This is a genomic window from Sphingomicrobium clamense (genome assembly GCF_019264355.1).
GTDB classification, from domain to species: Bacteria; Pseudomonadota; Alphaproteobacteria; order Sphingomonadales; family Sphingomonadaceae; genus Sphingomicrobium; species Sphingomicrobium clamense.
Window position 1 is genome coordinate 890,676 of record NZ_JAHVAH010000001.1, and the last position, 106,943, is coordinate 997,618.

The 106,943-nt window shown below is 63.9% G+C and carries 121 protein-coding genes, 3 tRNA genes, 1 other RNA gene and 1 pseudogene (2 of these 126 cut by a window edge); 71 read left to right on the top strand and 55 right to left on the bottom strand.

The features are described 5' to 3' along the window. Both rpoC and rpoB read right to left on the bottom strand, forming a co-directional pair. Positions 1–3,571: the 5' portion of a DNA-directed RNA polymerase subunit beta' gene (gene rpoC / locus KTQ36_RS04425; protein ID WP_218632524.1), read on the bottom strand. It extends 707 nt beyond the left edge of the window; only the first 3,571 of its 4,278 coding nucleotides appear in the window; it begins with the start codon at positions 3,569–3,571; the stop codon falls past the left edge of the window. Positions 3,572–3,624: 53 nt separating this feature from the next. Beyond that, the gene (gene rpoB / locus KTQ36_RS04430; RefSeq protein ID WP_218632525.1) at positions 3,625–7,800 is read right to left on the bottom strand and encodes a DNA-directed RNA polymerase subunit beta; all 4,176 of its coding nucleotides are present in this window, start codon (positions 7,798–7,800) and stop codon (positions 3,625–3,627) included. A 370-nt stretch (positions 7,801–8,170) separates the two neighbouring features. Here rpoB and KTQ36_RS04435 point away from each other — a divergent pair, with 370 nt between their 5' ends. From KTQ36_RS04435 to KTQ36_RS04450, 4 genes are all read left to right on the top strand, one after another. Then, the gene (locus tag KTQ36_RS04435; protein WP_218632526.1) at positions 8,171–8,692 is read left to right on the top strand and encodes a DUF2975 domain-containing protein; all 522 of its coding nucleotides are present in this window, start codon (positions 8,171–8,173) and stop codon (positions 8,690–8,692) included. Then, positions 8,692–8,904 (top strand): helix-turn-helix domain-containing protein, encoded by a 213-nt coding sequence (locus KTQ36_RS04440; protein WP_218632527.1) that lies wholly within the window; start codon positions 8,692–8,694, stop codon positions 8,902–8,904. The genes KTQ36_RS04435 and KTQ36_RS04440 overlap by 1 nt, the downstream gene beginning before the upstream one ends. A 119-nt stretch (positions 8,905–9,023) precedes the next feature. Continuing rightward, on the top strand, positions 9,024–9,647 hold the full coding sequence (locus KTQ36_RS04445; RefSeq protein ID WP_218632528.1) for a CPBP family intramembrane glutamic endopeptidase: 624 nt from the start codon (positions 9,024–9,026) through the stop codon (positions 9,645–9,647). Positions 9,648–9,732: 85 nt separating this feature from the next. Continuing rightward, positions 9,733–11,733, top strand: a complete 2,001-nt coding sequence (locus KTQ36_RS04450; RefSeq protein WP_218632529.1) for an amidohydrolase family protein — start codon at positions 9,733–9,735, stop codon at positions 11,731–11,733. Between the two features lie 79 nt (positions 11,734–11,812). Here KTQ36_RS04450 and KTQ36_RS04455 read toward each other — a convergent pair whose 3' ends face one another. From KTQ36_RS04455 to KTQ36_RS04475, 5 genes are all read right to left on the bottom strand, one after another. Then, entirely contained in the window at positions 11,813–12,409 is a 597-nt protein-coding gene (locus KTQ36_RS04455) for a L,D-transpeptidase family protein (protein WP_345777663.1), read from the bottom strand. Positions 12,410–12,647: 238 nt separating this feature from the next. Next, positions 12,648–13,172, bottom strand: coding sequence for a fasciclin domain-containing protein (locus KTQ36_RS04460; protein ID WP_218632530.1), 525 nt, complete (start codon positions 13,170–13,172; stop codon positions 12,648–12,650). A gap of 165 nt (positions 13,173–13,337) precedes the next feature. Further along, positions 13,338–13,859 carry a fasciclin domain-containing protein gene (locus KTQ36_RS04465; RefSeq protein ID WP_255554226.1) on the bottom strand — a complete coding sequence of 174 codons (522 nt, stop codon included), beginning with the start codon at positions 13,857–13,859 and terminating at the stop codon, positions 13,338–13,340. 94 nt (positions 13,860–13,953) lie between these two features. Further along, entirely contained in the window at positions 13,954–14,616 is a 663-nt protein-coding gene (locus KTQ36_RS04470; RefSeq protein WP_218632531.1) for an anti-sigma factor, read from the bottom strand. Continuing rightward, positions 14,606–15,184 carry a sigma-70 family RNA polymerase sigma factor gene (locus KTQ36_RS04475; protein WP_218632532.1) on the bottom strand — a complete coding sequence of 193 codons (579 nt, stop codon included), beginning with the start codon at positions 15,182–15,184 and terminating at the stop codon, positions 14,606–14,608. The genes KTQ36_RS04470 and KTQ36_RS04475 overlap by 11 nt, the downstream gene beginning before the upstream one ends. A 114-nt stretch (positions 15,185–15,298) precedes the next feature. Here KTQ36_RS04475 and KTQ36_RS04480 point away from each other — a divergent pair, with 114 nt between their 5' ends. Further along, positions 15,299–15,775 carry a DM13 domain-containing protein gene (locus KTQ36_RS04480; protein WP_218632533.1) on the top strand — a complete coding sequence of 159 codons (477 nt, stop codon included), beginning with the start codon at positions 15,299–15,301 and terminating at the stop codon, positions 15,773–15,775. Between the two features lie 71 nt (positions 15,776–15,846). Here KTQ36_RS04480 and rplL read toward each other — a convergent pair whose 3' ends face one another. Both rplL and rplJ read right to left on the bottom strand, forming a co-directional pair. Next, the gene (gene rplL / locus KTQ36_RS04485) at positions 15,847–16,224 is read right to left on the bottom strand and encodes a 50S ribosomal protein L7/L12 (protein WP_218632534.1); all 378 of its coding nucleotides are present in this window, start codon (positions 16,222–16,224) and stop codon (positions 15,847–15,849) included. A gap of 67 nt (positions 16,225–16,291) precedes the next feature. Continuing rightward, a complete protein-coding gene (gene rplJ / locus KTQ36_RS04490; protein WP_218632535.1) occupies positions 16,292–16,798 on the bottom strand; it encodes a 50S ribosomal protein L10 in 507 nt (168 codons plus the stop codon). Between the two features lie 287 nt (positions 16,799–17,085). Here rplJ and KTQ36_RS04495 point away from each other — a divergent pair, with 287 nt between their 5' ends. After that, a complete protein-coding gene (locus tag KTQ36_RS04495) occupies positions 17,086–17,847 on the top strand; it encodes a cupin domain-containing protein (protein WP_218632536.1) in 762 nt (253 codons plus the stop codon). A gap of 63 nt (positions 17,848–17,910) precedes the next feature. Here KTQ36_RS04495 and rplA read toward each other — a convergent pair whose 3' ends face one another. Together rplA and rplK are read right to left on the bottom strand one after the other, a co-directional pair. Then, a complete protein-coding gene (gene rplA, locus KTQ36_RS04500; RefSeq protein WP_218632537.1) occupies positions 17,911–18,609 on the bottom strand; it encodes a 50S ribosomal protein L1 in 699 nt (232 codons plus the stop codon). Positions 18,610–18,611: 2 nt separating this feature from the next. Further along, positions 18,612–19,043 carry a 50S ribosomal protein L11 gene (rplK, locus tag KTQ36_RS04505; protein WP_218632538.1) on the bottom strand — a complete coding sequence of 144 codons (432 nt, stop codon included), beginning with the start codon at positions 19,041–19,043 and terminating at the stop codon, positions 18,612–18,614. A gap of 460 nt (positions 19,044–19,503) precedes the next feature. Between rplK and KTQ36_RS04510 the strand changes: the two genes are divergently transcribed. Together KTQ36_RS04510 and KTQ36_RS04515 are read left to right on the top strand one after the other, a co-directional pair. Beyond that, positions 19,504–20,034: a winged helix DNA-binding protein gene (locus KTQ36_RS04510; protein ID WP_218632539.1), complete on the top strand. Its 531-nt coding sequence runs from the start codon at positions 19,504–19,506 to the stop codon at positions 20,032–20,034. A 229-nt stretch (positions 20,035–20,263) separates the two neighbouring features. Next, entirely contained in the window at positions 20,264–21,109 is an 846-nt protein-coding gene (locus KTQ36_RS04515; RefSeq protein ID WP_218632540.1) for a hypothetical protein, read from the top strand. A 62-nt stretch (positions 21,110–21,171) separates the two neighbouring features. Here the strand turns inward: KTQ36_RS04515 and nusG are convergent, their stop codons facing one another. The 4 genes from nusG to KTQ36_RS04535 form a co-directional block, all read right to left on the bottom strand. Continuing rightward, on the bottom strand, positions 21,172–21,708 hold the full coding sequence (gene nusG, locus KTQ36_RS04520) for a transcription termination/antitermination protein NusG (protein WP_218632541.1): 537 nt from the start codon (positions 21,706–21,708) through the stop codon (positions 21,172–21,174). 28 nt (positions 21,709–21,736) lie between these two features. After that, positions 21,737–21,946 carry a preprotein translocase subunit SecE gene (gene secE / locus KTQ36_RS04525; RefSeq protein WP_345777664.1) on the bottom strand — a complete coding sequence of 70 codons (210 nt, stop codon included), beginning with the start codon at positions 21,944–21,946 and terminating at the stop codon, positions 21,737–21,739. A 263-nt stretch (positions 21,947–22,209) separates the two neighbouring features. Next, positions 22,210–22,285 (bottom strand) — tRNA-Trp (locus tag KTQ36_RS04530). 47 nt (positions 22,286–22,332) lie between these two features. Further along, entirely contained in the window at positions 22,333–24,084 is a 1,752-nt protein-coding gene (locus tag KTQ36_RS04535; protein WP_218632543.1) for a fatty acyl-AMP ligase, read from the bottom strand. A 109-nt stretch (positions 24,085–24,193) separates the two neighbouring features. Between KTQ36_RS04535 and KTQ36_RS04540 the strand changes: the two genes are divergently transcribed. The 5 genes and pseudogenes from KTQ36_RS04540 to KTQ36_RS11335 form a co-directional block, all read left to right on the top strand. Beyond that, entirely contained in the window at positions 24,194–24,751 is a 558-nt protein-coding gene (locus KTQ36_RS04540) for a regulatory protein RecX (protein WP_218632544.1), read from the top strand. A gap of 98 nt (positions 24,752–24,849) precedes the next feature. Next, the gene (locus KTQ36_RS04545) at positions 24,850–25,458 is read left to right on the top strand and encodes a cold-shock protein (protein WP_218632545.1); all 609 of its coding nucleotides are present in this window, start codon (positions 24,850–24,852) and stop codon (positions 25,456–25,458) included. Between the two features lie 98 nt (positions 25,459–25,556). Further along, positions 25,557–25,931, top strand: a complete 375-nt coding sequence (locus KTQ36_RS04550) for a DUF192 domain-containing protein (protein WP_218632546.1) — start codon at positions 25,557–25,559, stop codon at positions 25,929–25,931. 54 nt (positions 25,932–25,985) lie between these two features. Then, positions 25,986–26,369 carry an NADH:ubiquinone oxidoreductase subunit NDUFA12 gene (locus tag KTQ36_RS04555; protein ID WP_218632547.1) on the top strand — a complete coding sequence of 128 codons (384 nt, stop codon included), beginning with the start codon at positions 25,986–25,988 and terminating at the stop codon, positions 26,367–26,369. 202 nt (positions 26,370–26,571) lie between these two features. Next, positions 26,572–26,742: pseudogene (locus KTQ36_RS11335) on the top strand (DUF2155 domain-containing protein); the annotation flags it as partial. Here the strand turns inward: KTQ36_RS11335 and aat are convergent. The 5 genes from aat to aroQ are packed head-to-tail and all read right to left on the bottom strand — an operon-like array spanning position 26,736 to position 30,256. Beyond that, positions 26,736–27,527, bottom strand: a complete 792-nt coding sequence (gene aat / locus KTQ36_RS04565) for a leucyl/phenylalanyl-tRNA--protein transferase (RefSeq protein ID WP_218632548.1) — start codon at positions 27,525–27,527, stop codon at positions 26,736–26,738. The pseudogene KTQ36_RS11335 and the gene aat sit on opposite strands and share 7 nt — an antisense overlap. 10 nt (positions 27,528–27,537) lie before the next feature. Continuing rightward, a complete protein-coding gene (locus KTQ36_RS04570) occupies positions 27,538–27,867 on the bottom strand; it encodes an ArsC/Spx/MgsR family protein (protein ID WP_218633824.1) in 330 nt (109 codons plus the stop codon). Between the two features lie 14 nt (positions 27,868–27,881). After that, complete coding sequence (gene accC, locus KTQ36_RS04575; RefSeq protein ID WP_218632549.1) at positions 27,882–29,246, bottom strand: acetyl-CoA carboxylase biotin carboxylase subunit; 1,365 nt, start codon at positions 29,244–29,246, stop codon at positions 27,882–27,884. A 7-nt stretch (positions 29,247–29,253) separates the two neighbouring features. After that, complete coding sequence (gene accB / locus KTQ36_RS04580) at positions 29,254–29,751, bottom strand: acetyl-CoA carboxylase biotin carboxyl carrier protein (protein ID WP_255554232.1); 498 nt, start codon at positions 29,749–29,751, stop codon at positions 29,254–29,256. A gap of 43 nt (positions 29,752–29,794) precedes the next feature. Then, complete coding sequence (gene aroQ / locus KTQ36_RS04585) at positions 29,795–30,256, bottom strand: type II 3-dehydroquinate dehydratase (protein ID WP_218632550.1); 462 nt, start codon at positions 30,254–30,256, stop codon at positions 29,795–29,797. Between the two features lie 45 nt (positions 30,257–30,301). On the opposite strand from aroQ, the gene thiS reads away from it, so the two are divergent. The 5 genes from thiS (at position 30,302) to KTQ36_RS04610 (ending at position 32,665) form a co-directional block, all read left to right on the top strand. Then, positions 30,302–30,508 carry a sulfur carrier protein ThiS gene (thiS, locus tag KTQ36_RS11545; RefSeq protein ID WP_218632551.1) on the top strand — a complete coding sequence of 69 codons (207 nt, stop codon included), beginning with the start codon at positions 30,302–30,304 and terminating at the stop codon, positions 30,506–30,508. Positions 30,509–30,565: 57 nt separating this feature from the next. After that, the gene (locus KTQ36_RS04595) at positions 30,566–31,345 is read left to right on the top strand and encodes a bifunctional sulfur carrier protein/thiazole synthase protein (RefSeq protein ID WP_218632552.1); all 780 of its coding nucleotides are present in this window, start codon (positions 30,566–30,568) and stop codon (positions 31,343–31,345) included. Positions 31,346–31,466: 121 nt separating this feature from the next. Further along, positions 31,467–31,661, top strand: coding sequence for a hypothetical protein (locus KTQ36_RS04600; protein WP_218632553.1), 195 nt, complete (start codon positions 31,467–31,469; stop codon positions 31,659–31,661). A gap of 83 nt (positions 31,662–31,744) precedes the next feature. Further along, the gene (locus KTQ36_RS04605) at positions 31,745–31,927 is read left to right on the top strand and encodes a CsbD family protein (protein WP_218632554.1); all 183 of its coding nucleotides are present in this window, start codon (positions 31,745–31,747) and stop codon (positions 31,925–31,927) included. A gap of 132 nt (positions 31,928–32,059) precedes the next feature. Further along, positions 32,060–32,665: a protein-L-isoaspartate(D-aspartate) O-methyltransferase gene (locus KTQ36_RS04610; RefSeq protein ID WP_218632555.1), complete on the top strand. Its 606-nt coding sequence runs from the start codon at positions 32,060–32,062 to the stop codon at positions 32,663–32,665. Here the strand turns inward: KTQ36_RS04610 and KTQ36_RS04615 are convergent. From KTQ36_RS04615 to KTQ36_RS04625, 3 genes are all read right to left on the bottom strand, one after another. After that, the gene (locus KTQ36_RS04615) at positions 32,662–34,332 is read right to left on the bottom strand and encodes a thiamine pyrophosphate-binding protein (protein WP_218632556.1); all 1,671 of its coding nucleotides are present in this window, start codon (positions 34,330–34,332) and stop codon (positions 32,662–32,664) included. The genes KTQ36_RS04610 and KTQ36_RS04615 overlap by 4 nt on opposite strands. A 231-nt stretch (positions 34,333–34,563) precedes the next feature. Next, on the bottom strand, positions 34,564–34,830 hold the full coding sequence (locus KTQ36_RS04620; protein ID WP_218632557.1) for a hypothetical protein: 267 nt from the start codon (positions 34,828–34,830) through the stop codon (positions 34,564–34,566). 78 nt (positions 34,831–34,908) lie between these two features. After that, entirely contained in the window at positions 34,909–36,336 is a 1,428-nt protein-coding gene (locus KTQ36_RS04625; RefSeq protein ID WP_218632558.1) for an NAD-dependent succinate-semialdehyde dehydrogenase, read from the bottom strand. A 96-nt stretch (positions 36,337–36,432) separates the two neighbouring features. Between KTQ36_RS04625 and KTQ36_RS04630 the strand changes: the two genes are divergently transcribed. The 12 genes from KTQ36_RS04630 to KTQ36_RS04685 all read left to right on the top strand — a co-directional run bounded on the left by KTQ36_RS04630 (position 36,433) and on the right by KTQ36_RS04685 (position 43,992). Continuing rightward, positions 36,433–36,732 carry an SCP2 sterol-binding domain-containing protein gene (locus KTQ36_RS04630; protein ID WP_218632559.1) on the top strand — a complete coding sequence of 100 codons (300 nt, stop codon included), beginning with the start codon at positions 36,433–36,435 and terminating at the stop codon, positions 36,730–36,732. A gap of 76 nt (positions 36,733–36,808) precedes the next feature. Then, complete coding sequence (locus KTQ36_RS04635) at positions 36,809–37,357, top strand: hypothetical protein (protein ID WP_218632560.1); 549 nt, start codon at positions 36,809–36,811, stop codon at positions 37,355–37,357. Positions 37,358–37,397: 40 nt separating this feature from the next. Continuing rightward, positions 37,398–38,120, top strand: coding sequence for a CoA transferase subunit A (locus KTQ36_RS04640; RefSeq protein WP_218632561.1), 723 nt, complete (start codon positions 37,398–37,400; stop codon positions 38,118–38,120). After that, positions 38,120–38,665 (top strand): YybH family protein, encoded by a 546-nt coding sequence (locus KTQ36_RS04645; RefSeq protein WP_218632562.1) that lies wholly within the window; start codon positions 38,120–38,122, stop codon positions 38,663–38,665. Before KTQ36_RS04640 ends, KTQ36_RS04645 begins: the two co-directional genes overlap by 1 nt. Next, positions 38,665–39,321 (top strand): 3-oxoacid CoA-transferase subunit B, encoded by a 657-nt coding sequence (locus tag KTQ36_RS04650; RefSeq protein ID WP_218632563.1) that lies wholly within the window; start codon positions 38,665–38,667, stop codon positions 39,319–39,321. The genes KTQ36_RS04645 and KTQ36_RS04650 overlap by 1 nt, the downstream gene beginning before the upstream one ends. After that, on the top strand, positions 39,318–40,316 hold the full coding sequence (locus KTQ36_RS04655) for an NADPH:quinone oxidoreductase family protein (RefSeq protein WP_345777665.1): 999 nt from the start codon (positions 39,318–39,320) through the stop codon (positions 40,314–40,316). The genes KTQ36_RS04650 and KTQ36_RS04655 overlap by 4 nt, the downstream gene beginning before the upstream one ends. Positions 40,317–40,378: 62 nt before the next feature. After that, the gene (locus KTQ36_RS04660; protein ID WP_218632564.1) at positions 40,379–40,705 is read left to right on the top strand and encodes a DUF1476 domain-containing protein; all 327 of its coding nucleotides are present in this window, start codon (positions 40,379–40,381) and stop codon (positions 40,703–40,705) included. Between the two features lie 5 nt (positions 40,706–40,710). Next, positions 40,711–40,950, top strand: a complete 240-nt coding sequence (locus tag KTQ36_RS04665; RefSeq protein ID WP_218632565.1) for a BolA family protein — start codon at positions 40,711–40,713, stop codon at positions 40,948–40,950. Between the two features lie 3 nt (positions 40,951–40,953). After that, a complete protein-coding gene (gene grxD, locus KTQ36_RS04670; protein WP_218632566.1) occupies positions 40,954–41,274 on the top strand; it encodes a Grx4 family monothiol glutaredoxin in 321 nt (106 codons plus the stop codon). Between the two features lie 277 nt (positions 41,275–41,551). Beyond that, positions 41,552–41,977 (top strand): hypothetical protein, encoded by a 426-nt coding sequence (locus KTQ36_RS04675; RefSeq protein ID WP_218632567.1) that lies wholly within the window; start codon positions 41,552–41,554, stop codon positions 41,975–41,977. Between the two features lie 87 nt (positions 41,978–42,064). After that, positions 42,065–42,436, top strand: a complete 372-nt coding sequence (locus KTQ36_RS04680) for a BlaI/MecI/CopY family transcriptional regulator (protein ID WP_218632568.1) — start codon at positions 42,065–42,067, stop codon at positions 42,434–42,436. Beyond that, positions 42,433–43,992, top strand: a complete 1,560-nt coding sequence (locus tag KTQ36_RS04685) for a M56 family metallopeptidase (protein WP_218632569.1) — start codon at positions 42,433–42,435, stop codon at positions 43,990–43,992. The genes KTQ36_RS04680 and KTQ36_RS04685 overlap by 4 nt, the downstream gene beginning before the upstream one ends. A gap of 83 nt (positions 43,993–44,075) precedes the next feature. Here the strand turns inward: KTQ36_RS04685 and KTQ36_RS04690 are convergent, their stop codons facing one another. Further along, entirely contained in the window at positions 44,076–44,711 is a 636-nt protein-coding gene (locus KTQ36_RS04690) for a YceI family protein (protein ID WP_218632570.1), read from the bottom strand. Between the two features lie 118 nt (positions 44,712–44,829). On the opposite strand from KTQ36_RS04690, the gene KTQ36_RS04695 reads away from it, so the two are divergent. The 4 genes from KTQ36_RS04695 to KTQ36_RS04710 are packed head-to-tail and all read left to right on the top strand — an operon-like array spanning position 44,830 to position 49,559. Next, a complete protein-coding gene (locus KTQ36_RS04695; protein ID WP_218633827.1) occupies positions 44,830–45,687 on the top strand; it encodes an MBL fold metallo-hydrolase in 858 nt (285 codons plus the stop codon). Beyond that, positions 45,645–46,364 carry a DUF4230 domain-containing protein gene (locus KTQ36_RS04700; RefSeq protein WP_255554237.1) on the top strand — a complete coding sequence of 240 codons (720 nt, stop codon included), beginning with the start codon at positions 45,645–45,647 and terminating at the stop codon, positions 46,362–46,364. Before KTQ36_RS04695 ends, KTQ36_RS04700 begins: the two co-directional genes overlap by 43 nt. Before the next feature lie 25 nt (positions 46,365–46,389). Continuing rightward, on the top strand, positions 46,390–47,370 hold the full coding sequence (gene nadA, locus KTQ36_RS04705; RefSeq protein WP_218633829.1) for a quinolinate synthase NadA: 981 nt from the start codon (positions 46,390–46,392) through the stop codon (positions 47,368–47,370). Between the two features lie 5 nt (positions 47,371–47,375). Beyond that, on the top strand, positions 47,376–49,559 hold the full coding sequence (locus KTQ36_RS04710) for a prolyl oligopeptidase family serine peptidase (RefSeq protein ID WP_255554238.1): 2,184 nt from the start codon (positions 47,376–47,378) through the stop codon (positions 49,557–49,559). Between the two features lie 340 nt (positions 49,560–49,899). On the opposite strand, the gene KTQ36_RS04715 is transcribed toward KTQ36_RS04710, so the two are convergent. The 4 genes from KTQ36_RS04715 to KTQ36_RS04730 all read right to left on the bottom strand — a co-directional run bounded on the left by KTQ36_RS04715 (position 49,900) and on the right by KTQ36_RS04730 (position 54,398). Next, positions 49,900–51,663 (bottom strand): DEAD/DEAH box helicase, encoded by a 1,764-nt coding sequence (locus KTQ36_RS04715; protein ID WP_218632571.1) that lies wholly within the window; start codon positions 51,661–51,663, stop codon positions 49,900–49,902. A 97-nt stretch (positions 51,664–51,760) separates the two neighbouring features. Next, the gene (locus tag KTQ36_RS04720; RefSeq protein WP_218632572.1) at positions 51,761–52,453 is read right to left on the bottom strand and encodes a L,D-transpeptidase family protein; all 693 of its coding nucleotides are present in this window, start codon (positions 52,451–52,453) and stop codon (positions 51,761–51,763) included. 134 nt (positions 52,454–52,587) lie between these two features. Then, positions 52,588–52,977: a DUF4112 domain-containing protein gene (locus KTQ36_RS04725; protein WP_218632573.1), complete on the bottom strand. Its 390-nt coding sequence runs from the start codon at positions 52,975–52,977 to the stop codon at positions 52,588–52,590. Beyond that, on the bottom strand, positions 52,974–54,398 hold the full coding sequence (locus KTQ36_RS04730) for an ABC transporter substrate-binding protein (protein ID WP_218632574.1): 1,425 nt from the start codon (positions 54,396–54,398) through the stop codon (positions 52,974–52,976). The genes KTQ36_RS04725 and KTQ36_RS04730 overlap by 4 nt, the downstream gene beginning before the upstream one ends. Before the next feature lie 138 nt (positions 54,399–54,536). Here KTQ36_RS04730 and KTQ36_RS04735 point away from each other — a divergent pair, with 138 nt between their 5' ends. From KTQ36_RS04735 to KTQ36_RS04745, 3 genes are all read left to right on the top strand, one after another. Then, positions 54,537–56,456, top strand: coding sequence for a transglycosylase domain-containing protein (locus KTQ36_RS04735; protein ID WP_218632575.1), 1,920 nt, complete (start codon positions 54,537–54,539; stop codon positions 56,454–56,456). Between the two features lie 156 nt (positions 56,457–56,612). After that, a complete protein-coding gene (locus KTQ36_RS04740) occupies positions 56,613–56,768 on the top strand; it encodes a Flp family type IVb pilin (protein ID WP_218632576.1) in 156 nt (51 codons plus the stop codon). A gap of 220 nt (positions 56,769–56,988) precedes the next feature. Next, positions 56,989–57,144 (top strand): Flp family type IVb pilin, encoded by a 156-nt coding sequence (locus tag KTQ36_RS04745; RefSeq protein WP_218632577.1) that lies wholly within the window; start codon positions 56,989–56,991, stop codon positions 57,142–57,144. Positions 57,145–57,373: 229 nt separating this feature from the next. Here the strand turns inward: KTQ36_RS04745 and KTQ36_RS04750 are convergent. Beyond that, positions 57,374–57,449 (bottom strand) — tRNA-Ala (locus tag KTQ36_RS04750). A gap of 70 nt (positions 57,450–57,519) precedes the next feature. Next, positions 57,520–57,840 carry an FYDLN acid domain-containing protein gene (locus KTQ36_RS04755; protein WP_218632578.1) on the bottom strand — a complete coding sequence of 107 codons (321 nt, stop codon included), beginning with the start codon at positions 57,838–57,840 and terminating at the stop codon, positions 57,520–57,522. A gap of 121 nt (positions 57,841–57,961) precedes the next feature. On the opposite strand from KTQ36_RS04755, the gene KTQ36_RS04760 reads away from it, so the two are divergent. The 6 genes from KTQ36_RS04760 (at position 57,962) to KTQ36_RS04785 (ending at position 63,040) form a co-directional block, all read left to right on the top strand. Continuing rightward, on the top strand, positions 57,962–58,594 hold the full coding sequence (locus KTQ36_RS04760; RefSeq protein WP_218633831.1) for a (d)CMP kinase: 633 nt from the start codon (positions 57,962–57,964) through the stop codon (positions 58,592–58,594). A 195-nt stretch (positions 58,595–58,789) separates the two neighbouring features. Next, positions 58,790–60,487 (top strand): 30S ribosomal protein S1, encoded by a 1,698-nt coding sequence (rpsA, locus tag KTQ36_RS04765; RefSeq protein ID WP_218632579.1) that lies wholly within the window; start codon positions 58,790–58,792, stop codon positions 60,485–60,487. 153 nt (positions 60,488–60,640) lie between these two features. Continuing rightward, the gene (locus KTQ36_RS04770; RefSeq protein ID WP_218632580.1) at positions 60,641–60,937 is read left to right on the top strand and encodes an integration host factor subunit beta; all 297 of its coding nucleotides are present in this window, start codon (positions 60,641–60,643) and stop codon (positions 60,935–60,937) included. 35 nt (positions 60,938–60,972) lie between these two features. Continuing rightward, positions 60,973–61,059: transfer RNA gene (locus KTQ36_RS04775), tRNA-Leu, on the top strand. 75 nt (positions 61,060–61,134) lie between these two features. Then, complete coding sequence (locus KTQ36_RS04780) at positions 61,135–62,766, top strand: putative bifunctional diguanylate cyclase/phosphodiesterase (RefSeq protein WP_218632581.1); 1,632 nt, start codon at positions 61,135–61,137, stop codon at positions 62,764–62,766. Between the two features lie 109 nt (positions 62,767–62,875). Further along, the gene (locus tag KTQ36_RS04785) at positions 62,876–63,040 is read left to right on the top strand and encodes a hypothetical protein (protein WP_218632582.1); all 165 of its coding nucleotides are present in this window, start codon (positions 62,876–62,878) and stop codon (positions 63,038–63,040) included. On the opposite strand, the gene KTQ36_RS04790 is transcribed toward KTQ36_RS04785, so the two are convergent. Further along, positions 63,037–64,335 carry an MFS transporter gene (locus KTQ36_RS04790; protein ID WP_218632583.1) on the bottom strand — a complete coding sequence of 433 codons (1,299 nt, stop codon included), beginning with the start codon at positions 64,333–64,335 and terminating at the stop codon, positions 63,037–63,039. The two genes, KTQ36_RS04785 and KTQ36_RS04790, sit on opposite strands and share 4 nt — an antisense overlap. Before the next feature lie 120 nt (positions 64,336–64,455). On the opposite strand from KTQ36_RS04790, the gene pgsA reads away from it, so the two are divergent. Continuing rightward, positions 64,456–65,028 carry a CDP-diacylglycerol--glycerol-3-phosphate 3-phosphatidyltransferase gene (pgsA, locus tag KTQ36_RS04795; RefSeq protein WP_218632584.1) on the top strand — a complete coding sequence of 191 codons (573 nt, stop codon included), beginning with the start codon at positions 64,456–64,458 and terminating at the stop codon, positions 65,026–65,028. A 1-nt stretch (position 65,029) separates the two neighbouring features. Here the strand turns inward: pgsA and KTQ36_RS04800 are convergent, their stop codons facing one another. Beyond that, complete coding sequence (locus KTQ36_RS04800) at positions 65,030–65,926, bottom strand: hydrogen peroxide-inducible genes activator (RefSeq protein ID WP_218632585.1); 897 nt, start codon at positions 65,924–65,926, stop codon at positions 65,030–65,032. Positions 65,927–66,064: 138 nt separating this feature from the next. Here KTQ36_RS04800 and KTQ36_RS04805 point away from each other — a divergent pair, with 138 nt between their 5' ends. From KTQ36_RS04805 to KTQ36_RS04815, 3 genes are all read left to right on the top strand, one after another. Then, positions 66,065–66,610, top strand: coding sequence for a peroxiredoxin (locus KTQ36_RS04805; RefSeq protein ID WP_218632586.1), 546 nt, complete (start codon positions 66,065–66,067; stop codon positions 66,608–66,610). Between the two features lie 117 nt (positions 66,611–66,727). Next, positions 66,728–67,411: a serine O-acetyltransferase EpsC gene (gene epsC / locus KTQ36_RS04810; RefSeq protein WP_218632587.1), complete on the top strand. Its 684-nt coding sequence runs from the start codon at positions 66,728–66,730 to the stop codon at positions 67,409–67,411. After that, on the top strand, positions 67,408–67,752 hold the full coding sequence (locus tag KTQ36_RS04815; protein WP_218632588.1) for a DUF2794 domain-containing protein: 345 nt from the start codon (positions 67,408–67,410) through the stop codon (positions 67,750–67,752). Before epsC ends, KTQ36_RS04815 begins: the two co-directional genes overlap by 4 nt. Here KTQ36_RS04815 and KTQ36_RS04820 read toward each other — a convergent pair. Continuing rightward, positions 67,730–68,851, bottom strand: a complete 1,122-nt coding sequence (locus tag KTQ36_RS04820) for a hypothetical protein (RefSeq protein ID WP_218632589.1) — start codon at positions 68,849–68,851, stop codon at positions 67,730–67,732. The genes KTQ36_RS04815 and KTQ36_RS04820 overlap by 23 nt on opposite strands. Before the next feature lie 78 nt (positions 68,852–68,929). Between KTQ36_RS04820 and KTQ36_RS04825 the strand changes: the two genes are divergently transcribed. Both KTQ36_RS04825 and KTQ36_RS04830 read left to right on the top strand, forming a co-directional pair. Further along, the gene (locus tag KTQ36_RS04825; protein WP_218632590.1) at positions 68,930–69,520 is read left to right on the top strand and encodes an SOS response-associated peptidase; all 591 of its coding nucleotides are present in this window, start codon (positions 68,930–68,932) and stop codon (positions 69,518–69,520) included. Positions 69,521–69,532: 12 nt separating this feature from the next. After that, positions 69,533–69,946, top strand: a complete 414-nt coding sequence (locus KTQ36_RS04830; protein WP_218632591.1) for a hypothetical protein — start codon at positions 69,533–69,535, stop codon at positions 69,944–69,946. Here KTQ36_RS04830 and rsmD read toward each other — a convergent pair. Together rsmD and KTQ36_RS04840 are read right to left on the bottom strand one after the other, a co-directional pair. Next, positions 69,943–70,476, bottom strand: a complete 534-nt coding sequence (gene rsmD / locus KTQ36_RS04835) for a 16S rRNA (guanine(966)-N(2))-methyltransferase RsmD (RefSeq protein ID WP_218632592.1) — start codon at positions 70,474–70,476, stop codon at positions 69,943–69,945. The two genes, KTQ36_RS04830 and rsmD, sit on opposite strands and share 4 nt — an antisense overlap. After that, a complete protein-coding gene (locus KTQ36_RS04840) occupies positions 70,473–71,213 on the bottom strand; it encodes a pseudouridine synthase (RefSeq protein ID WP_345777666.1) in 741 nt (246 codons plus the stop codon). The genes rsmD and KTQ36_RS04840 overlap by 4 nt, the downstream gene beginning before the upstream one ends. A 138-nt stretch (positions 71,214–71,351) precedes the next feature. Here KTQ36_RS04840 and KTQ36_RS04845 point away from each other — a divergent pair, with 138 nt between their 5' ends. Then, positions 71,352–71,735, top strand: coding sequence for a response regulator (locus KTQ36_RS04845; protein WP_345777713.1), 384 nt, complete (start codon positions 71,352–71,354; stop codon positions 71,733–71,735). On the opposite strand, the gene KTQ36_RS04850 is transcribed toward KTQ36_RS04845, so the two are convergent. Beyond that, entirely contained in the window at positions 71,720–72,874 is a 1,155-nt protein-coding gene (locus KTQ36_RS04850; RefSeq protein WP_218632594.1) for an aromatic ring-hydroxylating oxygenase subunit alpha, read from the bottom strand. The two genes, KTQ36_RS04845 and KTQ36_RS04850, sit on opposite strands and share 16 nt — an antisense overlap. Before the next feature lie 120 nt (positions 72,875–72,994). On the opposite strand from KTQ36_RS04850, the gene KTQ36_RS04855 reads away from it, so the two are divergent. Then, a complete protein-coding gene (locus tag KTQ36_RS04855; protein ID WP_218632595.1) occupies positions 72,995–74,389 on the top strand; it encodes an AmpG family muropeptide MFS transporter in 1,395 nt (464 codons plus the stop codon). Here the strand turns inward: KTQ36_RS04855 and KTQ36_RS04860 are convergent. The 4 genes from KTQ36_RS04860 to KTQ36_RS04875 all read right to left on the bottom strand — a co-directional run bounded on the left by KTQ36_RS04860 (position 74,386) and on the right by KTQ36_RS04875 (position 77,623). Further along, the gene (locus KTQ36_RS04860) at positions 74,386–75,708 is read right to left on the bottom strand and encodes a bifunctional folylpolyglutamate synthase/dihydrofolate synthase (protein WP_345777667.1); all 1,323 of its coding nucleotides are present in this window, start codon (positions 75,706–75,708) and stop codon (positions 74,386–74,388) included. The two genes, KTQ36_RS04855 and KTQ36_RS04860, sit on opposite strands and share 4 nt — an antisense overlap. Then, positions 75,708–76,565, bottom strand: coding sequence for an acetyl-CoA carboxylase, carboxyltransferase subunit beta (accD, locus tag KTQ36_RS04865; RefSeq protein WP_218632596.1), 858 nt, complete (start codon positions 76,563–76,565; stop codon positions 75,708–75,710). Before accD ends, KTQ36_RS04860 begins: the two co-directional genes overlap by 1 nt. Positions 76,566–76,628: 63 nt before the next feature. Then, positions 76,629–77,303 (bottom strand): orotidine-5'-phosphate decarboxylase, encoded by a 675-nt coding sequence (gene pyrF / locus KTQ36_RS04870; protein ID WP_218632597.1) that lies wholly within the window; start codon positions 77,301–77,303, stop codon positions 76,629–76,631. Then, positions 77,303–77,623, bottom strand: coding sequence for a hypothetical protein (locus KTQ36_RS04875; RefSeq protein WP_218632598.1), 321 nt, complete (start codon positions 77,621–77,623; stop codon positions 77,303–77,305). The genes pyrF and KTQ36_RS04875 overlap by 1 nt, the downstream gene beginning before the upstream one ends. A gap of 165 nt (positions 77,624–77,788) precedes the next feature. Between KTQ36_RS04875 and KTQ36_RS04880 the strand changes: the two genes are divergently transcribed. The 3 genes from KTQ36_RS04880 to KTQ36_RS04890 all read left to right on the top strand — a co-directional run bounded on the left by KTQ36_RS04880 (position 77,789) and on the right by KTQ36_RS04890 (position 80,640). Continuing rightward, positions 77,789–78,985, top strand: a complete 1,197-nt coding sequence (locus KTQ36_RS04880) for a serine hydrolase domain-containing protein (RefSeq protein WP_218632599.1) — start codon at positions 77,789–77,791, stop codon at positions 78,983–78,985. Positions 78,986–79,028: 43 nt separating this feature from the next. Further along, positions 79,029–80,003, top strand: coding sequence for a L,D-transpeptidase family protein (locus KTQ36_RS04885; protein ID WP_255554252.1), 975 nt, complete (start codon positions 79,029–79,031; stop codon positions 80,001–80,003). A gap of 409 nt (positions 80,004–80,412) precedes the next feature. After that, complete coding sequence (locus tag KTQ36_RS04890) at positions 80,413–80,640, top strand: hypothetical protein (protein ID WP_218632600.1); 228 nt, start codon at positions 80,413–80,415, stop codon at positions 80,638–80,640. 52 nt (positions 80,641–80,692) lie between these two features. Here KTQ36_RS04890 and KTQ36_RS04895 read toward each other — a convergent pair whose 3' ends face one another. Beyond that, complete coding sequence (locus tag KTQ36_RS04895; protein WP_218632601.1) at positions 80,693–82,909, bottom strand: CHASE domain-containing protein; 2,217 nt, start codon at positions 82,907–82,909, stop codon at positions 80,693–80,695. A gap of 107 nt (positions 82,910–83,016) precedes the next feature. Between KTQ36_RS04895 and KTQ36_RS04900 the strand changes: the two genes are divergently transcribed. The 3 genes from KTQ36_RS04900 (at position 83,017) to KTQ36_RS04910 (ending at position 84,588) form a co-directional block, all read left to right on the top strand. After that, entirely contained in the window at positions 83,017–83,628 is a 612-nt protein-coding gene (locus KTQ36_RS04900) for a Pr6Pr family membrane protein (RefSeq protein WP_218632602.1), read from the top strand. Between the two features lie 84 nt (positions 83,629–83,712). After that, positions 83,713–84,273, top strand: coding sequence for a hypothetical protein (locus KTQ36_RS04905; RefSeq protein WP_218632603.1), 561 nt, complete (start codon positions 83,713–83,715; stop codon positions 84,271–84,273). Positions 84,274–84,378: 105 nt separating this feature from the next. After that, complete coding sequence (locus KTQ36_RS04910; protein WP_218632604.1) at positions 84,379–84,588, top strand: hypothetical protein; 210 nt, start codon at positions 84,379–84,381, stop codon at positions 84,586–84,588. Positions 84,589–84,596: 8 nt separating this feature from the next. On the opposite strand, the gene KTQ36_RS04915 is transcribed toward KTQ36_RS04910, so the two are convergent. Together KTQ36_RS04915 and KTQ36_RS04920 are read right to left on the bottom strand one after the other, a co-directional pair. Further along, complete coding sequence (locus KTQ36_RS04915; RefSeq protein WP_255554254.1) at positions 84,597–86,915, bottom strand: ATP-dependent helicase; 2,319 nt, start codon at positions 86,913–86,915, stop codon at positions 84,597–84,599. 862 nt (positions 86,916–87,777) lie between these two features. Then, on the bottom strand, positions 87,778–88,230 hold the full coding sequence (locus KTQ36_RS04920; RefSeq protein WP_218632605.1) for a ferritin-like domain-containing protein: 453 nt from the start codon (positions 88,228–88,230) through the stop codon (positions 87,778–87,780). 139 nt (positions 88,231–88,369) lie between these two features. On the opposite strand from KTQ36_RS04920, the gene KTQ36_RS04925 reads away from it, so the two are divergent. Both KTQ36_RS04925 and KTQ36_RS04930 read left to right on the top strand, forming a co-directional pair. After that, positions 88,370–88,987, top strand: a complete 618-nt coding sequence (locus KTQ36_RS04925; protein WP_218632606.1) for an energy transducer TonB — start codon at positions 88,370–88,372, stop codon at positions 88,985–88,987. A 76-nt stretch (positions 88,988–89,063) separates the two neighbouring features. Continuing rightward, positions 89,064–89,813, top strand: a complete 750-nt coding sequence (locus KTQ36_RS04930) for a class I SAM-dependent methyltransferase (RefSeq protein ID WP_218632607.1) — start codon at positions 89,064–89,066, stop codon at positions 89,811–89,813. A gap of 4 nt (positions 89,814–89,817) precedes the next feature. Here KTQ36_RS04930 and KTQ36_RS04935 read toward each other — a convergent pair whose 3' ends face one another. Beyond that, on the bottom strand, positions 89,818–90,570 hold the full coding sequence (locus KTQ36_RS04935) for a LytR/AlgR family response regulator transcription factor (protein ID WP_218632608.1): 753 nt from the start codon (positions 90,568–90,570) through the stop codon (positions 89,818–89,820). Further along, positions 90,563–91,768 carry a sensor histidine kinase gene (locus KTQ36_RS04940; RefSeq protein WP_218632609.1) on the bottom strand — a complete coding sequence of 402 codons (1,206 nt, stop codon included), beginning with the start codon at positions 91,766–91,768 and terminating at the stop codon, positions 90,563–90,565. The genes KTQ36_RS04935 and KTQ36_RS04940 overlap by 8 nt, the downstream gene beginning before the upstream one ends. 158 nt (positions 91,769–91,926) lie before the next feature. Here KTQ36_RS04940 and KTQ36_RS04945 point away from each other — a divergent pair, with 158 nt between their 5' ends. Further along, positions 91,927–92,130: a hypothetical protein gene (locus KTQ36_RS04945; RefSeq protein ID WP_218632610.1), complete on the top strand. Its 204-nt coding sequence runs from the start codon at positions 91,927–91,929 to the stop codon at positions 92,128–92,130. A 271-nt stretch (positions 92,131–92,401) separates the two neighbouring features. Beyond that, positions 92,402–92,953 (top strand): hypothetical protein, encoded by a 552-nt coding sequence (locus tag KTQ36_RS04950; protein ID WP_218632611.1) that lies wholly within the window; start codon positions 92,402–92,404, stop codon positions 92,951–92,953. Positions 92,954–92,960: 7 nt separating this feature from the next. Here KTQ36_RS04950 and KTQ36_RS04955 read toward each other — a convergent pair whose 3' ends face one another. The 3 genes from KTQ36_RS04955 to KTQ36_RS04965 are packed head-to-tail and all read right to left on the bottom strand — an operon-like array spanning position 92,961 to position 95,181. Beyond that, positions 92,961–93,434, bottom strand: coding sequence for an HAD family hydrolase (locus KTQ36_RS04955; protein ID WP_218632612.1), 474 nt, complete (start codon positions 93,432–93,434; stop codon positions 92,961–92,963). Beyond that, on the bottom strand, positions 93,431–93,802 hold the full coding sequence (locus KTQ36_RS04960; protein ID WP_218632613.1) for a hypothetical protein: 372 nt from the start codon (positions 93,800–93,802) through the stop codon (positions 93,431–93,433). Before KTQ36_RS04960 ends, KTQ36_RS04955 begins: the two co-directional genes overlap by 4 nt. After that, positions 93,802–95,181, bottom strand: coding sequence for a UDP-N-acetylmuramate--L-alanine ligase (locus KTQ36_RS04965; protein WP_218632614.1), 1,380 nt, complete (start codon positions 95,179–95,181; stop codon positions 93,802–93,804). Before KTQ36_RS04965 ends, KTQ36_RS04960 begins: the two co-directional genes overlap by 1 nt. Positions 95,182–95,234: 53 nt before the next feature. On the opposite strand from KTQ36_RS04965, the gene KTQ36_RS04970 reads away from it, so the two are divergent. Together KTQ36_RS04970 and KTQ36_RS04975 are read left to right on the top strand one after the other, a co-directional pair. Beyond that, complete coding sequence (locus KTQ36_RS04970; RefSeq protein ID WP_218632615.1) at positions 95,235–96,041, top strand: LD-carboxypeptidase; 807 nt, start codon at positions 95,235–95,237, stop codon at positions 96,039–96,041. A gap of 145 nt (positions 96,042–96,186) precedes the next feature. Further along, a complete protein-coding gene (locus KTQ36_RS04975) occupies positions 96,187–96,453 on the top strand; it encodes an SWIB/MDM2 domain-containing protein (RefSeq protein ID WP_218632616.1) in 267 nt (88 codons plus the stop codon). Positions 96,454–96,525: 72 nt separating this feature from the next. Here KTQ36_RS04975 and KTQ36_RS04980 read toward each other — a convergent pair whose 3' ends face one another. The 4 genes from KTQ36_RS04980 to KTQ36_RS04995 form a co-directional block, all read right to left on the bottom strand. Then, positions 96,526–97,260 (bottom strand): extensin-like domain-containing protein, encoded by a 735-nt coding sequence (locus KTQ36_RS04980; RefSeq protein WP_218632617.1) that lies wholly within the window; start codon positions 97,258–97,260, stop codon positions 96,526–96,528. Beyond that, on the bottom strand, positions 97,253–97,891 hold the full coding sequence (locus KTQ36_RS04985; protein WP_345777668.1) for an NUDIX hydrolase: 639 nt from the start codon (positions 97,889–97,891) through the stop codon (positions 97,253–97,255). Before KTQ36_RS04985 ends, KTQ36_RS04980 begins: the two co-directional genes overlap by 8 nt. A 16-nt stretch (positions 97,892–97,907) precedes the next feature. Next, positions 97,908–98,174 (bottom strand): hypothetical protein, encoded by a 267-nt coding sequence (locus tag KTQ36_RS04990; RefSeq protein WP_218632619.1) that lies wholly within the window; start codon positions 98,172–98,174, stop codon positions 97,908–97,910. Positions 98,175–98,296: 122 nt separating this feature from the next. Continuing rightward, positions 98,297–98,560, bottom strand: a complete 264-nt coding sequence (locus tag KTQ36_RS04995; RefSeq protein ID WP_218632620.1) for a hypothetical protein — start codon at positions 98,558–98,560, stop codon at positions 98,297–98,299. Between the two features lie 141 nt (positions 98,561–98,701). On the opposite strand from KTQ36_RS04995, the gene ssrA reads away from it, so the two are divergent. Continuing rightward, positions 98,702–99,048: a transfer-messenger RNA gene (gene ssrA, locus KTQ36_RS05000) on the top strand. Between the two features lie 43 nt (positions 99,049–99,091). Here ssrA and KTQ36_RS05005 read toward each other — a convergent pair. Further along, positions 99,092–99,523 carry a hypothetical protein gene (locus KTQ36_RS05005; RefSeq protein ID WP_218632621.1) on the bottom strand — a complete coding sequence of 144 codons (432 nt, stop codon included), beginning with the start codon at positions 99,521–99,523 and terminating at the stop codon, positions 99,092–99,094. A 2-nt stretch (positions 99,524–99,525) separates the two neighbouring features. Continuing rightward, entirely contained in the window at positions 99,526–99,966 is a 441-nt protein-coding gene (mscL, locus tag KTQ36_RS05010; RefSeq protein ID WP_218632622.1) for a large conductance mechanosensitive channel protein MscL, read from the bottom strand. A 121-nt stretch (positions 99,967–100,087) separates the two neighbouring features. Here mscL and KTQ36_RS05015 point away from each other — a divergent pair, with 121 nt between their 5' ends. The 6 genes from KTQ36_RS05015 (at position 100,088) to KTQ36_RS05040 (ending at position 105,490) form a co-directional block, all read left to right on the top strand. Then, positions 100,088–100,684, top strand: coding sequence for a LemA family protein (locus KTQ36_RS05015; RefSeq protein ID WP_218632623.1), 597 nt, complete (start codon positions 100,088–100,090; stop codon positions 100,682–100,684). Beyond that, on the top strand, positions 100,685–101,218 hold the full coding sequence (locus tag KTQ36_RS05020; protein WP_218632624.1) for a TPM domain-containing protein: 534 nt from the start codon (positions 100,685–100,687) through the stop codon (positions 101,216–101,218). Beyond that, positions 101,215–102,057 (top strand): TPM domain-containing protein, encoded by an 843-nt coding sequence (locus tag KTQ36_RS05025; RefSeq protein ID WP_218632625.1) that lies wholly within the window; start codon positions 101,215–101,217, stop codon positions 102,055–102,057. Before KTQ36_RS05020 ends, KTQ36_RS05025 begins: the two co-directional genes overlap by 4 nt. Then, positions 102,057–102,728 (top strand): TPM domain-containing protein, encoded by a 672-nt coding sequence (locus tag KTQ36_RS05030; RefSeq protein ID WP_218632626.1) that lies wholly within the window; start codon positions 102,057–102,059, stop codon positions 102,726–102,728. Before KTQ36_RS05025 ends, KTQ36_RS05030 begins: the two co-directional genes overlap by 1 nt. A 32-nt stretch (positions 102,729–102,760) precedes the next feature. After that, a complete protein-coding gene (locus KTQ36_RS05035) occupies positions 102,761–103,237 on the top strand; it encodes an NUDIX hydrolase (protein ID WP_218633836.1) in 477 nt (158 codons plus the stop codon). 75 nt (positions 103,238–103,312) lie between these two features. After that, entirely contained in the window at positions 103,313–105,490 is a 2,178-nt protein-coding gene (locus tag KTQ36_RS05040) for a M3 family metallopeptidase (protein WP_255554258.1), read from the top strand. 3 nt (positions 105,491–105,493) lie between these two features. On the opposite strand, the gene KTQ36_RS05045 is transcribed toward KTQ36_RS05040, so the two are convergent. Further along, a complete protein-coding gene (locus KTQ36_RS05045; RefSeq protein WP_218632627.1) occupies positions 105,494–106,561 on the bottom strand; it encodes a phosphotransferase family protein in 1,068 nt (355 codons plus the stop codon). A 47-nt stretch (positions 106,562–106,608) separates the two neighbouring features. Between KTQ36_RS05045 and KTQ36_RS05050 the strand changes: the two genes are divergently transcribed. Then, positions 106,609–106,943, top strand: partial view of a metallophosphoesterase family protein gene (locus KTQ36_RS05050; protein WP_218632628.1) — the 5' end (the start) only. It continues 556 nt past the right edge of the window; the window shows 335 of its 891 coding nt (coding positions 1–335); its start codon is at positions 106,609–106,611; its stop codon lies off the right edge, out of view.

Genomic DNA, 106,943 nt, shown 5'->3' on the forward strand with positions numbered 1-106,943 from the left:
TCTTGACGAAGTCGCCTTCCTGCACGTCGATCACCTTGGCCTTGGGGATCAGATATTCGACCGGATCGCCACCATCCTCGGGGATGATCGCAACCTTACGCTTGGCCTTGTAGTCGCGGATGAAGGTGAACTTGCCCGAGACCTTGGCGATGACCGAATTGTCCTTGGGCTTACGCGCTTCGAACAGCTCGGCGACACGCGGCAGACCACCGGTGATGTCGCGAGTCTTGGCCGCTTCACGCGGCAGACGCGCAAGCACCGTACCGGCTTCGACCTTGGCACCGTCCTCGACCGCGATGATCGCACCCGGGACCAGGCGGTAGACGCCGGCCTCGTCGTCCTTGTCGCCCGTGAGCGTCAGACGCGCCTTGAGGTCGTCCTTTTTCGACTTGGACTGGTTCTCGGTCACCACGCGCTGCGAGATGCCCGTCGATTCGTCGGTCTGTTCGGTCAGCGTCTTGCCATCGACAAGATCCTGATACTTCACGGTACCGGCACGCTCGGTGATAACCGGGCTGAACGAGGGGTCCCATTCGGCCATGCGATCGCCGCGCGAGATGACGTGCCCGTTCTCGAAGAGCAGGTGCGCACCGTAGGGGATCTTGTGGGTCGACAGTTCGCGACCGTCCATGTCGAGGATGGCAAGCTCGCCACCGCGCGACAGCGAGAGCGTGCGGCCCTTCGCGTCGACGATCGTCGGCATGTCGCGATACTCGAGCTTGCCGTCGACCGGTGCTTCGAGGTTCGACTGCTCGTTGAGCTGCGCCGCACCACCGATGTGGAAGGTCCGCATCGTGAGCTGCGTGCCCGGTTCACCGATCGACTGGGCGGCGATGACACCGACCGCTTCACCGATGTTGACCGGCGTACCGCGCGCGAGGTCACGGCCGTAGCACTTGCCACAGACGCCCTGCTTGCTTTCGCAGATCAGCGGCGAACGGATGCGCATTGCCTGCACGCCCAGCTCGTCGATCATCTTGACCGCGGCCTCGTCGAGCAGCGTGCCCGACTTAATCGCGACCTTGTCGGTCTTGGGATCGACGATGTCCTCGGCAGTCGTCCGGCCCAGCACGCGCTCGGCGAGCGAGGCAATGACGGTACCGCCCTGGACGATGGCGCGCATTTCGAGCGCGTTGTTCGTCTTGCAGTCTTCCTCGATGACCACGCAGTCCTGCGACACGTCGACGAGACGACGGGTCAGGTAACCCGAGTTCGCCGTCTTGAGCGCGGTGTCCGCGAGACCCTTACGGGCGCCGTGGGTCGAGTTGAAGTATTCAAGGACGGTCAGGCCTTCCTTGAAGTTCGAGATGATCGGCGTTTCGATGATCTCGCCCGACGGCTTGGCCATGAGGCCACGCATGCCCGCAAGCTGCTTGATCTGGGCCTGCGAACCACGCGCACCGGAATGGGCCATCATGTAGATCGAGTTGACGGGGGCTTCGCGGCCGTCCTCGCCCTTCGGCGTGGCCTGAATTTCCGCCATCATCTCGTTCGCGACCTGGTCGCCGCAACGGCTCCAGGCGTCGATGACCTTATTGTACTTTTCCTGCTGCGTGATCAGGCCGTCCTGATACTGCTGCTCGTAGTCGGCGACCTGCGCACGGGTCTCGTCGACCAGCTTTTCCTTGGCGGCGGGGATGACCATGTCGTCCTTGCCGAAGGAGATACCCGCCTTGAAGGCGTGCTGGAAGCCGAGGCTCATGATCTGGTCGGCGAAGATGACCGTCTCTTTCTGGCCGGTATGGCGGTACACCTCGTCGATGACCTCACCGATATCCTTCTTGGTAAGAAGGCGGTTGATCGTTTCGTAGGGGACCTTGTGGCTCTTCGGGAGCTTTTCGCCCAGCAGCATGCGGCCCGGCGTGGTCTCGAAGCGGACCATCTCTTCCTTGCCGTCCTCGTTGGTCTGCGGAACGCGAGCCACGATCTTCGTGTGCAGCGTCACCGCGCCGACGTTGAGCGCCTGGTGGACTTCGGTCATGTCGGTGAAGATCGACCCTTCGCCCGGCTCGCCCTCTTTCTCCATCGTGATGTAATAGAGGCCCAGCACCATGTCCTGCGAAGGCACGATGATCGGCTTGCCGTTGGCGGGCGAGAGGATGTTGTTGGTCGACATCATCAGGACGCGCGCTTCCAGCTGCGCTTCGAGCGACAGCGGGACGTGCACGGCCATCTGGTCACCGTCGAAGTCGGCGTTGAAGGCGGCGCAGACCAGCGGGTGGAGCTGGATCGCCTTACCCTCGATCAGGACCGGTTCGAACGCCTGGATGCCGAGGCGGTGAAGCGTCGGGGCGCGGTTGAGAAGGACCGGGTGCTCGCGAATGACTTCGTCGAGGATGTCCCAGACTTCCTTGCGCTCCTTCTCGACCCACTTCTTCGCCTGCTTGAGGGTCATCGAGAGACCCTTGGCGTCGAGGCGCGAGTAGATGAACGGCTTGAACAGTTCGAGCGCCATCTTCTTGGGCAGGCCGCACTGGTGCAGCTTGAGCTCCGGACCGGTCACGATGACCGAACGACCCGAATAGTCGACGCGCTTACCGAGCAGGTTCTGACGGAAACGGCCCTGCTTGCCCTTGAGCATGTCGGACAGCGACTTGAGCGGACGCTTGTTGGCACCGGTGATGGTGCGGCCACGACGGCCATTGTCGAACAGGGCGTCGACCGATTCCTGCAGCATGCGCTTTTCGTTGCGCACGATGATGTCGGGCGCGCGCAGCTCCATGAGACGCTTCAGTCGGTTGTTACGGTTGATGACGCGGCGATACAGATCGTTGAGGTCCGAGGTCGCGAAGCGGCCACCGTCCAGCGGGACGAGCGGACGTAGGTCGGGCGGAATGACCGGCACGACGTCGAGGATCATCCACTCGGGACGGTTGCCCGAATCGATGAAGCTTTCGACGACCTTGAGGCGCTTGATGATCTTCTTGGGCTTGAGCGTCGACTTGGTGGTCTCCAGCTCTTCGAGAAGGTCTTCACGCTCGCGCTCGAGGTCGAGGTCCATCAGCAGCTGCTTGACGGCTTCCGCCCCGATGCCGGCCGAGAACGCGTCTTCGCCGAACTCGTCCTGCGCTTCCAGGAGTTCGTCTTCGGTCAGCAGCTGGTATTTTTCGAGGCTGGTGAGGCCGGGTTCGACCACCACGAAGCTCTCGAAGTAGAGCACGCGCTCGAGCTGCTTGAGCTGCATGTCGAGCAGCAGGCCGATGCGCGAGGGCAGCGACTTGAGGAACCAGATGTGGGCGACAGGCGCCGCGAGCTCGATATGGCCCATCCGCTCGCGGCGGACCTTCGAGACGGTGACTTCGACACCGCACTTTTCGCAGACGATGCCCTTATATTTCATGCGCTTATACTTGCCGCACAGGCACTCATAGTCCTTGATCGGACCGAAGATGCGAGCACAGAAGAGGCCGTCGCGTTCGGGCTTGAACGTCCGGTAGTTGATCGTTTCCGGCTTCTTGATTTCGCCGAACGACCACGAACGGATGCGGTCCGGCGAGGCGATGCCGATCTTGATCTGGTCGAACGTCTCCGGCTTGGCGACGGGATTGTTGAAGTTGGTCAGCTCGTTCATTCTTTAGCGTCCTTTCGTCCCCGGGCGCGGTGGCCCGGGGAGAGAAATCCTCATTACTCGGCGGCGATGGCTTCCGGGCCATCCTCGTCGTCGTCCCCGTCGCTGATATCGTCGAGGTCGACCGAGAGGCCGAGCGAGCGCATTTCCTTGACCAGCACGTTGAAGCTTTCGGGGATCCCGGCTTCGAACGTGTCGTCGCCCTTGACGATCGCCTCGTACACCTTGGTACGGCCGATGACGTCGTCGGACTTCACGGTCAGCATTTCCTGCAGCGTGTAGGCGGCACCGTAGGCCTGGAGTGCCCAGACCTCCATTTCTCCGAAGCGCTGACCGCCGAACTGGGCCTTACCGCCCAGCGGCTGCTGGGTGACGAGGCTGTACGGGCCGATCGAGCGGGCGTGGATCTTGTCGTCCACGAGGTGGTGCAGCTTGAGCATGTAGATGTACCCGACGGTCACCTTGCGGTCGAACGGTTCGCCCGTGCGGCCATCGTAGAGCGTGACCTGGCCCGACCGGTCGAGACCGGCTTTTTCGAGCATATCGGCCACGTCGGCTTCCTTGGCGCCGTCGAACACCGGGGTGCCCATCGGGACGCCGCCGACGAGGATCTGGGCCATTTCCATGACCTGATCATCGGTGCGCTTGGCGATCGTGTCCTTATACTTGTCGCCGTAAACGTCGACGAGCTTGGCACGAACCGTCTTCACGTCCTTGTCCGAGAGATCCTTGCCCTTGGCGTGCATCTCTTCGAGCATTTCGCCGATCTGCTTGCCGAGACCGCGTGCGGCCCAGCCCAGGTGCGTCTCGAAGATCTGCCCGACGTTCATGCGCGACGGCACGCCCAGCGGGTTCAAGACGATGTCGGCATGGGTCCCGTCCTCGAGGAAGGGCATGTCCTCGACCGGAAGGATCCGGCTGATGACACCCTTGTTCCCGTGACGGCCGGCCATCTTGTCGCCCGGCTGCAGCTTGCGCTTCACCGCGACAAAGACCTTGACCATCTTGAGCACGCCCGGGGGCAGCTCGTCACCGGCTTCCAGCTTGGCGACGCGATCTTCGTAGCGAGCGTCGATGACGCCAATCGCTTCGTCATACTGCGCCTTCAGGGCTTCGAGCTCTTCCTGGCGCTTCTCGGTCTTGACCGCGATCTTCCACCAGTCCTTCTGATCGACCTCGGCGAGCATCGCCTTGGTGATCTTCGAACCCTTCTTGATGCCCTTCGGCACGGCGGTCGCGGTCTGCCCGGTCAGCATGTCCTCGAGGCGCTTGTAGGTGGCGCGGTTGAGGATCGACTTCTCGTCGTAGCTGTCCTTCTTCAGGCGATCCTTCTCTTCGGTCTGGATCGCACGCGTACGGTCATCGATGTCGATGCCGTGACGGTTGAAGGTGCGCACGTCGACGATCGTACCGGCAACGCCCGGCGGCAGGCGGAGCGAGGTGTCGCGCACGTCGCTGGCCTTTTCACCGAAGATGGCGCGGAGGAGCTTTTCTTCCGGCGTCATCGGGCTTTCGCCCTTGGGCGTGATCTTGCCGACCAGAATGTCACCCGGTTCGACTTCGGCGCCGATGTAGACGATGCCCGCCTCGTCGAGGTTGCGCAGCGCTTCCTCGCCGACGTTGGGGATGTCGCGGGTGATGTCTTCCGGACCAAGCTTGGTATCGCGGGCGGCGACTTCGAATTCCTCGATGTGGATCGAGGTGAAGACGTCGTCCTTCACGATGCGTTCGCTGATCAGGATCGAGTCTTCGTAGTTGTAGCCGTTCCAAGGCATGAACGCGACGAGCACGTTCCGGCCGAGCGCGAGTTCACCATATTGCGTCGAAGGACCGTCGGCGATGATCTCGCCGCTTTCGACGGTGTCACCGACCTTCACCAGCGGACGCTGGTTGATGCAGGTGTTCTGGTTCGAGCGCTGGAACTTCTGCAGCGTATAGATGTCCACGCCCGATTCCCCGGCGTGGATGTCCTCGGTGACGCGAACGACGATACGCGTGGCGTCGACCTGGTCGATCACGCCGGCGCGCTTGGCGGCGATCGCCGCACCGGAGTCGCGCGCGACGGTTTCTTCCATGCCGGTGCCGACGAACGGCGCATCGGCCTGGACCAGCGGCACCGCCTGGCGCTGCATGTTCGAGCCCATGAGCGCGCGGTTCGCGTCATCGTTTTCGAGGAACGGGATGAGCGAGGCCGCGACCGACACGAGCTGCTTGGGGCTCACGTCCATCAGGGTGATTTGCTCACGCTGCGCCATCAGGAATTCGCCGGCCTGGCGGCTCGAGACGATTTCCTCGACGAAGCTACCGTCCTTGTTCAGTTCGGCGTTCGCCTGCGCGATCGTGTGCTTCTGCTCTTCCATCGCTGAGAGATAGACGACCTCGCCGGTCACCTTGTTGTCCTTCACCACGCGGTACGGCGTTTCGATGAAGCCGTACTTGTTCACGCGGCTGAAGCTGGCGAGCGAGTTGATGAGGCCGATGTTGGGACCTTCAGGCGTCTCGATCGGGCAGATACGACCGTAGTGCGTCGGGTGGACGTCGCGGACTTCGAAGCCGGCGCGCTCACGCGTGAGACCGCCCGGGCCGAGCGCCGAAACGCGGCGCTTGTGGGTGACTTCCGACAGCGGGTTGGTCTGGTCCATGAACTGCGACAGCTGCGAGCTGCCGAAAAATTCGCGGACCGCGGCCACCGCCGGCTTCGCGTTGATGAGGTCGTTGGGCATGACGGTCGAGACGTCGACCGAGCTCATACGCTCCTTGACCGCGCGCTCCATGCGAAGGAGGCCGACGCGATACTGGTTTTCCAGCAGTTCGCCGACCGAACGCACGCGGCGGTTGGCGAGGTTGTCGATGTCGTCGATCTCGCCCTTGCCGTCCTTGAGGTCCACGAGGGTCTTCACGACCGCCATGATGTCTTCACGGCGCAGCGTGGTGACCGTGTCCTCGGCGTCGAGGTCGAGGCGCATGTTCAGCTTCACGCGGCCGACGGCCGAGAGGTCATAGCGCTCCGGATCGAAGAACAGGCCGTGGAACAGCGCGTCCGCGGTTTCGCGGGTGGGCGGCTCGCCCGGGCGCATCACGCGATAAATATCGGCCAGTGCCTGGTCGGTATCCTCGGCCTTGTCGGCCTTCAGCGTGTTGCGGATCCAGGGACCGGTGTTGACGTAGTCGATGTCGAGCAGTTCGAGGCGGTCGATGCCCGCCGCGTCCATCTTCTCGAGATTTTCCGCCGACACTTCGTCGCCAGCCTCGATGTAGATCTCGCCCGTCTTCTCGTTGATCAGGTCGAACGCGCTGAAGCGGCCGAAGATTTCTTCGGTCGGGATGACGAGGTTCTTGAGACCGTCATTCTCGGCCTTCTTGGCCTTGCGCGGGGTGATCTTCTCGCCCGCTGCGAAGACGACTTCGCCAGTCTTGGCGTCGACGATGTCGAACGCCGGCTTCTGGGCGCGCCAGGCTTCCGCCTTGAACGGGATTTCCCAACCATTCTTGCCGCGCTTGTAGGTCACGGTGTCATAGAAGTGCTCGAGAATCTCTTCGCTGGTCAGGCCAAGCGCGTAGAGCAGGGTCGTGACCGGCAGCTTGCGCTTGCGGTCGATACGCACGTTGACGATGTCCTTGGCGTCGAACTCGAAGTCGAGCCAGCTGCCGCGATAAGGGATGACGCGCGCGGCGAAGAGATATTTGCCGCTCGAGTGGGTCTTGCCGCGGTCATGGTCGAACAGCACGCCGGGCGAACGGTGCATCTGCGAGACAATAACGCGCTCGGTGCCGTTGACGATGAAGGTGCCGTTGTGGGTCATCAACGGCATGTCGCCCATATAGACGTCCTGCTCCTTGATATCGATGACCGACTTGGCTTCGGTGTCGGGGTCGATCTCGAAGCTGGTTAGGCGCAGCGTGACGCGCATCGGCGCGGCATAGGTGAGGCCGCGCTGGCGGCACTCGTCGGTGTCGAACTTGGGCTCTTCGAGTTCATAACCGTCGAAATCGAGATGCGCGGTGCCGGCAAAGTCCTGGATCGGGAAGACGCCGCGGAGGGTCTTCTCGAGGCCCGAGATATATCCGTCCGCGGGACGCGAACGAAGAAACTCGTCATAGCTTTCACGCTGAACCTCGATGAGGTTCGGCATTTCGCTGATTTCGTGAATGTTGCCGAAGATCTTGCGGATCCGGCGTGACTTGTCGACACCGGTCGTAAGAGCCGGCACGTCTTTCGCTTTGGTTGCCATCTGCTTCCCTGCGCTTGCGGAGAGCGGGCGCGCGACATCGCATCGCCAGCCTCCATTTCGAGTCTGCTGCGCGGTTCCCGGCAGTCCTTTTCCCATTCGTTCAGGCCGTGCGCGGTTCGACCCGTGTCCCGGAAAAGGCAGGAGAGCTCCGGACGCAGCGGATGCTGCGGCGGAGCCACATGTCTTTTGGATGGCCCCCATATAGGCCTCTGTAGGAAAAGCGCAAGAGGGCGCGCGGCAGACCGGCGGCGCCAGCACGAGCATCGAGCACGATCATCGTTTTTCGATATTATCGATTGACAATAAGGTTTCGCTCACTTATCGAAAAACAATAAGGCGCCGGGTGGGCGTCGTGGAAAAGGGTTTTTCGATGACACAAGGGACGAAGCGCGACGGCCTGCTGGCGACGTTGCGGCTATTCATCAAATTCCTGCGCGGCCTGTCGGTGATCGGCATGGTGCTGCTGGGCGGGATCGCGATCATCTTTGCGGTGCTCCCGCCTTCGGGGCTCGAAGATGTCGGCAAGGACATGACCAAGCTGCATGCGCTCGCCCTCTCGTTCATGTTGATCGGCGCGGTTGCGATCCTGGTGATGCTGTTCGTGGCGCTCGGCAAGCTGCTCGAGATCGTCGCCACGGTCGAAGAGGGCGATCCGTTCGTGCCTGAAAATGCCGAGCGGCTGGAGCGGATGGCGTGGCTCGCCACTTACACGATCCCGATCATGGTCGTGATCGTCGGGCTCGCGGTCTGGCTCAAGGGCGTGGTCGAAGGCATCGAACTCGACGCGCAGTTCGACTTCGGCGTGGTGTTGCTGGCGTTGTTCCTGTTCGTGCTCGCGCGCGTCTTCCGCCACGGCACCGAGATGCGACGCGATCTCGAAGGGACCGTGTGATGCCGATCCGCATCCACCTCGATCGCAAGCTCGAAGAGAGGGGACTGACCCTCACCGAGCTTTCCGAGCGGCTGGGCATGACGCTCGCCAACCTGTCGATCCTCAAGACCGGGAAAGCGCGTGCGGTGCGCTTCTCGACCCTCGAGGCCCTGTGCCGGGAACTGGATTGCCAGCCCGGCGACCTCATCAGCTTTTCACAAGAAGGAGAATGACCATGACTTTCGCACTCATTTTTACCGGACTGGCCGTTGCGGCGGTTTCGGTCGTAGTCGCGATGTTGGCATCGCGCCGCCGCGCGTCGCGCTAGGCTTACGCCGTCCGGAGACCAGCCATGCTAGCTACCGAAGTCGTCAGCGCACTTGGGCAACTTGCCGTCGTGCTCGTTATCGTGACGTTGGCATGGGCGATTTTCGGACGGCGGCGGGCGGGCTGGCGCGAATGGCTCGGCCTCGGTTGGCCGCCAGCAGGGTGGTGGAAGGGTGCGCTGCTGATCGTTGCTGCGCTCGCTGCGATCAAGATCCCGCTCTTCACCCTGACCCCCCTCGTCGAAATCACAAGCGGCGAAAATACCGTCGGCGGCATGCTGTCGGGCAAGGGCTGGAGTGCGGAAATCATCGCGACCATCCTGGTCATGGCGCTGGTTAAGACGGCGCTGACCGAGGAAATCCTCTTTCGCGGCTTGATCGCCAAGCGGCTGATCGGCCGGCTGGGCTTCACAATCGGTAATTTCCTCCAGGCACTTCTGTTTGCGGGCGTCCACCTTCTCATCTTCCTCGCCCCCGGAGCACCCGAGATGTCGTTGGCCTCGGTGTCGGCGTTCTTCCTGCTCCCCTTCGTCGCCGGATGGTTGATGGCCTATGCCAACGAGCGTTGGGGCGGAGGCACAATATGGCCCGGCTGGATCATCCACGGCGTCGGCAACGTCATCGCCTATGCGGTGTTCGCAGCGGCCTGACCGTTGGTCGAAAGAGACGGAGAGGCGGCTTGCCAAGTGGGCGACTGCCTTCCATCGTCCCCGCAACAGGAACAGGGGACAACACATGAAAGCATGGATCTTGGGCGCAGCCAGCATGGTTGTTTTCGCGAGTGTGGCGCACGCGCAGGAAACCGAATTTCGGGCGATCACCAACGATGTCGATATCGGATACGTGAAGGTCGATCGCGATGGCGACCGGATCACGGTCGAGACCGACATCAAGCAAAACGGGCGCGGACCGACGACTAACGAGGTCATCGTGCTGGGCGAGGATGGCATTCCGGTAAGCTGGAATGTCGGCGGCACCACGACCTTCGGTTCGACGATCGACGAATATTATCGCATCGAGGATGGACGCGCGGTCTGGATGGATGCCGCCGGAGGCGGATCGGCCGACACGCCAGCCTATTATGTGACCATGAACGGCAGCGGCATGCTGCTGTCCGAGTTGCTGGTGAATGACGAGGACATGGCGATGCCAGTCCTGCCCGGAGGCACCGCGCGGCTCGAAGCCATCGAAAGCTACACCTTTGACGGAGAGGGCGGGCCGGTCGAAACGACCACGTATGCGCTGTCGGGGCTGAGCTCGGCGCCGTCCTACGTGACGCTCGATGCCGACGGGCGCTACTTCGCCTCGGCCTCTCCGGGGTTCGCGATGGTTCGCAAGGGGTATGAGGATGCCCAGACGCGGTTGCGCGAAAGGGCGGCGGATTACTCGGCGCAGCGCCTTTCCGGGCTTCAGGAAAAATACGCGCGCACCTTCGAGGGGCCAGTGCGGATCACCAACGTCCACGTATTCGACAGCATCAGAAAGACGCGCGGCGAGATGGTCGACGTCGTCATGGCGGGCGACCGCATCGCGCTGATCGAGCCGAACGGCAGCACGCCGAGCGAAGGCGAGACGGTGATCGACGGGGCGGGCGGCACGCTGGTCCCGGGCATGTATGAGATGCACGGCCATGTCGGACAGGAATCGGCGCTGAGCAATATTCTGACCGGGGTCACTTCGATCCGCGATGTCGGCAACCGCAACGACGTGCTCGACACGCTGATCGAGCGGATCGAGAAGGGCGAGATTGCGGGGCCGCGCATCACGCGCTCGGGCTTCATCGAAGGCAAGAGTGAATTCTCCTCGCGGACCGGCAAGCTGGTCGACAGCAAGGAGGCGGCGATCGAGGCGGTGCGTTGGTACGGCGCGCGCGGTTTCTGGGGGATCAAGCTTTACAATTCGATGCGAGCCGACTGGAATGCCGCGGCGATCGAGGAAGCGCACAGACTGGGGATGAAGGTGCATGGCCACGTGCCGGCCTTCGCCACCGCCGACGAGATGATCGCGGCGGGCTATGACGAGATTACCCACGCCAACCAGGCGATGCTGGGCTGGGTGATCGAGAAGGACGAGGATACGCGGACGCTGTTCCGGTTTACTGCAATGAAGCGTTTTCCGGCGCTTTCGATCGACGAGGGGCCGGTAGCGGCGACGCTCGACGAGATGGCGGCCAAGGGGGTGGCGCACGATCCTACACTGGTCATCCACGAGCTGGGACTGGGCGCGGAGAATGGGAAGATCCGCCCGGGGTTCGAAGAAATCTATCCCAACATGCCCTCTGAATCGCAGCGAGCGATGAAGCAGGAACTGTTCGGGACGAGCGGGCCTGAAGAGCGCGCCGAATATGTCGCGGCCTACGAGTTCATCAAGGACGTGCTCACCGCGATGCACGAACGCGGGATCATGCTCGTGCCCGGTACCGACATGGGCGGTGGCTATAATTATCATCGCGAGTTGCAGCTATTCGAAGAGCTGGGCATGAGCCGCGAGGAAGTGCTCGCGCGCGCGACCATCGATATGGCGCGCTACCTGGGGCAGGAAGAGGATCTGGGGTCGATCGAGAAGGGCAAATATGCCGACTTCTTCCTGGTCGACGGCGATCCGACGGCGGATCTCAAGGATCTCAAGAAAATCTCGATGGTGGCCAAGGGCGGGGCGATCTACTTCCCCGCCGAAGTGCAGCCGGAATTCGGGATCACTCCGTTCACGGGTGTGCCGACCATCTTGAGCGAATAGAAGCGCAAACGGGCGCCCGCTCTCACCAGCGGGCGCCCGTGCCCCCCGCGTCGAGCAGGGGATGGCCGGCAGGATTCGGCTAGCTGGTGACCGTGACCGTCGTCCCGATGTCGGTTTCGGCGAACAGCTCTGCGGCAAATTCGTGCGGCAGTCGGATGCAGCCGTGGCTGGCGGGGTAGCCCGGCAATCTGCCCGCATGGAGCGCGATGCCGTCCCAGGTCAGTCGCTGCATGTAGGGCATGGGCGCATCGTCGTAGAGGTTGGAATAATGTTCGACATTCTTCTCGAGAATTTCGAACGTGCCGGTGGGCGTATCATGGCCGGGCTTACCCGACGAAATGGTCGAGACGCCGACGAGAATGCCCGACTTCATGACGTAGGCCTTCTGGTCCGACAGGTCGACGACGATCGACGTGTTACCGTTGACTGCCCTGGCGTCGAGCCAGGCGAATTCGCCGGGCGCGAGATCGTCGATCGCGGCGTTCATGTGGAGCTGTGACTTGGCGCGCGAGGCGAGGCCTTCGCGAGCGAGATGCTTGTCCATCTCGCTGGGCGGGGCTTCGCGGAATTCGAAGGGGCTACTATTTTCATCCGCCGACGCGATGCCGGGGGAGGTGGTGGCAAGCGCCAGGCCGAGCGCGGCCGTGGCTGCGCCAACAAAGGCGAGCGATTTCATCGTCTTGTGTCTTTCAAGCTAACTGCGATTGAAAGACCAATCCGCAAACCGGAACCCAGTTCCAATAGAGCCGCAACCGTAACGATCTATGCTCTGGAGAGCGCGTTGGGCGGTTTTCTGGATGCGCCGAACCGTTTATTTCGAGCGCTTCTCTTGGACAATAAAACGGGCGCTCCGAGGGGAGTCGGAGCGCCCGAGGAAGCCCTGGCCGAAAACGCAGGCCCGGGGGGTGGGTCGATTAAAGGTCGACGGGCAGCAGCACACCGTCGATCACGTGGACCGTGCCGTTCGAGGCGTTGATGTTCTGCTTCACGACGTTGAAGACGTTACCGTCGACATCCTGCAGCTGAATCTTGCCGTTCTTCACCATCACGGTGAGCGTCCCGCCGCCAACGGTTTCGACCTCGAGCGAGGAACCGTTGCGATTGGCCGCGGCGATGATGTTACCCGACTTCAGGTCACCCGGAATGACATGATAGAGCAGCACGTCGGTGAGCAGGCCGTTGGGATCCGCGAGCGCTGCGTCGAGCAAGCCGTCAGGCATGTTCGCGAAAGCGCTGTTGCTGGGCGCAAGCACGGTGAAGGGGCCATCGCCGGCAAGCGTTTCGGCAAGTCCGGCCGCGACGACCGCAGTTTCGAGCGTGCTCAGGTTTTCATTGGCGACCGCGAGGTCGGTGATGGTCTTGTTTCCACCCGCGCTGGCCGGAACGCTCAGGGCGATGGCGGCGGCGGCAAAGGCGATCGTGATCTTGCGAAGTTTCATTGGGTGTCTCCCTCTGGTCGAAACGGGTCCCCACCCGGCGCAATATGCGCCCCTTCGATGGTCGAGTTTTTAGGGAAGACGAGGGGCCACCGACATACAGCTAATGGTCCCACGGTCCTTGTGCCGTAAGGCGGGCGGGCAATGAACGCCCGCCCGTGCGCAAACCTACGGCAGCAGAACGCCGTCGATGACGTGAATGACGCCATTGGACTGACGAAGGTCGGCGGCCGTGATGTTGAAGGTATTCCCGGAATTGTCCTTCACGAGGATGCCGTGGTCGGTGACCATGAACCGCAGCAGGTCGCCCTGGACCGTTTCGAGCGCGACGGTGCCGTTGGAGCGCTTGGCGAGACGTGCGATGTCGGCCGCGCGCACGTTACCTGCAACGACGTGATAAGTGAGAATGTCGGTCAGCGCGCCCTTCTGACTTGGCTGCAGCAGGCTATCGAGCGTGCCGGCCGGAAGCTTCGAAAATGCGCGATCGGTCGGTGCGAAGACGGTGAAGGGGCCGTCCGACGACAGCGTCCCCACGAGGTCGGCAGCTTTGACCGCAGCGACGAGTGTCTCGAAATCGTCGTTCGAGGCGGCGGCTTCGACGATGGTGGTCGACGGGCGCGGATGTTCGGCCGCGGCCGGAACGGCGAGCGTCGTCGCGAGGGCCAGTGCGGCAAGGGTGGTCTTCATCATGTCTCTTCTCCTTTTGGGGGCGTTCCATGTTTGGAATGCGCCTGGAGCTACGAGACCCGATGCTCGGCGGATGCATCGCCGGTGGAAATTTTTTCTAGACGGTCGTGAGGACGCCCTCGGCGACCGTGTCGCCCGTTGGCTCGGTGACCGGTTGGCCGACCGGTTCAAAGGTGATCATCATCTCCGTCCCGGCGGGGAGATCGGACTCCGCGACCGCGGCAACGCCGCCCTTAACGGCCGAAAACGTGCCGAGCGGGCGAGGCGTTTCTCCGTCGACCGAGACCCATAGTTGCGCATTGTGACCGTCGGGGATCGGCATGGGCCCGGGCATGGTCAGGCGCGCATCGTCAGGATCGTAGATCGCAACCTTGGGCTGATCGAGGCCGACCACGTCGAACGCGGCGACGAGCGTCGGGGACGCAGGCTGCTCGACCGGTGCGACGGGATCAGGCGAGGTCAGCATGACGGTGCTGACGACCGCGAGCGCAGCGGTGGCGAGAAGCGCGGCAGGCTTCCACCAGCGCGATGTGACCGGTCCGGGATCGTTGGCCGCGAGCACACGTGCTTCCAGCGAGGCAGGCGGCTCTTCGGAAGGCACTTGTGGGAAGAGCGTGGCGAAATGGTCGCGCCAGCGTTCGACCTCCCGCGCGAAGGCAGGATCGGAAAGCTGGCGGCGCAGCGCCTCGGCGCGCTCCTCGCCCTCGAGCAGCCCGAGCGCCAGTTCGGCGGCCATGTTGTCGGCGGCATCATTCGTCATCGTTCAAACAGTCCTTCAAGGCCATCAGGCCGCGGCGCACGCGGCTCTTCATCGTTCCGAGCGCCACGCCCTCCTTTTCCGCCAATTCGGAATAGGTCAGCCCGTTGAAAAAGGCGGTGCGGATCGCTTTGCGCTGGTCCTCGCCAAGCTTGTCCAGGCACAAATGGAGGCGCGCGCTCTGCTCGTCGGCGAGTATGAGGTCGTCCGCCGCCGGATTCTCGTCGGGAAGGTCGGCAATCTCCTCCACACCGGTCCGCTGGCGACGCCCCTGCTTCCGTTTCCAATCAATCGCCTTGTTGCGCGCAACAGTGGCGAGCCAGGTGACGGGGCTGACCCGCCCGGGTTCATAGGCCCCCGCGCGACGCCAGATTGTCATGTAGGTCTCGCTCATCACGTCCTCCGCAGCCGCCCTCGACCCGCAGATACGAAGGCAGATGCCAAAAAGCTTCGCGGACGATAGGCGGTAGAGGGTGCGAAACGCGCCGTGATCCTCGCGCCCGGTCTCGACGAGGGCGGCTTCGAGCGCGACACGGTCCTGCTGGTTCGATCGTCTGGGCGCTCCGCTCATGGGCGGCAAGGCTAAGGTGAGGGCAGGGAAAAGGGAAGGGAGGCGTAACCGGCGAGGGCTTGGCGACGAATGGGAAAACGAGCCGACTGCCCGCCGGCACAGGAAAGGCCCCGCATGAAACGCATCGTCATCTTGACCGTAACTCACCTTGTCGCGCTTGCGATCGGGTTCGGGGTCGGCATCTACTTTCTACCGATCCTGACCGCCGAACCAGCGCCGCCGACCGAAATCCTCGCCCAACAGGCGGAGGCCGCTAACTATTCGGCCGAGCTGACGCGCGACCTGCGCGGGAGCGATGCGTTGCACTGGGGCGAGGGGACGATCAGCCTGACGAGCGAGACGATCTCGCACCAGGGCAAGCTGGCGCCGGGGCCGGATTACTACGTCTATCTCACGCGCGAGTTCGTCGAGCATGAGGACGCGTTCGAACCGATCAAGGACAGTGCGGTGCGTGTGGGAATGGTGCGCAGCTTCGACGGCTTCATCCTCGATCTGCCCGAGGGCATCGACCTGGAGGATTACACGAGCGTCGTGATCTGGTGCGAGAGTTTCGGCGAATTCATCACGGCGGCGCGCTACTGCGAAGGCTGACACAAAAAAGGGCCGGTCCGAAGACCAGCCCTTTTCCGTTTTTCCGAAAACCGGAAAGATCGCGTCTTAGCTTACTTGAGCTCGACGGTGCCGCCAGCGGCTTCGATCTTTTCCTTGATTTCGTTGGCTTCGTCCTTCGAAGCACCTTCCTTGAGGGGCTTCGGAGCGCCTTCGACGAGCGCCTTGGCTTCGCCAAGACCCAGGCCGGTGATGGCACGGACTTCCTTGATGACGTTGATCTTCTTGCCACCGTCGCCGGTGAGGATCACGTCGAACTCGTCCTTTTCTTCGGCCGCAGCGGCGTCACCGCCACCGGCACCCGGCGCCGCAACAGCGACAGCCGCCGAGGCGCTCACGCCCCACTTTTCTTCGAGCATCTTCGAGAGCTCGGCAGCTTCGAGAACGGTCAGTTCCGAAAGCTGGTCAACAATCTTTTCAAGATCAGCCATTTTTCACTCCTTGGGTGAACCCCTTAGGGTTCGTCGTTTTCGTATGTCTAAAGAACCAAATCTAAAATCAGGCCGCTGCCTTGGCGCTCAACACGCGAGCAACCAATGCTGCCGGTTCCTTCGAGATCTGGGCGATCTTGGTTGCCGGGGCCTGGATGAGGCCGACAATCTTGCCGCGCAGTTCGTCGAGGGAAGGCAGCTCGGCGAGAGCCTTGATCCCGTTCACGTCGAGGACGGTCTCACCCATCGCGCCACCAACGATCTCGAACTGATCGTTGGCCTTGGCGAATTCGACTGCGATCTTCGCAGCCGCGACGGGGTCTTCCGACGTTGCCAGTGCGGTCGGGCCTTTCAAAAGGTCACCGATCGGCTGGTAAGTCGAACCCTCGAGCGCGATCAGGGCCAGCCGGTTCTTCGCAACTTTGAACTGGGCACCAGCATCGCGCATCTTCGTGCGAAGTTCCGACGACTGGGCGACCGTCAAACCGTTGTTACGGGTGACGACGACCACGCCGGTATCGGCGAAGACATTCTTCAGCTCGGCGACCAGATCCGCTTTTTGCGAACGATCCATGCCATACTCCTAATCGTTCCGCCTGTCGGCCCATCCGACAAGCGGTTTGGAACGACGAGCTAGCCCGCCATTCCGAAATGTCCGTGGGGTATGGAGATCGTGGGCCCAAGGCGCCGCATGGGTGCGGCAGAAGGGCCAAATTCTCTTTCCCCGTCTAGGCCGCAAATTAAGGGCAAATGCCCAGCAGCTGTCTCGGACGAGGCCCTCCCGAAGAAGGGCTCGGCGCGCTCTCTACGGATTTTCGACAAGCTGTCAACCGAATAGGGGACTTTTTCGAACGTTTTGCTATGGTTGCGACCATGGTCGACCGCCGCACGATGATCGCCGGACTGCTCACTGCCTTTCCCGCGGTGGCCTTCGTGCGCGAGGCGCGCGCGGTTGCCTATCCAAGCGTGCCGCTGCGCCGATGGATCGAAGGGCAGCGATCGATCGCTGCCGACCTGCGCGAGGGACGCCTGAGCGGGCGCGAATGGGCGGCGGAGGTGCGGCGCCTGGCGCGCGAGGTCGACGTTGCCGAGGTGCACGCGGCGCTTAAGCGTGCCGACGTCGGGTCGGTACGCCACGGCGCATCGAACGATCCCGAAATGCGCAACGTCTGGTTCATGGGCGCCGACGGCAAGCGAATGCGGCTGGGCTATGCGACCAAGCTGTTCGAATTCTCGCCGACCAACGTCGTGACGCCGCATGGGCATCGCCATATGGCGAGCGCGCACATGGTGATCGAGGGCAGTTTTCGCGTGCGCAACTTCGACCGGCTGCGCGAGGAACCCGACGCCCTGATCATCCGCCCGACGCGAGACGAGGTGATCGGGCTGGGCGCGGCGTCGACGATGAGCGACGAGAAGGACAATGTGCACTGGTTCGTGCCGCGCGGCGGTAAGCCGGCGACGACCTTCGACGTCATCATCTCCGGACTCGACGAGGACGAAGACCCCTACCGCATCATCGCCATCGACCCGGTGAACGCGAAGCCGCTGTCCGGCGGACGCCTGCGCGCGCCCAAGATGGGCTTCGAGGCTGCCTCGCAACGCTATACGGTCGACGTGTAGGCAATGAAAAAGGCCGGCGCGTTTCCGCACCGGCCTTTTCTTGTTCAGGCAGTCGCTTGCGACTTAGGCGCCTTCGATCTCCGAAAGGTCGATCTTGAGGCCCGGGCCCATCGTCGAGGTCATGGCGACCTTCTTGACGTACTTGCCCTTGGCGCCCGACGGCTTGGCCTTGACGACCGCGCCGACGAAGGCGTCGAAGTTTTCGCGAATGTCGGCTTCGCCAAAGCTCGCCTTGCCGATGCCGGCGTGGACGATGCCCGCCTTCTCGACGCGATACTGGACTTCACCGCCCTTGGCGGCTTCGACGGCGGCAGCCGGGTCGGGGGTCACGGTGCCGAGCTTCGGGTTGGGCATCAGGCCCTTGGGGCCGAGCACCTTACCGAGACGACCCACGACACCCATCATGTCCGGCGTCGCGATGACGCGGTCATAGTCGAGGTTGCCGTTCTGCATGTCTTCCATGAGGTCTTCGGCGCCGACCTTGTCCGCACCTGCCTTCTCGGCAGCTTCGGCCTTGTCGCCACGCGCGAACACGGCGACCTTGACGTCCTTGCCGGTGCCCTTGGGCAGCGCGACCATGCCACGGACCATCTGGTCGGCGTGACGCGGGTCGACACCCAGGTTCATTGCGACTTCGATGGTTTCATCCATCTTCTTTGACGCGAGTTCCTTGAGCAGCGAAATCGCTTCGTCGACGCCGTAAAGCTTGTCGTTGTCAGCCTTCTCAGCGACGATCTTTGCCTTCTTGGTGAGCTTGGCCATGATTAACCCTCCACCACTTCGAGGCCCATGGCGCGCGCCGAGCCTTCGATGATCTTCATCGCACCGTCGATGTCGTTGGCGTTCAGATCCGCCATCTTCATCTCGGCAATTTCCTTGACCTTGGAGCGCTGGATCGTGCCCGCGCTTTCCTTGCCAGGCTCGCTCGAGCCCTTCTTGATCTTGGCGTGCTTCTTCAGGAGGAAGCTCGCGGGCGGGGTCTTGGTCGTGAACGAGAAGCTGCGATCCGCATAGACCGTGATGGTCGTCGGGATCGGCATGTTCTTCTCGAGGTCCTGCGTCGCGGCGTTGAACGCCTTGCAGAATTCCATGATGTTGACGCCGCGCTGGCCCAGCGCGGGGCCGATCGGCGGGCTGGGGTTCGCGACGCCAGCCGGCACTTGCAGCTTGATATAGCCGGTGATCTTCTTGGCCATGCCAGAAGGTCCTTTCTTTCATCCTGTCGCTCCGGCGAACCGGGGCTCCGATTAAGCGGTAGTAGCGGCGGACCCGAAGATACGCCTTCCGCGCGAATGCCTGTCCATGTGGAGAGACGGGCGGGCGTATAGCGGGGGCAACCTGCTGGCGCAACAGGCGATTTTGCTCCGCGACCGGTCCGGATCTGCCGTCCGATTCGGGGGTTTTGCGGCGTTGGGTTGCAGCTCGCGCGTGCGCAAACCGACCGAAGCGGACTGGTCCATCGCGGCAATTCGCACCGGATTGGAGTGATCGGCCCGCATTTTCTGCGAATAGGAGTGAGTTCCAAGAGGTGCCAATCCGGACTTCTTTCGATCTTCATCCGTTCTGGATTGGTGCTTTATTTGTTTCCGAAATGCACTCCGCTAGCCGTGAATAGTCGAATCTGAACCAATTGCTCCGGTGAGAAGGAGTCTGCCCATGTTGCTGGATTCGCTGAAAAAAACCTATGCGGCCGATCCGAACGTGCCGCAGCATTTCTACCGCGCGCTCGACGAGCTGATCGAAATCGCGCAGCAGCTCGCGCACGAACGGCTGCCGGCCAACCCGCAAGGCGAGGATCGCGCCAGCCCGCTTGGCAATCTCGAGGCCATGCGCGACGGCGTGTCGCATGCCGCCCTCGTGCGTGAAACGATCACGCTGCGACGACTGCGCGAACGGGTTTTTCCCAAGGAACTGTTCGCAGACCCTGCCTGGGACATATTGCTCGACCTCTACGGGTCGCACATCGCCCAGCACCGCGTGTCGGTGTCGAGCCTGTGCATTGCCGCCGAAGTCCCGGCGACGACGGCGCTACGCTGGATCACCAATCTCGAGGATGCCGGCTTCATCATCCGCGCCCGCGACCCGCATGACGGCCGCCGCGTCTTCGTCTCGCTGACCGAAGGGGCGGTGAAAGGGATGGAGCAAATTTTTGACGAGGTCGGGCGGCGGCAAGGTGCTGCAGCCTGATGTCGTGGGCTCAACGGTCCCAACGTAACGCATGGCGATCGGGCGGTTGCGAGTCGCGATGGGTGGTGGCGGCGGACCTCATTCTCCCGGATCAGTCCAATTCATGATGACGCGGTTGGAGAAGGAGCGATATCAGGTAATCATCAGCGCTTCATCATTAACCCAGATAAAGATTTCAGCCAGTTTCTCCGATCAGTCCGCGACGCGGTGAACGATGAGGAGAAGCTCGATGATCAAGACTATTTCTATGCTTGCGCTGGCCAGCGTGGCTTACGCGTCGCCCGCGGCATCACAGCAGTTTGGACCATGGCAATCGCCGATCAACGTGAATGACTACCCTGCATCCGGTGCCGTCAATACGCCGGCTCCGGAGGGGTGCCCCATCCTCGATCCCTACACCCAGGATTTATTTATCGCTTCGCCGCGCGACGGCACGATCGGAAGCCTCGATATCTGGCGCGCAACTTGGAATGGCGACGGTTGGGATACACCGGACAATCTCGGCGGTCCGATCAACACGGTCGACGCGGAATTCTGCCCGACGCCGACGCGCGGGCGCTGGCTCTATTTCGTGCGTCGCGACGGCGGGGGCGATAGTGACATCTTCCGCGCCAAGCTCTTGCCACAGGGCGAGATCAGCCAGCCGACCCGTCTGTCGATGCAGGTCAATTCGAACGCGGACGAGTGGAGCCCGTCAATCTACGAGCACAACGGCGATACCGTGCTCCACTTCTCGTCGACGCGCGACGGCGGGCAGCACGACGTCTATTACAGCGTCAATTTCGGCCCCGCGAAAAAGGCGCCGGGGCTCGCCAATCCCGGCATCGACGAGGCGCGTCCCAACATCAGGCGCGACGGTCTGGAAATCGTCTTCGACAGTGGCGGCGACGTCTACACGTCGAGCCGCGCCAGCGTTTACGACGATTGGAGCGCGCCGGTAAAAATCGACATCGTCAGCACGCCGGCTGGTGAGAGCCGCGCGTCGCTGAGTTGGGACGGGACCATGATGATCTACGGGTCGGGTGGCGACATCTTTGTCGCGACGCGAAAGAAAGTGACCGGCAAGACCAAGTAGCGTCGACGATAAGAAAAGGGCGCCCCGCGAGGGACGCCCTTTCTGCATTCGGTCCGGCGCGTCTACTTGACGAGTTCGACCTGGTCGAATTCCAGTTCGACCGGCGTCGCGCGGCCGAAGATCGAGACGCTGACTTTGACGCGGCCGCGGTCGAAATCGAGCTCTTCGACGATACCGTTGAAGCTTGCGAACGGACCTTCGAGCACCTTGACGTTGTCGCCGATCTCATAATCGACGCTGATCGTGACCTTGGGCGCATCCGCGGTCTCGTCCTTGGTGTCGAGCATGCGGTTGGCCTGCGCGTCGGGGATCGGCTGCGGCTTGCCGTTGGGGCCGAGGAAACCGGTGACCTTGGGCGTGTTCTTGACGAGGTGGAAGACGTCGTCGGTCATCACCAGCTTCGCCAGCACATAGCCGGGCATGAATTTGCGCTCGGTCTGGACCTTTTTGCCGCGCTTGATCTCGGTGATCGTCTCGGTCGGGACCTCGACGGCCTCGACCGCGTCCTCGAGCCCCAAGCGCTTGGCTTCGGACAGGACGGCTTCCTTCACCTTGTTTTCGAAACCGGAATAGGCGTGGATGATGTACCAGCGGGCCATGTCGTCAAATCTTTCGTAAACTGGGGATCTAGCTCAGCAGGCCTAGCAGCCACTGGACGATCGAGCTGAACAGCGTGTCGGTGCCGAGGAAGAAAATCGCGAGGATGGTGGTCATGATGAGCACCATGATCGCGGTGGTGATGGTTTCCTTGCGCGACGGCCAGACCACCTTGCGGGTCTCGGCGCGCACCTGGCGGATATATTCGCCGGGGGTTACCTTCTTCTTCGTGTCGGCCACGTGGCTGTTCCTCATTGTCTGGCGGCTTTCGGGTAGGGCTTTTCCCCCGCCGCTGACCGGGGTCAGTGTCGGGGAGCATGCACTACCATGTCCGCATGGGGAGGCGATGTAGCGGCGCCGTCGAGTCTTTGCAAGAGATGCAAGCGAGGTCAGGGCGGCCTGACCTCGTCGGACGGGATCGCATTTCGCGACCCGCCGTCCGGGCCTCCGGCTGGCCATGCGGCCACCGGAAAATAGCTGTCTCTATTTTCCTGCCATCGGCCTGGCAGGGGCAGCAGGATTCGAACCCGCGACCCTCGGTTTTGGAGACCGATGCTCTACCAGCTGAGCTATACCCCTAGGCCGAGGCGGGGGACTAGCCCCGCACCCTCATCGATGCAAGCCCTTTAGGCGGCGATTTCGAACGGCTGGATCTCGCCCGAGAGGTAGAGGTTGCGTGCCTTGACCCGTGACAACTTGCCCGAGCTGGTGCGCGGCAGGGTGCGCGGAGGCACCAGTTCGACGATCGGCGAAATGCCAGTGATCGAGCGCACGCGCTCCTTGATCTCGGCATGGAGCGTCGCGCGCTCGCCCGGATCGGACACGCGGCAGTGGACCAGCACGGCGGGCAACTCCTCGCCTGAATCGCTGGTCAGCGCGAAAGCGGCGATATCGCCCGACTTGAAGCCCGGGAGCTGCTCGACCGCCCATTCGATATCCTGCGGCCAATGGTTACGGCCGTTGATGATGATCATGTCTTTGGCGCGGCCGACGATGAAGATGTAACCATCGGACATATAGCCCATGTCGCCGGTGTCGAGCCAACCGTCGTCCGACAGGCAGGCCGCGGTCGATTCCTCGTCGCGATAATAGCCGACCATGACGCTGGAGCCACGACACAGGACGCGGCCGACTTCATGGTCGCCGAGAACCTTGTCTTCATTGTCGCGGATTTCGATTTCCATGCCCTCGACAGCCTTGCCGCAGTTGACGATGGCGCGGTAGCGCTGGGGACGATCGTCACCGCCAGGCGCGGGCGCGCCGCCGGCAAGCTTCTCTTCCTCGACCAGTTCGAGCTTGATGCCTTCGCCCGGCGGCATCAGCGACACGGCGAGCGTGGCTTCGGCGAGCCCGTAGCTGGGGCAGAAGGACGACGCCTGGAACCCGGCTTCGCCATAAATGTCGAGGAAGTGCTGCATCACGTCGGGGCGGATCATGTCCGCGCCATTGCCCGCAATGCGCCAGCGCGACAGGTCAAAGCGCTCCGACGGCTTGGACTGCGACGAGATGCGGCGAGCGCAAATGTCGTAGCCGAAGGTCGGCGAGTAAGAGAGGGTCGTGCCCGGGTTGCGGCTGATCAGGTCGAGCCAGGTCAGCGGGCGACGGGCGAAATCCTCGGTCTTCATGTAATCGACCGAAATCTGGTTCGCCATCGGCGAGAGCATGCAGCCGACCAGCCCCATATCGTGATACCAGGGCAGCCACGAAATGCAGCGGTCGGAATCCTGGACCTTCAGGCCCAGTCCATGCGCGCGCAAATTGTCGAGCAGCGAGCGGTGGGTGACCGCGACCCCGTGCGGGAAGCGGGTCGAGCCGCTGCTATACTGGAGATAGGCGATCGCATTTTCGTCGGCCTGCGGGAGCGGGGCGTCGCTCTGATCCTGCTCGGCAAGCTTCTCCCAGCTCATGGCCTTCACTTCGCGGCGCTCGGCCGCGTCGGTGGTGAAGCTTTCCATTTCTTCGGGGTAGAGGAAGAGCTGCGGGTCCGAGGACTGCAGCATGACATCGAGCTGGTCGGTATAGCTGTCGCGTCCGCCAAAGCTCGTCGGGAGCGGCAGCGGCACCGGCCAGAGACCGGCATAGACCGCGCCGAAGAAGCAGGCGGCGAAATCGGGGTTGGTCTCGGCAACCAGCGCAACGCGGTTACCGGGCTTGAGCCCGAGCGTCATGAAGCGGCGGGCATAGCCAAGCGCATCTTCGCGCAGCTCGGCATAGGGATAGGTGCGCAGCAGCGTCCCGCGCGCATCGTGAAAGTTCATCCCGCGACTGCCTTGGGCGGCATAGTCGAGCGCGTCGCCGACCGTCGCGAAATCCGCGATGCGACGGGGCTGCGTATCCAGTGTCGGGGTTGCGCCTTCGGGCGCCAGGTCGGTGGGCACGGATGGATTACCTTGAGCTGTTGATCCCCTGTGAGGCAACGGGCCTCGGCCGGGCCCGCATACGAGCCAGCTTCCTCCTGCCGCGACACTATGGCACAAAAAGGGCGATATGAGCGCCGATCCAGCCCCCAAGCGTCGCAAGAAGCGCAGGAAACCGCTCGATTCCGAACAGTTGGAGGCGCTCGCGCTTCATTATGTCGGACGCTACGCGACGAGCAGGTCGAAGCTCTCTCGCTATCTCGACCGCAAGATTTACGAGCGCGGATGGGAGGGCGAATGCGGTCCGGACGTCCCCGGGATCGTCGAGCGTTTCGCCAAGGCGGGCTATGTCGACGACTCGGCCTATGCCGCGATGCGCGCCCGCGATCTGGCGGCGCGAGGCTATGGCGAGGGGCGGCTGAGGCAACGACTCTACGCCGACGGCATTGCCGACGACGATAGCGAGGAAGCGCGCGCGATCGCGCAGGCGAACCGTGCCGAAGCCGCCATTGCCTTTGCCTCGCGCCGTCGTTTCGGTCCCTTCGCCGTCGCTCCGTTGGAGGACCAAAAAGCGCGGGAAAAGGCGCTTTCGGCGATGATCCGGGCGGGGCACAGCTTCGAAATTTCGAAGCGCATTCTCGCCATGGCGCCCGGCGATCCGATCAGCGCCGAAACACTTTGTGAATGAAAACAAGGCGTTGTCAACCTGGATAATCGTTATGTCGGTTTAACGACGTTAGCCTTTGTGCTAACGTTTCATCCAAGGAGGGCGCTCGGCGTATGCGAATGAGCGAACATGTAAACGACACGGAGGGTGGTGCGGAGCGCGCCGTCAGTCCCTCGCCCGCCAACGGTTCGTCGGCTCCCGAACGATCCGAGCCGGAAGAGCATGAAGTTTCGGGCCAGGTCAAATGGTTCGATACGACCCGCGGATTCGGCTTCATCGTTTCCGACGAAATTGACGGCGACATCCTGCTTCACTTCACCGTCCTGGCCGACCACGACCGGCGCAGCCTGCCCGAAGGCGCCAGCGTCGAGGTCACGGCGGTGAAGCATTCGCGCGGCTGGCAGGCCAAGCAAATCCACTCGATCGATCTCTCGACCGCCTTGCCCTACGAGCCGCGGACGTCCATGTCTTCCGGTGAACGGGCGGACCGCGCGTCGCTCCTCGACGATGCGGGGCCGTTCGAACCGGTGGAGGTGAAATGGTTCAATCGCGTTCGTGGCTACGGGTTCGTCAATCGGGAGGGGACCGAGGAACCCGACATCTTCGTGCATATGGAAACGGTGCGGGAGGCGGAGCTTCCGGATCTCGAGCCGGCCGACCGGCTGGACGCACGGATTGCCGAGGGCAAGAAGGGGCTGACCGCGGTCGCCCTGCGCGCGCCTCAATAAAGCACCTCCTTCTCGTATCGCTGACTGCGCTCGTCGCGACGCCCGTCGCCGCCTGCAAGGGTGGGGGCGAGGACGTCCAGCAACTGTCGCCGGCCGGCATGGAGCAGGCGCCGCTGACCATCACGACGGCCGACGGCCAGTCGCACGACTTCACTGTCGAGCTGGCGCTCACGGCCGACCAGCAGCAGCGCGGGATGATGGGGCGCCAGTCGCTCGCGCCCGACGAGGGCATGTTGTTCGTCTACGACACGCCCGACTATCGCAGCTTCTGGATGAAGAATACCTACATCCCGCTCGACATCATTTTCATCGATGGCAACGGCAAGATCCTCTCGATCGAGGAAAATACGGTGCCGCTTTCGCTCGAACCCTCGCTCAGCCTCGAGCCGGCATTGCTGGTGCTCGAACTGGCGGGCGGACGGTCGGCCGAGCTAGGCATCCAGCCGGGCGATACGGTGACCTGGGAACGCTAGGGTCAATCGGGCGCTTGTCTTGGGCGCTACGAACGGGCAAAGGCAGCCACGATCATGGGAATCATCGCAAATCTCTTCACCTGGTGGAACGGCGCGAGCCTAGGCACCACGCTGTTCACCTCGCGTCACGGCAACAAGGTCGGGACCGATGCGGCAGGCAATGCCTATTTCCAGCACGGCAAGGACCCCAAGCGTCGCTGGGTGATTTACGAAGGGTCGAACGACTCATCGCGCGTTCCGCCCGAATGGAATGCGTGGTTACGCGGGACCGTCGATGAGGTGCCCGACCAGTCGATGCCTCCGCGCCGTCCGTTCCAGAAGGAACCGCTTCCCAACATGACCGGCACGCTGTCTGCCTATCGCCCCGGCGGTTCGCTGGGCGGCGCGGGCAAACGGCCAGCGGCCACTGGCGATTATGAAGCCTGGAAGCCCGAATAAGCTCATCCTGATCGGCGCTGCCTTCGCGCTCGCGGCGTGCGAGGCGAAAGTGCCCGAGCGTGACGATATCGCCGACGAAGGCGAGATCGTCGACGAAAGCGAAGTGCTCGGCCCCAACGCGCCGGGCGTTACGCCAATGGCGGAGCGTGTCGCCGTGATCGGGTTGCTCAACAAGCGCAACGGCATCGTCACCGACCTCGAGATGCAGCCGGGGCAGGCGCGCCGCGTCGGCGATGCCATCGTGCGGCTGCGCGCATGCGAAAAGACGGCGCCGTGGGAGGCCGAGCAGCTGACCGGCGCCTTCATCCAGCTCGATGTGCGCCAGCGTCAGGGCGGCGGTTTCGACCGGGTTTTTTCGGGCTGGGTCTATGCCGAATCGCCGTCGCTCAACGTGGTCGAGCATCCGGTATTCGACGCCTGGCCCAAAAGCTGCACGATGAGCTTCCCCGAAGGCGATCCGCCGCCAGCGCGACGTCCGGGATCGTCGAGCATCGCGACAGCGCCGAGCGAGGGGCTGGGCGAAGCGGCCGGTGACGAGCCCGAGGACACGCCCGATCCGCTTGCACCGGCGCCCGAACCGGTTGCCGAACCCGCCGACAACGCCTGATCGAGCAGGTCGAGATAGCGCTCGCGCGGGACGGCGACCGCGCCTAGCGAGGCGAGGTGGTCGGTCATGAACTGGCAATCGAGCAGCTTGAACCCGCCAACCTTCATCCGTGCGACGAGATGGGCAAGCGCGACCTTCGAGGCATCGCGCGCGTCCGAGTACATGCTTTCGCCGAAGAAGGCGCCGCCCAGCCTGACGCCATAGACCCCGCCGACGAGCCGGTCGCCTAGCCAGCATTCGATCGAATGAGCGTGCCCGGCGGCGTGGAGGCCCAGCGTGGCACGCTCGATCGTCTCGTTGATCCACGTTTCGGGCCGCGCGGCGCACCCTCTGACGACGTCGGCAAAGGCAGTGTCGATGCGCACATCATAGACTTCGCGGCGGATGGTGCGCGCGAGGCTGCGCGAGAGGTGGAAGCCGTCGAGCGGAATGACTGCGCGCTCGCGCGGTTCGACCCAGAGAATGTCGGGCGCATCGCGGCTGTCGGCCATCGGGAAGATGCCCGCGCCATAGCCACGCAGCAGCATTCGGGGGTCGAGGACTTCCGCCATGGAAGAACCCTTAGAGGATTTCGCGGACCTTGTCCTGCGGTCGGGCGAGGACGACACCTTTGGTCGTTTCGACCAGCGGGCGCTCGATGAGGATGGGATGCTCCATCATCGCATCGAGGATTTCGTCGGCAGAAGCCTCGGCGAGGCCCAGCTCCTTCGCGATCGCCTCCTTGGCGCGCAGCCCCTGGCGCGGCGTGAGGCCCGCACGGTCGTAGAGCGCGACAAGCTCTTCGCGCGACAGGTCGCCGTTCAGATAGTCGATCGTCTCGACCGCATAGCCTTCCTCTTCGAGGATGGCCTTGGTCTTGCGCGCGGTGCCGCAGCGCGCGGTGAAGGTCATGCGGGCGGTCTTGCTCACGCGTCTTCGTCCTTGTCCTTGAGCCATTGCTCGAGCCACTTGATCGTGTAGTCGCCCGTCCGGAAAGCTTCGGTCTCGATGATGTCCTGATGGAGCGGCACGTTGGTCTTCATGCCACCGCCCGACACGACGAACTCTTCAAGCGCACGCTTGAGGCGCAGGATGCAGCTTTCGCGGTTGCGGCCGTACACGATCAGCTTGCCGATCATGCTGTCATAATAAGGCGGGACCGAATAGCCGGCGTAGAGGCCGCTATCGACGCGCACATGCATGCCGCCGGGCGCGACATATTTGTCGACCTTGCCGGGCGAGGGCGTGAAATTCTTCGGGTCCTCGGCATTGATGCGACATTCGATCGCGTGACCGTGCAGTTCGATCTCGTCCTGCTTGACCGTCAGCCCGTCGCCCTGCGCGACGTGGATCTGCTCGCGCACCAGGTCGATGCCGCTGATCATCTCGGTCACCGGGTGCTCGACCTGGAGGCGGGTATTCATTTCGATGAAGTAGAACTCGCCGTCTTCGTAAAGGAATTCGATCGTGCCGGCGCCGCGATAGCCCATGTCGGCCATCGCCTTGCGCACGCGCTCGCCCATTTCTTCGCGCTGCTCGGCGCTGATGACGGGCGAGGGGGCTTCCTCGATGACCTTCTGGTGGCGGCGCTGGATCGAACAGTCGCGCTCGCCAATGTGGATCGCGCCACCATTGCCGTCGCCGAACACCTGGAATTCGATGTGTCGCGGGTCGCCGAGATATTTTTCCATGTAGACGGTCGGGTCGCCAAACGCCGCATTGGCTTCGGACGAGGCCTGCTTCATCAGCGTGTCGAGCTGGCTGGCTTCGGGCACGACCTTCATGCCGCGACCGCCGCCGCCCGACGCGGCCTTGATCAGAACCGGGTAGCCGATTTCCTCGGCGAGTTCGGCGGCTTCCTCGACGCTTTCGAGAGCGCCTGCCGAGCCGGGCACAAGCGGGAGGCCGAGCTTGTCGGCGGTGCGCTTGGCCTCGACCTTGTCGCCCATGACGCGGATATGCTCGGGCTTGGGGCCGACCCAGATGATGTCGTGGCTTTCGACGATTTCGGCGAACTTCGCGTTTTCGGAAAGGAAGCCGTAGCCCGGGTGGATCGCATCGGCGTGCGTGACTTCGGCGGCCGAAATGATGTTGGGGATGTTGAGATAGGATTCGCCGGCGGGCGGCGGTCCGATGCAGACGGTTTCGTCGGCGAGGCGGACGTGCATCGCGTCGGCGTCGGCGGTCGAATGGACCGCGACCGTCTTGATCCCCATCTCGTGACAGGCACGATGGATGCGCAGGGCGATCTCGCCACGATTGGCGATGAGCAGTTTCTTGATCTGCGGCATTGCGGGCTTACCCGATGACGACGAGCGGCTGGTCGAATTCGACCGGCTGCGCATCGGCGACGAGGATCTTCTTGACCGTGCCCGACTTGGGCGCGGTGATCGGGTTCATCACCTTCATCGCTTCGACGATCAGCAGCGTATCGCCTTCCTTGACGCTCGCCCCTTCGGAAATGAAGGGCGCGGCGCCGGGCTCGGCGGCCATGTAGGCGGTGCCGACCATCGGCGACTTCACCGCGTCGGCGGGGACGTCGGCACCATCGTCGGCGGGCGCCTCGGCAGGCGCGGCTGCGGCGGGCGCAGGTGCGGCAGCGGCAGGGGCCGGAGCGGGGGCTGCAGCGGCAGCGGGCGCTGCGACCATGGTCAATTCGCGGCTGACCCGGATCTTGCGGTCGCCATCTTCGACTTCGATTTCGGTGAGCTCGTTCTGGCTCAACAGTTCGGCCAGTTCGCGGACCAGCGTGCTGTCGACACGCATCTTGGTTCCGCCCGTTTTGCTCTGGGCCATAAAATTCCCTCTGTTCCCTTTTAATCGGCGCTTTGGGGACGCCTTAGTCAGATGCGCGGTTTAGTGCGATGGAGGCCGCCGCGTCCAGAGCCATCCTGTAACCTGCTGTTCCAAAACCGAAAATGCCCGCTTTCGCGACCGGTGCGATGAGGCTTTCCTTGCGAAAATCCTCGCGCGCGGCCGGATTGGAGATGTGCAGTTCGATTACTGGCACGTCGATCGCGGCGACCGCGTCGCGAAGGGCGACCGAGGTATGGGTGAAGCCGCCGGCATTGAGGATCACGGCACCGAAGCATTCGCGGTGCGCACGTTGGAGCGCGTCGATCAACTCGCCTTCGTGATTCGACTGATCCGCCTCCAGCGAAACGCCCAGTTCGTCGGCTCGCGTTTCAAGGTCCGCGACGATGTCGTCGAGCGTCTCGGCCCCATAGGTCTCGGGCTCGCGCGTGCCGAGCATGTTGAGGTTGGGACCGTTGAGCACAAGGATGGTGGGTGGCGTCGCCATGGAGACTGCCTATATGGGGGCGAGCGAGAAGAGGAAAGTGCGCAAGTGACCATCAACGTGACGATCAATGGTGAGCCGAAAACCGCGCGGGAGGGCGCGTCGATCGCTTCGATGCTCGAAGCGCTCGGCATAAACCCGATCCGCGTCGCGGTGGAGCGCAATCTCGAGATCGTCCCGCGCTCGACGCTGACCGAGGTGACGGTCGAAGAGGGCGATCGTTTCGAGATCGTCCATTTCGTCGGGGGTGGCTAAGCCGCACCGCTTTCCCTAGGCAGCCCCCACAGCAGAGCAACAAGGCAGTATTTTTTCGTGACCGACAAGACCGACAGCTGGACCGTCGCCAGCCGCACCTTCACCTCGCGCCTGATCGTGGGCACGGGCAAGTATAAAGACTTTGCCGAAAATGCCGCGGCAGTGGAGGCTTCGGGCTCCGAAATCGTCACGGTCGCGGTGCGGCGCGTTAACGTGTCCGATCCCTCGCAACCGGTGCTGCAGGACCATATCGATCCCAAGAAGATCACCTACCTGCCCAACACGGCGGGCTGCTTCACCGCCGACGAGGCGATCCGCACGCTGCGCCTGGCGCGCGAAGCGGGTGGTTGGGACCTGGTGAAGCTGGAAGTGCTGGGCGAGGCGAAGACCCTCTATCCCGACATGCGCGAGACGCTGAAGGCGACCGAGGTGCTCGCGAACGAAGGCTTTCACCCGATGGTCTATTGCGTCGACGATCCGATCGCGGCGAAGCAACTCGAGGACGCGGGAGCGGTGGCGATTATGCCGCTGGGCGCGCCGATCGGCTCGGGGCTCGGGATCCAGAACCGCGTGACCATCCGCTTGATCGTCGAAGGGGCGAGCGTACCCGTGCTCGTCGATGCCGGGGTCGGCACCGCGTCGGACGCGGCGGTCGCGATGGAGCTGGGCTGTGACGGCGTGTTGATGAACACCGCCATCGCCGAAGCCAAGGAGCCGGTGCGCATGGCGCGGGCGATGAAACTGGCGGTCGAGGCGGGGCGCGAGGCGTATCTGTCGGGCCGCATGGCCAAGCGCCGCTATGCCGACCCGTCCAGCCCGCTGGCAGGGCTGATCTAGCATCCGTTTGGAGGTCTCTCCGAAACGGATGTGAGCCCTCCCAAATCGGACATAAAACCCAGAAACATCAATAGCTTAGATGCGTTTCCATCTCATCGTAACCTGGTGAGAAAGGTTCGCCATGGGTTATCGCGCCTTGGACATCGTGCCAGGGGGGGACGTGAAGGGTGGCAGTTTCATCGACGACGAACGGCTATTGCCGCTGTTCGGCGATCCGGATGCCCGAAGGCACTTACGATGGCGCTCGATATTCGACACTGACCAATGCGAGGAAGCGGACGCTGAACTCCTCAAATCACTGCCGTCGCTATTCTGACCTCGGGTTGCGACGAAATGAGGGGCGATTTGCCAAGTCCGCTCGTTGATCCCGTAACAGCAACCCGCAGTAGGAGTGACGACATGGGTGAACTGAAAGAGAAGATCAAAGGCAACACCAATGAAGCCATCGGCGAAACCAAGCAGGCCGTGGGCGATGCCACCGACAACGAAAAAATGGAACAAGAAGGCGTCGAGCAGGAAGCGAAAGGCAAGGGCCAGCAGCTGAAGGGCGAGGTCGAAGGATTTTTCGGCAACGACATCTAGTCGACGCTAGAAACGAACACAGGGGAAGGTCGTCCATTCGGGCGGCCTTTTCTTTTGCGCTGGCTGGCTCCGTTTCTCTCTTTCGGCGCGAGGAGCGTATGATGCGCCGTGATGGATCAAGATCGGCAACGCATGTCCAGGCTCGCCATGGTGCGAGACCAGATTGCTGCCCGGGGCATCAGCGACCTGTTGCTGCTGGAAGCGATGCGCCGTGTCCCGCGTCACCTGTTCGTGCCGCCATCTCTCGTGCGTCGAGCAGTTGAGGATTGCGCGTTGCCGATCGGTGAGGGGCAGACAATCAGCCAACCCTATATCGCTGCGCTGATGATCGAGGCGGCACAGATCGAGCCGGGCCACGCCGTCTTGGAGGTCGGATCGGGCTCCGGGTATGTCGCGGCCCTACTTGCCACGATGGGAGCCCAAGTCACCGCGATCGAAGTTGTTCCGGCATTATGCGACGCTGCGCAGGAGCGCGTGGCAGCGCTCGGCTTGTCGATCGTGATGCGTTGCGGCGATGGGAAGGCAGGCGCGCCAGACAAGGCGCCATTCCAGTCGATCATCGTCTCGGCGACCGGGAGCGATCCACCCGACGCGCTTGTCGAACAATTGGATGAAGGCGGAAGGCTCGTCATGCCCGTGCGCGGCAGGCGGGGGGAAATCCTGCGAGTGCTCACCAAGAGTGGCGACTGGCTGGACGACAGGCCGCTTGGCGCGGTCCGCTTCGTTCCGCTGGTCTAGCGCTTGGCTTTCAACGCTGCGAGCGTCGTGGCGTTGGTGATTTGTTCGATGTCGGTGATGCAATGGATCAGGCGGACGCCCGTGCGGTCCATCGCCGCGTCGAGCGCGGGTGCGAACTGCTCGGTCTTCTCGACGCGCGTGCCCCAGCCGCCGAAACTTTCCGCGAATTTCACAAAGTCGGGGTTGCCCGAGGACAGGCCGGTCGCGCTTTCACGGTCGGGATAGTCGCGTTCCTGATGCATGCGGATGGTACCGTATGTGCCATTATCGACGAGGATGACGAGCAGGTCGGTGCCGTTGGCGGCAGCCGTCGCCAGTTCCTGCCCGTTCATCAGGAAATCGCCATCGCCCGCGACGCAGACGACGGGGCGGTCCCTGAAGCGGAGCGAGGCGGCGACGGCGGCGGGCAGGCCATAGCCCATCGTGCCGCTGGTCGGGGCCAGCTGGCTCGGCTGGTCGCCATAATGCCAGTAGCGGTGCCACCAGCCCGAGAAATTGCCCGCGCCATTGCAGATGATCGCGGTGTCGCCCAGCTTCTTGCGCATCGTTGCGACGCACGGGCCGAGGTCGAGCGCAACACCGTCGCGAGGTTGTGGAGTCGACCAGTCGAGCCAGCTCTGATGCGCTTCCCTGCCAGCCGAGAAGGGGACGAGATCGGGGTCGTCCCAATCGTCGCACATCTCCGCAAATTCTTTCATGTCGGCGCAGATTGGCAGACTGGTACGATAGACCCGGCCCAACTCGTTGGGGTCGGGGTGGACGTGAACCAGCGTCTGGTCGGGATGGTCGGGGGTGATCAGCGTATAGCCGTCCATGGTGGACTCGCCGAGCCGTGCACCCACCGCAATGACGAGATCCGCCTCGCGCACCCGCTTCTGGAGATCGGGATTGGGGCCATAGCCCAGTTGCCCGGCATAGACGGGACAGTCGTTGCGGATCGCATCCTGGCGGCGGAAGGCGGCGGCGACGGGCAGGCCGATGCGCGTCGCGAAATTGGCGAAATGGTGGCCGGCACACGGGCTCCAGTCGGCTCCGCCGACGATGGCGATAGGCGAGGCGGCATCCTTGAGCAGCGCGAACAGGGCTTCGATCGCGCCGGGATCGGCGGGCTGGGCGAGTGGCGGCACGCGGCCGCGGTCGAGCGCTTCGACCTCGTCGCGCAGCATGTCTTCGGGAATGGAAAGCACCACCGGCCCGGGTCGGCCCGACATGGCCACGCGAAAGGCGCGGGCGACATATTCGGGAATGCGCGCGGCATCGTCGATCCGCGCGCTCCACTTGGCGACCGGCTTGAAGAAGGCCTCCATGTCGATTTCCTGGAAGCCCTCGCGGTCGCGGTCGCCGCGCGCGAGATCGCCGACGAACAGGATCATCGGGGTCGAGTCCTGAAAAGCGACGTGGACGCCCGCGCTGGCGTTGGTCGCCCCGGGTCCGCGGGTGACGAAAGCGATGCCCGGACGCCCGGTCATCTTGCCGTCGGCGTCGGCCATGTAGGTGACACCGCCTTCCTGGCGGCAGACGACCGCGTCGATTTCGGGACTGTCGTGCAGTGCGTCGAGAACGGCGAGAAAGCTTTCGCCCGGAACGGTGAAGCAACGATCCACGCCATTGGCGAGAAGCTGGTCGACGAGAATGCGGCCGCCGGTCCGAAGAGTGCCCTTGCTCATGGGGCGGCTCTAGCGCCGGGCGCGCGGGCCGTCACGGAGAAATGCACGCGGGGTGACCTGACGAGCAACGTTCAGCATGCGGGGAATCGGGACGCTGCCCGCCAGATCATGTGACACGGTCTCATGGTCGGGCGGATGCGCCAAACGACCTTCGACCAAGCGACGAACGGGGGCGAAAAAAGGGCGGCACCTCACGGCACCGCCCTTTGTCATTCGTTCGAAAGTCGCGACTTAGTCGTCGTCTTCCGCTTCGGCGTCGGCCGCGTCGACGTCCACTTCGGGGACTTCGACGGTGACTTCGTCAGTTCCGACATCGACGTCGGCGACATCGGCATCGATATCGGGCAGCGCGCCGCCTTCGACTTCGACTTCAGGGGCTTCGAGCTCGCCTTCCGAGCTGAAGTCGATGACACCGGTCACCAGCAGCAGCAGGAATACGACCACCGCAACAAGGATGATCCACAGCAGGCTCTTATTGCCTTCGCCACGTTCGTTCATAGAAAACTTCCTTTTCGTAAAAACTCTGTAGGCGCCCCCAACGCGGAAGGTGCCCCCTCGGTTGCAGCGACGTAACGATTACTGCATGTGGATGGCCTTGACCACCTGATAAGTTTCAAGGCCCTCCTTACCGCCTTCGGAGCCGAATCCACTGTCCTTGATCCCACCGAACGGCGAGTCCGCGCCCGAGATGGCGAAGCCGTTGATTCCGACCATCCCTGCCTCGATTTCGTCGCCCAAAATGTTTGCACGGCGCAAATTTTCAGTGAATGCAAATGCAGCCAATCCGTAGGGGAGGCGGTTCGCCTGGTGGAGTGCTTCGTCGAGATCCTTGAACGGGCGAGTGATTGCCACAGGGCCGAACGGCTCGTCGTTCATGATCTTGGCCTCGAGCGGCACGTTGGCGAGCAGCGTCGGCTGGAAGAAGAAGCCGTTGTCGCCGCGGGTCCCGCCGGCCATCAGCTCGGCACCGTGCGACTTGGCATCGTCGACCAGCGCCTCGATCGCTTCGGGACGGCGCCCGTTGGCGAGCGGGCCCATCTGGGTGCCATCCTCCATGCCGTTGCCGACCTGCACCTGCTTGGTGCGCTCGGCAAAGCCCTTCACAAAGGCGTCATGGATGCCCTCCTGGACGTAGAAGCGGGTCGGCGAGACGCAGACCTGGCCGGCGTTGCGGAATTTCTGCGGGACGACCGCGTCGAGCGTCTTTTCCAGATCGACATCGTCGAAGATCAGCACCGGCGCATGTCCGCCGAGCTCGAGCGTCAGGCGCTGGAGGTTGTCTGCGGCGAGCCCCATCAGATGCTTGCCCACCGGAACCGAACCGGTGAAGCTGACCTTGCGCACGATGTCCGAGCCGATGAGGTGGCGGCTGACCATGTCGGGGACGCCGTGGACGAGCTGGAACACGCCCTTGGGAATGCCCGCCTCGTCGAGCGCCTTGGCGACCGCACCGGTCGATCCCGGCGTTTCCTCGGGCGGCTTGGAGATGACGGTGCAACCCGCGGCAAGCGCAGCGGCGACTTTCTTCGCCAGCAGGTAGATCGGGAAATTCCACGGCGTGAAGGTTGCCACGACCCCGACCGGCTGATGCAGGACGATCGAGCGCTGGCCCGTCGGACGCACTAGCGTGCGGCCATAATTGCGCTTCGCCTCTTCGGCATACCAGTCGAACATCTGCGCGGCGCCATAGACTTCGCCGATCGCTTCCTTAATCGGCTTGCCCTGTTCCTGCGTCAGCAGCGCGCCGATTTCCTTGGCGTTGGCCTTCAGGTAGCTCGCGGCCTTGTGGAGGATCGAGGCGCGCTTCTCGACGTCGAGCCCGCGCCAGTCGGGATAGGCGCGCTGGGCGGCGTCGAGGGCGCGGTCGAGATCGTCCTTGGTCGCCAGCGGCAGTTGCGCGATCGTCTCGGCGGTGGCGGGATTGATGACGTCATGACAGTCGCGGCCTTCGCCCGCTGCCCATGCGCCATCGATGAAGAGTTTGAGATCGGTCTGATAGGTCATGGCAAAGCAGATAGGCCCGAAGGTCGCGGGTTGAAAGGGGGCATCGGCGTGGCTAGGTCCAATGCACATTCTTACTGACAATGGAGTCGATTGATCATGACCAAGTCCGAACTCGCAGCGAAAATGCAGGAAAACGAAGCCTGGGTGGAGGGCAAGAAGGTCAAGATCGATTATGGCGACCAGGGCGTCATCATGATGGACGGCGCGGCCAGGACCGTGACCGAGGAAGACGGCGATGCCGACACGACGATCAAGGTCGCCTGGGAAGACTGGGAAGCGATGGCTGCGGGCCAGCTCGACGGTATGACCGCCTTCATGACCGGCAAGCTCAAGGTCGAAGGCGACATGTCGAATGCCATGCAGTTGCAGGGCGTCCTCGCCAAGCTGCGCGGCTAAAGCGACGCTTCGTGCGTTGGAAGGGGCGCTGACGGTAACGCCGTCGGCGCCCTTTTGCATTTTCAGGAGCCTTCCTATGCGCCTCGCTTTCGCTTCGATCCCGGTTTTGCTGCTCGCTGCCTGCGAGGACCCGCCTGTCGAGCCGGTCGAGGCGCCGACCGCACCAGCCGAAGCAGTCGAGGCTGCTCCCGAAGCGCCATTGCCGGGCGTCGAGGCATTCCTTCGCGAGCAACTGGGCGACGACCTTAGCGACATGCCGTTCCGGGTCGTGTCCGGCACTGCCGATCTCGATGGGGACGGGAGCGACGAGGTACTGGCGTATCCGATGGGGCCGATGACATGCGGGTCGGGCGGGTGCACTCTCTACGTGCTGAGCCCGGCTGGCACATCCTATCGCATTCTGGACGAGATCAGTGTCTCGCGTTTGCCGATCTACAAGCTTCCCGCGGGTGCCGATGGCTGGGCGGAACTGGGTATCACCGTTGGCGGAGGTGGCATGGAAGGCGGTGTCATGGCCGTGCCGCACGATAGCGCGGGCTATGCGGGCAATCCCACCGTTCCGCCGGCCTACGAGATCGATCCGGGCGACGCACAAATCATAATCGACGAACCGCCCTTGCCCTAGGCAGCGCAGCCTCTTAGTTCCTCGGCCAACAGGAGGCGTCATGAAGAAACTCTACGACAGTGCCGAAGCCGCCCTCGACGGGCTCTTGCGCGACGACATGCTGATCGCGGCCGGGGGCTTTGGCCTCTGCGGCATTCCCGAACGATTGCTCGATGCGATCCGCGACAGCGGGGTGAAGGATTTGACCTTCGTCTCGAACAATGCGGGCATCGATAACGAGGGCATCGGCAAGCTGCTGCGCACGCGGCAGGTCAGGAAGATGATCTCCTCCTATGTCGGCGAGAACAAGGAGTTCGAGCGGCAGTATCTGGCAGGTGAGCTAGAGGTCGAGTTCTGTCCGCAGGGCACGCTCGCCGAGCGCATGCGTGCGGGTGGCGCGGGGATCCCGGGCTTCTACACCAAGACCGGCGTGGGGACCGTCGTTGCCGAGGGCAAGGAGCATAAGGATTTCCCGGGTCGCGACGGGGTCGAGGAGACCTACATCATGGAGCGCGGCATTTTCGCCGACCTCTCGATCATCAAGGGCTGGAAGGCGGACGAGGCGGGCAACCTCATGTTCCGCAAGACCGCGCGCAACTTCAACCTGCCCGCCGCAACCTGCGGCAAGGTGTGCGTCGCCGAAGTCGAGGAAATCGTGCCGGTCGGAAGCCTCGATCCCGACTGCATCCATCTTCCCGCGGTGTTCGTGAACCGCATGATCGTGGGCGCGCCCTACGACAAAAAAATCGAGTTCGTCACCACCCGCGAGCGGGAGGAAGCGTGATGAAGACACTGATCGCGCTGACCGCGCTGGCGGCGACCGCCGGCTGTGCGGTCCACAATAATTACAACCAGAATGCGCCCACCTATGCGGCGAGTTCGACAGTGTCGGCAGCGGATCGTGCGTCGATCACCGCGACGCTCGCGGGCGTCTACGCCGTCATCTCCGGACCCGCAGGCCAAGCGCGCGATTGGGACGCGATGCGCGCCATGTTCACTGACGATGCGCGCCTTTATGCCGTGACGCCCGACGGCGGGCTGCGCGGTGGAACGGTCGAGGACTATATCGCCAATAGCGGGCCGTTCCTTACCCAGTACGGCTTCTCGGAGAGCGAATTGACGAACCGGGTCGAAGTCTATGGCGACGTCGCCCATGCCTGGTCTTCCTACGAAGGCGCCTATGTCCGCGATGGCGACGAGGTCGAGGTGCGCGGCATCAACAGTTTCCAGCTTCACCGGCAGGCAGACGGCAGCTGGAAGGTTCATTCGATTTTCTGGCAGCAGGAAACGCCCGACCTGCCGCTCCCCGCAGATATGGAGGCGATGTAATGGCCTGGGACCGCAACCAGATGGCGCAGCGCGCCGCCAAGGAGCTCGAGGACGGCTACACCGTCAATCTCGGCATCGGCATCCCGACGCTCGTCGCCAACTACATCCCCGACGGGAAGGAAGTGACGCTGCAGTCGGAAAACGGGATGCTTGGCATCGGGCCGTTTCCCTATCCCGACGAGGTCGACGCCGACCTTATCAATGCGGGTAAGCAGACGATCAGCCAGCTGCCGCAGTCGAGCTATTTCGACAGCGCGATGAGTTTCTCGATGATCCGCGGCGGGCATATCGACCTCACCATCCTTGGCGCCATGGAAGTCTCCGAAAGCGGCGACATCGCCAACTGGATGATCCCGGGCAAGATGATCAAGGGCATGGGCGGCGCGATGGATCTCGTCGCGGGCGTGAAGAAGATCATCGTCGTGATGGATCACGTCTCGAAGGGTGGCGATCCCAAGTTCAAACCCGAATGCGACCTGCCGCTCACCGGCCAGAACGTCGTCGACATGATCATCACCGATCTCGCGGTCTTCCATCGCAAGGATCATGACAGCCCGTTCCGGCTGATCGAGCTGGCACCGGACGTGACCGAAGAGGAAGTCGCCGAGAAGACGACAGCCAAGTACGAGGTCGCCCTGAAAGAACAGACAGCGTGAAGGCGCTGCTCAGCCACGAACCGGGCGGTCCCGACACGCTCAAGCTGACCGAGATGGACGACCCCAAGCCGGGTCCGGGCGAACTGCTCGTCCGCGTGAAGGCGGCGGCGGTCAACTATCCCGACGTGCTGATCATCGAGGACAAGTACCAGTTCCGCCCGCCGCGGCCTTTCGCGCCGGGCGGTGAAGTCGCGGGCACTGTCGAGGCCTTGGGCGAGGGCGTCGAAGGCTGGAATGTCGGTGACCGCCTGATCGCGGTGCCGGGCTGGGGCGGCATGGCGGAGAAGATTGTCGTCGATGCGAAGGCAGCGATCCCGCTCCCGCAAAACCGCAATTTCACCGAGGGTGCGGCGTTCATGCTCACCTACGCGACCTCGATCCACGCGCTCTACGATCGCGGCCGCCTCGAAGCCGGGCAGACGCTTCTGGTCCTAGGCGCTTCGGGCGGCGTGGGTCTCGCTGCCGTCGAACTCGGCAAGGCGAAGGGCGCCCGCGTCATCGCCGCCGTCTCGAGCGGGGAAAAGGCGCGCGCCGCCCGCAATGCCGGTGCCGACGAGACGATCGTCTACGAGCGGGGACCGCTCGACAAGGACGCGCAAAAGAAGCTGTCAGCGCAATTCAAGGAAGCGGTCGGCGAGAATGGCGCAGACGTCATTTTCGACCCCGTAGGCGGCGACTATGCCGAGCCTGCGCTCCGCGCCATCGCGTGGGAGGGGCGCTATCTGGTGGTCGGTTTCCCGGCGGGGATCCCGAAGCTTCCGCTCAACCTCACGCTGCTCAAGAGCTGTGACGTGTGCGGAGTTTTCTGGGGCGCCTTTGCCGCGCGCGATCCCAAGGCGCATGCCGCGCATGTGAAAACGCTGTTCGGCCTGTGGGACGAAGGCAAGATCAACCCGAAGGTCACCGGCACCTATCCGCTGGGGCAAGGTGGGGACGCGATCGCCGCGCTCGCCAGCCGCAAGGCGATCGGCAAGCTGGTCGTCACGATCGACTGAGCGACCATTGCGGGCGGGCGCGCTCGCCCTTATGTGAGCTGCAAAGGCAACAAGGAGCATCCATGACCAACTTCAACGACCGCGAAAAGGCGTTCGAGACCAAGTTCGCGCGCGACGAGGAAATGCAGTTCAAGATCACCGCACGCCGCAACCGGCTGCTGGGGCTGTGGGCCGCGGACAAGATGGGGCTAAGCGAGGTCGAGGCCGACGCTTATGCCAAAGACGTCGTGCGCGCGGACTTCGAGGAAGCGGGCGACGAGGATGTCATTCGCAAGGTGCTCGGCGACCTGACGACCGCGGGATGCGACGTCGACGACGCCGCCATCCGCCAGGCGCTCGAGCACAAGCAGGTCGAGGCGCGCCGCCACTTCATCGAGAGCATGGACTAAGCGCCATGCCGATGGCGGAAGCCGACATCGTCGCCCTGATCAAGGCGGCCATTCCCGATGCCGACATCGAGATGACCGACCTTGCCGGCGACAACGATCACTGGGCCGCCGTCGTGACCAGCGCGGCCTTCGAAGGATTGCCGCGCGTGCGCCAGCATCAAATGGTGTATGGCGCGCTCGGCGGCCGAATGGGGGGCGAGCTGCACGCTTTGCAGCTGACGACCAAAACTCCCGATAAGGATTAGAGAATGAGCGACGTGAAAACCCGGATCGACGACATGGTGAAGAGCAACGACGTGGTGCTCTTCATGAAGGGCTCCAAGCTGTTCCCGCAGTGCGGCTTTTCGAGCCGCGCGGTCGCGATCCTCGACCATACCGGCACCGACTTCGAAACGGTCGACGTGCTGCAGGACCAGGATATCCGCCAGGGCATCAAGGAATATTCCGACTGGCCGACGATCCCCCAGCTTTACGTGAAGGGCGAATTTGTCGGCGGTAGCGACATCATGATGGAAATGTTCGAAAGCGGCGAACTGCACCAGATGCTGGGTGTCGAAAAGGCCGGCTAGGCTCGCACATCCGATTGCGGACATGAAAAGGGCGGTGGAGCGCGACCAGAAAGCGCTGCACCGCCCTTTTGTTTGGTTTGTGGAACCAATGTGGACGCCATAGATGTTGCACGGCGCGTGCCAGTTTTTAGAAACGCTGAAAAACTGGGAAAAACTTGCCGGGGGCCAGCTGTTTCAATCGCGCAGGCGTAAAATTTCCCGACAGTTTTGTCCGTTGGTCAATTCGATCGGGCTGCGCTAGGCTCGCGCTCTCGCCAGTTGAGTAGGAGCGCGCGCGATGTCGATCATGTTGGCTATACTGGTGCTGGGGCTTCAGGACGCGCCTCAGTCGAAGCTCGCTTATCCCGACGTCTCGCTGGAGAACGATCCGCTCGCGCCTTTGCCCGAGCCGGAAATGGCGAGCGAGCCCGCTCCGCCCCCCGAGGTTGTCCGGGCAGCGCAATGCCCGACGCGCAAATTCGAGGGCGAGATCGAATTCGTGGGCCCACCGTCGCGCCGCTCGCCGATCATCCTGTGCGCGGACAGCAATGACCCGGCGGACTACGAAAAGATGCTCCGGAGTGCGAAGCGCCAAATCGCGTTCAACGCCGATTTCACCGTCGGGAGCCGTTCCGATTTCATGGCTGCGATCGATGCCGAGCTCGCCACGCTCGCCGAAGGCGAGGGCACGTCTGTCGAAGCCCCGGTGGCGGTCGGCCGCTAACCCTGTATTAGCTGGATCATACAATTAGCTGTTTACAAGCGTAATCGAAACGACTACAGCTGTGATCGAAAGGATCGAACAGCGCCCATGACCAAGCGAATCAGCGAAGCCGAACTGGACGTGATGGAGGCCCTCTGGGGCCACTCCGCCGCGCTCACCGCAACCGAAGTGGCGGAGCGAGTGCCTCAGGAACGCGGCTGGTCGCTGCCGACGGTCAAGACGATGCTTTCGCGCCTGGTCGCCAAGAATGCGGTGCGCCACGAACAGGATGGCCGCCGCTATCTTTATTCGCCCGCGATCGAACGCGCCGATTATGTCGGTGGCGAGAGCAAGCGGATGGTCGAGCGCCTGTTCGGCGGCAAGCTGTCGCCGCTGGTCGCACATCTCGCCGAGAGCGACTCGCTCGATGCCGAGGACGTCGCCGAAATCGAAAAACTGCTGAAGGCATTGAAGAAATGACCGACTGGCTTCTCGATACCCTGATTTGGACCAGTGCGTTGATGCTGCTCGTACTTCTCCTGCGCGAGCCGGTGCGGCGCCAGTTCGGTGCCGGTGTCGCCTACGCATTGTGGGTGATTCCGGCTGCGCGCATTCTCATGCCCACCCTGACCCATACGGTCGAGCGCGCACCGCCGGCACCGGTGTCTATTCCCGCGAGCGAGCAGGTGCTTCCCATGGCTTTTTCGGGAACTCCCTATCTCGCGTCGGCGGTCGAAACGAGCGCTGCGCAGCCCTCTTTGGTCGAGCAACTGGGCGGCTGGCCGCTCATCCTGACCTTCGCATGGCTGGCGGGGGCCGGCGCGCTGTTCGGCAACCGGATGTGGGCCTATGCGAAGGAACGTCGCCGTATTTTGGCCAAAGCCGAGACGATCGGCCAATCGGGACGCGTGCGCATCGTTCGCTCCGATGCCGTCGAGGGCCCGCTCGCCTTTGGCATCCTGTCGCCCGTGATCGCGGTCCCGGAGAATTTTCGCGAATATTTTACGCAGTCCGAACGACGCCTCGCGCTCGAGCATGAGCTCGCGCATCACCGTTCGGGCGATCTCGTCGCCAATTTCATCGCTTTCGTCCTGCTCTCTCTCCAGTGGTTCAACCCACTTGCCTGGGCGTCCTACGCAGCTTTCCGGTTCGACCAGGAAGCCGCCTGTGACGCGCGGGTTTTGGACCGGGCCGATGATCCCGCCGCCTACGGGCGCGCGATTGCCAAGGCCGCTTCGGGCCGGGCGCTGCTCTTTGCGAGCGCGCTGGACAAGAAGTCGACCCTCAAACGGAGATTGAAGAGCATGATCAACACTACCACCAAGGGCCGCCGCCGGTTCGGCCAGCTAATGGTCCTCGGCTGCGTCGCCGTGGCGCTGCCGCTGACCGCGACCAAGGCCGTCGAATATGTCGAGACGCAGCCGACTGCACCGACCGCGCCCAAGGCGCCCAAGGCGCCCAAGGCCGCCAAGGCCCCGTCCACGGCGCCGGCACCGGTGGCCCCGGTTGCGCCGGTTGCCGCCCCGGCTCCGACCGTGCCGGTCGCGCCCGTCGCCGCGAATGTCTTCGTGCAGGACAATCAGAAGCCCTACAGCCAGATGACCGCCGAGGAACGTGCCGAGTTTGACGAGGGCATGCGCGAGCTGCGCGAAGCGCTCGAGGAAATCCGTGCTGAACGCGTCGAAGTGCGCGCGGACATCCAGGGAGCGATGGATGACGCGCGCATGGACATCGATATCGAAGAGATCCGCGCCGAAATGGCCGAGGGCCAGGCCGAAATCGATCAGGCGATCGCTGAAGTGCGCCGCGATTCCGCGTCACTCCGCGAAGAGGGCAAGGATCCTGCAGTGATCATCGCCTCGCTTGAGGCGGCCAAGGCCTCGCTGGCTGCGGTCGATGTCGCCCAGATCACCGCCGACGCCATGGCCTCGGTCGACATGAATGCGATCCAGGCACAAGTCGAAGCCTCCATGGCTGCAGCCGAAGCCGGAATTCGCGCCTCGCTCGCCGAAATGGAAGAGCGTCGGCGCCAATAGCTCGAAGCGGCGCGAGGGACCAAGTTCCCGAGTGCTGGGGCGTTCGCGGTTTGGAGAGGCCGCGAACGCCCTTTTTTCGTGCGCTATTCCTGTTTTTCGAACGCCGCGCTGATCGTCAGTTTCACCTCGTCCGAAATGACCGGAATGAATGCGGACACGCCATACTCGGACCGCTTGATGACGGCCACGCCGGTAAAGCCGATCGTCTCGGCCTGGTTCATCGGGTTGGTGCCCGCGCCGCTGAACGTCGCTGCGATCGCGATGGGGTTGGTGGCACCGTTCATCGTCAGGTCGCCGTAGATATAGGCTTGCGTGTCGGAACGCTGGACGACACGCGTCGAGACGAAGCGTGCCTCGCCTGGTTCGGGACCGAAGAAATCGGGATCGCCGCCATCCTTTCCGGGGCGCAGGAGATGTTCGCGCAGGTCTGCGCTGACGAGGCTGAGCGACGTGATCGGCAGGGACACGTCGACTTTCGCGGACTCGAGATCGGCGGGATCGATCGTGAGCGTGCCTTCGACATCGCCGAGCGAGCCGAAATAGGGGTTGAAGCCGAAATGGCTCACCTCCCAGCCGACCAGCGTGTGCGCCGGGTCGGCGGCGTAGGTGCCGGCGGTGACGCGCGTGGGATCGGCGACGCCCGGCATCTCGGTCGCTTCCTGTGAAGCGGCGGGGAAGGATAGGGCAAGAGCGGTAGCGGCAAGGGCGATACGGATCATCAGGTCACTCCAGTCATGGTCGGTCATGCGATGAACACGGGCTGCGAACGCGTTGTTCCACTGGCGGATCGGCGCCGGGCGTGGCAGGAGACGGCGCGTGGACGCACCCTACGCCAGAATGGAACCGCTCGAGGACGGGATCGCGCGCCTGCTGGCGGAGAATCCTTCGCCTTTCACCTATACGGGGACGCAGACCTATTTCGTGGGTGGGCCGAGCGAGGTGATCGTCGTCGATCCGGGGCCCGCGATGAATGCCCATGTCGACGCAATCCTCGACGCCATCGGCGAGCGCAAACTGGTCGCGATTACTTGCACGCATACCCATCGCGACCATTCGCCGGCCTCGCGTCCGCTCAAGGAGGCGACCGGCGCACCGATCATCGGCTGCGCTCCGCTGGCGCTTGAGACGGCAGGACCGCGTGCCGACGCGTCCTTCGATGCGGACTATGCGCCCGACCGCATTCTCGAGGATGGCGACACGCTGGAAGCCGACGGGTTCGTCCTGACGGCGGTCGCAACCCCCGGGCACACGTCCAACCATCTCTGCTATGCGGTTGGCGACGCGCTGCTGACCGGCGATCATGTCATGGGCTGGTCGACGACCGTCGTCGTTCCGCCCGACGGCGATATGGGCGCCTATATGGATAGCCTCGAAAAACTGCGCTTGCGCGAAGATCGTGTATACTATCCCGCACACGGCCCGCAGGTCGACAAGCCTTCGCGACTTGTCCGCCATATGATCGGCCATCGCATGCAGCGCGAGCGGCAGATCCTCAAGCGACTCGAGGCCGGAGACCGGGACATCGAGACGCTGGTTCTCAATTGCTATCCCGGGCTCGATCCGCGCCTTCGCCCCGCCGCGGGAGGTTCGGTCACCGCGCACCTCGTCGAACTGGAACGGCAGGACAGGGTCGAACGTCTTTCAGAGGACACATGGAAACCGCTACCATCACGAAACGACACTGGGTCGGACTGACCATCGCCGGGCTGGCGGTGCTGGCCGTCCTGCTCGGTTTCCGGCTGATCGAACGGGCGGAGCGTGGGCCCGACCCCGAGACCATCGTCGCGACCAGCCTAGAGGCGATGCAGGCGCAGAACCGTCTCGTGCCCTTCAGCGCACGCTTCGTGTCGGTCGTGACCTCGCGGCAGAAGCGGCTCGGCCTGTTCGAGGCGGAACGGACGCTGATCCTGCCCGGCACGGTGCGCTACGAAGTCGATCTCGCAAAGCTGGAGGCTGACGACCTTTCCTGGGACGAAAGCAGCCGCACGCTGCGCGTGACGATCCCCGAAGTCGAATTGGCCGGCCCCGAAGTCGACCTGCCCGCCGCACGCGAATATGGCGAAACCGGAATCCTCGGCGCGGTCACCGACGCGGAGGAACTGCTCGACGATGCCAATCGCGCCCGCGCCGTGGCCGACCTCAAGAAGCAGGCGGGCGGGAGCGTGCCGCTGGGCCTTGCCCGCGAGGCCGCGCGCGACGCAGTAGCGCGCAATTTTCTATTGCCGCTCCGCGCTGCGGGAATGGACGATATCAGCGTGGAAGCGCGCTTTGCCAGCGATCCTACCCCCTCGACGGAGCGCGCGGACGTTTCTACATCGTATCAAAATGCCATGAGCGAGGCGCAACGCCGCCGCGCTGCACAAGGAGAATGACGTGAGCGTCGAAGGAAAGCCGCCAATGGGTGCCGAACTGCTGGAGGAAATCCAGCGCCTCAAGAAAGAACGCAACGCGGTCATTCTCGCCCATTATTACCAGAAACCCGAAATCCAGGACCTCGCCGACTTTGTCGGTGACAGCCTCGATCTGTCGCGCAAGGCCGCCAATACCGACGCCGAGGTCATCGCCTTCTGCGGCGTGCGTTTCATGGCGGAAACGGCCAAGATCCTCTCGCCCGAAAAGACCGTCATCCTGCCCGACATGGATGCCGGCTGCAGCCTCGAAGACAGCTGCCCGCCCGATCAGTTCAAGGCGTTTCGCGACGCCCACCCCGATCACATCGCGCTGACTTACATCAACTGCTCGGCAGAGGTGAAAGCGCTGTCCGACATCATCGTCACGTCGAGCTCGGCGCAGGTCATCCTCGACCAGATCCCTAAGGACCAGAAGATCATCTTCGGCCCCGACCGCCATCTCGGCGGCTATCTCGCGCGCAAGAGCGGGCGCGACATGCTGCTGTGGCCGGGCATCTGCATCGTCCATCAGGCCTTCAGCGAGACCGAACTGCTCAAGCTCAAGGCCGAGCATCCCGGCGCGCCGGTCGCGGCGCACCCGGAATGTCCTCCGCACATCATCGACCATGCCGATCACGTCGGCTCGACCAGCTCGATCCTCAAATTCTGCGCGACTACCGACAGCGAGACCGTGCTGGTCGCGACCGAGCCGCACATCATCCACCAGATGGAAAAGGCGCGCCCCGACAAGACTTTTATCGGCGTCCCCGGCGGCGACGGGAACTGCAATTGCAACATGTGCCCCTACATGGCGCTCAACACGCTCGAAAAACTCTATGTCGCGCTGCGCGACCTCGAACCGCGGATCGAGATGAGCGACAAGCTGATGAACGCCGCCCGCAAACCGCTCGACCGTATGCTCGACATGGCCGGCCGCACCGTCGGCCAGGGTGACGTCGGCACGCCCAAATTCGTCAACAAGGACTGATCCCTATGCGCTTTTCCACGATGCTCCTCGCCGGAGCTGCCTTGCCGCTTGCCGCCTGCACCACGATGGGGGACGAAACCGTGACGACCACGATAGATGAAGAGACGCTGGTCGAGACGACCGACCCCGCCCCGGTCGAAGTCGAAAGCGCCGACCAGGAAGACCCCTATCTCTGGCTCGAGGAAATCGAGGGCGAGGCTGCCCTTGCGCAGGTCAAGGAATGGAATGCCGAGACCGAGGCCAAGCTTGCCGACGTCCCGGGCGTCGAGGAACGCGCCGAACGTGCGCGCAAGATTCTCAACGATCCCAATCGCCTCGTCACCGGGAGCGTAATCGGAGACAAGGTCCTCAACCACTGGCAGGACGAAAACAACAAGCGCGGCCTGTGGCGCATTGCCGACCTCGACGACTATCTTGCGGGTGACCCCGAATGGACGACGCTGATCGACGTCGATGCGCTGTCGGAGGAAGAGGGCGAAGCATGGGTGTGGCACGGCGCCAACTGCCTCGCGCCCGCTTATGAGCGCTGCCTCGTGTCGTTGTCGCCCGGCGGTTCGGATGCCGACATCATGCGCGAATTCGACCTCACGACCGGCACCTGGGTCGAAGACGGCTTCATGGTCCCGCTCGGCAAGAGCTCGGTCGCATGGGTCGACGAAGACACGCTATTGGTCGCCAAGGACGAAGGCGGCGATTCGCTGACTGAAAGCGGTTACCCGCGCACTGCAAAGCTCTGGACTAGAGGGACGGACTGGAGCGAGGCGCGGCAAATTCTCGACGTCGAGCGAGAGCAGGTGTGGCTGTTCCCGACCGCGCTCATGGACGGCGACAAGCGCTGGATCTTCCTCCAGAGCGGTCCCGACTTCTTCAATCAGGATCGCTTCGTGCTGGTCGATGGCGAGCCGGTGAAGCTCGACCTGCCGCAGTCGGTCGAGCCGCAGGGCGTGCTCGACGGGCAATATATCGCGACGCTGGTCGATCCGCTCGGCGACTTTCGCACCGGCGACCTCGTCTCGTGGGACCTCGAAGCACTCGCGCGTGGCGAAACGCCCGCGCCCAAGCTCGTCATGCGTCCGACCGCCAGCCAGGCGGTCGACAGCGTGGCGACGACCGACAACAAGCTGTGGATCACCGCGCTCGACGACGTCTCGGGCAAGCTGTTCATTCTCGATCATGGCGAGGACGGCTGGACCGCTCCGGGCGTCATCGACCTGCCCGACAATTCGACGCTCGGCTTCGCAGCCGCCTCGGGCAAGCGCGACGTTGCGCTGGTGACGGTCAGTTCAATGCTCCAGCCGACGACGCTCTACGCGGTCGGGTCGGACGGCAGCACCACGACCGTCCAACAGCTTCCCGAGCAGTTCGACGCGTCGAACATGTCGGTCACGCAGCATTTCGCGACCTCGAAGGACGGGACGCGCATTCCCTATTTCCTCGTCAGGCGCAACGACGTGACCGAGCCGACGGGGACGCTGATCCACGCCTATGGCGGGTTCCGCGCACCCTCGCTGCCGCAATATCTGGTGTCCGAGCCGTCGCGCTCGGGCCCGCTCGCGCTCTTCTGGGTCGAAAGTGGCGGCGCCTACGTGCTCGCCAATATCCGCGGTGGCGGCGAATATGGGCCGGCATGGCACGAGGCGGCGCTGCGCGAGAAACGTCAGAACAGCTTTGACGACCTCGCGGCCGTGGCCGAAGACCTCATCGCGCGCGGCGTCGCGCGTGCCGATGGCGTCGCGATCTCTGGTCGTTCCAACGGCGGCGTGCTGACCGGGGCAGGGATCACCCAGCGTCCCGATCTCTATCGCGCCGCGATCATCGGCGCGCCGCTATTCGACATGAAGCGCTATCACAAGCTGCTCGCGGGTGCCTCGTGGGTCGGAGAATATGGCAATCCCGACGACCCCGCCGACTGGGCGTTCATGAAGGAGTACTCGCCCTATCAGAACATCAAGCCGGGCGTCGAATATCCGGCCACCTTCTGGTACCTCTCGACCAAGGACGACCGGGTCCATCCCGGCCATGCGCGCAAGGGCGCTGCACGGCTCGAGGCTTATGGCAACGACGTCTATTATCGCGAAAATCTCGAGGGCGGGCACTCGGTCTCGACCGACCAGGAAGCCAATGCCGTGCGCGCCGCGCTCGAGTGGGCCTTCATGATGAAGGAAGTCGGGACGACCGCGCCCGAATAGACGCTGTAACAATCGAAACAATTTGACGACAATTGGCACCCTCCTTCGCTGGCTCACGCCGCGGGGGAGGGTTATTCAATGAGCATCAACCCACGGGAGATGCTCGATGAGCGCGAAGTCCTTGATTGCGAAATGCCTTCTGACCGGCACGCTCCCGTCGGTTTTCCTGCTTGCAGCATTTGCTCCGGTGGATGCCGGACAGTCTTCCCCCGTCGAAGTGTACGAAGTCGACACTTCCCTGTCGGCACAGCAATTCCCCGCCCGATCCTCCCGATAGGGCAACCCAGGCGTGCCGATGAACAGAAGGGGCGTGGTGAGGTGAGCACCGCGCCCCTTTTGCCTAATCCTTGCTGAAGCGCTTCTTCGGCCCGCCCTTGCGATGGGGCTTCTTGAAGGGTGGTTTCCCGCCACGCGGCGACCGCGGTCGGTCCGGCTTCCTGCCAGCCGGCTTGATCTTGCCACGCGGCGCGGGCTTGTGAGGCTGCGGACTTGCCCGGTCGGGCGCCGGTTCGATGATCACGCCGCTATCGTCTTCGCCGTCGGGACCGCCGGTGCGCTGGAGCGCTTCGCAGAAACGATCGGCAATGCCGGTCGGGATCTGGAAGAAGGTGTCGTGCGGGTTGATACGGATCGCACCGACCTCGTTCTTGGTCACATGACCGCGGCGACAGATAAGCGGGAGCAGCCAGCGCGGATCGGCATTCTGGCGGCGTCCGATATTCATCCGGAACCACACCGTATCCTCGAACCCCTCCCGATGCTTCTTCTTGGGCTCGTCGCGGTCGTGACCGCCGCGCCCGCCAAGCAATTCCTCGGGCGCAGGCATCTTGGCGCGGTGCGCATGGACCAGCGCGAGAGCGATTTCCTCGGCGCTCTTTTTCTCGAGCAGTTGCGCGGCAAGTTCGCGGTCGGCGTCATTCGCCTCGACCGGCTCGACCAGCTTGTCGAGCAGGCGTTCGCGGTCCTTTTTCTGGATATCTTCGGCAGAGGGCGGGTCGGTCCATTGCGCGTCGATCTTGGCATAGCGAAGCATCGAGGCGACGCGTTTGCGGCGCGGGTAGGGCACCAGCAGGATCGCCGTGCCCTTCTTGCCCGCGCGACCTGTCCGCCCGGATCGATGCTGCAGCACTTCGGCGTCGCGCGGAATCTCGACGTGAATGACAAGGCTGAGCGTGGGCAGGTCGAGCCCGCGCGCGGCGACGTCGGTGGCCACGCAAACCCTGGCGCGCTGGTCGCGCAACGCCTGCATCGCCTGGTTCCGCTCGTTCTGCGAATGCTCGCCCGAGAGCGCGACGGCCTTGAACCCGCGCTCGAGAAGCGTCGAATGGAGATGCCGGACATTGTCGCGCGTCGCACAGAATAGGATCGCGGTCTCGGCCTCGTGGAAGCGAAGCAGGTTGACCACCGCATGTTCGATCTCGGCCGGGGATACGGTCACGGCCAGATATTCGATATCGCCATGTCCGCGTTCTTCGCCGACGGTCGAAATGCGAAGGGCATCGCGCTGGTACCGCTTGGCCAGTGCCACGATCGGCTTGGGCAGGGTGGCGGAGAAGAGGAAGGTGCGGCGCCCTTCGGGGGCGGCGTCGAGCAACTCTTCCAGGTCGTCGCGAAAGCCCATGTCGAGCATCTCGTCGGCTTCGTCGAGCACTGCGACGCGCAATTCCGAAAGGTCGAGTGCACCACGCTCGAGATGGTCGCGCAGGCGACCGGGCGTGCCGACGACGATATGCGCGCCCTGCCGAAGAGCGCGACGCTCGCGCGACGGGTCCATCCCGCCGACGCAGGTTGCGACCGAGGCATGGGCCTTTTCATAGAGCCAGCGCAGTTCACGGCTGACCTGGAGCGCCAGTTCGCGCGTCGGGGCGATCACCAGCGCCAGCGGCGCGCCGGGAGAGGGCAGTCGCTCCTTTTCGTCGAACAGCGAATCGGCCATGCCGAGGCCGAACGCGACCGTCTTGCCGGACCCCGTCTGGGCCGAGACGAGCAGGTCGCGTCCTCGCGCCTTCTCGGCAGCGACTTCATTCTGGACGGAGGTGAGCGAGGTATAGCCGCGCGCGGAGATGGCTTCGGAAAGAAGCGTAGGAAGACCGTTGATGTTCATGAGGCGGCCCGCTTGGTCCTAAACTGCGGCAATCACAAGGCAAATCGCCCGCACTTCGAAAAAGAAGCGCGGGCGACTGGCTTGAACATCCGTTCGGTTATGCGCCGATCAGCACCTCGGTGCCGATCTCGTTCATCGCATAGATGCGCTTGGCGAACTCCTTGGGAAGGCGAATGCAACCGGCGCTGGCGGGATAGCCAGGGTTGGGACCCGCATGAAGCGCGATGCCATATTCGTCGAGGAACTGCGTGTAGGGCATCGGCGTGTTGTCGTACGCCTTGGAATAGTGGATGTCCTTCTTCATCCACACCGGGAAGATGCCCTGCGGGGTCAGCTTGCCGTCACGCGCAGTGGTAACCGATGCGGCGCCCACCAGCGTGTCGCCCTTGTAGAAGAAGGCGAGCTGGCGCGAGATCGAAACGACCACGCGTGTTTCGCCCTTGGCGCCCTCATCGTTCCACTTGAATTTGTTGGGCGCGATCTCATGGACACCGAACCGCTCCTGCATGTCGCGATAGCCCTGTTCGGCCTGCTTGGCGGCCTCGGCGCGCGCGGCATAGGTTTCGAGCGTGTTCTTGCCGCCCGAAATATCGCCGAGCAGCGTCACTTCGGCGCGCGAATAGTCATATTCCACGCCATCGAAAAAGTAGGAGCGCTTGAGGTTCGAAGCGTCGACGGAGAATTCGGAGCGAACGTCGCTTTCGCTGTTTTCAGTGTTGGTTTCACTGGCGGAAACAGGGGTCGTCAAGACGAGCGAACCCGCCGCCAGCACAATGGCCAGCTGTTTCATCTGACAAACGTCTTTCGTATAAAATCGAGTTACAACACAAACGCTTAAGTCGCGGTTGGCGTTCCCGTTGCCCGCACTGATTCGCTACGTTTCGCGAATGATTCGCCTCTGTAGCGAAACGGCTTAACGCAAGCTTACGAGGCGGGTTCCAGCGGGTGGTGCTTGTCGAGATGTTTGCGGATGATGCGCAGGTTGCGGCTGTTCGAGCGGAAGAAGAAGTCGGGGACCACCCCGACGACCGGGATTGCGCCCAGCAGCATGTCGAACCCGATATTGAGGCTCATGCGCGCCATCTTCCATTTCGGCAGGCCGAGGTTGCGCGCTTCCCAGGCGATATAGCTGCCCAACGCCGCTGCGCTGACCGTGCCAACCCCCGGGATCAGCGACAGCATCGCATCGAGTCCGACCGGCTGGTTGATACCCGGCACGGTGAACATGCGCTCGAGCAGCACCTCGAGCTTTTCCACCCGTGCGCGGATGGCCTGCGGGTCCTTGCGCTTGGACGGGGGAATGGCATCGGTCATCGGGCGGTCTCCGGCGGCAACGGGTCTTTCAGGCCCGTCAACGGGTGAACGGCATAGCGGTTCTCGCTGAAGCCTGTCACGCCGGGTGCGACCAGCGACCATCGAATCGGCGCGGCGAGGGGGAGGAACAGGGCAGCGGCATCCATGCGCGCGCCGGCATCGGCGAGGATCGCCTGGCGCTGGCCGATGATCTGTGCATCGCGGGCCGCCTCGACCAATGCGTCGATTTCGGCATCGCAGACGCGGGCGCGGGAGCAAGAGAAGCGGCGGAGGAACCACGAGGCGCTGGGGGAGGGGGCGACGGCATCGACGAAGGCGAAGTCGGCGGATGCAGCGTCGGTTTGCTGGATCGTGATTCTTAAGGGGGCCCAGTCTTCGGCGAGGCGGGCCTGTAGGATTTGCGCGCCGGGGCCGTCGGGAAGGGCGAGGGAGAGGGTGACCGGTTCGTCGCCGACCAGCGCGCGCCAGCGTTCCGCCGCATTGGCGCGGGCGGTCTCGGGGTCGGCGAGCCAGTCGGGCTGGACAGGCGGGCGGGCGAGGTCGAGCCCGTCCTGCAGGATGGTCGCGCGCGGGGCGAGGGCGGGAACGCCGAGCTCCTCGATCAGCGCAGCGCGGTCGATGGCTTGTGAGAGGATCAATCGCGCTTCGGGCGTATCGAACGGCGCTCGCTCGGTCAGGGGGACGAGGCCGAACAGGCCCAGCACCGGATCGTAGCGAAGCGCGCCGCGCGGCACCGCGGCCTCGCGCACGAGCGGGAGCGAGGTGAAGTCGCCGCCGAGCACGAGTTCGGAATTCCCCGCGACGAAGGAGGCGATGGCGGCGCTGGCGCTTTCGATCGTCAGATGGACGCGCTCGCGGCCCTGCTCTTCGCCGAAGCGGTCGCGCAACACGCGTTCGAGATGCAGCGTGGCGCCATCGTTGTCGGCGTCGGGCTCGGCGATGGTGAATGGCCCGCTGCCCATCTCGTCGCGGCGAATGGCGAGCGCGGGATTGGCGAGCAGCGGCAGGAGATAGGGACGGGGCGCGACGAGACGCACCTCGATCACCCGCTCGGTCATTGCGCGCACGGCCTCGACCCCGCCCAGCGCATCGGCGAGCGGCACGTCGGCAAGCGCGAACTGGAGGGCGTCGGCGACGTCCTCGGCAACGATGCGGGTGCCGTCGGGCCATTCGCCGCGCGCCAGGCGGAAGATGTAGCTGCGCCCGTCGGCGCTGACATGCCAGCTTTCGGCGAGCGCCGGCTGGATCTGGCCGCGTGCATCGAACACGACCAGCCCTTGCGCGGTGGCGCTAACGAGCACGTCGTCGCTATCCTCGCGATCGGCGATGATGGTGACATGGGTCTCGCCCGGGCCGCTCCCTGTACATCCCGCCAAAGCGAAGGGCGCGGCGAGGGCAAGGAAGGTAGCGGTCATGCGCATGGTGCAACCTCTACCCCGTCCGGTGCGCGGCGCAAGGCCCGGTTCATGGCCGCGATGCGATGGACAGGGAGGAAGTCAATCGCTATAGCTGTGTTAGACATGTAATACGGCACTGCCCGCCGAGTAGAGGGAGTCATCTTGGCCGAGCGCGACATCGAGATCTTGCCGATCGATGATTCGGGAGAGGGTGCGCTGCCCCCGTCCGATGTCGAGACGCCGCGCCGTCGCCACAAATGGCTCAAATGGGGCTTTTACGGATTTTCCGCGCTCTTCTTCATCACCATCATCTGGCTGGTCGTGACTGCGCCGCTCGGCCGCAGCCTCGAACCGCTCAAGGAGCCTGCGCTCGTCTTCATGAGCCAGGAGGGGCAGCCGATCTCGCGCAGCGGCCAGATCAAGGACGAACCGGTCGAGGTCGCGCAGCTGCCCGCGCACGTCACCCAGGCGTTCGTCGCGATCGAGGACCGGCGCTTCTATTCGCATTGGGGCGTCGATCCGATCGGCATCGGTCGCGCGGCGGTCGCCAATGCCGAAGCCGGCGGCGTGACGCAGGGCGGGTCGACCATCACCCAGCAGCTCGCCAAGACCAGCTTCCTGTCGGCCGAGCGGTCGTTCAAGCGCAAGGCGCAGGAAGCGATCATCGCGCTGTGGCTGGAGGCGTGGCTGTCCAAGGACGAGATCCTCTCGCGCTATCTCTCCTCCATCTATTTCGGCGACGGGGTCTACGGATTGCGCGCGGCCAGTCGCCATTATTTTGATCGCGAGCCCGAAGCGCTCGACCTGGCGCAGGCGGCGATGCTGGCGGGGGTCGCCAACGCGCCGTCGCGGCTTGCCCCGACGCGCAACCTCGACGGGGCGCAGGAGCGTAGCCGGCTGGCGCTGGCCTCGATGGTCGACAATGAGTTCATCACGGAGGCGCAGGCGCAAGTGCGCATGGCTCGCCCGCAGGGCAGCCGCGCGAGCCTGCCGAGCGGGACCTATTTCGCCGACTGGGTCGCACCGCAGGCGCGTCGCGAGATCAAGCCGAGTTATGGCGTCACGCGCGTGCCCACCACGCTCGATGCCGACCTCCAGCGCATCGCGGTGCGCAGCGTCATCAACGCGCCGATCGGCGATGCCCAGATCGCGTTCGTGGCGATGCGCCCGACGGGCGAGGTCGTCGCGATGGTCGGGGGTCGGAGCTACAAGAAGTCGCCATTTAACCGCGCGACGCAGGCCAAGCGCCAGCCGGGCAGCGCGTTCAAGACGATCGTCTATCTCGCCGCGCTGCGATCGGGCTGGTCGCCCGACGACATGATCGAGGATACGCCGATCGAGGTCGACGGTTGGAGCCCGCGCAATAGCGATGGCCAGTATCGCGGTCGCATCACGCTGAAGGAAGCGTTCGCCCGCTCGTCCAATGCCGCGACCGTGAGGCTGGCGCAGATGGTCGGTCACGACGCGATCGTGCAGACGGCGCGCGAGCTGGGCATCACTGCCGACCTGCCCGAGGCGGCGAGCCTTCCGCTCGGCACTGCGGGCATCAGCTTGCTCGAGATGACGGCCGCGCATGCCGCGATCCTGTCGGGGCAATATCCGGTCACCGTCGAGGGGTTGGCGCTACCCGCCGAGGAGCGGTTCGGTCGTCGCCAGGCGGGGCTCGACCCGGACGAGGAGTGGGCGCCGATGCTCGAACTGCTCTACGCCGCGGCCAATGAAGGCACGGGTCGCCGCGCCGCGCTGCGCACGCCGACCTTTGGCAAGACCGGCACGACGCAGGACAATCGCGACGCGGTGTTCATCGGCTTTGCCGGCAATCTGGTCGTCGGCGTCTGGGTTGGCCATGACGATAATCGCTCGCTCGGCGACATCAGTGGCGGGGGCGCGCCCGCGCGCGTGTTCCGCAGCTTCATGTCGAGCGCGTTGCAGGTCGATGGCGCGCGCGGACCGCGCCTGCCGCGCGACTTCAACCCGAATCGCCCGCGCCTGCCGGACCGCCAGACTCCGGTTCCCTCCGAATTGGACGATGCGCTCGAGAATTTCGCGAAGGAGCTAATCGATTTTATCGAAAATCTCTGAATTTCCGGGATTTCTTTCCGAAATGAGCGCGATCGGCCGCCGCCGATTTTAAGCATTTCTCAACCAATTCGGCCCTAGATGAAGCCAACCAACGCGAGAGGACCGCGTGGGTTTTTGGGGGGAAGCCCCAACTGTGGAGCCATTAGGAGACCCGTTATGTTCACGAAGCTTCTCAAGAACGAAGACGGCGCGACTGCCATCGAATATGGTCTGATTGCCGCCCTGATTGCCGTTGCCGCCATTGGCGCGATGGGCAACATCGGTAACGCGCTGGGCAACACGTTCAACGACGTTTCGAACGACCTCGAATAGTATTCGGGCAACTTCGAATGAATGACGGCGGTGCTCTTCGGAGCGCCGCCGTTTTTCATTGCGCCTTTACCGGGCGGTTATCCGAGCATGGTTAAATTAATTTAACGGCGCGGTTTAAGCCTTTCTCAACGCCTTCGCGCTTAATTGGCCTCATCCGGTGCATTGGACCGCATCGGTCGGGGACCTTCCCCGAAGTTGTGGAATCATTAGGAGACCAGTTATGTTCACGAAGCTTCTCAAGAACGAAGACGGTGCGACCGCCATCGAATATGGCCTGATTGCCGCCCTGATTGCCGTTGCCGCCATTGGCGCCATGGGCAACATCGGTAACGCGCTGGGCAACACGTTCAACGACGTTTCGAACGACCTCGACTAAGTCGTAAGTCAGTTCGACCAAGAAAGCGGCGGTGCTCCTCGGAGCGCCGCCGTTTTTCTTTTGGCGCCGCACCAACGAAAAAGGCGCCCGGGGAGCGCCTTAGACGTCGAAAGGATGGTGGAGCCGAGGGGGGCGTCAGCCGGCCGCAGGCCGTCGAACCCCCTGATGAGTGTTCGGTCCAGGAACACAAACGAAAAAGGCGCCCGGGGGCGCCTTAGACGTCGAAAGGTGGTGGAGCCGAGGGGGATCGAACCCCTGACCTCTACACTGCCAGTGTAGCGCTCTCCCAGCTGAGCTACGGCCCCATTTCGTTCGCGCCGTTTAAAACTTTTGGAGCGCGATGCAACCCCAAATTCTTCGGTCGCGCGAACGACCTTAATTGTCGTCGTCGTCGCCGTCGTCGGTCTTGACGACCTTGATGTCGTCGTCGCCCGTGTCGAGGTCGACATCGTCGTCGGCGCTGCCGCCGTCATCGTCCTCGACATCCTCGAGATCGTCGGCGGCGAGATCCTCGTCCTTCTTCTTTTTCTTGTCGTCGTCGTCGAAGGGCAGCGGCTGCTTCGACTTGAGGACCGGCTCGGGGATAAACTCGGTGCCGCATTCGATGCAGGTGACGGGATCGTCATTGCCCAGATCGTAGAAGCGGGTCGAGCATTTCGGGCAGGTCCGCTTGGTGCCCCATTCGGGTTTGACCATCGGTGATAATTCCTAAGCTAGAATCGGTTGTCTGACGGACACGGGCATGTGCCCGCATCACGGATGGCGCGCGCCTTGCCATAGCGGGTCGCGGCTGTCAAAGCGCATGGCCATGAGCGACATCATTATCGCGGTCGACGGGCCGGCAGCATCGGGCAAGGGCACCATCGCGAAGGCGCTGGCGAACCATTACGGACTGCCGCACATGGATACCGGCATGCTCTATCGCTCGGTGGCGCTGGCGCTGTGGCGCTTCGGGGGCAATGCAGGCAACGAATTCGAAGCGCTGCGCGCGGTCGAGGGGATCGAGCAGATCGATCCGGGCGACGAGGAATTGCGCTCCGAGACGATCGGCAAGCTGGCGAGCAAGGTTTCGGCCTATCCGAGCGTACGCGAGGCGCTGCTCGAGCGGCAGCATGGCTTTGCGCGGCAGGAGGGTGGAGCGGTGCTCGATGGGCGCGATATCGGTACGGTGATCTGTCCCGACGCCTCGGCCAAGCTGTTCGTGACCGCGACGCCCGAAATCCGCGCTCAGCGGCGGCACAAGGAGCTGACGGGGCGCGGGGTCGATGCGCATTATGACGATATCCTCATCGATATTCGCGCGCGCGACGAGCGCGATGCCGGCCGCGACGCCGCGCCGCTGGTGCAGGCCAAGGATGCCGACTTGCTAGATACGTCCGATCTGACTATAGAGCGCGCCGTCCAGCGGGCGATTGCGCTCGTGGAAGCCCGTCTCCAGGCGAGCCGCTAATTTTTCCAGTCACTTAGGCTGGGGGCTTGGCCGCTTTCCCGCCTGTCGTAGCTTCCGCGTCCTTTCGTCCAAGGATGTTTCGCCGGGGATGGGCCTCGGCGGGGCGGTTTTCAGGTTTGTCCAAGTCCGCATTTCGGAAACGCCGGCCATGGTGGTCGGGTTCGCGGCAGACCCAGAGACGAAAGACACTGTTATATGGCCGATACGGCATTTCCCACGCGCGACGATTTCGCCGCGCTTCTCAATGAAAAACTCGGCGGTGAAGACGAAGGCTTCGAAGGCAAGGTCGTCACCGGCAAGGTCACCGGCATCGAGAACGACCTCGCGGTCATCGACGTTGGCCTCAAGAGCGAAGGCCGCGTGCCGCTTCGCGAATTCGCACAGCCCGGCCAGAAGGCCGAAATCGAAGTCGGCGACGAAGTCGAAGTCTATGTCGACCGCGTCGAGAACGCCAACGGCGAAGCCATGCTCAGCCGCGAACGCGCCCGCCGCGAAGCCGCCTGGGACAAGCTCGAGAAGGAATATGAAGCCGACAGCCGCGTCGAAGGCGTGATCTTCGGCCGCGTGAAGGGCGGCTTCACCGTCGACCTCGGCGGCGCCGTCGCCTTCCTGCCCGGCAGCCAGGTCGACATCCGCCCCGTGCGCGATGTCACCCCGCTGATGGATATTCCGCAGCCCTTCCAGATCCTCAAGATGGACCGTCGCCGCGGCAACATCGTCGTGTCGCGTCGCGCGATCCTCGAGGAAACCCGCGCCGAACAGCGCAGCGACCTCATCCAGAGCCTCACCGAAGGCCAGGTCATCGAAGGCGTCGTCAAGAACATCACCGATTACGGTGCGTTCGTCGACCTCGGCGGCATCGACGGCCTGCTGCACGTCACCGACATCAGCTACAAGCGCGTCGGTCACCCGAGCGAAGTGCTCAACATCGGTGACAAGCAGAAGGTGCAGATCATCCGCATCAACCGCGAGACCCAGCGCATCAGCCTCGGCATGAAGCAGCTGGAAGCCGATCCTTGGGAAGGCGCAGTCGCCAAGTACCCGGTCGACGGCACCTTCACGGGCCGCGTCACGAACATCACCGAATATGGTGCCTTCGTCGAGCTGGAGCCGGGCATCGAAGGCCTGGTCCACGTTTCGGAAATGAGCTGGACCAAGAAGAACGTCCACCCGGGCAAGATCGTCTCGACCAGCCAGGAAGTCGAAGTGAAGGTCCTCGAGGTCGACGAAGAAAAGCGTCGCATCTCGCTCGGCCTCAAGCAGGCGCAGGAAAACCCGTGGCACGAGTTCGCGGAGAAGTTCCCGGTCGGCACCGAAGTCGAAGGCGAAGTCAAGAACTCGACCGAATTCGGCCTGTTCGTCGGTCTTCCCGGCGACGTCGACGGCATGGTCCACATGTCGGACATCGCCTGGGGCGTCTCGGGCGAGGAAGCGCTGGCGCTTCACCACAAGGGTGAAACCGTCAAGGCGGTCGTCCTCGACGTCGACGTCGAGAAGGAGCGCATCAGCCTCGGCATGAAGCAGCTCGAGCGTGGCGGTGTCACCGCTTCGGGTTCGGGCGTGAACAAGGGCGAAGTCGTCACCGTCAACGTCCTCGACGTGCGCGACGGCGGTCTCGAAGTGCAGGCCGGCGAAGACGGCCCGATCGGCTTCATCCGCCGCTCGGACCTTGGCCGCGACCGCGACGAGCAGCGTCCGGAGCGTTTCCAGGTCGGTCAGAAGTTCGACGCGATGGTCACTGGTTTCGACCGGTCGAAGAAGCCGAACTTCTCGATCAAGGCCTACCAGATCAACGAAGAAAAGCAGGCCGTGAAGGATTACGGTTCGTCGGATTCGGGTGCCTCGCTCGGCGACATCCTCGGCGAAGCGCTCAAGCAGAAGGACGAGAAGTAAGCTTCTCGCTCCATCCGCTGCGGCTTTTCCGCAACGAAATGAAGAAGGGCGGTGCAACCGGGTTGCATCGCCCTTTTTTTCATTGCATCTCTGCAGCCTACGGTCCTCCGGGGGGAGGGCAATTATTAAGAAATTTGGGGGACAAGGCCCGACATGATCCGTTCCGAACTCGTCGCCAAGATCTGCGAGGATTTTCCCGATCTCACCCAGCGTGAGGTCGAAAATGTTGTGTCGTCGCTGTTCGACGCCATCACCGACCAGCTGGCCGAGGGCGGGCGCGTGGAATTGCGCGGCTTCGGTGCCTTTTCGACCCGTCACCGCGATGCGCGCGTCGGGCGCAACCCGCGCACCGGCGAAGCGGTCCAGGTCGACGCCAAGCGCGTGCCGTACTTCAAGCCGGGCAAGGAAATGCGCGAGCGATTAAACCTAAACGCGGCCGCCAACGATTAGGCGGCGCCGGGATACCGATGCCCGGCTGGCGATCAGCGGACGTGGCGGAATCGGTAGACGCTGGAGACTTAAAATCTTCTTCCCGTAAGGGAGTGCGGGTTCGAGTCCCGCCGTCCGCACCAATTCAGCCCCGATTCCAACGCGAATTGCTGCTCGAAGTGGATAAAAAATTAATTATCTCGCGCTAATGCGGCGAGGTGACCGAGTTTACCCCTTCCGCCCTCCTGAAAGGGCTAATCGGTTCGGCGCGCCTGCGCCGTGACCTGCTCGTGCTCCCGATCCTGGTGAGCGCGGTGGGGCTGCTCATCTGGAACGGCAGCGGGTTTTACGACACCTTCCTCAATGCCGGCGAGGAATTTACCGACGATCTCAAGATCGCGTCGACGACGCTGACGCTCAACGTCGCGCTCATCCTGTTCGGCTGGCGCTATTATGTCGACGTCCAGCAGGAAGTGCAGCGCCGCAAGGAAAGCGAAGAGCGCGCCGCCAAGATCGCGTCGACCGACGGCATGACCGGATTGCTCAACCGCAAGGGATTTGCCGAAGCGGGCGAGCGTTTTCGCGACCTCGCGATCGAACGCGGGCTCGAACTGGTCATCATGTCGATCCGCCTCTATCGCTTCAAGCTGGTCAACGATCGCCACGGCTATGACGTGGGGGACGAAGTGCTGCGCCGGATCGCCAAGGACCTCGATGAATCGGTCGGGGATTCGGGCGCCGTGGCGCGTGTCGCGGGCGACGAGTTCGCCGTCATCACCATGCGCGCCGCGGGCCGCAACGAGCGCGTGGACGCGCTTGCCGAGGCGCTGCTCGAAATCGCCGTGCGTCCGATGCTGATCGACGACAACATGATCCATGTCGGCGCCTTCGTCGGCGTCGCCAGCGCGCCGGCCAACGATGTCGTGGTGCGCGACCTGCTGCGCCGCGCGGACATTGCCGAGGCCGAAGGCCGCGCCAGCCGCATCGCACGACCCGTCTGGTTCGACGAGCGTATGGAGCGCGAATTGCTGGCCTATGGCGAAGTCGAACAGGGCATTCGTGTCGGGCTGGAAAACAGCCAGTTCAAGCCGTTTTTCGAGCCGCAGGTCGACCTCGAGACGGGCGACGTGCTCGGATTCGAGGTGCTCGCGCGCTGGGAGCATCCGCTGCTCGGCCTGATCGGGCCGACCCGCTTCATTCCGGTCGCGGAGGAGAACGGGCTGATCGAAGCGTTGTCCGAGCAGGTGATGACCAAGGCGCTGACCGAGGCGATGACCTGGGAGCGGACGGTCGACATCTCGGTCAACATTTCGCCGACCCAGCTCAACGACAGCTGGCTGGCGCAAAAGCTCGTCCGCATCCTGACCGAAACCGGCTTTCCGGCCGACCGGCTGATCGTCGAGATCACCGAAAGTTCGCTGTTCGCCGATCCCGAATTGGCCAAGTCGATCGTCGCGAGCCTGAAGAACCAGGGCGTGCGCGTGTCGCTCGATGATTTTGGCACCGGCTATTCCTCGCTCGCCCACTTGCGCGCGCTGCCGTTCGACATGATCAAGATCGACCGCAGCTTCGTCGCGGGCATCAACCGAGATCGCGAGAGCGAGGCGATCATCCGCGCGGTGACGACGCTGGCATCCGCCCTCGACATTCCGGTCACGGTCGAGGGTGTCGAGACCGCCCGCGCGCATACCAAGCTGCTCGAGCTCGAATGCCAGGTCGGGCAGGGCTGGTTCTTCGGCAAGCCGATGAGCGGGGACCAGGCCGCACAGCTGGTCCGCCTGCGCGATCCCAAGGCCAGCGACCTGCCCACCGAGACCGAAGAGCCGACGCCGACCCGCCGCGCGGGTTAGTTCCTCGATCGAGCGACGAACGCGCCTTCTGTTCCAGCTTGGGACAGGGGGAAGCATTTCGCCTGCGCGGCATTGAAATCATGGTGAAGGAAGTCTTAAAGTTCTCTCCATGATGGAATTGCATTCGCGACCCAAGAAGCAGCCGATCACGTTCGAGGAGCCTGTGAAGGCTCGCGCCGTGGCGCTGCGCATGCCGCGGATCAGCGAGGATGTGCGGCTCTTCGCACTGACCTTCCTCAGCGGTTTTCTCTTCACCGCCTTGTTCATCGCCTAGTCGACGAGGCGGTGGAGCCGCCAGCCGAACCAGGCGGCGACCAGCCCGAACCCGAACACGATCCACAGGCTCTGCGTGACGGTGATCGACGCCGCGTAGGATGCGGTGAGCGCCAGTGAGGCTGCGACCATCAACCCCGAATTGACGACATTGTTGGCCGCGACCGCGCGCGCGGTCTCGCCGGGCGCGACGTGGGTGGTGAGATAGGCGTAGAGCGGCACGACATACATGCCCGCGAGCGCGGCGATGAAGAACAGGTCGACGAGGATCAGGAGCCCCGACGGAGCGGCCAGGAAATCGGAAACGGGCATGGTGCCCGCGGCGGCGCCCTCGAAGCCCGACGTTCGGCGGACGAGATCGGCGACGAAGGCCATCATGCCGATCGCCGCCCAGTGGCTGTAGCGCGCGCTGACCTCGCCCTTGAGGAGGCGGTTGATGACCACCGAGCCGATCGCCACCCCGACCGAGAAGGAGGCGAGGAAAAGCGTGGCGACGCCGGGGTCGGCGCCCAGCGCGTTCTTGACCAGTGGCGGGAAGATGGCGGCGAGCATCGTCCCCATCGCCCAGAACAGGCTGATGCAGACGATCGCGAGGCGGATGCGCGGGCGGTGGAGAAACTCGCTTAGGAGCCGGGTGGTCGAGCGCAGGATGTTCCAATCGAGTTTCAGCCTGTCGGTCGCGGTCTCGGGCGGGGCGGGGGGCACGTGGCCCGCGAACAGTCGGCCCACGATAGCGGTCAGGATGACGAGGAAGGCGCCCCAGCCCGCGCTGAGCGTGCCGGTGGCGTCGGTGTAGATGACAAGCCCGCCGACGACGATGCCGACCAGAATCGCGACATAGGTCGCCGCCTCGACCAGCCCGGTGCCGCCGAGCACTTCGTCTTTCTTAAGGTGCTGGGGGAGGAGGGCGTATTTGATCGGGCCGAAGATGGTCGACTGGAGCCCGGTCGCGAACAGCATGGCGAGCAGCAGCGGAACGCTCTTGAGCACCAGCCCGATCGCGCCCAGCGCCATGATCGCGATCTCGGCACTCTTCACGTGGCGGATGATCGCGGCCTTGTCGTGGCTGTCGGCGAGCTGGCCCGCGAGTGCGGAGAAGAGGAAGAAGGGGAGGATGAAGAGGCCGCCCGCCACCGCCGAGAAGGTCGCTTCCTGCCCCGGGTCGGCATAGATGCCGTAAATGACGATCAGCACCATCGAGGTGCGGTAGAGATTGTCGTTGAAGGCGCCGCAGAAGAGCGTCGCGAAGAGCGGACCGAAGCGGCGCTTGCCGATGAGAGACAGTGTCGAAGCCAAGGATCGGAGCGCCTGACGGTTGCGGTTGGCGCGAGCCTAGCGGGGTCGACCGAAGCCGCCAAGCGCTGCGGAAAATTGCCGTTTGCGCGATGGTGCGCGCTCGCCTAATCATGGCAGCGCATGCTGACCCTTCCCAACATCCTGACACTGTCGCGCATCCTTGCGGTGCCGATCCTAGTCTACCTGCTATGGAAGCCGAGCCCGATCGACTACTGGATCACCTGGGTGCTGTTCTCGATCGTCGGGATTACCGACTATTTCGACGGCTATCTGGCGCGGGCGCAGGGGCAGATCAGCCGGCTAGGGCAGTTTCTCGACCCGATCGCCGACAAGATCATGGTCGCCGCGGTGCTGATCATGCTGATCGCCAGCCGCAAGGTGCCCGACGAGCCCGAGCCGGTGATCGCCGGACTGACCGTAATCCCCGCGCTGATCATCCTGATGCGCGAGATCATCGTGTCGGGGCTGCGCGAATTCCTTGGGCCGCTCAACGTTTCGGTGCCGGTCAGCCGGCTGGCGAAGTGGAAGACGACCTTCCAGATGCTGGCGCTGGGTGCGCTGATCCTGTCGGGGGCGCTGCCGAGCCAGCTGTGGATCCACGATGTGGGCATCTGGTCGCTGTGGCTGGCGGCGGCGCTGACGCTGATAACCGGTTACGACTATCTGCGCGTCGGCCTGAAGCACATGGACTGAGCTAGGCGAGTTTCGCCAGCGCTTCTCCGAGCAGTTTGAATTCCTTCGCGCGCGGGCTCGACTTGCGCCAGGCGAGTGCGACGCGGCGCGCGTCGTGGACGCTTTCGAGCGGGCGGGCCTCGATGCCCGTGCCCTCGAGAATGCCAGCCTTGATCGCCATTTCGGGGACGAAGGTCAGCCCGAGCCCGTTCTCGACCATCTGCACGAGCGTGTGGAGCGAGGTACCCATCATGGCGGCGGAGGCGCGCAGCTCGGGGCGGTTGCACGCGGCCAGCGCGTGATCCTTGAGGCAATGGCCGTCCTCGAGCAGCAGGAGGCGCCCTTCCTCAATATCCTCGGGCGGGATGGCGCCCTGGGGCGGGGCCTCGCTGCCGGGGAAGGCGAGGAGCAGGCGGTCGGCGAACAGGTCGATGCTGTCGACATCGCCGCACGCGAAGGGGAGGGCGAGGACGACTGCGTCGAGCTGTCCGCGGTGGAGCGCCTCGCAGGCCGACTGGCTGGTCTCTTCGCGGAGGAATAGCTGCAGGTCGGGATAATCCTTGCGCAGCGCGGGAAGAAGCTTGGGGAGGAGGAAGGGAGCGATCGTAGGAATGACGCCCAGGCGTAGCTCGCCGGTCAGCGGGCGGCCCTGGGCGCGCGCGACGTCGGCCATCTCTTCCGCCTCGTGGAGAACGCGGCGGGCGCGGTCGGCGATGCGCTCGCCGAGCCGAGTGAAGCGGACGACGCGCCGCGTGCGCTCGACCAGCGTGACGCCGAGCAGGCTCTCGAGCTCGCGAATGCCCGCCGACAGGGTCGACTGGGTGACGAAACATTGCTCTGCAGCGCGGCCGAAATGACCCTGTTCGTGGAGCGCCACGAGATATTGCAATTGCTTGAGGGTCGGCAGGTGCACGCTCAATCGATTTCTCCAATCACAATTATCGATATTATCGCTTTGAACGATAAGCAAGCCCTGCCCATATCGCGCCGCGACCGGGCGGCTGTTCGCGCTGCCCCACCAAAATTCATCTCAATCCAACCATGGAGAACGACGATCATGTTGACCGTTGGCGATACGCTTCCGCCGCTTAAAATCCCCGTCCAGCAGGGCACCGCTTCGCTGCCCGGCGACGAAACGCTCGACCTGGGCAAGACCGACGGCAAGTGGAAAGTGCTCTTCTACTGGCCCAAGGACTTCACCTTCGTCTGCCCGACCGAGATCGTCGGCTACGGCCAGCTCAAGGGCGAATTCGCGAAGAATGACGCGGTGCTGATCGGCGCGTCGACCGACACCAGCCACGTTCACTTCGCCTGGCGCCAGTCGGACCCGCAGCTTGCGGCTGCCGATTTCCCGTGGCTGGCGGACAATGCCAAGAAGCTCGCCGATGCGCTGGGCATCGTCCATGCCGACGAAGGCGTCGCCTATCGCGCGACCTTCATCATCGACCCCGACAATGTCATCCAGCACGTGTCGGTGAACGGGCTCAACGTCGGTCGCAACCCGGCGGAAACGCTGCGCATCCTGAAAGCGCTGCAGACCGAGGAACTGACCGCCTGCAACTGGAACGAGGGCGAAGAAGTCCTGCGTCCGGTCGCTGCGTAAACGTTCCCAAACGAGGAAGGGCGGGGCGGCCATCACGGTCGCGCCGCCCTTTGTCGTTTTGAATTCGCGCCAATTGCCCTTACATTGGGGGCAAGGAAGGAAGCGGAAAGCGATCATTTGTCCCTGACGGCCTATCTCGACAGCGTCAAAGCCCGTGACCCTGCCGCGCGCTCGCGGTGGGAGGTGCTCTTCTATCCCGGCGTCATCGCGCTCGGGCTGCACCGGCTGGCGCACTGGCTCTATGGCGGCAAGCTCTTTTTCCTGGCGCGAATGGTCAACCATTTCGCGCGCGCCATCACGCAGGTGGATATCCACCCCGGAGCCAAGATCGGGCGCAATTTTTTCCTCGACCACGGATTTTCGGTCATCGGGGAGACCAGCGAGATCGGCGACAATGTCACCATCTACCAGTGCGTGACGCTGGGCGGGACCAACCCGTTCGACGGGGAAGGGGGCAAGCGCCACCCGACCATCGCCGACGGGGTCGTCATTGGCTCGGGTGCGCAGATCCTGGGGCCGATCACGGTAGGTGCCGATGCGCGCATCGGTGCGGGCGCGGTGGTGACGAAGGACGTACCGGAAGGCGCGACCATGGTCGGGCGCGTCGCGCGTGCGGTGCCCGTCGAGGCGGAGGGCAAGCGCAAGTTCCTGCCCTACGGGACGCCATGCGACGAGCTGGGCGATCCGGTGCTGCAGCGATTGTGCGAGCTCGAGCAGGAGATCAAGGCGCTGCGGGCCAAGGTTGGCGAAGAAGCCGACGACGAGGCGCCCGGTGAGCATGTCGGAGACATTCGCGCGTGAGCGTGGTGACGCCCTTCCCGCGACCCGGTGAAGGGCGGCAGGTGGCCTCGTTCGACCGTCGCGAATTCCTGACCATCCTCGACATTTACGGCCGCATGGTCGCGGCAGGGCATTGGAAGGATTATGCGCTGCGCATGGACCCCGATGTTGCGGTGTTCGCAGCCTTCCGCCGCACTGCAGAACATCCCGAAATCCGGATCGAAAAACGCCCCCTGCTTGCGCGCAAGCAGGGGGCGTATCTCCTTGTGGCCGAACATGGCCAGGTGTTGAAGCGGGGGCACGAACTGAAACCCGTGCTCGCCCCGCTTGAACGACGGCTTATCCGACTGGTTCGGGACTGATCGCCTTGGCGCCCTCCAGCGAGGGCAGCTTGGCGGTCAGCGAGGCCGGAAGCATCGACACGACGCGAATGCGCGCCTGGTGCCAGAAGGCCGACAGCAGCAGCAGCGCCGAGCCGATCACCAGTGCCGTCAGCGCCACATTGAGCTCGACCGCGCCGAAGCGCTCGAACAGGTCCGACAGCGCCCACAGCACATAGGCCAAAGCCGAGACCAGCATCGCGCGGCGATCAATCGCCAGTGCGAGCAGGCCGAGCAGGACGTAGAGGCCGACCGCGAGCAGGCCTTCACCCATGCTGGCATCGCCATCGCGCAGGCCGAGCAGCGTGAAGACCGGATGCACGATCATGACCGCAGCGGCGAGGTGGAGCCAGAAGGCGACGTCGCTGCGCCGCGTAATGCGATCGGGATCGCTCGCGTCCCAACGCATGGCATAGATGAAGATCGCGATGCCCAGGGCCAGCACGATGGCGAGCATGGCATTGGCGAAGGCGTCGCCCTCGAGACCGGCGGAGGCAAGTCCCGCCCCGATCAGGCCCGCGACGATGCCCGCGACCGCGACGGCGCCTGCGGCGACGGTGATCGGCACCTTGAAGGTCTTCCAGTGCAGCCATGCCGCACCGGCGGTGACTGCGAAGGTGATGGCGATGAGGATGCCGCCGATCATTTCGCTCGGCTCGCTGCCACCCGCTTCAACAATCATTGCGAGCGCGCTGCCGACGGCGGTGAAGACCCCGCCGACGAACCCGCCCAGCAAGACGATCGAGGGCAGCGCCATGCGCTTCTTGGCAGTGAAATAGGTGGCGAGGCCCCAGGCGACTGCCGCCATCGCGATGCCGGCAACGGGCGAAGGGCCGTCGGTGTCGACGGTGAGTCCCATCGACTGGCCGACCGACTGGCCGATCCAGGTGACCGCCACGAACAGGATGACGGTCGCGATGGACACGAAGATGTCGTTGAAGCCGAGGATGAAGCGGAAATGCTCCTGGTCCACGGTCGGCGTCGAGCGCGCCTGGGCGACATAGGCGCGCAGGGCATCGGCCGAGCCTTGCGTGATCGCGCCCGCCGTGACGGCGTCGTCAATCTCTTGCTGGCTGTACATAGATTAGTTCTCCCCCTTGAATGGCAGGGAAACTACGCCTAACTGTGTTATGGTGTCAATACACTGGGAAGAGCGTGCATGTGCAACCTCTATTCGATGACCGCGACGGTCGACGAGATGAAGAAGCTGTTCGGCGGCTTCGAAGGGGATCGTGCGAACGTGGCGAGCTATCCCGAAATCTATCCCGGCCGGATGGCGCCCGTGCTGCGCAAGGAAGAGGGCGCGCTCCGGCTGAACGAGATGCAATGGGGATTTCCCGGCCCGCAGGCCGCCAAGGGGCGGCCCGTCACCAACGTGCGCAACCTGTCCTCGCCCTTCTGGCGCTCGGCGCTGGGCAATCCCGCGCGCCGCTGTCTCGTGCCCGTCACGCGCTTTTCGGAATGGTCGCAGGCGCCAGACCCGGCGACGGGGCGCAAGGTGAAGCACTGGTTCGGGCTGGCGGACGAAAGCCTGTTCGCCTTTGCCGGCATCTGGCGGAAGGGCGAGGAGGCGCCCTATTTCGCCTTCCTGACCTGCGAACCCAACGCCATGGTCGGGGCGGTGCATCCCAAGGCGATGCCGGTGATGCTGGCACCGCAGGATCATGACCGCTGGCTCGAAGACGAAACCGAAACTGCTTGTGCGCTGGCGCGTCCGTATGACGACGCCGCGATGACCCAATTTGCCTGAAGGAGGCACGTGATGGCCAAGAAGAAGAAAAAGAACGAGATTCTCGAGGAGGCCGAGGCTGCCGAGGAGCTCAAGCGCAAGAAAAAGAAGAAGAAAAAGAAGAAAGAGAAGAAGGCCAAGAAGGTGCGGGTCGCCGAGCTGGTCGAAGATGATGCGCCCGAGGACGAGCAGTCGAAGCGCAAGGAGGCGCTCGACAAGGTCGGGGAGCTGTTGGACCATCCGCTGGTCGCCGACGTGGTGGCCGCCGGGGCGGTTGCCGCGGTTGCCGCCCTAGCCGAAAACAAGGCCACGCAGGCGCGCGGGACGAAGACCGGCAGCCGGACGATGCTCAAGATGGCGGGCGCGGCAGCGGCTGCGGCGATCGGTAAGCGGCTCAAGGCCGAATATGACGCGATGAAGCCCGAGGACGAGGACGACGAGGGCTAGAAGCTGAGCAGGGTGAGGCGCGCGCGGCCGACCGCGCGGCTGGTCTCCAGCGCGAAGGGGCCGGGGTCGACCTCTTCCTTCTTGTCGGTCTCGATCGCGAGCCACCCGCCAGGCGCGAGCCAAGCGGCATCGGCGACCGCGCTCACTACCGCATCGCCGCTCCCGACCGCGTAGGGCGGGTCGGCGAGGATCAGATCGAACGGAGGATCGACGGGCGACAGGCGCTGGGCGCTGGTCGGGCTGACCGTGGCGTTAGCCTTCAGCGCTTCGATATTGGCCCGGATCGCGGCGAGGGCCTCGCGGTCGGTCTCGACGAAGCGGGCCTCGGCGGCGCCGCGCGAAAGCGCCTCGAGGCCGAGCGCGCCCGACCCGGCGTAGAGATCGGCCACGCGCAGCCCTTCGAAGCTGCCGAGGCGGCTGGCGAGCATCGAGAAGAGCGTCTCGCGGGTCCGGTCGGAGGTGGGGCGCGTCAGGCGGCCGGGCGGGGCCACCAGCTTTCTCCCGCGCCAGTCGCCGGCGATGATCCTCATTTGAGCGTCCGGCGGAAGTGGAACAGCTCGTTGCGGTCGATCTCGCGGATCTGGCCCGGCTCGATCCCCTCGACGGTGAAGGGGCCGTAGGCGGTACGGATCAGGCGCGAGACCTCGAGGCCGAGATGGCCAAGCACGTTGCGCACTTCGCGATTCTTGCCCTCGGCGAGGGTGAGCTGGATCCACTTGTTGTGACCGGTCGAGCGTTCGAGATTGGCGTCGATCGAGCCGTATCGCACGCCTTCGATGGTGATGCCTTCGGCAAGGCTTTCGAGCTGTTCCTGGCTGACCTCGCCGAATGCGCGGGCGCGATAGGTGCGCTCGACACCGGTGGCGGGCAGTTCGAGCTGCCGCTTCAACCCGCCATCGTTGGTCATCAGCAGCAGCCCCTCGGTATTATAGTCGAGGCGGCCGACGGGCATGAGGCGCGGCAGGCCCTGGGGCAGCCGGTCGTAGATGGTCGGACGTCCCTTGGGATCGTGCGCGGCGGTCAGGCAGCCCTTGGGCTTGTAGAAGCGGAACAGCTTGGTCGGCGCGGGCTTTTTTACCGGATTGCCGTCGACGGTCACGCCGTTGAGATTATCCAGCAGGGTCGCGGGCGTGTCGAGCGTCTCGCCGTCGATCGCGATGCGCCCTTCGGCGATCATCCGCTCGACCTCGCGGCGCGAGGCGACGCCCGCGCGCGCCAGCAGCTTGGCGATGCGCTGCGGGCCGTCCTCGCGTGGCTTGTTGGCCACAGGGCGCGGACCCTTTGGCTTGGGGCGGGAACCGCGAGGGGGTCTCTGGCGATTATTGGGCACGGGGCATTTTCCCGGTTGGTGTGAAAGGTCAGGGCGCTGTTCGGGAAGCGAAAGCCAGTCGTCAAGCATATCCTCATCGTCGAGGACGAACCGCTGCTGGCATTCGACAATGAAGTGAGGATCGAAAAGCTCGGCTATTCGGTGGTCGGCACGCGCGACAATGTGCGCGAGGCGCTGACCGATCTGGACAGGCATCAGGTCGACCTGATCCTTGCCGACATCAACCTGTCGGGCGAGCGGACGGGCATCGATCTGGCGCGTGAAGCGAGCGAGCGCGACGTGCCGGTGCTGTTCGTGACGGGCAACCCGCCCAAGGACTGCAAGGTGTATGCGGTCGGCTCATTGCCCAAGCCGTTCAGCGACCGCGATCTCAAGGCCGCGATCCGCGCGGTGGACGACATATTGGCCGGGCGCACGCCCAAGCCGCCCAAGGGCATGATCCTCTACGAACCCGCCTGAGCCGCGAGCCGCGCGTCAAGTTCGTCGTGGAAGACCGCGACGCCGGTTTCGAGCGTGCCGAGCAGCATCTCCTTGCGCAACCCAGCCTCGACGCCGCGCTGGCATAGAGCGGCAGCGCGGAAGTCCTCGCCGCCGAACGTGTGCTGGTCGAGCAGTTGCCAGCTCTTCTCCCAACGCGGCTGCACGGCGACGGCGTCGGCATCGCCCGGCACCAGCATCAGATTTTCTGCGCGGCATTTGCCGACCCCGTCGGGGTGGATGATCAGCACGTTGACGTAATCTGGGCTGACCACGATCACCGTGTTGGGGAAGATCTGGTAGGTGAAAGTCATCACCTCGCGCACCGCGTTCCAGTCGTCGAGGTCGACCGGCTTCGCATGCTCGGTGCGCCCGACGATGAAGCGCTGGTGCGGGCCCATGCGGTCGGCGACCGAGACCCCGTCGGCGAAATATTCCCCGATCGATCCCGCATGCAGCCGTTTGACGTGATAGCCCTCGCAAAAGGCATCGACGACCATCTTCCAGTCGGCGGCGATCTCGTGCGTGTTGCGCGCGAAATGCCGCATGGCGCCCAGCCCGATGGCGTCGAGATCGGGGCCGACCATGGCGACTTCGTCGAAATTCGCATCCGCCTCCGGATCGCCGATGAACCAGATCAGCCCGCCAATCTCGGCCGCGGGATAGCGCACGAGGTGGTGATCCTCCTTGCACAGGCCGGGGAAGGTGTCGGGGCGGGGCAGGGCGGCGAGTTCGCCATTCGCGCGGTAGGTCCACGCGTGATAGGGGCAGATGATCTTGCGCGAGGTGTGAACATCATCATCGTCGACCAGCCGCGTCGCGCGGTGCGCGCAGCTGTTTCCGACGACATGCACCTGACCGTCGCCATCGCGGGTCACGAGCAGGTCGAGACCGGTGAGGTCGTGGCGGACCATTTGGTCCTTTCCAATCAGCGCGGAAGTCGTGAGCGCGGTGGGGAATCTCCGAAAGAGGTGGCGCATTTCCTCCGCGTGTCGTTGCGGATCGACATAGCGGTCGGTCGAAATGCGCCGCGCGTCTTTGCCGACATAATGGTCGCCGCGCATCATCGCCTCTGCCAGCGCGCGCTGGCCGGGGGTCATGGCGGGCTTCGACGTCGGCATGTCCATGAGCCAAATCGTGCGCCTGCCGCGACGCCTTGGCAAGTCAGCCCGCGTTAAGCCCCTTTTCCGCAGCGTCCATCCTGCTAGCGTGGCGCGACATTTCGAAGCGGAGGAACGAGTATGGCCGAATCAGTGGCAAAGCAGGGCGGCGGGCTACGCAGTCTGTCGCTCTATTTCAAACCCATGCCACTGACCGCCGGCCTGATCGGGATCTCCTCCGGCTTTCCGCTCACGCTGCTGCTCGCGACGATGACCTACTGGTTGTCGAAGGTCGGGATCGACAAGTCGACGATCGGTTTCGCGATCGGCCTGACCACGCCTTACACGCTCAAATTCCTGTGGGCCCCGCTGGTCGACAAGGTGCCGCTACCGATCCTGACCAAAATGTTCGGGCAGCGCCGTGCATGGCTGTTCTTCATCCAGGCGCTGCTCGTCATGTGCCTGTTCCAGCTGGGGGCGTCGAACCCCAGCAACGACAATCTCGCCCCCTTCGCCTTTTGGGCGATCTGCGTCGCCTTCCTGTCGGCAACGCAGGATATCGTCATCGACGCCTACCGCATCGAAATCCTGAGCGACGAGGAACTGCCCTACGGCACCGCGATGAACCAGTTCGGCTATCGCCTCGGCAATCTCATCGCCGGCGCGGGGACGATCTATCTCGCCAGCCAGGAAGGCGCGGGCCTCGGCTGGGCGCTTGCCTACGGGCTGACCGGTCTTGCCGTCTTGCCCGCGGTCTTCGCCGCCTTGTTCGCCGGCCCCGGTCGCTATGTCGATCGCGCCGCGCGGCTTGCGGGCCAGTCGATCGGCAGCTGGCTGAAGGAGACCGTGGTCAATCCGTTCAAGGAGTTTCTCGGTCGCCGCGGCGCGGTGCTGATCCTGCTGTTCGTGCTCGTCTACAAGGTCGGCGATGCGATGGGGCAGGTGATGCTCGGGCCGATGATCGACGAGCTCGGCTTTTCCGATACCGACTATATCACCGCCAACAAGCTGGTGGGCTTCTGGGCGCTGATCGCCGGGTCCGCCGTGTCGGCGCCCTTCATCTACTGGCTGGGCATGGGCCGCGCGCTGTTTGTGTCGGGCGTGTTCATGGTCATCACCAACTTCCTGTTCGCGATCCTCGCGAACATGGGCGCCAACGTCTGGATGCTGAGCCTTGCCGTCGGCTTCGAGAATTTCTCGAGCGGGCTCGGGCTGACCGTGTTCGTCGTCTATCTGTCGGGCCTCTCGAGCCTCGCCTACACCGCCACCCAATTCGCGCTGCTGTCGAGCTTTGCCGCGGTCGGGCGGACCTGGCTCGCGGCGCCCGCCGGCTATCTCGCCGAAGGGTTGGGCTGGTTCTGGTTCTGGATCGCGACGATGTTCATCGCGCTGCCCGGCCTGATCCTTCTCGGCATCATGTGGAAGAAGGGCTTCGTGGTCGAAAGCGTGCGCCAGCCGGGTGTCGATAGTGTCGACGAGGGCGTCGTGCCTGCCGAAGGCGCAACCGCCGAAGCCAAGCCGCGCGGTCCCGCCTAGTCGGGCAATTCCTCGTTGAGCCACAAGATTTCGCCCGCGAGATAGAGCGAGCCCATGACGAGCACGGTCTCGCCAGGCGCGGGCGGCTTGTCGCGGAGCCAGTCGAGCGCCTGTTCGACGCGTCCGGTCGGATAGGAGCCCGGCAGGCCGAGAATCTCGTTCGCTGCCGCGCACAGGTCCTTTGTGTCGTGATCGTCGTGCCCCGGGACGGGCAGACCGGCGAAGCGCGTGACCTTGCCGCGGAACGCCTCGAACATGGCGGGATAGTCGCGATTCTTGAGGATACCGGCCAGCAGCACGATCGGCCCGTCAATGCTTTGCGCGAGCGCGCTTGCGGCTTCGGGGTTATGCGCGCCGTCGAGAATGATGGGGGCGTCGATGCCTTGAGTCAGCGGGCCATCCTTTAGGCGCTGCATGCGTGCAGGCCACCGAGCTGCGCGGGCACCCGCCGCTATGTCGTACGCAGAAACCGCGTCCTGGTGACGCAGCATCGCGGTGGCAAGGCCGAGATTGGCGGCCTGGTGGCGCCCGGGGAGTGCAGGGGATGGCAGGTCGAGTTCGCCCTTGCGGTCGCGATAGCGCAGTCCGTCGCCATTCTCTTCGACCCACCAGTCGCAGCCTTTTCGCACAAGGGGCGTCGCGGTCTCGGTGGCGTGGGCGACGATGGTCGCGTCGACTTCCGCCGGGTGGCGCATCGTCACCATCGGCACGCCGGGCTTGGCGATGCCCGCTTTCTCGCCCGCGATCGCTGCCAGATTGTCGCCCAGGAAATGCATGTGGTCCATGCCCAGCGCGGCGATGCCGGTGACGACGGGAGAGACGATGTTGGTGGCATCGAGCCTGCCGCCAAGACCGACCTCGACCAGGCAGGCATCGGCAGGGGTGCGCGAGAAAGCGAGGAAGGCGGCGGCGGTGGTCGCCTCGAAGAAGCTGACTTTCATGCCGTCCGCAGCGTCGATCACCTCTTCAAGCAACGTCGCGAGGGCGTCGTCGTCGATCAGCTTACCAGCCAGCCGGATACGCTCGTTGAAGCGTACGAGATGGGGCGAAGTGAAGACGTGGACCTTGCTGCCACCGGCTTCGAGCGCGGCGCGCAGGAAGGCGATGGTCGAGCCTTTGCCGTTGGTCCCCGCGACGTGGAAGACCGGCGGCAGCCGATCCTGCGGATTGCCGAGCCGCGCGCACAACTCGCTGACGCGATCCAGGCCGAGGACGTCGCCGCCCATGCCCAGCGCCAACAGGCGATCGAGCTGCGCCTGCACCTCCGGGTGGGACGATGTCGCCGAGTCCCCGAATGTCGGGCGATCGCCCGAAGCCACTAGGCCGCGTCCTGCTCCGCCGGGGCGAGATAGTCGATCAGGCGACCGAGCCGATCCTTGAGCGCGCTACGCTCGACGACCATGTCGATCATGCCATGCTCGAGCAGATATTCGGCGCGCTGGAAGCCGTCGGGCAGCTTCTCACGGATCGTCTGCTCGATCACGCGCTGGCCTGCAAAGCCGATCAGTGCGCCGGGCTCTGCAATCTGGACGTCGCCCAGCATCGCATAGCTCGCCGTCACGCCGCCCGTAGTCGGGTCGGTGAGGACGACGATATAGGGGAGCCCCGCTTCCTTCATTTCCTGCAGCGCCACGGTCGTACGCGGCATCTGCATCAGCGAGAGGATGCCCTCCTGCATGCGCGCGCCGCCCGCGGCGGTGAACAGGATGTAGGGCGCCTTGGCCGCAATCGCGGCGCGCAGGCCCGCGACGACCGCCGCACCCACGGCGATTCCCATCGAACCGCCCATGAAGTCGAAATACTGGACGCCGACGACGGCCTCACGACCCTGGATCTTGCCCTTGGCATTGATCAGCGCGTCTTTCTCGCCCGTCTTGGCGCGCGCCTGCTTCATGCGGTCGGTATATTTCTTGCTGTCCTTGAACTTGAGCGGGTCTTCGCGGACCTGCGGCGCGGGCAGCACTTCCCATTCGTCGCGGTCGAACAGCTGCTTGAAGCGCTCTTCGGCGCCGATACGGTCATGATGGTTGCAGCGCGGGCAGACGTAGAGATTCTCGGCCCATTCGCGGGTGAAAACCATCGCTTCACACTTCTTGCACTTGTGCCACAGCTGGTCGTCGCTCTGGCGCTTGGGCAGGAAGGGAATGCCGTTTCTGACCTTGTCGATCCAGCTCATGCTTGTCCTCTTAGATGTTCGCTCGGGCGCGGAATTAGGCGCTGTCGGCGCTCCTGTCCATGACTAGAGCGTGGCGGCGATTTCGCGCAGCGCCATGTCGGGATCCTCGGCACCGGTGACCGGGCGGCCGATGACCAGCACCGATGCGCCGGCATGGAGCGCGTCGCCTGGGGTCATGACCCGCTTCTGGTCGCCCACCGAGGCGGACTTGGGGCGAATGCCGGGCACCACGAAGAAACCGTCGCGCCAGCTCTTGCGGGCCACGGCTACCTCCTGGCCCGAGCAGACGATACCGTCGAGCCCGGCCTCCTTCGCTTGTCCGGCGAGGCGCTCGACCGCGGCCGAGGGATCGGGTTTCATGCCCATCGCCTTCAGGTCGTCGCCGTCGAGACTGGTCAGCACGGTGACGCCGACCACCTTGGTGCCGGTCGGTGCCGCGGCCTTGGCATCCTCCATCATCGCGCGGCCGCCCGAGGCGTGCACTGTCATGATCGCGGGGGTCAGCGGATTGAGCGACTGGATCGCCTTGGCGACCGTATTGGGAATGTCGTGGAGCTTGAGATCGAGGAAGATGGGCAGGCCATGTTCGGCAACCCGCATCACCCCGTCGCGGCCATTATGGTTGAAGAATTCCAGTCCCAGCTTGAGCCCGCCGGCATGCCGCTTGCAGGCCTTCGCCAGTTCTTCGGCACGCGCGAGGTCGGGCGTGTCGATCGCGACATAGATGGGCGAACTCATTACTGCGCCTCGAACGGGCTTTTGGGCTCGGCGGTCGGCGTGCGTGCCGGGGCCACGGGGGGAGGCGGCGTCACCGGCGCCTGCGCCAGGTTGCGTTCGGTCAGGCCGAGTTTCTTCTTCAGCCGCCAGACCTTGGCGCGATAGTAGAACATGGTCGGGAAGAAGCTGATCGCGAAGACCAGTGCCAGGAGCACGGGCAGCTTGATCGCCATGCGCAGGTCGCCCCACAGGTCGATGAACGTGTCGTGCCAGTTGGCGGTGGCGAAAATGGCGACGGCGACCGCAAGGATCACCCACATGATGGTTTTCAGGAATTGCATGTCCGCTCCCTCTTTCGTTTCTGCCTTACGGCAGGCGGGTCGGGCTTGCCAACTGCTATCGCCATTCGTCGCCCGGTGGGCTCGTCTGGTCGGCGGCTCAACGAAATGGGTTGCACCGCGTCACGTGGCTGACCAGAACGACTGCCGGGGAGGATGAATTACCAAGTGCGTATTGCGATCTCGTTTGCCTGTCTGATGGCGCTGTCCGCCTGTTCGGATGCGCCTGCGACCGAGCCCGAACTCACCAACGAAGCAGCGGTCGAGGACCATGACGAGGCCGATCACGAGCGGCGGGTCGATTATGCGGCCTTCGATGCCCGACTGACCCGTTTGGTCGAGGAAGCGCCGGCGATGGTCGGGCTTGCGGTCGGGGTGGTCGAGGATGGCGAAATCACCTTCCTCAAGGGCTATGGCGAGACAGTGCGCGGGTCGGGCGAAGAGGTCACGCCCGACACGGTTTTCCGCTGGGCATCGGTCTCCAAGGGCGTCGCGGGCACGCTCGCTGCGAAATTGCAGGCGGAGGGCAAGATCAATCTTAACGACCCGATCGCCCGTTATTCGCGCAACCTGCTGCTCCCCGACGGCGCGCAGGTCAGCGCGAGCGTGCGCGATGTGCTTAGCCACCGCCTCGGCTTGTGGCGCAACGCCTATGACGACCGGCTCGAGGACGGCAAGGACCCCGACCTCATCCGGCAGGATCTGGGCGAACTGGTGCTGATCTGCCCGCCGGGAACGTGCTGGAGCTATCAGAACGTCGCCTTCGATGCGGTGACCGATGTGGTCGAGAAGGGCACAGGGCAGACCTACCAGGAGGCAGTGGGCAGCGAATTGTTTGCGCCGCTCGGCATGCGCTCGGCCAGCCTGACGCGCGAAGGGCTGGTCGAATCCGGCAATTGGGCCCGGCCGCATAGCGCTGGGCGCCGCGAGCTTGAGGTCAAACAGCCGTACTACAGTGTGCCTGCGGCCGGCGGGGTAAATAGCGACATTAAAGACCTCACTGTCTGGCTGCAGGCGCAGATGGGGCTGATGCCCGAAATCCTGTCACCCGACGTACTCGACGTCGCGCACGAGGCGCTGGTCCGCACACCCAACGAGAACCGCCGCCTGCGCAAGTATCGCGAGCGCGTCGGTGATCCGCATTATGGGCTCGGCTGGCGCACCTACGACTATGAGGGGCATCGCATCATCGGCCATCGCGGCGGCGTGGACGGCTATCGCTCGCTGATCCTGTTCGACCCCGAACTGAAGAGCGGCGTGGTCGCCTTGTGGAATTCGAATACGGGTCGACCGACGGGATTGCAGTTCGAATTTCTCGACCTGCTCTACGGGCTCGAGTTTCGCGACTGGCTCGAACTGGACTAAAGAAGGTAGCAACTTTCGCATCGCGCCGCCCGTTGGTGGCAACATGAAACATGTATTGCTTACGCTCGGCGCACTCGCGCTGACCCCCGCCGCCACTGCCTCCTTCGCCCAGGACAGTGATCCCATGGAGTTGTCCGCCGAGACTTGGGGAGAGGTGCCACCCGATGGTCCCTTCTCCGGCTCACGCGACGAGGTGACGCTGGCGGCGCAGATCATGCTCGCGCGGGTCGACCATTCGCCGGGCGTCATCGACGGTTATCCTGGCGGCAATACACAGCGCGCGCTGAGTGCTTTCCAGAAGGCGCAGGGTCTCGACGACGACGGGCAGCTTGACGAGGACAGCCTCAAGGCATTGCGCAAGGCCGCGGGCGACGGGCCGCTGTTACAGCGCTACGCCATCGAAGCTTCCGATGTCGACGGACCGTATAAGTCGGTCGCGGGCTCGATGAAGGCGATGGGTGAGGGCGGCCATGTCGGCTACGGCTCCGCGTCCGAAGAACTGGCCGAAAAGTTCGGGATGAGCGAATCCTTTCTCAAGGCGCTTAATCCCGACGCATCTTTTGCAGCAGGCGAAGAAATCCTCGTGGTCGCGGGCATCAACGATGCGCTGCCCAAGGTCGCGAAGATCGAAGTGGACGGCGGCGAGAACGAGCTGCGCGCCTATGACAGCTCGGGCAATCTGGTGGCCAGCTTCCCCGCGACCGTGGGAAGCGACGAATTTCCCAGCCCCTCTGGCGAGATGAGCGTGGCGGCGATCGCGCCCGAAGCCAATTACACCTTCGATCCGAGCGATCAGGAGTGGGGCGGCGATGAAACGCTGGTCATCGCGCCGGGCCCCAACAATCCGATCGGTGGCATCTGGATCGATCTTGGAAAGGAAGGATACGGCATCCACGGAAGTCCTGATCCTGCGCTGATCGGCAAGACGTCGAGCCATGGCTGCGTGCGTCTTACCAACTGGGACGCGCGCGCGCTGATCGAGGCTGTTTCGACCGATACCGAGGTCATTTTCGTCTAGCACGACGAACCGAACGGCATCTGCCGACGAAGCGAGGGCCCCGCCGTTGCCCTTCGCCGTTGGTAGGGCATGAAACAGGAAACTTTCGAGCAGCCCGTCTTCGCCGCCCTGCGCGCGGCCTACCTTTTTCACACGTCATACCGACCGAGCGAATCGGATTAGCCTCACATGAATCGCAGAAATGGCGGATTTTTGCGTTTTTTTGATTCTTCCGCTAGTTTCACTGCATCGTTAGCGCCGACCTTCCCACCAGGCTCACAAGCCAGCTGCCCCAAGAGGGCCGGGAATCGCGCACGACCCCCCGCATGACCGGTCGTTTCCCGGGCGTTTCCACGACGCTCACCGACTAGGTCGACTATCGCGCGTCGCCCGGAAATCGGCGGCGCGTTTTTGTTTGAGGAGAATGGGATTGGCCCACCAGACCGAATTTCTGATCGATCGAATGAAGGAAGAGAAAGCCAAAGCCAAAGCCGCGACACTGGTGAAAGTGAAACAGCTTCACGAACGTGCCGCACGCAACTGGGAAAAGCTCGCCAACCGCGCGCTCGCCGCGGACAAGCTCCGCAAGGCCGAAGAGAAGCGCAAGGCAGAGGTTCGCGCCGAAGCCGAAAAGAAGGCCGAGCTGGCCGAAGCCTAGACGGATCTTCCGTTTCAAGAAGAGGGGCTGCCCGACGGGGCGGCCCCTTTTTCTATGCGCCGGTCTTTTCGTCGATCGCGGAGCGGACGTGGCGGGCGAGCTTCTGCAGCGTGAAGGGCTTGGGCAGCAGGTTGACGCCGTGGTCGAGACGCTCGTTATGGACGATGGCGTTGGGGGTGAATCCGGTGGTGAATAGAACGGGCAGGTCGGGGCATTCCTCGGACACGGCGTCAGCTAGCTGGCGGCCGTCGAGGCCGGCCATGACGACGTCGGTGAAAAGCAGGTCGCAGCGTTCCATTTCGCCCAATTTCTCAAGCGCTTGCATGCCACTGCTTGCCTCGACGACCTGATAGCCCAGCGTGACGAGCGCGTTCACGCTCATCTCCCGCACGGCGCGCTCGTCCTCGACCACGAGGACGGTTTCGCCCTCCTTCGCGCGCGGGATATCGTCGGGATCCTCGGAAACGGGCAGCCGCTTTTGCTTCGCCTCGTCGAGCGCGCGGGGGAGATAGAGGCGGATGGTCGTTCCTTCGCCCATTTCCGAATAGATGGCGAAATGGCCGCCCGACTGCTTGACGAAGCCGAACACCTGGCTGAGCCCGAGCCCGGTGCCCTTGCCCGCGCCCTTGGTCGTGTAGAAGGGTTCGACTGCCTTGGCCTGTACCTCGTCGGGCATGCCGGTGCCGGTATCGGTCACCGCGATACAAACGAACTGCCCCGTCGGTGCGTCGGCGTGATCGAGGCGATACTGGTCGTCGAGATGCGCGTTGGCGGTCTCGATGGTCAGCTTGCCGCCGTCGGGCATCGCGTCGCGCGCATTGACCGCGAGATTCACGATGGCGTTTTCGAGCTGCGAGGGGTCGGCGGTCACCGGCCACAGCCCACCCGCCAGCACGGTTTCCAGCCGCACATTGGCGCCCAGCGTGCGCCGCAGCAGCTCGGACATTTCGCGGACCAGCTTGTTGGGGTCGATGCTCTCGGGCAGCAGCGTCTGGCGGCGCGAGAAAGCGAGCAGTCGCTGGGTCAGCTCGGCGGCTTTCTCCGCCCCCATCATCGCACGCGACAGCGCCTTGTTGCGCTTCGTGTCGCTATTCGTGTGCTGCGCCATGTCGAGATTGCCGGTGATGATGGCGAGCATGTTGTTGAAATCGTGCGCGATGCCGCCCGACAATTGCCCGACCGCCTCCATTTTCTGGACCTGGCGCAGCTGGCTTTCGGCTTCGGTGCGCGCATCCGCCTCGGCCACCAGCCGTTCATTGGCTTCGCGCAGCGCGGCGGTGCGGTCCTCGACCTGCCGCTCCACCCGCGCGCGCTGGCGCTGCTGCTGGAAGACGAGCGAAGCGATCAGTGCCGTGATGACCAGTCCGAGTACGAAATAGCGGATCAGCGCATTGGTCGGGCTGGGCGTATAGAAGGCGGGTTTGGGACTGGCGCGCACTGTGATCGGGATGCCGCCAATCTCGACCCGGCGATCAACATGGAAAGGCAGGACCTCCGCCTCCGGATCGCCATAGAGCAACGTCTCCTCGGACGGCTCTCCGTCATACATGGAAATCTCGACATCTTCGTAGAGCGGCTCGTTGGCGATGGTCGAGAAAAGGTCGCCGGCGCGCAGCGGGCTATAGACCCAGCCGACGAAAATCTCTTCGCCGCCGACCAGCTGGGTCGCGGGCAAATAGAGCAGGAACCCCGCCTGCTTGTCCTCGTCGATCTCCTGGACCAGCTCGATCTTGTGGCTGAGCGCCGGTTCGCCCGTGGCGCGGGCGCGCTCCATCGCCTTGCGGCGATTGCTTTCCGACAGCATGTCGAAGGAGAGCGCGGCGCGATTGCGCTCATTCTCTGGCTCGAGGAAGGTGATGACCGAATAGTCGGCGCGTTCGCCCTCGGGCCACAGCGGCTTGAACGCCTCGCCGCGATAGGCGGAGGCGAGCCGGTTGGCCTCGCCCGGCGTCGCGGCATAGGCGGCAAAGCCCATGCCGAGGATGCCGGGATTATATTTTTCCAGCTGCTGGCGCTCGACGAATAGTCGCCAGTCGGCCTGCGTCACGCGGTCGGAAGCGCGGAACAGGGCGACCCCGCCGCGCAGCACGCCCGATTGCAGCGCAAACTTGTTCTCGACGGAGAGCGTGGCGCGGTCGGCAAGCCGTTCAAGCTGGCGCTGGAACCGCTCGACCTGGTCGGTGTGGAGCGACAGCGCGACGAGCCCCGACAGGACGATCCCCGCGACGAGGATCAGCAGTGTCGGCCAGTAATGTCGCAAGTGATGCATCAAATTTTCGTCGCCCGCTTTTGCCCACCAACCGCGCGAACGGGCGCGGGTTCCGTGTCATATGCTCCACTTGCGCGACACGTGGCCTTTTGCTTGGTGAATGGACCATGAGCAAACGGCCTTTTCGCCCCGGCGCACGCCGCCTAGCGATCGTCACCGCATTGTGCGGGTGGGCGGTGCTCGCGCTGCAACTCAGCCTGCTGGTCGACGAGATGGGGATGGGCGAGGGGCTGTGGCGCTATCTCTCCTTCTTCACCCTGCTCACCAATATCGGCGTGGCGGTGGTGGCGAGCGCGATGGCGATGGGCAAAGGAGGCTGGCTAGCGGGGCCGAGGGCGCGGCTGGTGATGGCAGTCGCGATCGCCTTCGTCGGGATCGTCTACTGGATCGCGCTCGCCCCGCTCTACGACCCGCAAGGCTGGGCGCTGGTCGCCGATATCGGGCTGCACACGACCCAGCCGCTCTTGTTCGTGGCGACCTGGTATGCGGCGCGCGAGGGCAGCCTCACCACGCGCGACGCGGCGGCGGCGATGGGCTGGCCGATCGCCTATGCCGCCTACGGCCTGGCGCGCGGCGCGGTCGATGGCTGGTATCCCTACTGGTTCCTCGATCCCTCACAGCAGGGATGGGGCGGCACCGCGGCCAGCATCGCCTTGCTCTCAGTGGCTTTTTTTGTGCTCGCCTCGGTCTTCGTGTGGCTCGACCGCCGCGCGGCCTGACGAAGTTTTCGGCAATTCAGCTGCCGCAATCCGCAAACGACTTTTCGCTTTCGGCGCCTTCCACATTCTGGTTAGTCTTCAGCCATGGAAGGGGCCATCATTTTCGCATCGCTGATCGTAGGCGTCGCCGTTACCGATCAACTGTCCAGCCTGCACCGCCTGCTTCGCGCGCGGGAGAAGGTTGTGTGGGACGCGCTCCCGCTTCTCTATGCCGGGTTCGTCATCATCAGCTTCATCATGATCTGGTGGGGCATTGCTGGGCGTTCCGAGGGGGCGATCACGATCGGCGAGTTCTTGCTGATCTTCGTCCCGCTGGTGCTGATGTTTCTGCTCGCCCACGCGACGCTCCCCGACAAGGGCGATGCCGACGAATATAATCTCAAGGCCTTCTGGAAGCGCCAGTCGCGCTACCTGCTCGGCATGTTCATCCTCGTCGTGGCTTTGGACTTCGGCTTCGCCATGGCCACTACGCTCGAGCGACCAGCCGACATTCTCACCTACATTTCCAACCGCTGGGTCGACATGGCGCTGCTGGGCTTCATGGTCGTCGTGTGGTGGGCGAACAGGCGCTGGCTCGATTGGGTGTTGGTGCTGATGCTGTGCATCGTTCCGCTGGCATGGATGGGTAGGTCGATCGGCGGCTAGCGCCCGAGCGTCTCAGAAACTTCTCAGAATCTTCCCAACGCCCCCTGAGGATCGCGTGGGCGCGCGCGTGACAGAAGGAAGCTGCCAAAAAGGGAGGCTCGGGACATGAAGATCATCGCAGGCGCATTCATCCTTCTCGCCACCGCGCTGGGACTGCCCAGCGTCGTTGGAAAGCTGGACCCAAGCGCGCCCGGCGACTTCATCAACGTGCCCGACGAAACGGCGAAGGATTTCTGTCGGCTGACGTACGAGCAGATCGCGGATGACGTCTATCGGTGCGAGCCGGTGGAGGGGCAGGTGGAGGCGGTGGAGTAGGGCATCGGCTACCCCTCCAAATTTACGAAACTATCCAGCACCCGCTTCCTGCCGGCCTTCTCGAATTCGATTTCGAGCTTGTTGCCTTCGATCGCCTCGATCGTTCCGTAGCCGAACTTGCCGTGAAACACGCGCTGGCCGACTTCGAGGTCGCTGCGGCCCTTGTTGCCCAGGCTCACCGCGCTGCCGCGGCTTTCGACGATGCGTTGTTCGCTGCTGTCGTAGCGTGACTGCGCGCGCTGCCAGCCGGGGCCGCGCGTCTGGGTGCGGGCGGGCTTGGTGCGGGCGACGTGGGCGAAGGGGTCGTCGTGGGGGCTGAACTGCGCCTTCCACAAGCTCGCGCCGCCCGACATGGTCGCCTCGCTCTCGATATGCTCTTCCGGCAATTCGTCGACGAAACGGCTGGGGATCGAGCTGGTCCACTGGCCATAGATGCGGCGGTTGGCGGCGTGGAGGATCGTGGCGAGCTTGCGCGCGCGGGTGATCGCGACATAGGCGAGGCGGCGCTCTTCCTCGAGACTCGCGACCCCGCCCTCGTCGAGCGCACGCTGTGACGGGAAGATGCCTTCCTCCCACCCGGCGAGGAACACGTTGGGAAATTCGAGCCCCTTGGCGGCGTGGATGGTCATGATGGTGACCTTCTCGCCGCGATCGCGCGCGTCGGTGTCCATAACCAGGCTGACATGTTCGAGGAATGCATCGAGCGTCTCATACTCCTCCATCGCGCGCGCGAGCTCGGCGAGGTTTTCGAGGCGGCCGGCGGCTTCGGGCGACTTGTCCGCCTGGAGCGCAGCGGTATAGCCGCTCTCGTCCATGATCGTTTTCATCAGCTCGGCCGCGGGCATGGAGCCTGCCATCGAACGCCAGCGGGCAATGTCGGCGACGAAGCGGCCGAGCGAGTTGCGCGCGGCGGGGCGCAGCTCGTCCGTGTCGAGGATCTGCGCGGCGGCCATCAGCAGCGGGCTGCTCTGCGCGCGGGCGAACTGGTGGACCGTCGCCACCGCCTTGTCGCCCAGTCCGCGCTTGGGGGTGTTGACGATGCGGTCGAAGGCGAGGTCGTCCTGCGGCTGGTGGACGAGGCGCAGATAAGCGATGGCGTCGCGGATCTCGGCGCGTTCGTAGAAGCGGAAGCCGCCGATAATCTGATAGTCCATGCCGATCGCGATGAAGCGCTCTTCGAACTCGCGTGTCTGGTGCTGCGCGCGCACGAGGATGGCGCAATCGTCGAGCGAAGCACCCTTGGAGACGAGATTCTCGATCTCCTCGCCCACGCGCCGCGCTTCCTCGGGTCCATCCCACACCGCGATGACGCGGACCTTTTCGCCGTCGCCCGCCTCGGTCCACAATTCCTTGCCGAGCCGGCCGGAGTTGTGCGCGATAACCCCGCCCGCGGCGGAGAGGATATGGCCGGTGGAGCGGTAATTCTGTTCAAGCCGGATGATCTTGGCGCCGGGAAAATCCTTTTCGAAGCGCAGGATGTTGGCGACCTCCGCCCCGCGCCAGGAGTAGATGGACTGGTCGTCGTCGCCCACGACGCAGATATTGTTGCGCGGGGTCGCGAGCAGCCGCAGCCAATCATATTGCGCCGCATTGGTGTCTTGATATTCGTCGACGAGGATGTAGCGGAAGCGGTCTCGATACTGCTCGACTACGTCCTCGTGACCCTTGAAGATGGTGAGCATGTGCAGCAGCAGGTCGCCGAAATCGGCGGCGTTCACCTGTTTGAGCCGCTCCTGATATTGCGCGTAGAGCTCGGCGCCCTTGCCGTTGGCGAAGGCCTCGCTCTCCGCCGCGTCGATATGCTTCGGCGTCCAGCCCCTATTCTTCCACTTGTCGATCAGCCCGGCGAGCTGGCGCGCGGGCCAACGCTTGATGTCGAGCCGGTTGGCCTCGATCAGTTGCTTCAAGAGCCGGAGTTGGTCGTCCGTGTCGATGATCGTGAAGTTGCTTTGCAAGCCCACGAGTTCGGCATGGCTGCGCAGCATGCGCGCACAGACACTGTGGAAAGTGCCGAGATAGGGCATGCCCTCGACCGCGCCGCCGGTGATCTGGCTGACCCGCTCCTTCATCTCGCGCGCGGCCTTGTTGGTGAAGGTCACCGCCAGGATCTGGCTCGGCCAGGCGAGCCGCTGCGCGATGAGGTGGGCGAGGCGGGCGGTCAGCGCCGCCGTCTTCCCTGTCCCCGCACCCGCGAGCAGCAGCACCGGGCCCTCGGTCGTCAGCACGGCTTCGCGCTGCGGCGGGTTGAGGCCGGCGATGTAGGCGGGCTCTTGGGTGGGGGGAGGAGCGGATTCGGTCACTGGTGACAGGTAGGGCGGGGAGAACATTCGGGCAACCCCGTCCTTTGGCCGGCGACTCGGGGGCGACTCGCGGTGCGATTCGAGTCGGAATGGCGTCGAATCCTGTTGCGAATCGGCTTGGCGCGGGGTAGGGGCGCGGCTGAAATGGGGTGCTGCCCCCAGATTTCCCCGACTTGTGCACGATATCCCCGTTATCCACAGGCTGAATCGCCTTTTTGGCCATTGTGACTCGCTCCGGGTCGATGCATAAATAATGACGTGATCGGGACGAACCGCCCGGCCCCTTCGGGGGAAGGAAACGGAAGTTCCGATCTCCGCCGGCAGGCGATGGGATTGCCCATCCAACTGCTTGCGATCACCCGGGAAGTGGGCTCTTCGGAGCTGGTTCCAGATGGGGAGCGTAAGTGGGGGCAATACCGGACCAGCCGGTCAGAGGCGCCGGAAGAGCCAGGAGCTCTAGACGCTGCGCCGGATGACCCTTCGGGGTCGGATGGCTGCGCGACAAGAACCTGGCCCAAGAAGGGCCGCTGAACGCCGGATGGCTGCGTGCGACCTTCGGGTCAATCGGGCCACCAAGTCCGGAAGAGAAGCGAGGCCAGTCGCAAGTCTGGCAAGCGCACTCGGAAGGAACTGGAGGCTCCCCTTGTGGGAGGACATTCGGTCCGGAAGCGACGCCTGAGCGGTGACGCAAGAGGCGCGGGAGCGCAAAGTCCTTCGGGACGGAGCGAAGATGCGAAACTCGGCAGAGCTTAGCTCGGCGCAGTGGGGACCAGCAGCAATGCTGGTCCCCATTTCCGTTTGGGGACCCTGAGAAAATAGGCGCACGACAAGCGCCCACGAAAAAGGGCCGCCCGGGGGCAGCCCTTCCTCCATGAAATTCGCGAATGGACTAGACGGCGGTCGGCATGATGCCGCTCACCGGCTGGCCCGTCCGGGCAATTTCGGTCTGCGCGGTCTGGATGACCTGGCGCGTCTGCGGCGACAGCTCGTCCTGCGACAATGCAGCGTCGAACTTTTCCTTCAGATAGTTTTCGCCGGTCTCGATCTCGTTGCAGATCGCCTGGCGGTCCGAACCGGTCACGGCGTCCTTGAGGCCGAGATAGGTGCGATGCATCGCGCCGAGGATCGAGCCTTCGTCGCGCTTCTCGCCGCCATTGGCGACCAGTTGCGACTGCAGGCTTTCGAGGACCTTGGTGCGCTCCTGCGCGCATTCGCGGAAAGTGGCGGCAAGCTGCGGGTCGTCGACCTTTTCGGCGCTGTCGCGATAGCCTTCGATGCTGTCGCAAGTGGTCGCGATCAGCGTGTCGAGGGTTTCGATGTCTTTGTTGTTCTTGTCGAACATGGGCGTACTCCTTGGGTTACTGTGTGGCTATTCAACGCTTATGGCGGTTGCGCGATGCTCGGTTCGGCGCGGCCTCCCACTCGGACAGGCGCAAAGCGCCCGCTAGGCGCAGCGAAAGAAGTGCGTCATAAGGTGGATCGTGAAACGCCGCCCGACCGAAATCCCCTACATCCCCAAGGACAAGCGCCGATCGCGCCTGGCCCCGCGCGAGGGCGGGAAGATCCTCAAGCGCAACAAGGGGGTCGAGGCGCTCAGGCGCACCGATACCAAGAAGGATCCGGAGAAAGCCAAGAATGGCTGTGGCTGCGCCTTCTTCCTGATCGTCGGGCTGTTCGCGTTTGCCGACCAGATCGTCGAATTCGTGGGCGACGTGTTCGACGGGGAGGGGCCGCGGATCGTGACGACGCCGCCGCCGCCGCCCGTCCAGGAACCGCCGACCACGATCATCCTCGAAGAGGGCGTCGCGCAGGCACCGCGCGGCGACGTGCGCGGCGTGTTCACGCCTGACGACTATCCCACCGCCTCGCTGCGCGCCGAAGAGGAGGGCACGGTGCGCGCGATCGTCTCGGTCGGAACGGACGGCGTTCCAACGGCCTGCGACGTCACCCAGTCGAGCGGCTATGCGCGGCTCGATGCGACGACCTGCAGTATCATCCTCGAACGCGCCCGCTTCGCCCCCGCGCTCGACGCTGAAGGTCAGCCGGTCGAAGGCACCTATTCGACCCCGCCGATCCGCTGGGAAATCCCTTCAAGCTAAGCCGGACGTTGGTCGACCGGCTCTTGCGGGTTGCGCGCGGCTGTGAAAGCCTGCGTCCGACAGAGGGAGAAGAAACATGCGCATGATGATGATGGCCGCGTTGGCGGTGGTGGCGACGCCGGTTGCCGCGCAGGATGTTTCGATTGCCGAGGCGGTCGCGAACGTCGAGGCGCGCAGCGAGAGCAATGTCGCGATGGACGAGAACCGCCACCCTACGCAGATGCTCGACTTCCTCGGACTTAAGGCGGGGATGGACGTGCTCGATATTGCGGGCGCCAATCTCTATTGGGCCGAGATCATGGCGCCGGTCGTCGGCGATACGGGCAGCATCGTGATCTGGAGCCCCAACCAGTTCTATTCCGATGAAGCGAAGGCCCGTCTGGCGGAATTTTCCGCGCGGAACCCGCGGGTTGTCGGCATCAACAGCGAGTTCGAGACGCCGATGCTCGGCACGAACCGCTACGACTTCCTGCTGATCAATCTCGACTATCACGACGCCTATTGGGAGAGCGAGCGCTTCGGGATCGAGCGGATGGAGCCGCGCGCCTGGGCCAAGCGGCTCTACGACGCGCTCGAACCTGGCGGAGTGATGGGGCTGGCCGACCATAGCGCGAAGCCCGGCGCCGACCCGCGCGCCTCGGTCGAGGCCGCGCACCGGATCGACCCGGCCGTCGTGCGCGCGGACATGGAGGCGGTCGGGTTCGTGTTCGAGGCCGACAGCGACCTGCTCGCCAACGCCGACGACGATTTGGAAACCAACGTCTTCGACCCCGCCATCCGCGGAAAGACCGACCGTTTCCTGATGCGGTTCAGAAAGCCGGAGTAGGCGCCTACCGCCCCGCCATTTCTCTGACGCGGTCGGCGTAGAGTCGGCCGACGGCTTGTTCGGTGCCATCCTGCAGGCGGGCGACCCAGCGGCCCGAGGCGTTGCGCGAGAAGCCAGCGACGAAATCGCGGCGGACCAGCGCGCTGCGGTGGAGGCGGACGAATTTCGACGGATCGAGGCCTTCCTCGAGCTTGGTCATCGAATAGTGGATCAGCCAGCTGCGCTCGCCGACATGGAGGCGCATATAGTCACGCTCGGCCGAGACGCGGTCGATATCGTCGGCGGCGATGCGCACCAGCCCCGACAGGTCCGATGCCCAGAATTCGGTGAGCCAGGGGCTGTCTTCGTCATCCTTTTCGGCGACGTCGTGGTCGGCCTCGGCGTGCGAGACGATATGGTCGCGGGCGCGATCGATAGCGACCGCAAGCCGCTTCGCATCGACCGGTTTCATCAGATAGTCGACCGCCGCGACTTCGAAGGCGGCGACGGCAAAGCGGTCGAACGCGGTCACGAAGATGACGGCGGGGCTGTTCTTGCCCTTCGACAGGGCACGGGCGACTTCGATCCCGTCCATGCCGGGCATGGCCACGTCGAGGAGCAGCAGGTCGGGGCGCTTTTCCTCGGACAGCGCGACGGCTTCCTCGCCGTCTTCTGCGGTGCCGACCAGTTCGACATCGTCGATTTTCTTGAGGAGCCGTTCGAGCCGTTCGGCGGCAAGCGGCTCGTCGTCGGCAATGACGATCTTGAGGTCAGTCATCGAGATGCTCCGTGTCGGGAATGGCGAGGCTGACGCGATAGCCGCCTTCGACCGGTCCAAAGCGGCAATCGGCTTCGCCTGCAAAATGGGTTTCGAGCCGCTGGCAGACGTTGTTGAGGCCAGTTCCGGTGCCGGTCGGGCGCTTGCCCGGATCGTTGTTGAGCTTGCCGTCCGGCGCGCTGTTGAAGACATCAATCTGCACCCGCGCATCGTCGAGGCGATGTGCGGTGATGGAGAGGGTCACGGGCTGCTTGGTGGCCGAGACGCCATATTTGATCGCATTCTCGATGATCGGCTGCAGGATCAGCGCAGGAACGGTGACGTTCGCCACGTCCTCCGGCACGTCGATATTGATCTTGAGCCGTTTGGGAAAGCGGACTTCCTCGATGTCGAGATAGAGCCGTTGCAGTGCGATTTCCTCGGACAACGGCACCGCAGCGCTCGGGTCGAGCGAGAGTGAAGTTCGGAAGAATGTGGATAGCGCCATGAGCATATCTTCGGCGCGTTCATTATCCTCGCGCATCACCAGCGACGATAGCGAATTGAGCGTGTTGAAGAGGAAGTGCGGGTTAATCTGGTAGCGCAGCGCACGGACTTGCGCCGACTGCGCGGCGGCCTCCGCCTCGGCAAGGCGCTGCTGCGCCCTCGCGACCTGTCCCGCCGACATGCCGGCGAGGTAAATGGCGGACCAGGCGGCGTAGAAGAACACCCACACGGTGGCATATTCGGCAACGGTACGAAGGTTCGCGATGCCGCCCGTGCCGCTTCCGGGGAAGGTGAAGGTCAGGGGATCGTCGCTTCCCCGATAGACGGTCACTTCGGCGCCCTTGCGCTTGATGACCATGCCCTCGACCGTCGTGATCTTCTCGACCCGCTTCTCGGCATTCGAAAAGTCGACATGTGCCGCGAACGTCGCCTGCCCCAGCGAAATGACGAGGCAGGTGGCGGCGGCAATCAAGGCGCGCCGAGGCAGGCTATGCCGGTCGGAGAGCGACCGCAGGACGACCAGAAGGACGATATTGAGAAGAATGCCCGACACCAGTCGGGGCGCGTACGCCGAGACCAGGTGCCACCCCAGATTGTCCCACAGCGCCATGCGCACGAGCAGGGTCGTGACGTAGAGTGTCCACATCGCCGCCATCGAAATGGCGATGATGCGCCATTCGCCACCGGGCTTATCGAGGACACTGGAAATCATTTTCTTCATCTTGTGACACGTAGCGACTGCTCGGGCCCGCGACTACCACCCGTTCGTCCAACGGGCGAAGCGTTCGGTCGCCTGTCGAAATTGCCGGTGGAACGGGGGCCGCGACTGGGCGGTTGATGCCTTGAAACCAGTACAGGAAGGCGATGCCAATGAGCCATCACAAGGACCACCCCAAGGACGAGCCGAGCGAAGAGCTGGAAGAAAAGCTCGAGAAACATCCGCACGACAAGAGTCTCAAGGTCGATGTCGGGTCGGACGAGAGCATGGATGCCTCCGATCCGCCCTCCGCGACCCAGCCTGGAGGCCCTGGCCCCGACGAACCGGTGCCCAGTTCGGGCGCGCCCAAGGAATAATCGCGCTGCTTCAGCAGCTTGTGCGCCAACTTTGGAATCGGTGCGCAAACGCAACAACTCACTCAGATCGTTGCATAATTGCGACAGGCTTGCGGTGAAGTCTTCACTTCGCCGCAAGCACTGTTGCCCGGATGCCGCTCAACCGCTTTCATGAACCCAAGATGCCGCCCGGGTTAAGATTTGGGTAACCATGATCTGACTAAGATGGTGTCGTTAAGGGCAAGAGGCGACAGGCTGGGGGGCCTGTCAGGAGCAGAAAGCGAGACGAGAGATGAGCGACCGGGGAGGGAGCCAGTTGGCCGGAGGGGCCATGCTGATCAGCGAGATGAAGGAATTTGCGAGCCTCGACAAGGCAACGCAACGCTATATTCGCCGCTCGCTCGATGTCGCTTTCGGTCGCACCGATCCGATCGCCACCTGGGCCCGCGACGAGGTCGAGGCCGCCTCGATCACCGCGCAGGGTCGGTTCTACAAGCAGCTCGACCATCTTCGTGCCGACATTCCCGACGACAGCGCGCTAGACATGCTCGAGCCCTTCATGGGAATTCTCGTCACGCTGACCGCGTTCGACCTGGGGCAGGGGCGTCTGCCCAATTTCACCGCCTACCGCTTCCTTTACGAGCGCTTGCTGGGTGCCGCAGTGCGGCCGTGGTTGCCGAGCGCGTTCTGTGCCGCTGCTGCGCTGCCGCAGCTGCACCCCGACCATCGCCGCGAGCTGCTCCAGTCGATTAGCGAGACGGCGGCGACAGCGCCCGGCTGGTCCACGCGCGAGCCGGTCTTCTGGCCGGAATGGGTCGAAAAGGTCGACGTCGCGGCCGCTTGAGGCGTCGCTACAGGTCGAAAATTTCGGATAGTTTCGCGAGGCTCGCTTTGGGGCTCGTGTGGAGGATGAACGTGCCGCCGGCTCGCTCCTCCCACGGTTCGCGTGCGCTGATCCGGTCGTCGACCAGCACGTCGCCGGGCGAACCATGTTTCCATTTGTCACGCGCCATGCAGGTGATGATCTCAAGATCAGGGAAATGCGCCTTCGCCCAGCGCCGTTTCTGTGGCGCTGCCCACTTGCCGAGCGGGAGGCCCGTCAGCAGCGTGGGCTCGAGATGGCGAACCGCGTCGACCATCTCCATCGCGCCCGGCAGCAGGTCGAGCGTCCCGTAAAAATCCGTCGAGCTGGCAATCGTTTTCCAGAAACGACCCTTGCCATAGTCATGCTCATACTCCTCGGGCGTCATGCCGGTGAGCTTGTGAAAGCCACCGTCGAAATCGGCGAGGACGCCATCGACGTCGAGGAAGAGGTTACGGGTCACAGATAATCGGGACGCGTGACGAGCGGGATCGGTTCCGAAAGCGCAGACCAGTCTTTCTTGGCTAGCAGGTCGTTGCTGTGCTTGGGCTGGACGCCGCTATCGGGGTCGAGCGACCAGGTGACGTGATAGATGCTGCCGTCGGGGCGCCGGGTTTCGCCCTCGACGCTGGCGACGTAGCATTCGAGGTCGCTGCCATTGTCGACATGGCCGACCAGCGTGATCGACGCTGGCTTGGGCGGCTGAGCACCCTTCCTGTTGCCCCACAAGGTGACGTGGTGGGCGATGACGCGGTCATAGCGCGGCGGGAATCGCTCGAGCAGTGCCGAGCGCTGCTCTTCGTCGAGTATCCAGCCGACCGCGCGCGCCATCAGCGCTGCGCCAACCTGTCGAGGATCCCCTGCGCGAAGGCGATCAGCGTATCGTCGCGCGCGCCCATGATCAGCACCATGTCGCCCGTTTTGGCATCGTCGACGATCAGCTCTGCCAGCGCGTCGCGATCCTCGCGATGCAGCGCGGGGCCGCCGAGCGCGATCACCCGGTCGGCAAGCCAGCGTCCGTCGCGCTCTTTCTCGACCGTGCCGCCCTGATAGACCGGGTCGGGGACATAGAGCATGTCGTTGGCATCGAGATGATCGGCGAAGACCTCTGCCAGCTCGTCGCCCATCTGCTTGAGCGGGCCGTAGCCGTGCGGCTGGAACAGGACGTGGAGCGGGCGGCCGGCAGCCTTCGCGGTGCGCAGCGTCGCGGCCGCCTTGTCGGGGTTGTGGCCGAAGTCGTCGATCACCGTGATCCCGTTCGCCTCGCCGACAATTTCGTAGCGCCGCTTGAGGCCCTGAAATTCGCCGAGTGCCGCGATCGCGTCGGACAGGTCGAGGCCCGCGGCGTCAACCGCGGCGAGCGCGGCGAGTGCGTTGGACGCATTATGCTTGCCGGGCATGGGGACGGTGACGAGGTGGCTGGTGCCGTGGCGGTGGAGGGTGAAGGTCGAATAGGTCGGGTGGAGCGCCAGGTCGCGCCCCTCATAATCGTTTGTGTCGTCATCGAAGCCGAAGCGGCGCGCGCCGTCGATCGATAGCGCTGCGGCCTCCTCGTCATCGGCATTGACCAGCGCGGCGCCCGCGACATTGCCGAAGTCGGTGAAGAGGGCGCGCAGCTCGTCCATCGACTTATGGTCGAGCGTGACATTGTTGATGACCGCGACCTGCGGGCGATAGAGCGCGATCGAGCCGTCGCTTTCATCGACCTCGGACACGAACAGGTCGGCATCGCCCGCCAGCGCGCTCGCGAAGGGCGCGTCGGGGGTCGCGAAATTCTTCATCACCGCGCCGTTCATGACGGTCGGCTTGCGGCCGCAGGCGTGGAGCATCCAGCCGATCATACCGGTGACGGTCGATTTGCCGCTGGTCCCGCCGACCGCGATCGAGCAGTCGGCGTCGTTGAGCATTTCGGCGAGTAGTTCGGGGCGGTTGAGGCGCGGAAGACCCAATTCGTTCGCGCGCGCGACGTCGGGCACGCTGTCCTCGACGGCAGCGCTGGCGACGAGCGTCATGCCCTCGGACAGTCCGCTGCCGTCCTGCGCATGGAGGTCGATGCCCAGCCCTCGAAGATAGTCGAACTTGGCGGCGAGCCGGCCCGCATCGAGCGAACGGTCTGAACCGGAGACTTGCGCTCCGCGGGCGGCGAGAATGGCGGCGAGGGGAAGCATGCCGCTGCCCCCGATGCCGCAGAAGAAATAGTGGTTGGCCATCGCGTCGAGGCTATGCGAGAAATGCTTCGCCAGCGCAATTGGGGAGGGGCAGGATGAAGATTGCAGTCGTCGCACCGAGCTGTCCGCTCGACCCGAAAGCGGTCGAAATCGCCGAGGCGCGCGCGGCAGCGATGGGCGCCGAACTGGCGATCCACCCGCAATGCTTTCTGGAGGCCGGGCATTTCGCGGGCAGCGACGAACAGCGGTTGGCGGCGCTGACCGAGGTGATGAACGACGAGAGTGTCGAGGCCGTCTGGTTCGCGCGGGGCGGTTACGGCTCCAACCGCATCGCGGCAGCCGCGGCGCGCGCCGTGTCGCCCGCAGCGAAGGCCAAGACCTATATGGGATATTCGGACGCGGGCTTCCTGCTGGCGGCGTTCCACAAGGCCGGGCTCGATGTCGCACACGGACCGATGGTGCAGGACGGGCTGCGTGAGGGTGGCGAGGCCGCGCTCGACCGTGCGCTTGGCTGGCTGGTCAAGCGATCGGAAGAGGCGTTGGAGCCGGGGCTGAAGTACGACCTGCCGGCGTTCGCATTCAATCTCGCCGTGCTCTCCAACCTGGTCGGCACCGAGATCGAGCCCGATTTTACGGGACGCGAATTGCTGATCGAGGAAGTCAGCGAATATGAATATGCCATCGACCGGCAGATGTATCACGTCACCGGTCAGGCGAGTGTGCGCGGAGCCGCGCAGATCCGCATGGGACGCATGAGCGACATTCTCGAGAATGATCGCCCGTTCGGGAACGACCCCGACGCGATCGTGCGGCACTGGTGCGAAGTGTCGGGGATCCGACACGGCGGCAGCGCCGACATCGGCCACGACTCGGCCAATCGGGTGGTGCCCTTCACGCGCTGACGAGGCCGAATTTCCCTCTCTGTGCCCCCTTAGAGCGCTCTGAGAGGCTCATTTGACCGTAATTAACCAATTTTCCCTCTGAAATGCCCTTGCGCCCCCTCTCGAAAGGTGCCTACCTAGGGTCACCAAATACAGGAGGGAATAAATGGCAAAAGGTACTGGTCGGAAAGCAGGGGGCGGCTTGGCTCGCCCGGTGACTCCTTCGCCCGAACTGGCGGCGATCGTGGGTCCCAACCCGCTTCCGCGCAGCGAAGTCGTTTCGAAAGTCTGGGATCACATCAAGGCAAACAACCTTCAGAACCCCCAGAACAAGCGCGAGATCATCGCCGACGACAAGCTGCGTCCCGTCTTCGGGACCGACCGTTGCACGATGTTCGAGATGAACAAGCATCTCTCGAAGCATCTCAGCTAGTCGAGTTGGCCTTCGGGCCTGAGGAGGGGCGTAGCCGCGAGGCTGCGCCCCTCTTCTTTTGTGCCACGCCCGCTAGCGGCACATCGACCAGCCCGCGGGCCGACCGCGTGCCATGTCGAGGTGGAGATGGTCGGCGTGCGCCTCGTTATAATCGGGCGAGAGCGTGGTCCTGAACAAGTTGCACGCGCCGTCGCGCACATCGCGCAGGAAGGCGCTGCGTTCGGGCGCTCCGTCCCAGTCGTCGAGTACCGCAATGCGCGTCCCGTCTTCGAGGCGGAAAGCGGCGATGTCGACCGCATTGGCGGTGGCATGCTCGCTCCACGGGCCGTCGGCGCGACCGTAAAGGCGGCGGCAACTGTACGAGCCGAATGTCTCGATTGCGACGACCTCGCTGTCGAAGTGGGCCTCGGCGGCGGGCTGGACGGTCTCGCGCTCCCATAGCGACAGGGCGGCGGCAACACTGCACGAGGTGGTGAGGTCGCCATAGTCGGGGCGTCCGTAGGCGCCCAGCTTTACGCCATCGACGTAGCCGCACTGGGCCTCGGAGGCTGTGCGCACGATGCCGGTGGCGTCACCCAGACCCAGTTCGCCGAGCAGGGCGGCGCATCGCGCAGGGGCGAGGGCGGCCAGCTTGTCGTCGGTATAAGGGCCGACCGGGTCGGTGAGCGAAAGTTCGGTCCACGGAAAAAGCTCGGGATACGCGGCCTCGTATTCCTTGTATTTGAGCCAGCCATACCAGCCGAGGACGGCGATGAGCGCGAGGAACAGCAGGCGGCGGAGCGAGCGGGTCGCGGTCCGTTCAGGCACGAACGGCGCTGTCGAGCGGCTCGCTGGTCACCGGATAGCCGCGGCCCTCGGGGATGCAGACGCGCTTCTGCCCGTCGCGATCCTCCACCCAGGGGACGATGCGGTCGAGCGACTGCGCGCGCGCGTCGACGATCGCCTCGTCGATGGAGGCAAAGCGGGCGAGCCGTTCGAGATTGCGTTTGGTCGGGAAGATGGCGCCGGCCTTGCCGGCGGCGATGGCGTCGAGCATGGCCTGCGCGCTGGTCCAGCGTGCTTCGACGATCTCGCCTTCCTGCAAGGTGAGCGGGGCATCGGGCAGCGGCGCACGGGCGAGGAAAAACCAGGTGTCGAACCGACGCGCGAGCTTCATCTTGGGCGCCCAGCGCGCGAAGGGGACGAGGGTGGCGGGGTCGATGTCGAGATCGACTTCTTCGCGGGTCTCACGAACCGCGGCGATCCGCGCGGCATCGAGATCGTCCGCAGCGCCCTCATGGTCGGCGGCATCGACGCGGCCGCCCGGCCAGACCCAGGCATTGGCGGCAAAGGCCATCTTGCCGTGGCGACGGACCATCAGATATTCGGGCGCGCCGCCTGCGTCAGGCTCGCGCGCGAGGATGAGGGTCGCGGCGGGGATATAATCGTCGTCGCTCACGACCCTCTCGTTCGCCTTAGAGACCCGGGATTTCCTCGGTCTCGGCATTGTCGCGCGTCACGTCGGTCGTATCGATCGCGGGCGCGGCAGGCGCGGCTTCTTCCTCGATCGCCTCTTCCTGCGCCTCTAGCGCTTCCATCTCGGCGTCGCTCGCAACTTCCTCGAGGCTGGGCGCATTGGCGTCATATTCGTCGATGGCGGCGTCTTCGGCAGCCTCTTCGGAGCTGCCGCAGGCGGCGAGGGTGAGTGCGAAAGCGGAGGCAATGGCAAATGTGCGGATCACTTGGCTGTACCCTTCATGGAGTGGATGTGTCTTTTCCAAACGCAAAAAAGGCCGGGACGGGCCCGACCTTTTTCACTTTGGCTATGCAGGCCGGACTTTCCAACCCGCAAAGATCAAATCTGTTATTCGACGATCGGATCAGCGTCGTCGACCTGATCTTCCATTTCGTCGCCCATTTCTTCGACTTCGTCGGCTTTTTCATCGAGCCGTTCAGCCGTGGCTTCGTCGCCAAGTTCTTCAGCAGCTTCGGCCTGGCCTTCAAGGGCTTCGGCCTCTGCGTCGTACTGATCTTCGACTTCGTCGGCTAGCGCGTCGTCACCTTCGCCGCCACAAGCCGCGAGGGCGAGAGCGGTCGCACCGGCGATAGCAAAACTGATCTTCTTCATGGATAAAATCCCCTTAGATTCATTCTCTCTTGTCTGACGCACCAAAGCGCCAGACCCAAGAGTTGTTCCCAATCCTCGACGGACAGAGTTGTTCCATCGACGGACCAATATTCATTACGAACGCGTAAAGAGCAACAGGCTTGTCTTGTATGCGCGGGGGCGAGCGACTATCTAGGGAAGGCCGGTTTTCCGGCTATGTCGGTAGAGTATCGCGTGGAATAGGCATTTCGGACCCGGGGGGCAGTACCCCGGCGCCTCCACCACCAGGGCGTGAGATTTGCGCGCATTGCTGATGGGGGCGAAACAGGATCGACGAGTGCAATAAAGACGCGGTTGCCGATCGGTATGGATGCCACCGCAACGGCGCATTTTGACAAGTGCCAACGATAACGAGGCGCTCGCTATTGCTGCGTAACAAGTAACCTCACGGTGAACGTTACAAAGTCATAAGCGCGGTCGGACCCCACCGGGCAACAGAAGGGGATTCCAGCGGCACGGAGGGCGCCGGGCAACAGAAGCCCTCCACTTTTCTTACAAATGTTTGGATTTGCGCGCGGCGTTCATGGCTTCCTGCCCTGCGCCGTTCAGCGCGCGCCGGATCTCGCGGGTCGCGAAGATGGGGTCGGCGTCGATAGGAAGGCCGTCGACCAGCTTGCCGACGACCGCGCTTTCGATCCGCTGACGCTCCGCGCTGTCGGCGCCGCGCAAATGGGTCATGAGCCCGGCGAAATCCTGCACGCCTGCCGCCTCGTAGAAGGTGAAGACCGCGCTTCCCGCAAGGGCCTTGGCGGACTGTTCGACGTCGCGCAGTTCGGCATTTCGGTCGAGATCGACCAGCATCAGGCCGAGCCGCCGCGGAAGCGCCTGGTGCCACGCCTGCTCTGCAATGCGTTGCTTGGCCTTGCGGCTGGCCGAGGCGCCCGCGAAGAGCGCGACGCCTCCCATGACCAGCCAGTGCCACATGGCTAGGGCCGCTTCTTCAGTTCGTCGCGGATTTCGGTGAGAAGCTCGACTTCGGTCGGGCCGGCGGGTGCGGCTTCCTTTTCCTTCGCGGCTTCGCGTTCCATCACCTTCTTCGCCCAACGGACGAGCAGGAAGATGATGAAGCCAAGGATGATGAAGTTGACGATGGTGGTCAGGAACGCGCCCCAGCCGATCATTGCCACGCCCGCTTCCTTGAGCTCGGCATAGTTGGTGGTGCTGCCTTCATAGCCCTCGGGAATGTCACCCAGGAGGATGAAATAGTTGGAGAAATCGAGCCCGCCGAAGATGTAGCCGACCAGCGGCATGATGACATCGTCGGTAAGCGCTGCGGTGATCAGCGCGAAGGCACCGGCCATAATGACCGCAACCGCGAGGTCGAGTACGTTACCCTTGGCGATGAATTTCTTGAACTCGGCGAACATGTGCTTCCCCTTTTGCCGTTCGATCCCGTTGAAAACGCATCTTAACCGCGTCGTCGTGCATTGAAAGGGGCGACGCGAATTCCTATTTCGTATGAGTAACAATCAAGGGGACTTCACGACCATGACGATCAGAAAACTCTCGACGCTGGCCGCCGCGACGATGGCGCTCTCGCTGGGCGCGTGCGGTATCAACTCGGTGCCGACGGCCGAAGAAGCGGTCAACGCCGCCTGGGGCAATGTCGAGGCCGAATATCAGCGGCGCAATGACCTGATCGGCAACCTCGTGGAAAGCGTGAAGGCCGCGGCGGGATCGGAGGAAGAGATCCTCACCCAAATCACCGAGGCGCGTGCCTCGGCGACGTCGGCGAACCTGTCGCCCGACCAGCTCGACAATCCCGAAGCCGTGCGCGCCTATGCCGAGGCGCAGGGCCAGCTGAGCAATGCGCGCAGCCTGCTCGGCACGGTCATCATGGAGCGATATCCCGAACTGCAGTCGCAGCAGCGTTTCGCCGACCTGATGGTGCAGCTTGAAGGGACCGAGAACTCGATACTGGTCGCGCGCCGAGACTATAACGAGGCGGTGCAGGAATATAACACGACCATCCGCACCTTCCCCGACGCGATCGGCGCGAAAATCATCCACGGCGCCGAACCCAAGGTGCCCTTCGAAAGCGCACCGGGCGCCGACCAGCCGGTCACCGTCGACTTCGACGCGTAGGTGAGGGCGCTTCTCACACCGCTGCTGGCGGGTTGGGCGTTGCTGCTGTCCGGTTGTGCGCAGCCGGCAGCCAACGACAACACGTCATTCGAATGGGTGACGGACGAAGCGGAGATCCTCTCGGATAGCGCCGAGGCTCGTATCGCGGGCAATCTGATCACGCTTGAAGATCAGACTAGCGACCAGGTTCTGGTGTGGACCACTCCATCGTTGGGGAGTCGCCCGATAGAGGACGTATCGCTGGAGCGTGCACGGTCGATTGGCGCGGGCACTGCCGAACTCGACAATGGTGTTCTGATCACGGTCGCGCCCAACGACCGGAAAGTGCGTATCGAGGTTGGCACGGGCTTAGAAGACTTGCTTACCGACGTGCGCGCGAAGCGCATCATTGACGAGCATATGTCCCCCAAATTTGCGAGGGGCGACTTTGACGCTGGTGTCGAGGCCGGTGTCGAAGCGGTATCCGAGTTGCTTCTGTCGGATCGCGAACGCCCTAAGTATAGGGACGTAAGAGTGGAGAGAATGGCGTCGTGACGCGAATTTTGGTTATCTTGGCAGCATTTTTTGCCTTCGCAGTGCCCGCCACCGCGCAGGATTTTCCTCAGCCTGACGGCACATGGGTGTTGGATGAGGGCGATTTCCTTTCAGATGCCGAAGAGGAGGCGCTCGAGCAGCGGCTTGACGCCAATCACGAAGCGACCGGGCGGCAGTTCGTCATCGTCACGCAGCCGAACCTTCAGGGCTACACGATCGAGGACTTTGGCTATCGCCTGGGCCGTGAATGGGCGATCGGGAGCGAGGAAGAGGATGACGGCGTCCTGCTGTTGATCGCTCGTGACGAACGCAAAATGCGGATTGAAACAGGTTACGGCGCTCGCGTTTTTCTGCCCGACATCATCGCCGGGCGAATCATTCGCAACGAAATCACGCCGGCTTTTAAGAATGGCGACTTCGCGGCCGGTATCAACGCGGGTGTCGACGCGATCTTCGAGAGCCTCGCGCTGAGCCCTGAGGAAGCAGAGGCGCGTGCCGCAGCAGCAACCGAAGAAGAAGCTCGCCGTGCGTCGGAGGGGAGCAATGCGTGGATCGGGGCGGTCATGCCGTTCCTCTTCATGATGTTCATCTTCCTCTCGATCGCCCGGCGTCGAACCGGACGTCGCTATCGCGGCAAGGGGAAGCGTCGGCGTAAAGGTATGGATAGCGGCGATCTGGCCATCCTTCTCTGGGGCCTGGACGCGGCGACGCGCATGGCCAGTGGCGGTCGAGGCGGCGGCTGGGGAGGCGGCGGCGGTGGTTTCGGCGGCGGCGGTTTTGGCGGCTTTAGTGGTGGCGGCGGCTCCTTCGGGGGTGGCGGCGCGTCGGGGGGATGGTGATGTACAAGCTGACGGCTGAAGACCATGAGCGCGTGTCCAAGGCGATCGCCAAGGCCGAGGAGCGCTCGGATGGCGAAATTATCGCGGTCACGACCGACTATTCCGACAAATATCATGACGCGGCGCTGCATTATGCGGTGCTTGCGATCATCGTCATGCTGGGGGCGGTCGCGGTTTGGCCGGGCCTGCTCGACTGGTGGTACAACCTCATCTTCGGCGGCTGGTCGGAGCCGAGCCTGCAGGCGCGCTACACGCTGCTTCTCTTCTTCGCGCTGGTGAAGTTTCTCGGAGTCCTGCTGATCCTGCGCTGGATGCCGCTGCGGCTCGCGCTGGTGCCGGGCTCGACCAAGACGCGGCGCGTGCGCCGGCGCGCGATCGACATCTACAAGGCGGGTGCCGAGCGGCGCACGATCGGGCGCACGGGCATCCTCATCTACCTTTCGATGGGCGAACATCGCGCGGAGATCATCCATGACGACGCCATCACCGAAGTCGTCGACGAGGAGACGTGGGGCGAGGCGATGGTCGCGCTGCTGGTACCGGTGAAGGAAGGCCGCATCGTCGACGGCATCGTCGCCGTGATCGAGGAGATTGGCGACGTGCTCGCCATCCACTTCCCCAAGACCAGCGAAAACACGAACGAAATTCCGGACAAGCTGATCGAACTGTGAGCGACGAAAAGATCGAGTGGGAAGGCCGCTACATGTCGGCGGTGACGCGCGGGCGCTGGGAATATGTGAAGCGCGTCGGCGGGATGAGCGCGGTCGCGATCGAGGCGATCGTCGACGGCAGGATCCTGCTGGTCGAGCAATATCGCGAACCGCTCGGGCGCAACTGCCTCGAACTACCCGCAGGCCTCGTCGGCGACGATGATGGCAAGGACGATACGCCCGAGAGCGCCGCGATCCGCGAGCTGGAGGAAGAGACCGGCTATCGCCCCGGGCGCGTCGAGACGGTCGGGCATTTCTACTCCTCACCCGGTATCTTGTCGGAAGGCTTCACGCTCGTGCGCGCGCATGATTGCGTGAAGGTCGGCGACGGCGGGGGTGTCGAGGGGGAAGAGATCACCGTCCACGAAGTGCCGCTTGCCCAGCTTCCTGCTTTTTGCGACGCCAAGCGCGAAGAGGGCTGCGCTCTCGACGTTCGCGTGATGGCGATGCTATTGCGCGCCTCGTCCTGAGGCGGAGCCTGTTCGTCCCCAGTTCAGCCTGGCGCCGCCAAGCTGCTCAAAATATTACAGATTAGGAGAGTCGATTTGACCAAGAAGATCCTGCTGACCACCACCGCTGCACTGACGCTCGGTGCCTGCGGCACGATGGGTGAGGAAGAGGCAATTTCGGTTGCCGAGGCGATGGCGACTGCTGCCGCCGAGGCCGCGTCGGAGGAAGTGATGGCCGCCAATCCCATGCTCGAGGAATGGACCGGACCCTATGACGGCGTTCCCCAGTGGCAGGAATATGAGGTTGAACAGTTCGACACCGCCTACGAAGTGGCGATCGCCGACTATCTCGCCGACATGGACGCGGTCGCGAACAATCCCGCAGCGCCGACATTCGAGAACACGATGATCCCGATGGAGTTGGCGGGCGAGAAGCTCGACCGCGTCAATTCGATCTTCAGCGTCTATTCGAGCAACTTGTCCACACCCGCCGTGCAGGCGGTCGACAAGGAGTGGAGCCCCAAGCTCACCGCGGCCTATGACAGCGTGACGCTCAACGATGCCATCTTCCAGCGGATCAAGACGCTCTACGATGCGCGCGACACGCTCGGTCTCGACGCGCAGCAGATGCGCCTCCTGACCCGCGAATATGATTTCTACGTCCGCTCGGGCGCGCTGCTCGATGCGGCGGGCAAGGAGCGGCTGTCGGCGATGAACAGCCGCTTGGCCGAGCTATTCAGCGAATTCTCGTCGCGCGTGCTGGCTGACGAAAGCACCTACACGGTCGCGACCGAGGCGCAGATGGCGGGCGTCACCGAAGACATCAAGTCGGCGGCGCGTGCCTTGGCGGAGGCAGAGGGGCTTCCCGCGGGCCAATATGCGCTCAAGAATACGCGCTCGATCGTCGATCCGGTGCTGAGCTTTGGCGATGACCGCGCGCTGCGCGAGGAAGTTTGGCGCGATTTTGTGAACCGCGGCGACAATGGCAATGCGAACGACACCAACGCGGTGATCGCCGAAATCGTCAAGATCCGCGCCGATCGTGCCAAGCTGCTTGGCTATGAAAGCCACGCCCATTGGCGGATGCAGGACACGATGGCCGGCACGCCCGACCGCGCGATGGAACTGATGATGAAGGTCTGGCCCGCCGCGATCGCCCGCGTCGACGAGGAAGTCGCCGACATGATGGAATTCGCGTCGGCCGACGGCCTCACCGAAATCGAGCCGTGGGATTATCTCTACTATCAGGAGAAGGTTCGTAAGGCGAAATACGACCTCAGCCAGGACGAGCTGAAGCCCTATTTCGAGCTCAACAATATGGTCGACGGCATGATCTGGTCGGCCGAGCAGCTCTACGGGATCAAGATGGTGGAGAATACCGGCGCGGTGCCGGTCTACCACCCCGACATCCGCACCTTCGAGGTGACCAACAGCCGCACGGGCGAAAATATCGGCCTGTTCTACTTCGACACGTTCGCGCGTGACGGAAAGCGTTCGGGAGCGTGGATGAACAGCTTCCGTATCGGCACCAAGCTGGAAGGCGACAAGCAGGGCCTGTTCACCAACAATAACAACTTCAACAAGCCGGGGCCGGGCGAGCCGGTGCTCATCAGCCTCGATGACGCCTCGACGCTGTGGCACGAGTTCGGCCACGCCATCCACTACATGCTGGTCGACGTCGACTATCCGGGCCTCGTGGGTACGCAGCGCGACTTCGTCGAATATCCGAGCCAGGTGAACGAGAATTGGCTGCTGACGCGTCCGATCCTCGACCGCTTCGCGCTGCACTACCAGACGGGTGAGCCGATGCCGCAGGAACTGGTCGACAAGATCGAAAAGTCAAGCACGTTCAACGAAGGCTATGCGACGGTCCAGTATTTGAGCTCGGCGCTGGTCGACATGATGCTGCACACCGATCCCGACGGCGACGTCGATGTCGACGCGTTCGAAAAGGCAGCGCTCGAGGCGATCGACATGCCCGAGGAAACGGTCATGCGTCACCGCCTGCCGCAGTTCCTGCACCTGTTCAGCTCGGACAGTTATTCGGCCGGCTATTACAGCTATCTGTGGTCCGAAACGATGGACGCGGACACCTGGGCCGCGTTCGAGGAAGCGGGCAATCCGTATGACCGTGCGACCGCCGATGCTTTCCGCATCAACATCCTCGAAAGCGGCAACGCGACCGACCGCGCCGAAGCCTATCGCGCCTTCCGTGGCCGCGATCCGGACGTCAACGCACTCCTGAAGCGCCGCGGCTTCCCGGTCGGCGAATAATCGTTAGAGGCGAGCGGCCTGGGCATTGGCCCAGGCCAGCTCGGCCAAGGGCTCGAGCGCCTTCGCGGTCTCCACCGCGTGGGCGCTCGATGCGTTTCCGCGCGCGACACGCCCCTTAATGCCGTGGACGATCGCGGCCAGCCGGAACATGTTGTAGACGATCAGATAGTCGAGATCGGCCAGCCCGTCGCGGCCGGTGCGCTCGCAATAGGCGGCGACATAATCGGCTTCGCTGGGGATGCCGAGATCGGCAAGATCGCGGCCGAGCAAGCCGGTAAAGCTGCCCGCGGAGGGCATACGATACATGAGCAGGTGGTAGGCGAAGTCGGCGCCTGGGTCGCCGAGCGTCGACAGCTCCCAGTCGAGCACCGCGAGCACTTCGGGGCGGTCGGGTGCGAAGATCATGTTGTCGCAGCGAAAGTCGCCGTGGATGACGCGTACCGGCTCGCGCGAGCGGTCGGGCGCATGATCCTTCAGCCAGTCGACCAGCCGATCCATCGCCTCGACGCGTCCCGCCTCGACATCATCGACGTATTGGCCCGACCAGCGCGCGACCTGCCGGGCGACGAAATCCTCGCCCTTGCCATAGTCGCCAAGACCGATGTCGGCAGGGTCGAACCCGTGAAGCTGCGCGATCGTCGCGTTCATCGCATCGAATTGCGCGGCGCGGTCCTCGGTATCTGGGAAATGCGCTTCCCAAACGATCCGGCCCTCGACCATGTCCATCAGGAAGAAGGGCGTGCCGATGACCCTTTCGTCTTCGCACAGGCCGTGGACCTTGGGGACCGGGAAACCCTGCGCGCCCAACGCCTTCATCACCCGATATTCGCGTTCCACCGCGTGGGCCCCCGGTAGCAGCCGACCGGGAGGCTTGCGGCGCAGAACATAATCGCCGCCGGGCGTACGGACCCGATAAGTCGGATTGGACTGGCCGCCCTTGAACTGGTCGACCTCGATCGGGCCAGCGAAGCCTTCGACATGTTCCTGCATCCAAACTGCGAGCGAGGCTTCGTCGAAAGCGAGGCGCTCGGAGACGCTCTTGGTGCCGCTATTGGCGCTGGTCCTGTCCATAACGTCGACGTGCCACGACGAGGCGGACTGAACAAGGGCGGGCGGACGTGCGTTGGCTAGCCATGAAAACGATCCTGCACCTGTCCGACATGCATTTCGGTGAGCATGAACCCGCCATCGTCGCCGCCGTCGAGGAGCATCTCGACCGGACCGAGGCCGATTATTGCGTCCTTGCCGGCGATTTCACTCAATGGGCGAGCGACAAGGAATTCGAACTTGCCGCCGCCTGGACCGAGAAAATCCGCGAGCGCGGCCACAAGGTCATGGCGGTGCCCGGCAATCACGACGTCCCCTCGATCAACCTGTTCGAGCGTGTGTTCAATCCCGACGGCCAATGGGAAGAATGGATGGGCGAGGACAAGTGCCCGTGGTTCGAAGATGA

Bases quoted from the DNA above. Each gene is read 5' to 3' on its own strand.
- rplK (WP_218632538.1), bottom strand. From the start codon at position 19,043: ATGGCCAAGAAGATCACCGGCTATATCAAGCTGCAAGTGCCGGCTGGC.
- rplA (WP_218632537.1), bottom strand. From the start codon at position 18,609: ATGGCCAAGCTCACCAAGAAGGCAAAGATCGTCGCTGAGAAGGCTGAC.
- accB (WP_255554232.1), bottom strand. From the start codon at position 29,751: ATGGCCCAGAGCAAAACGGGCGGAACCAAGATGCGTGTCGACAGCACG.
- KTQ36_RS04825 (WP_218632590.1), top strand. From the start codon at position 68,930: ATGTGCAACCTCTATTCGATGACCGCGACGGTCGACGAGATGAAGAAG.
- KTQ36_RS05035 (WP_218633836.1), top strand. From the start codon at position 102,761: ATGTCGGCGGTGACGCGCGGGCGCTGGGAATATGTGAAGCGCGTCGGC.
- KTQ36_RS04945 (WP_218632610.1), top strand. From the start codon at position 91,927: ATGAGCCATCACAAGGACCACCCCAAGGACGAGCCGAGCGAAGAGCTG.
- KTQ36_RS04460 (WP_218632530.1), bottom strand. From the start codon at position 13,172: ATGAAACTTCGCAAGATCACGATCGCCTTTGCCGCCGCCGCCATCGCC.
- KTQ36_RS04550 (WP_218632546.1), top strand. From the start codon at position 25,557: ATGGAGCAGGCGCCGCTGACCATCACGACGGCCGACGGCCAGTCGCAC.
- rsmD (WP_218632592.1), bottom strand. From the start codon at position 70,476: ATGAGGATCATCGCCGGCGACTGGCGCGGGAGAAAGCTGGTGGCCCCG.
- KTQ36_RS04660 (WP_218632564.1), top strand. From the start codon at position 40,379: ATGACCAACTTCAACGACCGCGAAAAGGCGTTCGAGACCAAGTTCGCG.
- KTQ36_RS04730 (WP_218632574.1), bottom strand. From the start codon at position 54,398: ATGCGCATGACCGCTACCTTCCTTGCCCTCGCCGCGCCCTTCGCTTTG.
- nusG (WP_218632541.1), bottom strand. From the start codon at position 21,708: ATGGCCCGCTGGTACATCATCCACGCCTATTCCGGTTTCGAAAACAAG.
- pgsA (WP_218632584.1), top strand. From the start codon at position 64,456: ATGCTGACCCTTCCCAACATCCTGACACTGTCGCGCATCCTTGCGGTG.
- KTQ36_RS04645 (WP_218632562.1), top strand. From the start codon at position 38,120: ATGAAGACACTGATCGCGCTGACCGCGCTGGCGGCGACCGCCGGCTGT.
- KTQ36_RS04665 (WP_218632565.1), top strand. From the start codon at position 40,711: ATGCCGATGGCGGAAGCCGACATCGTCGCCCTGATCAAGGCGGCCATT.
- KTQ36_RS04515 (WP_218632540.1), top strand. From the start codon at position 20,264: ATGATCAAGACTATTTCTATGCTTGCGCTGGCCAGCGTGGCTTACGCG.
- KTQ36_RS04900 (WP_218632602.1), top strand. From the start codon at position 83,017: ATGAGCAAACGGCCTTTTCGCCCCGGCGCACGCCGCCTAGCGATCGTC.
- KTQ36_RS04690 (WP_218632570.1), bottom strand. From the start codon at position 44,711: ATGATCCGTATCGCCCTTGCCGCTACCGCTCTTGCCCTATCCTTCCCC.
- KTQ36_RS04830 (WP_218632591.1), top strand. From the start codon at position 69,533: ATGGCCAAGAAGAAGAAAAAGAACGAGATTCTCGAGGAGGCCGAGGCT.
- KTQ36_RS04930 (WP_218632607.1), top strand. From the start codon at position 89,064: ATGCGCATGATGATGATGGCCGCGTTGGCGGTGGTGGCGACGCCGGTT.
- KTQ36_RS04920 (WP_218632605.1), bottom strand. From the start codon at position 88,230: ATGTTCGACAAGAACAACAAAGACATCGAAACCCTCGACACGCTGATC.
- KTQ36_RS04960 (WP_218632613.1), bottom strand. From the start codon at position 93,802: ATGGCGCGCGCGGTCGGCTGGATACTCGACGAAGAGCAGCGCTCGGCA.
- grxD (WP_218632566.1), top strand. From the start codon at position 40,954: ATGAGCGACGTGAAAACCCGGATCGACGACATGGTGAAGAGCAACGAC.
- KTQ36_RS04975 (WP_218632616.1), top strand. From the start codon at position 96,187: ATGGCAAAAGGTACTGGTCGGAAAGCAGGGGGCGGCTTGGCTCGCCCG.
- KTQ36_RS04510 (WP_218632539.1), top strand. From the start codon at position 19,504: ATGTTGCTGGATTCGCTGAAAAAAACCTATGCGGCCGATCCGAACGTG.
- KTQ36_RS04850 (WP_218632594.1), bottom strand. From the start codon at position 72,874: ATGCCGACGTCGAAGCCCGCCATGACCCCCGGCCAGCGCGCGCTGGCA.
- KTQ36_RS04435 (WP_218632526.1), top strand. From the start codon at position 8,171: ATGACACAAGGGACGAAGCGCGACGGCCTGCTGGCGACGTTGCGGCTA.
- KTQ36_RS04740 (WP_218632576.1), top strand. From the start codon at position 56,613: ATGTTCACGAAGCTTCTCAAGAACGAAGACGGCGCGACTGCCATCGAA.
- KTQ36_RS04445 (WP_218632528.1), top strand. From the start codon at position 9,024: ATGCTAGCTACCGAAGTCGTCAGCGCACTTGGGCAACTTGCCGTCGTG.
- KTQ36_RS04895 (WP_218632601.1), bottom strand. From the start codon at position 82,909: ATGCATCACTTGCGACATTACTGGCCGACACTGCTGATCCTCGTCGCG.
- KTQ36_RS05045 (WP_218632627.1), bottom strand. From the start codon at position 106,561: ATGGACAGGACCAGCGCCAATAGCGGCACCAAGAGCGTCTCCGAGCGC.
- KTQ36_RS04615 (WP_218632556.1), bottom strand. From the start codon at position 34,332: ATGAGCAAGGGCACTCTTCGGACCGGCGGCCGCATTCTCGTCGACCAG.
- KTQ36_RS04905 (WP_218632603.1), top strand. From the start codon at position 83,713: ATGGAAGGGGCCATCATTTTCGCATCGCTGATCGTAGGCGTCGCCGTT.
- KTQ36_RS04450 (WP_218632529.1), top strand. From the start codon at position 9,733: ATGAAAGCATGGATCTTGGGCGCAGCCAGCATGGTTGTTTTCGCGAGT.
- KTQ36_RS04910 (WP_218632604.1), top strand. From the start codon at position 84,379: ATGAAGATCATCGCAGGCGCATTCATCCTTCTCGCCACCGCGCTGGGA.
- rplL (WP_218632534.1), bottom strand. From the start codon at position 16,224: ATGGCTGATCTTGAAAAGATTGTTGACCAGCTTTCGGAACTGACCGTT.
- KTQ36_RS04480 (WP_218632533.1), top strand. From the start codon at position 15,299: ATGAAACGCATCGTCATCTTGACCGTAACTCACCTTGTCGCGCTTGCG.
- aroQ (WP_218632550.1), bottom strand. From the start codon at position 30,256: ATGGCGACGCCACCCACCATCCTTGTGCTCAACGGTCCCAACCTCAAC.
- KTQ36_RS04970 (WP_218632615.1), top strand. From the start codon at position 95,235: ATGAAGATTGCAGTCGTCGCACCGAGCTGTCCGCTCGACCCGAAAGCG.
- KTQ36_RS04805 (WP_218632586.1), top strand. From the start codon at position 66,065: ATGTTGACCGTTGGCGATACGCTTCCGCCGCTTAAAATCCCCGTCCAG.
- KTQ36_RS04640 (WP_218632561.1), top strand. From the start codon at position 37,398: ATGAAGAAACTCTACGACAGTGCCGAAGCCGCCCTCGACGGGCTCTTG.
- KTQ36_RS04725 (WP_218632573.1), bottom strand. From the start codon at position 52,977: ATGACCGATGCCATTCCCCCGTCCAAGCGCAAGGACCCGCAGGCCATC.
- KTQ36_RS04855 (WP_218632595.1), top strand. From the start codon at position 72,995: ATGGCCGAATCAGTGGCAAAGCAGGGCGGCGGGCTACGCAGTCTGTCG.
- rpsA (WP_218632579.1), top strand. From the start codon at position 58,790: ATGGCCGATACGGCATTTCCCACGCGCGACGATTTCGCCGCGCTTCTC.
- KTQ36_RS04680 (WP_218632568.1), top strand. From the start codon at position 42,065: ATGACCAAGCGAATCAGCGAAGCCGAACTGGACGTGATGGAGGCCCTC.
- KTQ36_RS04440 (WP_218632527.1), top strand. From the start codon at position 8,692: ATGCCGATCCGCATCCACCTCGATCGCAAGCTCGAAGAGAGGGGACTG.
- KTQ36_RS04875 (WP_218632598.1), bottom strand. From the start codon at position 77,623: ATGCAATTCCTGAAAACCATCATGTGGGTGATCCTTGCGGTCGCCGTC.
- KTQ36_RS04545 (WP_218632545.1), top strand. From the start codon at position 24,850: ATGAGCGAACATGTAAACGACACGGAGGGTGGTGCGGAGCGCGCCGTC.
- KTQ36_RS04755 (WP_218632578.1), bottom strand. From the start codon at position 57,840: ATGGTCAAACCCGAATGGGGCACCAAGCGGACCTGCCCGAAATGCTCG.
- accD (WP_218632596.1), bottom strand. From the start codon at position 76,565: ATGAGCTGGATCGACAAGGTCAGAAACGGCATTCCCTTCCTGCCCAAG.
- rpoB (WP_218632525.1), bottom strand. From the start codon at position 7,800: ATGGCAACCAAAGCGAAAGACGTGCCGGCTCTTACGACCGGTGTCGAC.
- KTQ36_RS04950 (WP_218632611.1), top strand. From the start codon at position 92,402: ATGAGCGACCGGGGAGGGAGCCAGTTGGCCGGAGGGGCCATGCTGATC.
- KTQ36_RS04965 (WP_218632614.1), bottom strand. From the start codon at position 95,181: ATGGCCAACCACTATTTCTTCTGCGGCATCGGGGGCAGCGGCATGCTT.
- KTQ36_RS04540 (WP_218632544.1), top strand. From the start codon at position 24,194: ATGAGCGCCGATCCAGCCCCCAAGCGTCGCAAGAAGCGCAGGAAACCG.
- KTQ36_RS04715 (WP_218632571.1), bottom strand. From the start codon at position 51,663: ATGAACATCAACGGTCTTCCTACGCTTCTTTCCGAAGCCATCTCCGCG.
- KTQ36_RS04465 (WP_255554226.1), bottom strand. From the start codon at position 13,859: ATGATGAAGACCACCCTTGCCGCACTGGCCCTCGCGACGACGCTCGCC.
- KTQ36_RS04710 (WP_255554238.1), top strand. From the start codon at position 47,376: ATGCGCTTTTCCACGATGCTCCTCGCCGGAGCTGCCTTGCCGCTTGCC.
- KTQ36_RS04630 (WP_218632559.1), top strand. From the start codon at position 36,433: ATGACCAAGTCCGAACTCGCAGCGAAAATGCAGGAAAACGAAGCCTGG.
- KTQ36_RS04685 (WP_218632569.1), top strand. From the start codon at position 42,433: ATGACCGACTGGCTTCTCGATACCCTGATTTGGACCAGTGCGTTGATG.
- KTQ36_RS04935 (WP_218632608.1), bottom strand. From the start codon at position 90,570: ATGACTGACCTCAAGATCGTCATTGCCGACGACGAGCCGCTTGCCGCC.
- KTQ36_RS04675 (WP_218632567.1), top strand. From the start codon at position 41,552: ATGTCGATCATGTTGGCTATACTGGTGCTGGGGCTTCAGGACGCGCCT.
- aat (WP_218632548.1), bottom strand. From the start codon at position 27,527: ATGGCGGAAGTCCTCGACCCCCGAATGCTGCTGCGTGGCTATGGCGCG.
- KTQ36_RS04605 (WP_218632554.1), top strand. From the start codon at position 31,745: ATGGGTGAACTGAAAGAGAAGATCAAAGGCAACACCAATGAAGCCATC.
- KTQ36_RS04885 (WP_255554252.1), top strand. From the start codon at position 79,029: ATGAAACATGTATTGCTTACGCTCGGCGCACTCGCGCTGACCCCCGCC.
- KTQ36_RS04915 (WP_255554254.1), bottom strand. From the start codon at position 86,915: ATGTTCTCCCCGCCCTACCTGTCACCAGTGACCGAATCCGCTCCTCCC.
- KTQ36_RS04475 (WP_218632532.1), bottom strand. From the start codon at position 15,184: ATGAGCGGAGCGCCCAGACGATCGAACCAGCAGGACCGTGTCGCGCTC.
- KTQ36_RS04650 (WP_218632563.1), top strand. From the start codon at position 38,665: ATGGCCTGGGACCGCAACCAGATGGCGCAGCGCGCCGCCAAGGAGCTC.
- KTQ36_RS05030 (WP_218632626.1), top strand. From the start codon at position 102,057: ATGTACAAGCTGACGGCTGAAGACCATGAGCGCGTGTCCAAGGCGATC.
- KTQ36_RS04620 (WP_218632557.1), bottom strand. From the start codon at position 34,830: ATGAACGAACGTGGCGAAGGCAATAAGAGCCTGCTGTGGATCATCCTT.
- KTQ36_RS04700 (WP_255554237.1), top strand. From the start codon at position 45,645: ATGGAAACCGCTACCATCACGAAACGACACTGGGTCGGACTGACCATC.
- KTQ36_RS04745 (WP_218632577.1), top strand. From the start codon at position 56,989: ATGTTCACGAAGCTTCTCAAGAACGAAGACGGTGCGACCGCCATCGAA.
- KTQ36_RS04995 (WP_218632620.1), bottom strand. From the start codon at position 98,560: ATGAAGAAGATCAGTTTTGCTATCGCCGGTGCGACCGCTCTCGCCCTC.
- KTQ36_RS04610 (WP_218632555.1), top strand. From the start codon at position 32,060: ATGTCCAGGCTCGCCATGGTGCGAGACCAGATTGCTGCCCGGGGCATC.
- mscL (WP_218632622.1), bottom strand. From the start codon at position 99,966: ATGTTCGCCGAGTTCAAGAAATTCATCGCCAAGGGTAACGTACTCGAC.
- KTQ36_RS04495 (WP_218632536.1), top strand. From the start codon at position 17,086: ATGGTTGCGACCATGGTCGACCGCCGCACGATGATCGCCGGACTGCTC.
- KTQ36_RS04555 (WP_218632547.1), top strand. From the start codon at position 25,986: ATGGGAATCATCGCAAATCTCTTCACCTGGTGGAACGGCGCGAGCCTA.
- KTQ36_RS04720 (WP_218632572.1), bottom strand. From the start codon at position 52,453: ATGAAACAGCTGGCCATTGTGCTGGCGGCGGGTTCGCTCGTCTTGACG.
- KTQ36_RS04570 (WP_218633824.1), bottom strand. From the start codon at position 27,867: ATGACCTTCACCGCGCGCTGCGGCACCGCGCGCAAGACCAAGGCCATC.
- accC (WP_218632549.1), bottom strand. From the start codon at position 29,246: ATGCCGCAGATCAAGAAACTGCTCATCGCCAATCGTGGCGAGATCGCC.
- KTQ36_RS04940 (WP_218632609.1), bottom strand. From the start codon at position 91,768: ATGATTTCCAGTGTCCTCGATAAGCCCGGTGGCGAATGGCGCATCATC.
- KTQ36_RS04820 (WP_218632589.1), bottom strand. From the start codon at position 68,851: ATGTACAGCCAGCAAGAGATTGACGACGCCGTCACGGCGGGCGCGATC.
- KTQ36_RS04770 (WP_218632580.1), top strand. From the start codon at position 60,641: ATGATCCGTTCCGAACTCGTCGCCAAGATCTGCGAGGATTTTCCCGAT.
- KTQ36_RS04785 (WP_218632582.1), top strand. From the start codon at position 62,876: ATGATGGAATTGCATTCGCGACCCAAGAAGCAGCCGATCACGTTCGAG.
- KTQ36_RS04635 (WP_218632560.1), top strand. From the start codon at position 36,809: ATGCGCCTCGCTTTCGCTTCGATCCCGGTTTTGCTGCTCGCTGCCTGC.
- nadA (WP_218633829.1), top strand. From the start codon at position 46,390: ATGGGTGCCGAACTGCTGGAGGAAATCCAGCGCCTCAAGAAAGAACGC.
- KTQ36_RS05005 (WP_218632621.1), bottom strand. From the start codon at position 99,523: ATGTGGCACTGGCTGGTCATGGGAGGCGTCGCGCTCTTCGCGGGCGCC.
- KTQ36_RS04600 (WP_218632553.1), top strand. From the start codon at position 31,467: ATGGGTTATCGCGCCTTGGACATCGTGCCAGGGGGGGACGTGAAGGGT.
- KTQ36_RS04625 (WP_218632558.1), bottom strand. From the start codon at position 36,336: ATGACCTATCAGACCGATCTCAAACTCTTCATCGATGGCGCATGGGCA.
- KTQ36_RS04470 (WP_218632531.1), bottom strand. From the start codon at position 14,616: ATGACGAATGATGCCGCCGACAACATGGCCGCCGAACTGGCGCTCGGG.
- KTQ36_RS05015 (WP_218632623.1), top strand. From the start codon at position 100,088: ATGACGATCAGAAAACTCTCGACGCTGGCCGCCGCGACGATGGCGCTC.
- rplJ (WP_218632535.1), bottom strand. From the start codon at position 16,798: ATGGATCGTTCGCAAAAAGCGGATCTGGTCGCCGAGCTGAAGAATGTC.
- pyrF (WP_218632597.1), bottom strand. From the start codon at position 77,303: ATGAGTTCGCCCATCTATGTCGCGATCGACACGCCCGACCTCGCGCGT.
- KTQ36_RS04455 (WP_345777663.1), bottom strand. From the start codon at position 12,409: ATGAAATCGCTCGCCTTTGTTGGCGCAGCCACGGCCGCGCTCGGCCTG.
- KTQ36_RS04695 (WP_218633827.1), top strand. From the start codon at position 44,830: ATGGAACCGCTCGAGGACGGGATCGCGCGCCTGCTGGCGGAGAATCCT.